The organism is Pseudomonas flexibilis, assembly GCF_000806415.1.
Classification (GTDB): Bacteria; Pseudomonadota; Gammaproteobacteria; order Pseudomonadales; family Pseudomonadaceae; genus Serpens; species Serpens flexibilis.
Genome location: NZ_JTAK01000001.1, coordinates 1 through 110347 on the forward strand (window position 1 = coordinate 1; position 110347 = coordinate 110347).

Below are 110347 nucleotides of genomic sequence, written 5' to 3' on the forward strand. Positions count from 1 at the left end.
CAACCGCGGGTTGGGGTTTTGTCTTTTCCACGGCCTGGTTGCGAAGTTGGTGTGTGGAAAAGGGTAACGCTCGTGGGGGGCTTCGGCCTGGAGGGGAGTTTTCGGCACGACTATGGGTTGGCTGCGTCAGCGGCGCGAATCCCTATAGTGGAGCATTCGGAAGCCTCTACTTTTCAAGGAAGACCCGAATGCATACCCCTCGAGCCGGGCGTTTGCTAAGCCTTGTCTGTGGTGCACTGGTCGCCGGAACCAGCGCAGCAGCACTGAAACCTCTGAACGATGCCGAGCTGTCTGCTGTTTCCGGTCAGGCTCTGATCAGTCTGGATGCCCTGACCTATGCTGGCTACCAGTACACCCGCATCAACTTCGGAGCGGAGATTGACGTCCTCCTCAACATGGATGAGCTGCGCCTGGGTGACTTCGACCGCTCTGGCATCCCGGGGCTGGCGTCGAACCAGTCCGCTGACATTCTGATCAACAACTTCGCTCTCGGGCGGGTTCGTAACAACGATTCTTCTGCGGCTGCCATCGAGCCGTTCAAGATCCAGGATCCCTATCTGGAATTCGCCTTCAAGGTTAACGACCAGGGGATTCGAGAGGTCGCTGGTGTGCGCTTGGGTTTCGGTCGTTCCATGGGTCATCTCTCCGGGGACATCCTGTCGCTGACCGGCAAGATGCAGGGCAAGATCTATGGTCCAGCCTCCCTTGGCAAGGATTTCTACATGGAGCAGAACGGGATCAGCAATCTCGGCTGCCTGGTGGATATCAACTGCATCGCGCTTTCGCTGGCAGGTGACACGGAGGTCTACACGACCGTGGAGCTTCTGCAGCAGGGCACCGGCTATACCACGCTCGACGGGGTGCCTATCAACCGCGCCACACACATTGGCGTGCCTGCGGGTAGCTCGTTGCAGACCGATGAGACCGGCCTGATTGCGGCGTTGATCCCCACGCTGACCAAAGCGAGCAATTGTGAGGCCCTCGGGTTGATCACCTGTTTCCCGCTCACAAACTACAAGTCCATTTTTGTCGGTGACCCCACCAAGACGAACATTGCCCAAGGCGGCGCCGAGGGGATTTTCTTCTCGATCCAGAACCAGAACGTGCCCTGGCAGGATCTGGCCAATGCCGGCAAATTCGTGGATACCCAACGAGGCGCCTTTGCCAATTTCGCGAAGACAGGCAGCGGCGCAGATACCATTTACCCGTTCATGCTTAATCTCTTCGACGCCTTGCGGGGCACAGCCCGTGAACCAACTTGCATGGGTGCGCAGGCGGCGGGGTGCTGATCATGAATCGTTGGGCTCGGGATGGTGCCTTGCTGCTGCTCCTGGCCAGTACCCACGCAGGTGCAATGCAACCGCTGGACGATCGAGAACTGGATTCGGTCAGTGGTTCCGGGATCGGCTTCTTTCTCGATAGCTTCCTATACGACAAGGGGGAGGCGACGGCGCGGATCGAGGGCTTCAAGGATTCCAATGGCAATCCCGTGGTTATCCATCTGGAGGACTCCTATATAAAAGGGCAGGGCAGCCAACGGGGTTCCCTGGACACCCTGGCGGCCATCGGCAGCCCGCTGCATCCCTTCCGGTTAGGGATCGTGGAGGCTGCGCAGGTACCCTCCTTGCCCGTTGGTGTTGAGGCGCTGCAACTGAAGACGCCTACCTGGACGGACCCCCTCAACAACACTCATCAGTACGGCCTGTGGTCTTATTACCAGGGGTGCCTGTTTGGCGAGGCGGGTTGCAACAATCCCGATCTGGCCGTGACCAACCTGAATGCCGACATGGCCGCCCTGACGGCTCGGCAGTCATCCCTGCTTCAGCGCTATGCGGGGGTGGGCTTCCTGACCCTGCAGCAGGAAATCAATGCCGACATGGTGCTCGTCCAGACCCGGCAGCAGACCGTGGATACGATCAACGACCAGTACAACACCGCCCGTAGCACGATGACGAACCTGCACGGGGCGGCCCGGGATACCGGTATCTATCCCAAGCCCGCGCTGGGTGAGAAATACTGGTGCGGGAACGCTTGTATCCCCTCCGATGTAAGGGCTTACAACGCATCGGTCGATACGTTCATGGGCAAGAGTGACGAACTCATGGCTGCTTACCTCGCACTGAGCGAGGCCTGGCAGAAAGAACGCTATGGCCTGACGTTGACTGAGCGGGCACAGGACTACAACGAGTTCAGCAGCCTCTGCGGAACACCGAGCGCTGAACAGCCCACCTGTAGTGCAGGCCGCATCACCAAGCTGGAAGGGGACAGGGCGTCCCTGCTGCTGGTCGCTTCCTCACTGAAGGACGGCAAGACACGGGTTCCGGGCCTGGATATCGGCTTTGGCTCGGTGTTCAGTCTGCCCTCTACCGCCTGGAGCGGCAGTTCCAGCGGCGCGACCCAGGGTGCTACGACCACGCGGAGCGACTTCTTCTCCCTGAACATCGAGGGTTTCACCCTGCATGGCTCGTATCTGAACATATGGGGAAATGCGGATGGACTGGTGGGTGAGATCAGCATGCAGCTGTACGCCGACAAGCTGATCGCCGGTGCCTGCCGCGATTGCAGCGATGCCAATCGTCTGGTCGCCAAGAACCTCTATCTCGACCTCAACCTTGGCCATGGGCGCCTGCAGCCCCTTAACTTCAGTGTGCTGGGTGATGGCGAACTGCGTTTCCGCCTGCCGGGGGTGACATGGGCCAACCACCAGCAGTTCTATGCTCAGGTGCCGAAGAGCAACATCAGCATCGGCAACCTTTCGTTGAGTAACGTCAACCTGGGTTCCCAGGCCATTCGCGGCTTGCGCATCGACTACCTGGACATGCGAACGGTCAATCTGCCGCGCTGAGGAGGAAACATGCTTCGTTCTTTCGCCTGTCTGCTGAGTATTCTTTCCCCCTTGGCGCTGGCCGATCTGCAGCCTCTGGAAGAGGCGGAGATGGCAGCGGTCAATGGCCAGGACGGCATCAGTATCAGTGCGTCCATCCGCTTCAACCCGAACCCGCAACTGACGCGCTGTCCCGGCGGCTGCGGGGCGCGTGTCGCGATCCGACCAGGTCAAAGTGCCGGGGTTATCGCCATCGACAACATCAAGGGCACCTTCAGTTTCGATGGCGTCACCCTGGATGTCGTGACCATTGATAGCGGCTTCAATGGCGAGGGGGCCCTGTTCAATCAGGACGCACTCAAGCTGGGGTTACGCGAGAGTCATTTCAGTGATGTCCAGTTCACCCTCTCCGGTGCCAACCAGGTCAGCGTCAGCCAGCCGGAACTGCAGCAGACCGATCTACTGACCTTCCACACCGACGGACAGGTGCAACTGCGCGGCGACCTTTACATCTTCCCCTCGAACTGAAGGCGTTGACGGCCCGACTCGGGAACTGGTGCTTTCCCCTCGACAGGTTTCCGGCCACAATTCGCCGCATGTGGCGTGCGGGACTACCGGCGCCGGGTCGAGACTTGGGTTCCGAGGGTGCCGATATGAGCAGCAGCGAGCGCGTCATCATTTTCGATACCACTCTGCGCGATGGTGAGCAGAGCCCCGGTGCTTCCATGACCGGTGAGGAAAAGCTGCGAATCGCCAAGGCGTTGGAGCGCCTGAAGGTCGACGTCATCGAAGCCGGCTTTGCCATCGCCAGCCCCGGCGACTTTGCGGCGGTGAAGGCCATCGCCGATACCATCAAGGACAGCACTGTCTGCAGCCTGGCCCGGGCCCTGGACGCCGATATCGAGCGCGCTGCCGAGGCACTGGCCGGCGCCAATTCGGCACGCATCCACACCTTCATCGCCACCAGCCCCATCCATATGCAGCACAAGTTGCGTATGGCGCCCGATCAGGTGGTGGAGCAGGCCGTACGTGCGGTCCGCAAGGCGCGTAACCTGTGCGCCGACGTCGAATTCTCCTGCGAGGACGCCGGCCGCTCCGAGCTCGACTTCCTGTGCCGGATCATCGAGGCGGCCATTGATGCCGGCGCCCGCACCATCAACATTCCCGATACCGTGGGCTATGCCATTCCGCACCAGTACGGCGAGCTGATCGCTCAGTTGCTGGCGCGCATCCCCAATGCCGACAAGGCGATCTTCTCCGTGCATTGCCACAACGACCTGGGCCTGGCGGTGGCCAACTCGCTGGCCGCGGTAGCCGCCGGCGCACGCCAGGTGGAATGCACCATCAACGGCCTCGGGGAGCGGGCCGGCAACGCCGCGCTGGAAGAAGTGGTGATGGCCCTGCGCACCCGCCAGGATCTGTTCGGGCTGAGCACGCGCATCGAGACCGAGCACATCCTGGCCGCGTCCCGACTGGTTTCCGGCATCACCGGATTCCCCGTCCAGCCGAACAAGGCCATCGTCGGCGCCAACGCCTTCGCCCATGAGTCAGGCATTCACCAGGACGGCGTGCTCAAGCACCGCGAGACCTACGAGATCATGTCCGCCGAGTCGGTGGGCTGGAACACCAATCGCATGGTACTGGGCAAGCATTCCGGACGCGCCGCCTTCCGTTCGCGCCTTGAGGCGCTGGGCATCGGTTTCGCCAGCGATACGGAGCTCAACGCCGCCTTCGCGCGCTTCAAGGAACTGGCCGACCGCAAGCACGAGATCTTCGACGAAGACTTGCAGGCGCTGGTAACCGACACGCTGGCGGCGGAGATGCCCGAGCCGTTCAAGCTGAGCGACCTGGCGGTGACCAGCCGGATGGGCGAGGTGCCGGTGGCGCGCCTGGTTCTCAACCTGAATGGCGTGGAACGGGAAGCCCAGGCCCAGGGTTCCGGTCCGGTGGACGCCACCTTCAAGGCCATCGAAAGTCTGGTGCACTCCCAGGCGACCTTGCAGCTGTATTCGGTCAATGCCATCACCCAGGGCACCGACTCCCAGGGCGAGGTCACGGTGCGCCTGGAAAAGGATGGCCGCATCGTCAACGGCAACGGCGCCGATACGGATATCATCGTCGCCTCCGCCAAGGCCTACCTGAACGCGCTGAACCTGATGCAGGCCGGCGCGCGCAAGGCCCATCCGCAGGTATCCGGGATTTGATCGACGAAGCGCGCCGCCGCGCCTATTTGCGCGCCATGCAGATTGACAGCTGGGCCGCCTGCCGCACCCTGCCGTTTGCTGCGCCGTCCAACGCCGAGCTGTGGCTGCCGTTGCCTGTCGCGGTGCCGGAGCGTTTGCCGACTGCAGTGCAGGAAACCGCTGTGTCAGCGCCGGCTGCAACGATGCCCCGGGCCGAGTTGCCGCGGCCGCAGCTGCGCCCGCAGGTCCGCCCGGCCAGTGCCGTGGTGGACGAACCAGCGCCCGCGCCGAAGCCGGTGACCCGCAGCAGCGAACTGCCGCGCTTCAGCCAGCAACTGCTGCGTGCCGGACAATGCCTGCTGCTGGTGGAACTGCCCACCGGCGAGACGTTTCAGGGGCGCGATCCCGCCTATCTGCTGCTGCGCGATCTGCTACGCGCCGCCGGCCTGCCGGACAGCCCGCAACTGGTGGGTGAGCCGGTGCGCTGGCCGCTCCTGCAGGCCGGCAGCCTGGACCAGGGGCCGGAAATGGCCCGCGAGTTCGTGCAGAGTTTCGTTGCCGCGCGTCTGGAGGAACAGGCGCCGTGCGCCTGCCTCTGGCTGATCGGCGCCTCGGCGCTGCGCTTCGCTGGCGATCTGGAGCCCGGCGCGGTCCTGCGCGAGCTGCACCACGAAACGCTGGGGCCTGCCTGGACGCTGCCGGGTCTCGATCAACTGCTGGAACAACCTGCACTCAAAGCCGAGCTCTGGCGCTCGATGCGCCGGGTGATGCGCCGCTGGCAATCCCACTGAAGTAATCCCGACCCGCCATGACCGACAACCTGCATTTCCGCCCCATGACCGAAGCGGACCTCGACGCCGTGCTTGAGATCGAACGCTCGGCTTTCAGCCATCCCTGGTCGCCGGGCATCTTCCGCGACGCCTTGAAGTCGTATGAATGCTGGGTGATGCTCGAGGCCGGCCGCCAGGTTGGCCACGGCGTCATCGACCTGATCCTCGACGAGGCCCACCTGCTGAACATCACCGTCGCCCCGGATTGCCAGGGCCGGGGGCTCGGGCTGGCCCTGCTGAATCATCTGATGACCCGCTCGCGGGAGCGCGGCGGCCAGGAGTGTTTCCTCGAAGTGCGCGCCTCCAACCACAGCGCCTATCGACTTTATGAGCGCTACGGCTTCAACGAGATCGGCCGGCGTCGCAACTATTATCCGGCCGCCGGCGGCGGTTCCGAGGATGCGCTGGTCATGGCCTGCACGCTGCTCGACTAGCGCTCGTCCTCTTCGTCTTCCTCCTCGTCCGGCCGGCCATCCAGCGGCATGACCCGCGCCATCTCGGCCTCGTCCAGCCCGCCGCCCTCGCCGATCTCACTCTCGTCGACGATGCTCAGGTCCTGGTCGGCAGGCAGGCCCTGGCCGCGCTCGCGGGGCGAGCGCGCGCCACTCTCGTCGAACAGGGTTTCCGGGCTGAGGTCATCCTGGGTGATGCCGTCCTCATGCACGTCCGGCCCCAGGGATTCTCCGCCGGTCATGCCGGCCTCGCGCTCGCGTTCCGGGGTCAACTGGTCCAGAACCTCACGGGGGGCGGGCTCGCCGAAGCGCCCGCTCGGCCCCGGGTCGTCGAAATCCAGCTGCTCGATCGAGCCCATGCGATCTTCCATCGTGTCGATTTCGGAGGGTCCGCTGGGCGGATGCTTCTTGTCGTTCATGGCCAGGACTCCACGGCTGCTCGTGCAGTGGACCGGGCAAAGATGGGATGATTCCGCCGCGCCGGCCGTCGGCGGCGCCCACAGGAGTGAACATGCGCATCATCGGTAGTCTGCTGGCACTGGCCTGCCTCATGGCCAGCCTGGCAAGCGGAGCGGCGGAACGCCGCTTCGTGGTCCTGCACACCAACGACTGGCAGTCGCGGCTGCTGGGCTATGGCCCCAACAGCGAGTACAGCCCGAATTCCCTGAACGACGACCTGACCGTCGGCGGCGTCGCGCGTCTGGCCACGTTGCTACACGAGCGCCGCGCAGCGCTCGGCGAGGTGCCGCTGCTGACCCTGGATGCCGGCGATTTCAGCATGGGCACGCTGTTTCACACGGTGGCCCGCGAGGAGGGCGGCGAACTGCGCCTGCTCGGCGCGTTGGGCTACGACGCCACCACGCTGGGCAACCACGAGTTCGATTTCCGCCCCGCCGGCCTGGCGCAGATGATCGCGGCCGCCGAGCGGGCCGGCGACGCACCGAATGTGCCGATCCTGGCCAGCAATATCCGTTTCTCTGCCCGGAGCGCCGACGACGATGCCCTGGAAGCGCTGCAGCGCGCCGGTCGTATCCAGCCGTACCGGATCGTGGAGAAGGGCGGCCTGCGTTTCGGCCTGTTCGGCCTGATGGGCCGCGATGCGGTGGAGGTCAGCCCGCTGATGGCGCCAGTGACCTTCGCCGACCCGCTGGCCACCGCCCGCGACATGGTGCGCCTGCTGCGTGAACAGGAGCGGGTCGACGTGGTCATCCTGCTCTCGCACATGGGCGTCAGCGCGCAGCCAGACGGCAGCTGGCGCGGCGAAGACGTCGAACTGGTCGAGCAGGTGCCGGGCATCGACCTGGTAATCGGTGCACACTCCCACAGCCTGTTGCGAGAGCCGCTGCGGGTCAACGACACCACCCTCGTGCAGGTCGGCTCGGAGATCCAGTACCTGGGCGAGCTGCACATGACGCTGGATGCGCAGGGGCGCGCCCGAGTCGCGGAGTATCGCCTACACGCCATCGACGACCGCACTCCCGGCGATCCCGCCATCAGCCAGCGGGTCGCCGCGCTGCAGCAGGCGGTCAGCGAGCGGGTGCTGGCCGCCCATGGCTACGCCTTCGATCAGCCGCTGGCGCGGGTCGAGCGCACCCTGACGCGCGCCTACGACGACCCGGTGCTGGGCAATCTGGTTACCGATGCCCTGCGCCGCGGGGCCGGCAGCGATATCGCCTTCACCGGTAACGGCACCCTGCGCGACGAGCTTTACCGCGGCCGCGAGGGCGTGCAGAGCGTGGCGGACCTGTTCCGCGTCGCGCCGCTGGGCATCGGCGAGTTCGACGACCAGCCCGGCTATCCGCTGATGCGCGTGTACTTCACCCCCCGCGAGATCCGCCAGATCCTCGAAGTGCTGCTGCTCGCCTACCAGATGCGTGACAGCGACAGCTACTACCCGCGCGTCTCCGGCGTGAAGTTCACCTACAACCCCTGGCGCATGCCGTTCGACCGCGTCAGCCGCATCTGGCTGGGTGATGCCGAGCGCGGCTATCGCGAGCTGGACCCGGACGCCCCCGGTCTGATCAGCCTGGGCGCCACCACCTACGTGGGCAGCTTCACCTGGCTGATTCCCGAGCTGACCTACGGCCTGTTCGAGGTGGTGCCCAAGGACGCCGAGGGTCGCCCGCTGGCGCAGATTCGCGACGCCGTGCTGGATCGCGACCCCGACACGCCGGGCATCCAGGAATACAAAGAATGGCAGGCCTTCCTCGACCATGTGGCGGCGCTGCCAGCGCGGGACGCCCGGGGGCTGGCGCTGCTCACCGATCAGGGCGCCGCTGCCGAGCAGCGCATGCTGCGGGTGGCCAGCCTGGCGCCGAGCGAGCTGTTCCGCCACGCCGGCGGGCTGCAATGGACGGCCACGCTGCTGTGCGCGTTGTTGCTGTGGCTGGCCGGCTGGCTGACCTGGCGCCTGTGGCGCCGGGTCAGGGCAGGATGACGAGACGGTCCGACAGCTGATTGTGCGGGTGGCTGGCCGGCAGCCGCTCGCGCAGCACCGCGCCACAGCCTTCGATGCAATCGAGGAAACCCTGCAGCACCTGACCCTGGCGCACCTGTGCGGTGAAGCGGTCCACCTGGGCCTGCCAGGTGGCATCCTCGATCCGGCTGGCAATGCCCCGGTCGACGAGGATCTCCACGTAGTGCTCGGCCTCGCTGACGAAGATCAGCATGCCGACGTCGCCGTGGGTGTGATGCAGCTTCTGTTCGAGGAACTGCCTGCGGGCCAGATTGGCGGCGCGCCAGTGGCGTACCGCGCGGGGCGTCAGGCGCACCCGCAGCGCGGGCAGGCGAAACAGCAGGGCCAGAGCCAGAAAACCCAGCCATTGCACCAGCAACAGTTGCCGGGCGTTCCACCATTCACCGAACAGGTTGAGCAGCCCAGGCAGCAGCAGGACAAGCAGACCGGCCCAGAGCAGGGCGATGTAGCGGTAGTCGTCGGCCTGCGCGGCCAGCACCGTGACCAGCTCAGCGTCGGTGTCGCGCTCCACCCGGGCGATGGCCTCGGCCACCCGCTGTTGTTCCTGTTCGTTGAGCAGGCTCATCTCGTCTCCCGTCTACCAGCCACCCGAGGCGCCGCCGCCCCCGAAACCACCCCCGCCACCGCCGAATCCGCCACCCCCGAATCCGCCACCCCCGCCCCGGCCCATTAGCGCGCCCAATGCGGCAGCGGCCATGACCGAGCGCGCCTGCCGGCCGCGGCCGCCACGGCCACCGCCGATGCCGATCACCGCCAGCATCACCAGGAACACAATCAGCAGCACCAGCAGCGGTGGCTGCTCCTGGGCGGGCTGGCCCAGCGCCGGTAGATAGCCCTCCATCGGCTCGCCACCGACCACCTGGATCATCCCTTCCACCCCGGCACGAATCCCGCCGGCGAAATCGCCCTGGCGAAACGCCGGGGCGATCAGGTTGTGGATGATCAGCGCACTCTGCGCATCGGTCAGGCGATCCTCCAGTCCATAGCCGACCTCGATGCGGATGCGGCGTTCGGCCTGGGCCACGATCAGCAGCGCGCCGTTGTCGCGACCCTTCTGGCCGATGCCCCATTCACGCCCCAGCGCGAGCCCGGTTTCCTCGATGCTGCGTCCGGCCAGGTCGGGCAACGTGACCACCACCAGCTGGTCGCCGGTGGCCTGCTCGTGGCCGGCCAGCAGACGGTTCAGCTCGGCCTCCTGGGCGGCGTCGAGCAGTTCGGCGCGGTCGACCACCCGGCCGGTGAGCGCGGGCACCGGCGGCTGGGCGAATGCCAGCACGGCCCAGAAAACCAGGCACAGACCGGACAGCGCGCGGAGCATCAGAAGCGCACGGCCGGCACCTGCTCGGCGTCCGGTGCGGTGGCCTCGAAGGTCTCGCGCAGCGGCATGTCGCTGTACAGCAACGTGTGCCAGATGCGCCCCGGGAAGGTGCGGATCTCGGTGTTGTAGCGCTGCACGGCGGCGATAAAGTCGCGGCGCGCCACCGCGATGCGGTTTTCGGTGCCTTCCAGCTGTGACTGCAGGGCCAGGAAGTTCTGGTTGGACTTGAGGTCCGGATAGCGCTCTACCACCACCATCAGGCGGCTCAGGGCGCCGCTGAGCTGCTGCTGGGCCTGATCGAACTGGCGCAGCTGCTCGGGGTTGTCCAGCGTGGAGGCATCCACCTGGATGGAGGTGGCCCGGGCGCGGGCCTCGATGACCGCCGTCAGGGTGTCCTGCTCCTGGCGGGCGAAACCCTTCACGGTCTCCACCAGGTTGGGAATCAGGTCGGCGCGCCGCTGGTACTGGTTCTCCACCTGCGCCCAGGCGGATTTCACCTGCTCGTCATAGCTGGGAATGTTGTTGATGCCGCAGCCGCTCAAAAGCAGTGCGACCAGGAGCAGTGGAAGGTGGCGCAGCATCGCGGCGATCTCCGTCGGCAGGGCATGAAAATGAGCGTAGCCGCATTGAGCCCTTACGCCGCCTGCGCGCGCCTCCTATAATCCGCGCCGCCCGACCCTTTTCCGCTATTGAACCGGAGAATCCCATGCTCAACCGTCCCCTGACGCTGGTCGCCAGTGTCGTCCTGTCCCTGTCCGCCGCATTCGCCAACGCCGCCGAGGTGCTGCGCGTATCCGCCATCCCCGACGAAGCGCCTACCGAACTGCTGCGCAAGTTCAAGCCGCTGGGGGCCTACCTGGAGCAACAACTGGGCATGCCGGTGAAGTTCGTGCCGGTCTCGGATTACGCCGCCGTGGTGGAATCCATGGCCAGCGACCGCATCGACCTGGCCTGGCTGGGCGGTTTCACCTTCGTGCAGTTGCACCTGAAGGATGCCGAGGCTCGCCCGCTGGTGCAGCGCGAGCAGGACCGGGTGTTCACCAGCAAGTTCGTCACCGCCGATCCCAAGGTGCAATCGCTGGCCGACCTCAAGGGCAAGACCTTCGCCTTCGGCTCGATTTCCTCCACCTCCGGCAGCCTGATGCCGCGCTACTTCATGCTGCAGGACGGCGTGGTGCCGGAAGAGCATTTCAGCCGCGTGGCCTATTCCGGCGCCCATGACGCCACCGCCGCCTGGGTGCAGGCCGGTCGTGCCGACGCCGGGGTGCTGAATGCCTCGGTGTGGGACAAGCTGGTGGCCAGCGGCAAGGTGGATACCGGCAAGGTGCGCGTGTTCGCCACCACGCCCACCTACTACGACTACAACTGGACGGTGCGCGGCGGCCTGGATGCCGAGCTGGCGCAGCGCATTCAGGCGGCCTTCCTGGCCCTCGATCCGGCCAATCCGGAGCACAAGGCGATTCTCGACCTGCAGGCTGCCAGCCGCTTCGTCGAAACCCAGCCGGAAAACTACCAGAGCATCGAGCAGGCGGCCCGTTCGGCAGGGCTGCTGAAGGAGTGAGCGTTCGACTGGCCGGCGTGGGCTTTGTCCACGCCAACGGGGTGCAGACCCTTTCCGACATCGAGCTGAGCGTGGCGCCCGGCGAACGAGTGGCGGTGATCGGGCCTTCCGGGGCCGGCAAGACCACGCTGCTCAATCTGCTGGCCACCCGCTTGCGCCCCAGCCATGGCCGCCTGGAGCTGCTCGGCGAGCAGCCCTGGGCGCTGTCGTCCCGTGCCCGCCAGCGACTGCGCGCGCGCATTGGCCTGGTGCACCAGGCGCCGCCGTTGCCGCCGCGCCAGCGCGTGGTCACGGCGGTGGGCGCCGGGCGCATCGGGCGTTGGTCGACGCTGCGTGCGCTGGCGAACTTGGTCCATCCCCTTGACCGCGGCGGGGTACGCGATGCGCTGGCGCGTCTGGATCTCGCCGACAAGCTGTTTGCGCGCTGCGATCAGCTGTCGGGCGGGCAGCTGCAGCGGGTCGGCATCGCTCGCGTGCTTTATCAGTCCCCGGAGCTGATGCTGGCCGACGAGCCGGTGTCGGCCATGGATCCGATCCTTGCTGGCCATACCCTGGCGCTGCTCAATCGCGAGGCGGCACAGCGCGGCATCAGCCTGCTGGCCAGTGTGCACGCCGTGGAGCTGGCCCTCGAACACTTCCCGCGCATCGTCGGCGTGCGTGACGGACGCATTGTCTTCGACCGTCCCGCCGCCGAGGTGACGGCCGCCGAGCTGCAGGCCCTGTACGCCAACGCGCAACTGCAGCAGGCGCCCGAGTCTCACGCGCCGCTGCAACCGATCATTCCGCGCTGCTGATGAATAGCCTTCCCGGAGACCCGGCGGCCCTGCCGCGGCTGCTGTTGACCCTGCTGGCGCTGGCGCTGCTGTGGCCCGGCCTGTCGCTCAGCGAGCTGGACCTGACGGCGCTGTTCCGCGCTGACAACGCCACTGTGATGGGCGGCTTCCTGGCTGGCTTCTGGCCGCCGGCCCACGATGCGTCCTTCCTGCAGCTGCTCTGGCAGGCCACCCTGGAAACCCTGGCCATCGCCACGGCAGGCATGTGTCTGGCATTGCTGATCGCCATGCCCTGCGCGCTGCTGGCCACTCGGGCGCTGTCGCTGTCGGCGTTGCCGCGCGGCGGGCGTCCGGCCGGGTGGGCCGTCGCGTTGCGCTGGCCGGTGCGCGGCCTGCTGATCGTGCTGCGCAGCGTGCCGGAGATCGTCTGGGCCCTGCTGTTCGTGCGCGCCGTCGGCCTCGGCCCGACCGCCGGGGTGCTGGCCATCGCCATTACCTACAGCGGCATGCTCGGCAAGGTCTACGCGGAAATCTTCGAGTCGGTGGACCCGCGTCCTACCCGGGCCCTGTTCGGCGCGGGCAGCGGACGGCTGGCGGCCTTCGCCTACGGCATATTGCCGAATGCCGCCTCGGAAATGCTCTCCTACACCGTGTACCGCTGGGAGTGCGCCGTTCGCGCCTCGGTGGTGATGGGCTTCGTCGGCGCGGGCGGGCTGGGCCAGCAGATGGACCTGTCGCTGCGCATGTTCGCCGGCGGCGAAGTGGCCAGCATGCTGCTCACCTTCCTGCTGCTGGTGCTGCTGGCCGACCGGCTCAGTCGGCTGCTGCGGGAGCGCTACACATGACACGCCTGATCAACGGCCTGCTGCTGGCTGCCTTGCTGATTGCGGCGCTCTGGTCCTTCCAGTTCCTTGATCTGGACGTCGCCAACCTGGTCAGCGCCGACGGGCTGAGTCAGATGGGCGACTACGCCAGCGGTTTCCTGTCGCCGGATTTCTCCGCGCCACACCTGAACGCCATCGGTCGCGGCGCGCTGGAAACCCTGGCCATGTCGGCGCTGGGCACCCTGCTGGCCGCGCTGCTCGGTCTGGCGCTGGCGCTGCCGGCTTCCGGCCGCTATGGCGTCCTGGCGCTGCAGGCGTCGCGTTTGCTGCTCAACGCCGTGCGGGCCATTCCGGAACTGGTGTGGGCGGCGCTGATGGTGCTGGCCGCCGGACTCGGACCGAATGCCGGCACGCTGGCGCTGGCGCTGCACACCGCCGGGGTGCTGGGTCGACTGTTTGCCGAGGCGCTGGAGAACACGCCGGCCGAGCCGGCCGACGCGGTGCGTCTGGCCGGAGGAGGGCGGGTCGCTGCGTTCTGCTACGGCACGCTGCCGGGTGTCTGGCCGCAGCTGGTGGCCTACACGCTGTATCGCTGGGAAAACAATATCCGCATGGCCAGCGTGCTCGGCTTCGTCGGCGCTGGCGGGCTGGGGCAGATGCTCTACATCAGTCTGAGCCTGTTCCAGGAAGCCCAGGCCGCCACGGTGATCCTCGCCATGTTGCTGCTGGTGCTGGGTGTCGACGCGCTGAGCGGTTGGGTGCGCCAGCGCTGGGTGACTCAATAAGCGCGAGCGGACTTGCGCCTGTGGGAGCGGACTTGTCCGCGAGCTTTTCCTTGGCTGATACCAGAAGCTCGCGAATGAATTCGCTCCCACAGTGCACCACGCGCCGCTCACACCGTCGGCGGCTTGTCCTGCGCCACATGCTCCAGATCCACCGGCTCGCCGGGCTGCAGAGCCAGGCGTTCGCGAATGTCCTCGAACATCCGGTCGTACTCCGCATGATTCGGCAGGATAGGACTGTGCTCCGCCACCGGCAGGCCGTGACGTTCGGCGATACGGGCCACCTGGCTGGCGAAGTTCGGCGCGGTGTCGCGGTGCAGGCTCAGCTCCTCGGCGAAAGGCTTGCCGTCCAGCTCGCCGGAAATGCGCAGGTGGAGCATCGGTCCTTCCCGGGCGTCGTGCCGCACCTCGTAGTGGAGGTCGAGATGCCAGGCGGGGGAGTCGCCCGGCAGGCTGGCGCGGTGCAGATGGCCGGGTTCGAACATGGGCGCCTCGGAAGCAGGGGAAGGGTTTCCTCAGCCTAGGCGCCATTCGTTTTTTGTAGGAGCGGCTTTAGCCGCGAAGGCTGCGGGGTACGCAAGGGCGTCGCGGCTGAAGCCGCTCCTACAGTTCCTGCGGATGCTGAAGCACCGTCTTAGTGCATCGCGGCGCTGCCGGCGCGCTCCTGCACCAGCACCCAGGGTGCCACTACCACCGCCCAGAGATACGGATCGCGGCGCTGCCAGTCTTCGGCGTGCTCGGCGCTGATGCGTTCCAGCTGGCCCGAGGTCAGCCACGTGGCGACTTTCGACTGGTCATCCCCGGCCACGGCTTCGGCTACGGCCACCAGATCCAGGCTGGCATCGACCCATAACAGGCTGCCGTTGGCGAAGAACGGCTGCAGTTCCTCCCAGCGGATCGTGGCGGTTTCGCCCAGCAGCTTGGCATAAAGAGTGCTTTGGGTTTGCGAGGACATGGCATTCACCGGATTGAGCGGGCGGCAATGATACCCGCACCGCTGTCGGTGGAAAAACCATGGGGTACGTCGCTCGGGCACGGAGGCTTTGTTTCAATTCGAGACCAGGCGCTCCGACCGGGGCCATGGCGGCTTCCCAAGGCGGGAAATGGCGCTCTACACTCATCGGGCACTGCCTGTGGTTTCAGTCATCCCGGACGACAACAATCAGAAGAGTGGACACTATGACCAAGTCGACACAGCACCTGCGCAAGCTCATTACCGCAATGGCCCTGGCCGGCTGCGCCAGTCAGGCCCTGGCCGCCGACAACATCAGGATCGCGCTGGCCGGACCGGTGACGGGTGCCGTCGCGCAGTACGGCGAAATGCAGTTCGTTGGCGCGCGCATGGCCATCGAGCAGATCAACAAGGCCGGTGGCGTCAACGGCGCCCAGCTCGAAGGCGTGGTCTACGATGACGCCTGCGATCCCAAGCAGGCCGTGGCCGTGGCCAACAAGATCGTCAACGACGGCATCTCCTTCGTGGTCGGCCACCTGTGTTCCAGTTCCACCCAGCCCGCCTCGGATATTTACGAGGACGAGGGCATCCTCATGATCACCCCCGCCTCCACCAGCCCGGACGTCACCGCGCGCGGCTACCAGCTGATCTTCCGCACCATCGGCCTGGACAACCTGCAGGGTCCGACCGCCGGCAACTTCATCGCCGACAAGGTGAAGCCCAAGGCCGTGGCCGTGGTGCACGACAAGCAGCAATACGGCGAAGGCATCGCCACCGCCGTGCGTGACACCCTGAAGGACAAGGGCATCAATGTGGTGGCCTTCGAAGGCATCAACGCCGGCGACAAGGACTTCTCCGCGCTGATCGCCAAGCTCAAGCGCGCCAATGTCGACTTCGTCTACTACGGCGGCTACCACCCGGAACTCGGCCTGCTGCTGCGCCAGAGCAAGGAACGCGGCCTGGCCGCCCGCTTCATGGGCCCCGAAGGCGTCGGCAACAAGGAAATCTCCGCCATCGCCGGCCCGGCCTCCGAAGGTCTGCTGGTGACCCTGCCGCGCTCCTTCGACCAGGACCCGAAGAACAAGGCGCTGGTCGAGGCCTTCAAGGCGAAGAAGGAAGACCCCAGCGGTCCGTTCGTGTTCCCCGCCTATGCCGCTGTGCAGGTGATCGCCCAGGGCATCGAGAAGGCCGGCAGCACCGACACCGAGAAGGTGGCCGCCGCCCTGCGCGCCAACACCTTCGACACGCCCACCGGCACCCTGGCCTTCGACGAGAAGGGCGACCTGAAGGATTTCAGCTTCGTCGTCTACGAATGGCACCAGGACGGCACCAAGAGCGAAGCCACCAAGTAAGTCCGTCATGACCGGGAGCCCACCGCCTGCGCGGCGGGCTCCTTTCGCATGTGCCTTACGGACCCGTCGGCCGCCTTGTGGCGGCCGGACGGCACGAGGTAATCCGCAATGCCCGAGCTCTATCACTACCTTCAGCAACTGGTGAACGGCCTGACCATCGGCAGCACCTACGCGCTGATCGCCATCGGCTACACGATGGTGTACGGCATCATCGGCATGATCAACTTCGCCCACGGCGAGGTGTACATGATCGGCTCGTACATCGCCTTCATCGCCATTACCCTGCTGGCCATGGCCGGCGTCGACAGCCTGCTGCCGATCATGTTCGTCGCCTTCGCGGCCAGCATGATCGTCACCAGCGCCTACGGCTACAGCATCGAACGGGTCGCCTACCGGCCGCTGCGCGGCGGCAACCGGCTGATCCCGCTGATCTCCGCGATCGGCATGTCGATCTTCCTGCAGAACATGGTGATGCTGTCCCAGGACTCCAAGGACAAGGCCATCCCCAGCCTGCTGCCCGGCAACTTCGTGCTGGGGGAAAGCGCCATGAGCGGGGTGACCATTTCCTACATGCAGGTGCTGATCTTCGTGGTCACCTTCCTGGCCATGCTGGGCCTGAGCCTGTTCATCTCCCGCTCGCGCCTGGGACGTGCCTGCCGCGCCTGCGCCGAAGACCTGAAGATGGCCAACCTGCTGGGCATCAACACTAACCAGATCATCGCGCTGACCTTCGTCATCGGCGCTGCACTGGCCGCCGTGGCCGGCGTGCTGCTCGGCATGCAGTACGGGGTGATCAATCCGCACCTGGGCTTCCTGGCCGGCATCAAGGCGTTCACCGCCGCGGTGCTTGGCGGTATCGGCAGCATTCCCGGCGCGGTGCTTGGCGGCCTGCTGCTCGGCGTGGCCGAGGCGTTCGGCGCCGACCTGTTCGGTGACCAGTACAAGGACGTGGTGGCCTTCAGCCTGCTGGTGCTGGTGCTGCTGTTCCGTCCCACCGGGATCCTCGGCCGTCCGGAGGTGGAAAAGGTATGAGCCGCAACCTCAAGACCGCGCTGTTCAGCACCCTGCTGCTGTTGCTGATCTCCTACCCGATCCTCGGCCTGAAACTGAGCGTGATCGGCATCGGCCTGCAGGTGGAAGGCGCCGATGCGCGCACCCTGTGGACCATCGGCCTGGCCGCCGTGGCGATGTTCACCTGGCAGCTGCTGCGTGACCGTCTGCCGGGCGCGGGTCGCCTGGCGGCCATGACGCCGTCGGTGCCGGGCCAGGTGAAGAACTGGCTGACCCTGCCGTCCACCCAGCGCTGGATCATTCTCGCCCTGGTGATGCTGGCGCTGGTCTGGCCGTTCTTCGGTTCGCGGGCGGCGGTGGACATCGCCACGCTGATCCTCATCTACGTGATGCTCGGCATCGGCCTGAACATCGTGGTCGGCCTGGCCGGCCTGCTCGACCTCGGCTACGTCGGTTTCTACGCCGTGGGCGCCTACACCTATGCCTTGCTTGCCGAGTACGCCGGCTTCGGCTTCTGGCTGGCGCTGCCCATCGCCGGCCTGATGGCCGCCACCTTCGGCTGCCTGCTGGGTTTCCCGGTGCTGCGCCTGCGCGGCGACTACCTGGCCATCGTCACCCTGGGTTTCGGCGAGATCATCCGCATCCTGCTGCGCAACCTCACCGATATCACTGGCGGGCCGAACGGCATCAGCCAGATCCCCAAGCCGACGCTGTTCGGGTTGAGTTTCGACCGGCGCGCGCCAGAGGGACTGGAAACGTTCCACGGCTTCTTCGGCATTCCCTACGACTCCACCTACAAGGTGATCTTCCTCTACCTGATCGCCCTGCTGCTGGTGCTGCTGGCGCTGTTCGTCATCAACCGGCTGATGCGCATGCCCATCGGCCGTGCCTGGGAAGCGCTGCGCGAGGATGAGATCGCCTGCCGCTCGCTGGGCCTGAACCCGACCATCGTCAAACTCTCGGCCTTCACCCTGGGCGCCACCTTCGCCGGCTTCGCCGGCAGCTTCTTCGCCGCGCGCCAGGGGCTGGTGACGCCGGAATCCTTCACCTTCATCGAGTCGGCGATGATCCTTGCTATCGTGGTGCTCGGCGGCATGGGTTCGCAGCTGGGCATCATCCTCGCCGCGGTGGTCATGGTGCTGCTGCAGGAAATGCGCGAGTTCAACGAGTACCGCATGCTGATCTTCGGCCTGACCATGATCGTCATGATGATCTGGCGTCCGCAGGGCCTGTTGCCCATGCAGCGCCCGCACCTGGAGTTGAAGTCATGAGCCGCCCGCTGCTGGAAGTCCGGGGCCTGTGCATGCGCTTCGGGGGCCTGTTGGCCGTTAATGGCGTGAACCTCAGCGTGCGGGAAGGGCAGATCGTGTCGATGATCGGCCCCAACGGCGCCGGCAAGACCACCGTGTTCAACTGCCTGAACGGCTTCTACCGCCCCACCTCGGGGGAGATCCTCCTCGATGGCGAGCCGATCCAGGGCCTGCCGGGGCATCGCATCGCCTGCAAGGGCGTGGTGCGCACCTTCCAGAACGTGCGCCTGTTCAAGGAGATGACCGCGGTGGAGAACCTGCTGGTCGCCCAGCACCAGCACATCAACACCAACTTCTTCGCCGGCCTGTTCAAGACCCCCGGTTACCGACAGAGCGAGCGAGCGGCCATGGGCCGCGCCGCCGAGTGGCTGGAGCGCATGAGCCTCACCGAGGTGGCCAACCGCCCGGCGGGCACGCTGGCCTATGGGCAGCAGCGCCGCCTGGAAATCGCACGCTGCATGATGACCCGGCCGCGCCTGCTGATGCTCGACGAGCCGGCCGCCGGCCTAAACCCCCGCGAGACCGAGGACCTCAAGACGCTGATCGGCCAGTTGCGCGACGAGCACGGGGTGACCGTGCTGCTGATCGAGCACGACATGAAGCTGGTGATGAGCATTTCCGAACGCATCCTGGTGATCAACCAGGGCGCCCCGCTGGCCGAGGGCACGCCGGCGGAGATTCGCGCCAATCCGGATGTGATCAAGGCCTACCTGGGGGAAACCTGATGCTGCAGTTCGACAACGTTTCCACCTTCTACGGCAAGATCCAGGCCCTGCACGGTGTCAGCCTGAGCGTCGAGCGCGGCGAGATTGTCACCCTGATCGGCGCCAACGGCGCCGGCAAGTCGACCCTGCTGATGACCCTGTGCGGCTCGCCGCGCGCCGCCAGCGGCAGCATCCGCTACGAGGGCGAGGAGCTGGTCGGCCTGGACACCTGCGACATCATGCGCAAGAGCATTGCCGTGGTGCCCGAGGGCCGGCGCATCTTCGCCCGCCTGACGGTGGAGGAGAACCTGGCCATGGGCGCCTTCTTCACCCGCAAGGACCAGTACCAGCAGGAACTGGAGCGGGTGCTGGCGCTGTTCCCGCGCCTCAGGGAGCGCTTCGTCCAGCGCGGCGGCACCATGTCCGGCGGCGAGCAGCAGATGCTGGCTATTGCGCGCGCGCTGATGAGCCGGCCGAAGCTGCTGTTGCTCGACGAGCCCTCGCTTGGCCTGGCACCGATCGTCATCCAGCAGATCTTCGAGATCATCGAGCAACTGCGCCGTGACGGGGTGACCGTCTTCCTGGTCGAGCAGAACGCCAACCAGGCGCTCAAGCTGGCCGACCGCGGCTACGTGCTGGAAAACGGCCGGATCGTCATGCAGGGCAGTGGCGACGAGCTGCTGCGCGATCCGCGCGTGCGCGAGGCCTACCTGGGCGGCTGAGCGGTGGCCTGCTGCGGCCGGTAGCCCAGGCGCACGCCGCCCCAGTGGCGGCCAAGCACGTGGACCGGGACCGACAGGTCGTGCATCAGCTCGCCGGTGTCGCGGCTGTACGTCTGCAGCAGCAGGTTGCGCTCATGGCTGCCGCAGCGGAGGCCGGTGCGGTCGTTGAAGATGCGCTTGCTGCGGCTGCGCAGCTGGTCCACCTCGGGATCGCCGGTCGGCGGCTGGTTGAAGGCCTGGTTGTGGGTGGGCACATAGCCGTCCGGCGTGGTGGCGATGGCGTACACCAGCGCCGGGTCGCGGGCCAGCAGCGGCTCCTGGATGGCCGGCAGCACTTGGTCGGCATAGCGATCGAAACGGGTGTGATAGCGGACTGGGTCGGTGCCGGCTACGGCCTGGTAGTCACGGTCGAACAGGTCATCCATGCTGAGTCGCCCGCTGGCCAGATCCGCCTCGAAACGCGCCGCCAGTGCGGCGGCGCCCTCGCGGGCCAGGTCGTAGAAACGCTGGTGATAGGCATCCAGCTGCACGTTGGCCAGCTGCTCGCTGACCGTTTCAGCCTGCGTTACCAGTTGCCCGGCGGCCTGTTCCAGCTGCCGCGTCTGGCCTTCGCTGTCCAGCACATCGGTGCGCAGTCGGTCGAGCGCGGTGAACTGAGCGGTCAGGCGTTGCTGGCTGTCCTCGGTGCCGGCGGCGATCTGGCTGACCTGGCTGGCCACATCGCCGGCCAGCTCGGCAATGTTGCCCAACTGGCGGCCGGTGACTTCGATCAGCGCGCCGGTCTCGTCCAGCTCGCCGGCCTGGCGCTGGATGTGGGTGACCACCGCTTCGCTCTGCTGGTGGATCTCGGCGATGCGCGCGCGAACCTCCTCGGTGGCCCTGGCGGTGTGCGAGGCCAGGTTGCGCACCTCGTCGGCCACCACCGCGAAGCCGCGCCCGGCGTCACCGGCCCGCGCCGCCTCGATGGCCGCGTTGAGGGCCAGCAGATTGGTCTGGCTGGCGATGGTCTCGATCACGTCGGCGATGCGGCGGATCTCCTCGGAACGGGTCGCCAGCTCGCCCACCAGTCCACGGCTGGCCTGGCTTTGCGCGCTCAGCCGGCGCATGCGGGCGATGGTCTGCTCCAGCTCCGCCTGTCCACTGACACTGCCCTGGCGCATCGCCTCGGCGGCATCCAGCGCTCGCTGCGCCTGTGCGGCGCTCTGCTGCCCGGTGCTGACCATGGCCTCGGCGCCCAGGGCGATCTCGCCCAGCGCGTCGCGCTGCGAATGCAGGCGCTGGGCCAGTTGCTCCACATTGAAGGCCACCTGGGCGGCGGCCAGGGCGTTCTGGGTGGTATGCCGGGAGAGTTCCTGGCTGAGGTTGCGGAACGCCTGGGCTTCCTGCTGGGTGCTGGCCGGCGCGTCCGCGCGCAAGCGGCGCAGCCTGAGCCAGGGCCACAAGCCGAGTAATAGCAGTGCCGCCAGGTCGAGCCCGGCGGGCAGCGCAAGCCCGCGCAGAATCAGCCAGGCGCCGAGCAGGGTAGCGCCATGCAGCAGAAAGAGCGGGGCGAGCGGGCGAAGGGTGGGGCGCATGGCGGCTCATTCTTGTTATCCGGGCCCCCCGTTAAACCACGAAGCGGGCGGATTCCACCATGCGCCAATGGTCGTGACCGGTCGGTCGCGGCTTTTACAGCCGGTGGCTGATACCCAGGCTGAGTGCCTCGACTTCGGGAAGCATCAGGAACTCGGCATTCAGCGTCAGCTCCCGGGTGGGGTGGTACTGCGCGCCGATGCCCAGCGCGATGCCGGATTCGGTGCCGCTGGCATTGCCCCACCAGCCATCCACCGAATAGGCCACGCGGGCCAGGCCGGCGACGCCGTACACCGCCAGGTTGCTATCGACCGGCAGGATGCCCTTGGCCAGCAGGGCAAAGTAGTTGTCGATTTCCAGGTTGTCATCCTCGCCCAACCCCAGGCCCAGGCGGGCTTCGGCAGCCAGGTTCGGGTGCAGGACCGCGCCGGCGTGGGCGCCGAGGCCCAGCACGGTCGGGTCGTCGAACAGCGATCCGTTGACGCCGACATACAGGTTGTCCCGGGCGGAGGCGAGCATGTCATCTATCGGGGCGGCCTGGGCGAGGGTGCTCAGGCCGAAAACCAGGGCGGCCAGCGTGCATTGCAGTTTCATATCTTTCCTTGCGGAGTGGGATGCGGGGGAGGGCTGCGGGCAGCCTGCGCTGATGCAGGCCAGGCATGGCCCGGCGCCACATCAGGCTGGGCCGGAATCTTATGGACAACCCCCGCGGAGTCAATGCCATCGTCAGCGACCTGGGTCGAGCAGAACGGATAATGGGATACCCTTGGCGCAATCCCTTCACTGGAGTCCGGAATGTCTGCCCTGCCTTCCCTCGCCTTCGCCGGCATTGGCCTGATGGGCCTGCCGATGTGCCGCCGCCTGCTGGCGGCCGGTTTTCCGCTCACGGTCTGGAACCGTTCCGCCGACAAATGCACACCGCTGGTGGCCAACGGTGCGCGCATCGCAGCCCATCCCGCCGATCTGTGCGAGGCGGACATTGTCATGCTCTGCCTGGCGGACACTGCCGCCGTGCGCGACGTGGTGTTCGGCGCCGGTGGCATCGTCGAGCGTGCGCGGCCCGGCCAGTTGCTGGTGGATTTCTCCAGCGCGGAACCGGCTGCCACCCGCGAGATGGCCGCTGAACTGGAGGCGCGCACCGGCATGCGCTGGGTGGATGCGCCGGTTTCCGGCGGCACGCCGGGCGCGGCGGCCGGCACCCTGGCGATCATGGCCGGCGGTCAGGAGGCCGATATCGAGCGCGTTCGCCCGGTGCTGGCGCATCTGGGCCAGCGGCTGACGCGCATGGGCGAGGTCGGCGCCGGGCAGGTGACCAAGGTGTGCAACCAGATGATCGTCGCCTGCAATGCGCTGGTGATCGCCGAAGTGGTTGCGCTGGCGGAAAAGGCCGGGGTGGATGCCGCGCTGATCGCACCGGCGCTGGCCGGCGGCTTTGCCGATTCCAAACCGCTGCAGATTCTTGCCCCGCAGATGGCCGAAAGCTGTTTCGAGCCAATCAAGTGGCACGTGCGCACGCTGCTCAAGGACCTGGACACCGCTGTGCGCCTGTCCCGCGAGCAGGGCAGCGCCACGCCGATGAGCGGCCTGGCCGCCCAGCTGATGCGCCTCCATGCCGGCCAGGGCCACGCGGAGCACGACCCGGCCACGCTGGTGCTGCAATACCGGGAGGCCCGGCCGTGAGAATCGCCGCCAATCTGTCGCTGCTGTTCACCGAGCGCCCGCTGATCGAGCGGCCGCGCGCCGCCTGCGCCGCGGGTTTCGAGGGCGTGGAGATCCAGTTTCCCTACGAGCTGCCAGCCGTGCGCCTGAAGGAGGAGCTGGAGCGCCTGGCGCTGCCGCTGGTGCTGATCAACCTGCCGGCCGGCGACCTGATGCAGGGCGGCGACGGGCTGGCCTGCGTGCCGGCGCGCCAGGCCGACTTCGACCGGGCGCTGCAGGAGGCGCTGAGTTATGCGGCCATGACCCGCCCACAGGCGGTCAATGTGCTGGCCGGGCGCCTGCCGGCCGGCGTCGCCCGCGAAGACGCCCTGGCCACCCTGGCCGCCAACCTGCGCACCACCGCCGACGCGTTCCAGCTGCTGGGCATCCGGGTGTACTGCGAAGCCATCAACCCGCTGGACATGCCGGGCTTTCTGGTCAATACCCCCGAGGATCTGCTCGGCCTGCTGGACGCCGTGGCGCACCCCAATCTGTTCGCCCAGCTCGACCTCTACCACATGGCCCGCCAGGGTCTGGACCTGCCGACGGCCATCCGGGCGCTGGCCGGGCGCATCGGTCATGTGCAGTTCGCCGACTGTCCGGGGCGCGGCGCGCCGGGCAGCGGGGCGCTGGATTTTCCCGCCGCGCTGCACGCCCTGCGCGAGGCGGGTTATGACGACTGGCTGGCCGCCGAGTACCGTCCGGACGCGGCGGGCACCGAAGCCGGGCTGGGGTGGCTTTCCCGCTGGCGGCCCTGACCGCCTGCCCGAACACAAAAGCGCGCGGACACGTCCGCTCCCACGAAAAGCACCGCCGCAGGGCGGTCAGTGCTTTTCCAGCCGCCGTGCCCACCACTTCGGCGGCCAGGCACGACGTTGTCCGCCCTACGACCGGCATTTGTGCGCCTTCGCTTCTACAGTCAACGGTCGAAGCCTCTGCCGGAGCCCGCCGACCATGCCGCCCACCGCCGTCCAAGCCCCCAACGCCTGGCGTGTGCTGTTCCTGCTGTTCCTCGCCAACCTGTTCAACTTCTTCGATCGCACGATCCCGGCCATCGTCACCGAGCCGGTGCGCCGCGAGTGGAACCTCAGCGACCTGCAGATCGGCCTCTTCGGTACTGCCTTCACGCTGATCTATGCACTGGCCGGCATTCCCCTTGGACGGCTCGCTGATTCCGCCTCGCGGGCACGCATCATGGGCTGGGGACTGACCCTGTGGAGCGGCCTGACCGCCCTCAATGGCCTGGCCTGGAATTTCTGGAGCTTCCTGTTGATGCGCATGGGCGTGGGCATCGGCGAGGCCAGCTACGCGCCGGCGGCCAACTCGCTGATCGGCGACCTGTTTCCCGCCGATCGCCGGGCACGGGCCATGGGCCTGTTCATGCTCGGTCTGCCGCTGGGGCTGACCCTGGCGTTCTTCACCGTCGGCGCCATGGTGGAGGCCTTCGGCAGTTGGCGGGCGCCGTTCTTCCTGGCCGCCGTGCCGGGCCTGCTGCTGGCGTTGTTCATCTTCTTCATCCGCGAACCGGCGCGTGGCGCGGCGGAGGGGCGGGTGATGGCGGCGCAGCCGGTGGACCGGCCGCTGCGCCGATTGCTGGCCATTCCCACCTTCGGCTGGCTGGTCCTGGCCGGGTTGGCATTCAACTTCGCGGTGTATGCCTGCAACCTGTTCATGGTGCCGCTGCTGATGCGCTATTTCGCCCTGACGCTGAACCAGGCGGCGCTGTCCACCGGGCTGATCGTCGGGGTATCCGGCCTGATCGGCCTCACCGCCGGCGGCTGGCTGGCCGACCGCACCCACCAGCAATGGCCGCGCGGCCGGCTGCTGTTCGGCGCGCTGAGTCTGTTGCTGGCCACGTTGTTCACCGGCGTGCCGCTGCTGGCCGGGCGCATCGAGGCGGCCTGGTTCGTCGGGCTGTTCAGCATCGGCTGGCTGTGTTCCTACTGTTTTTACACCACGGCCTATCCGGCGATTCAGGATGTGGTGGAGCCACGGCTGCGCGCCACCGCCATGGCCCTGTTCTTCGCTGGGCTGTATCTGCTCGGCGGTGGCCTGGGACCGGTGGTGGTGGGTCTGCTGTCGGATCACTTCGCCGAAACGGCCCGGCTGGCGGCAGGCGCCGCCGACCTGCAGGAGGCATTCAAGGCCGCCGGATTGCACGACGCGCTGTATGTGATCCCGGTGGCGCTGCTGCTCACTACCGGCTTCCTGTTCCAGGCGTCGCGCTGCTTCGTGGCGGACGCGCGGCGCATGCAGGAGGGGCTGGGTGACGGGGCAGTTGGCGAAGCAGGGCTGGTCGGCCAGTCGTAGGGCGAGTAACGCCGCCGTGTCTGTGCCGGGCCCCGACGGCGGCCGGAAAAAGTGCCGACCGCCCTTGTATCTCGACTACCGACCTTTTTGAGGCGATAGTCCCCGACCCGCCGGCACAGCGGGGGACGGTAGCGCCCTACAGCAGCTCCACCGCCACCGCCGTCGCCTCACCACCACCGATGCACAGCGACGCCACGCCGCGTTTGCCGCCGGTCTGGCGCAGCGCGTTGATCAGGGTGACGATGATCCGCGAGCCGGTGGAGCCCACCGGGTGACCCTGGGCGCAGGCGCCGCCATAGATGTTCACCTTGGCGTGGTCCAGACCATGCTCGCGCATGGCCAGCATGGTGACCATGGCGAACGCCTCGTTGATCTCGAACAGGTCAACATCCTCTGCGCTCCAGCCGGTCTTGCGGAACAGGCTGGACAGCGCGCCGACCGGCGCCAGGGTGAACTCGCTGGGGTCCTGGCTCTGCGTGGCGTGGCCGACGATCTTCGCCAGCGGCTTGAGCCCGCGCTTGGCAGCCTCCTCGGCGGTCATCAGCACCAGCGCGCTGGCGCCGTCGGAGATCGAGCTGGCGTTGGCGGCGGTGATGGTGCCGTCCTTGCGAAACGCCGGCTTGAGACCCGGAATCTTCTCCGGGTTGGCGGTCAGCGGCTGCTCGTCGTTCTTGACCTGCACCTCGCCCTTGCGGGTGGTGACGGTGACCGGAATGATCTCGGCGTCCAGCGCGCCGCTCTGGATGGCGGCCTGGGCGCGGCGGAGGGATTCGATGGCGTAGGCGTCCATCTCCTCGCGGGTGATGCCGTGGCGATCGGCGGTTTCCTGGGCGAAGGAGCCCATCAGCCGCCCGGTGCGCGCATCCTCCAGGCCGTCGAGGAACATGTGGTCCTTGAGTTCCGCGTGGCCCATGCGCAGGCCGCTGCGCGCCTTTTCCAGGATATAGGGGGCGTTGGACATGCTTTCCATGCCGCCGGCCACCATCACCTGGTTGGTGCCGGCCTTGAGCAGGTCATGGGCCAGCATGACCGCCTTCATGCCCGAGCCGCACAGCTTGTTGATGGTGGTGCAGCCGGTGGCGGCGGGCAGGCCGGCATTCAGTGCGGCCTGGCGTGCCGGACCCTGCTTGAGGCCGGCGGGGAGCACGCAGCCCATGATCACTTCCTGCACATCCTCGGGTTGCACGCCGGCGCGGCTCACGGCCTCGCGGATGGCCACGGCGCCCAGGTCTACGGCGCTCAGCGCCGCCAGGCTACCCTGGAAGCCGCCCATGGGGGTGCGCACACCACTGACGATGACGATCTCGGACATCGAAAACACCTCTAGCAGTCTGGGTCCGGGCAGGCGTTTCCTGCGGTAACCGCAGCGCCTGGCCGGACGGGCTCTCTTGAAATATCGGAACCAGCCGATGCGCCGGATTCTACCGTGTGACCAGAATCGCCATAAGGGTCACGGCAAAAATCATTCTTTGGGCTGATGAGGGTTTCTCTCGGGCCTCCTAGAGTTTCCCCACCCAACAAAAACAACAACCGAAGGTGACCTTTCATGCAGACCCGCATCATCCCGCCCGCCGACAATGCTCACCCTTGCCCGTTGCTGATCAAGCGCCTGCTGCTCTCCGGCAGCCGCTACGAACGTACCCGCGAAATCGTCTACCGGGATCAGGTGCGCTACAGCTATGCCACCTTCAACGAGCGCGTCGCCCGCCTGGCCAACGTGCTGACAACGGCGGGCGTGCGCCCCGGCGATACCGTGGCGGTCATGGACTGGGACAGCCACCGCTACCTGGAGTGCATGTTCGCCGTGCCGATGATCGGCGCAGTGCTGCATACCATCAACGTTCGCCTTTCCCCCGAACAGATCCTCTACACCATGAACCACGCCGAGGACCGGCTGGTACTGGTGAATGCCGAGTTCCTGCCGCTCTACCAGGCCATTGCGCCGCACCTGACCACGGTCGAGAAGACCCTGCTGCTCAGCGATCATCCGGAGGCTTCGGCCGAGTTGCCAGGGCTTGTGGGGGAATACGAAAGCCTGATGGCAGAGGCCGGTACGCGGTACGACTTCCCCGACTTCGACGAGAACTCGGTGGCCACCACCTTCTACACCACCGGCACCACTGGCAATCCCAAGGGGGTGTACTTCACCCACCGTCAACTGGTGCTGCACACCCTGGCCATGGCTTCCACCCTCGGTTCGATGGACAGCGTGCGGCTGATGGGCAGCGACGATGTATACATGCCGATCACGCCGATGTTCCACGTGCATGCCTGGGGCGTGCCGTACGTGGCCACCATGCTGGGCGTCAAGCAGGTCTACCCGGGCCGTTACGACCCGGAATTCCTGGTCGAGCTGTGGAGGCGTGAGAAGGTCAGCTTCTCCCACTGCGTGCCGACCATCCTGCAGATGCTGCTCGGTGCCAAGGCCGCCCAGGGAGTGGATTTCGGCGGCTGGAAGCTGATCATCGGCGGCAGTGCGCTCAATCGCGGACTCTATGACGCCGCCAAGGCCTGCGGCATCCAGCTCACCGCTGCCTACGGCATGTCGGAAACCTGTCCGCTGATCAGTGGCGCCTACCTGAACGAGGAGCTGCGCGCCGGCAGCGAGGACGAGCGCAGCCGCTACCGCATCAAGGCCGGCGTGCCGGTGCCGCTGGTGGAGGCGGCGATCATGAACGAGGACGGCACCTTCGCCCCGGCGGATGGCGAGACCCAGGGCGAGCTGGTGCTGCGCGCCCCTTGGCTGACCCAGGGCTATTTCCGCGAGCCGGAGAAGAGCGAGGCGCTGTGGGCCGGCGGCTGGATGCACACCGGTGATGTCGCCACGCTGGACGACATGGGCTTCATCGACATCCGCGATCGCCTCAAGGACGTGATCAAGACGGGCGGCGAATGGATCTCCTCGCTGGACCTGGAAGATCTGATCAGTCGCCACCCGGCGGTGCGCGAGGTGGCGGTGGTGGGTGTCCCCGATCCGCAGTGGGGAGAGCGCCCCTTTGCGTTGCTGGTGCTGCGTCCCGACGCCGCTCTGGATGCGCGTGCGCTGAAGGATCACCTCAAGCCTTTCGTGGAACAGGGGCACATCAACAAATGGGCGATTCCCAGTCAGATCGCCACTGTTACCGAAATTCCCAAGACCAGTGTGGGGAAGCTGGACAAGAAGCGCATCCGCCAGGATGTCGCCACCTGGCAGGCGGCCGGGAGCACATTTCTGTCCACGCTGTAGGGGCCGGCTGGCGAGGGTGATGAGCGTGACCGATCAGTCAAGCAAGCGTTGGCTTGGTTATTGCTCCGGGGGAAGCGGCGAAAGGTTTTGCTGTACGTCGCAAACTGGCGAGCCAGACGCCTTCGAGGAGCGCAAATCACTCTTTCGGGGGATCAGGCCGGCCGCGTGGCTGGTTATAGTCGCCCGCAGGCATAACAACAAAAATGGAGTAGCGTCGATGACAACAACCAAACCGTTCTGGCGTCGGGCCCGACTGCCGCTGGCGATCAGCCTGGCTTCGACCCTGTCGGCACCGGCATTCGCTCTGAACTTCAATATCGGCGAGATCGAAGCGCAGTTCGACTCTTCCCTCTCGGTGGGTGCCAGCTGGGCTACCTCCAAGCCGAACCAGGACCTGATCGGCGCCAACAACGGTGGCCGCGGTCTGTCGCAGACTTCCGATGATTCACACCTGAACTTCAAACGTGGGGAGACGTTCTCGAAGATCTTCAAGGGTGTGCATGACCTGGAACTGCGCTACGGCGACATGGGTGCCTTCCTGCGCGGCAAATACTGGTACGACTTCGAACTCAAGGACGAAGACCGCCCCTTCAAGGAAATCTCCGACAAGGGTCGCGAGCGCCTGGCGCAATCCTCTGGCGCCGAGCTGCTGGATGCCTTCGTCTATTACAACTACGCCATCGCCGACCTGCCGGGCAGCGTGCGCCTTGGCAAGCAGGTGGTGAGCTGGGGTGAGAGCACCTTCATCCAGGGTGGCATCAACTCCATCAACCCGGCCGACGTCTCCGCCCTGCGCCGTCCCGGCGCCGAGCTGAAGGAAGCCTTCATCCCGGTCAACATGTTCTATGTCGGCCAGAGCCTGACCGACAACCTGTCCGTCGAGGCGTTCTATCAGATCGAGTGGGACCCGACCGTGGTGGAGAACTGCGGCACCTTCTTCTCGCAGCCGGATGTGGTGGCGCCGGGGTGTGATGAGAACCTGCGCGTGCTGAGCCCTGCACTGGGTGCTCTTGCACCGTATGCGGCGGCCCAGGGCTTTGGCTACGAGGTAGACTCCGAGGGCGTCAAGGTTGCCCGTGGGGCAGATCGCAACGCCAAAGATGGTGGTCAGTGGGGCATCGCCTTCCGCTACATGTTCGAGCCGCTGGACACCGAGTTTGGCGCCTACTTCATGAACTACCACAGCCGTCTGCCGATCTTCAGCGGACAGGCTGGTCCGGCGCAGGCTTATGCAGCTGCAGCCGCAGCGGGCCAATCGGCAGTTGCCGGGTTGATCGGCCCGGCAGTAACGCAGCTGGTGCAGGCTCAGTGCGCGGCTCTGGCCGGTGCCTGTGCGGATCCGGCTGTACTGGCGAGCGTTCAGCAGCAGGTCACCGCTGGGGTACTGGCCAGCCCGCAAGGTCAGGCAGCCCAGCTTGCAGGCACGGGCGTCGCCTCTGCCACCGCGGCAGGCGCTGGCAACTACTTCATCGAGTATCCCGAAGACATCCGCCTCTATGGCCTGAGCTTCTCCACCACGCTGCCCACCGGCACCGCGTGGCAGGGTGAAATCAGCTACCGACCGGATGCGCCGGTTCAGTTGAACACCACCGACGTCTTGTACAGCGCCCTGACCCCGCTGGACCCGACTGTATCGATTCTGACCGCCACGCCCGGCTCCACGCGCCATGGCTATGAGCTCAAGGAAATCACCCAGGTGCAGACCACCTTCACCCACTTCTTCGATCAGGTCATGGGCGCCTCGCGCGTGACGGTGGTGGGCGAGGTCGGCTGGACTCACGTCGGGGGCCTGGAAGATACCAGCGTGAAGCGTTACGGCCGTGACCCGATCTTCGGGCCGGGACCGCTGCCCAATGGGCGTTGCGAGTCGCTGAATGCCAGCACGCTGGCCAACACCGCCGACAAGCGCAACCTGAGTCGCTACTGCGAGGACGACGGTTTCACCACCGCCAACTCGTGGGGCTACCGCCTGCGCGCTGTGTGGGACTACCCGAACGCCTTCCTGGGTGTGAACCTGCAGCCGAACCTGGCCTGGTCGCATGACGTCGAGGGTTACTCCCCCGGTCCAGGCGGCAACTTCGAGGAAGACCGCAAGGCCATCAGCGTGGGTCTGAACGCCGACTACCAGAACACCTACACCATGAACCTGTCGTACACCGACTTCTTCGACGGCAAGTACTCGACCCAGGACGACCGCGACTTCGTGGCCCTGAGCTTCGGCGTGAACTTCTAACGGGCCTGTATTGAAGGAAATGCACCTATGAAAACAAAAAACCTGATGCAGACCGGCGTACTGGCGATCTCCCTCCTGGCAGGCAGCGTGATGGCTGCCGTCCCGGAGTCCGAGGCTGCCAAGCTGGGCACCACCCTGACCCCGCTGGGCGCTGAGAAGGCCGGCAACGCCGCCGGCACCATTCCGGCCTGGACCGGTGGCCTGCCGAAGAATGCCGGTACCGTCGACAGCCGTGGCTTCCTGTCCGATCCGTTCGCTGCCGAACGTCCGCTGTTCACCATCACCGCCAAGAATGTCGAGCAGTACAAGGACAAGCTGACCCCTGGCCAGCTGGCGATGTTCAAGCGCTACCCGGATACCTTCCGGATGCCGGTGTTCACCACCCACCGCACCGCCACCGTGCCGGAGAGCGTGATTCAGGCCACCCGCCAGAATGCCACGCGCACCAAGCTGCTGGCCGGCGGCAACGGCCTGGAGGACTTCCGCGTCGCCAACGCCTTCCCGATTCCGAAGAACGGACTGGAGGTGATCTGGAACCACATCACCCGCTACCGCGGTGGCAGCGTGCGCCGCATGGTGACTCAGGCGACTCCGCAGGTGAACGGCTCCTACAACCTCGTGTACTTCAATGAGGAATTCGCCTTCCGCGAAGCCCTGAAGGACTACGATCCCAGCAAGCCGAGCAACGTGCTGTTCTACTTCAAGCAGCGCGTGACCGCCCCGGCGCGTCTGGCGGGTAACGTACTGCTGGTGCACGAGACCCTTGACCAGGTGAAGGAACCGCGTCTGGCCTGGCTGTACAACGCTGGTCAGCGCCGCGTGCGTCGTGCCCCGCAGGTGTCCTATGACGGTCCGGGTACCGCTGCCGACGGCATGCGCACCTCCGACCAGCTGGACATGTACAACGGTGCCCCGGATCGCTACGACTGGAAACTGGTCGGCAAGAAGGAGCTGTACATCCCGTACAACAGCTACCGCCTGGACTCCCCGAACCTCAAGTACTCGGACATCCTCAAGGCCGGTCATATCAACCAGGATCTGACCCGCTACGAGCTGCACCGCGTCTGGCACGTGGAAGCCACCCTCAAGTCCGGCGAGCGCCACATCTATGCCAAGCGTGACTTCTATATCGACGAGGACACCTGGCAGGCCGCAATCATCGATCAGTACGATGGCCGCGGTAACCTGTGGCGTGTCTCCGAAGCCCATGCCCAGTACTACTACGACAACCAGGTACCGTGGTACACCCTGGAAACCAGCTACGACCTGCAATCCGGTCGTTACCTGGCCCTGGGCATGAAGAACGAGGAAAAGCGCGCCTACGAGTTCGGCTTCACCGCCACCGAAAGCGAGTTCACCCCGGCAGCCCTGCGCCAGTCCGGCGTGCGTTAACGCAACACCTTCCGGCGCAAGGCCGGAACACAAAGCCCACGCCTTCGCGCGTGGGCTTTTTCATTATGGCCAGGCACTGACGAGCCCTCAGTGTGTGGGGGCGAATTCATCAAGCTTCTGAGATGCTGCACAAGAGCTCGCGAGCGATGCGGTGCGTAGACCTGCGGGAGCGAATTCATTCGCGAGCTTCTGGGGAGTCACACAGGGCCCGCAGACGAGTGTCCGCCCCATCAGCAGCGTCGGCTCGCCAGCACTTCCCTCCGCACTCCCGCCCGCGTAGGGTTGTCCCATGACCGATACCATCGACCGCCTCGCCGACCTCCCGGCCAGCGACTGGGACGCCCTGTTGCCTGCCGGACAGCTTTTCCTGCGTCATGCATTCCTGAGCAGTCTGGAAGACAGCGGCGCGGTCGGCCCTGGCACGGGGTGGCTACCTGCTCATCGGATGATGCGCGATGCGCAAGGCCGCCTGACTGCCGCTGCCCCGGCCTACCGCAAGCTGCACTCCTACGGCGAATACGTGTTCGACTGGGGCTGGGCGGATGCCTGCCGGCGCGCCGGCATCGCCTACTACCCCAAGCGATTGAGTGGCGTGCCATTCACCCCGGTGCCTGGCGCACGCCTGCTGGGCGCCCCGGCAGCGCTGGCGCGGTTGCTGGAGGCCGGCGAGGCGCAATTGGCCGAGCAGGGGGAATCCGGCTGGCATATCAATTTCACCCAGCCGGCGGATGACGCCCTGTTGCGTGGGCGCAGCGGCTGGCTGGAGCGCCTGGGCTGTCAGTTCCACTGGTTCAACCGGGGCTATCGGGACTTTCAGGATTTCCTCGACACCCTGAGTTCCCGCAAGCGCAAGCAGCTGCGCAAGGAGCGCGACCAGGTGGCGGGCCAGGGCATCGAGTTCGAATGGCGCGACAGCAGCCAGATGCGCGAGGTGGACTGGGACTTCGTCCATGCCTGCTACGCCCGCACCTATCAGGTACGCGGCCAGGACCCCTACCTGCCGCGTGGCTTCTTCAGCCTGTTGGCCGAACGCATGCCAGCGGCACTGCGCGTGGTGCTGGCGCGGCAGCGCGGGCGGCCGGTGGCCATGGCCTTCTCGCTGCAGGGCGATGACTGTCTATTTGGCCGCTACTGGGGTTGCCTGGCGGAGTTTGACCGGCTGCATTTCGAGACCTGCCTGTATCAGGGCATCGACTGGAGCATCGAACAGCGGCTGGCGCGTTTCGAGGCCGGTGCCCAGGGCGAGCACAAGTTGCTGCGCGGCTTCGAACCGGTGCTGACGCGCTCCTGGCATTACCTGCTGCATCCCGGCTTGCGGGCCGCGGTGGTGGGGTTTCTCGCAGAGGAGCGGGTGGCAGTGAGCGCCTACCTGCAAGAGGCGCGCGGTCACCTGCCATACCGGAAGGTGTAGGGTGGTCAAGGCAATGCCTTGGCAACCGATAGCGAGGGAGCGGCGGCCGGAACAGCGCCGCCCGCCCTACGAACTGTAGCCGCGACGCTCCGGTCGCGGCTAACACTCCCCTTGCCTCAGGCGAGGATCATTCCATCCGCTTGGCCGAAATGATTTCCACCGCCTCGCGCGGCACGTTCTGGTGCATGCCGCGGTTGCCGGTCGGCACCTGGGCGATCTGGTCGACCACGCCCATGCCGCGCACCACCTTGCCGAACACCGCATAGCCGAAGTCGCGCGGGCCGTGGTTGAGGAATTCGTTGTCGCTGTGGTTGATGAAGAACTGGCTGGTGGCCGAGTCGCGCACCTGGGTGCGGGCCATGGCCAGGGTGCCGCGATCGTTGCGCAGGCCGTTGTCCGCCTCGTTGCGGATCGGCGCATGGGTCGGCTTCTGGCGCATCTGCGCATCGAAACCGCCGCCCTGGATCATGAAGCCCGGAATCACCCGGTGGAACACGGTGCCGTCGTAGAAGCCGCTATCCACGTACTCGAGGAAGTTCTTGACGCTGATCGGCGCCTTTTCCTCGTTCAGCTCGATCTCGATCTCGCCCAGGCTGGTGGCCAGCAGCACGCGGGGATTGTCGGCGGCCAGCAAGTGAGAGGTGAACAGCAGGGCGCAGGTGCCCAGGGTCAGTTTCTTCAGCATGAGTGCGTCCTTGAGGGGTTTGAATGGGGGCAGCATAGAGGCTGCCGGGAATTCTGCGAAGGGGTCAGGGCCTCTCGCCGGGGCAGACTTCGTCAGGGTCGGCGTCCGCGAAGGTCATGATGGACTCCACCAGAATCTGGGTTGCCGGGCCCAGCGGCTTGTCCTTGTTGGCGTACAGGCGAAAGCGCGGCCGGTGGATGCCACCCTGGGGCAGGGGCAGCTCCTTGAGCCGACCCTCGTGGAGTTCGCGGGCGATCACCGGGCGCGGCAGCCAGGCGAAGCCCAGGCCGCGTCGCACGAACAGCGCGGCAGTGGCCATGCTGCTGACTGTCCAGCGCTGCTCGGCGCCGAGCCAGCCGACATCCATGGGTTGGGCCCGGCCAGAGTCGCGGATGACGATCTGCAACTGGTTCTCCAGGTCCTGCGAGGTCAGCTCGCGGCGCAGCTGGTGCAGCGGATGGTTCGGGTGCGCCACCGCGACGAACTCCACGGTGCCCAGCTCGGTGCCCAGGTAGCCGGGAATCTCCAGACTGGAAATGGCCAGGTCGGCGGTGCCTTCGCGCAGCACATCCACCACCCCGGACAGCACTTCCTCGCGCAGCCGCACCCGGCAGCCACGGCTCTTGGGCATGAAATCGGTCAAGGCCCGGGCGATGCGTCCGCTGGGGAAGGCGGCGTCGATCACCAGGCGTACCTCGGCCTCCCAGCCCAGCTCCAACTGATGGGCCAGGTCCTCGATCTGGCTGGCCTGCTTGAGCAGGTGGCGGGAGCGACGCAGCAGCACGGCGCCAGCCTCGGTGAGCACGGCCTTGCGGCCTTCGATGCGCAACAGCGGTACACCCAGCTGTTCCTGCATGCGGGCCACGGTATAGCTGACTGAGGACTGCGAGCGGTGCAGGGCTTCGGCGGCCTGGGCAAAGCCGCCGTGATCGACGACGGCCTGCAGGGTTCGCCACTGATCCAGGGTGACACGGGGCGCTTTCATGGAGGCGGCCTCGGTGAAAATGGGGTGCGCTCGAGCCTAGTGAGAGGCTGTGAACTAATCAACTGGTTCGATTGAAATCAGCAGAATTATGCGCTTTTTGATCGAAATGACTCTGGGTAAAGTGTGCGCCATTCCTCGAACACCCTCTGGAGTCAAAGATGTCCCGCGTACTCGTGATTGAAAGCAGTGCCCGTCAGGAAGGTTCGGTTTCCCGCCAGCTGACCCAGGCCTTCGTCGCCCAGTGGAAGCAGGCCAACCCGGCCGACAGCATCCAGGTTCGCGACCTGGCCAAGCAGCCACTGCCGCACCTGGACATGGATCTGCTTGGCGGCTGGATGAAGCCCGCCGACCAGCAGAACGCCGCCGAGCAGGCCGCCGCGCAGCGCTCCGACGCGCTGGTCGCCGAGCTGAAGGCCGCCGACGTGCTGGTACTGGCCGCGCCCATGTACAACTTTGCCATCCCCAGCACCCTCAAGGCCTGGCTGGACCATGTGCTGCGCGCTGGCGTGACCTTCCAGTACACCGCCAATGGTCCGCAGGGCCTGCTGACTGGCAAGCGCGCCTACGTGCTGACCGCCCGCGGCGGCATCTACACCGGCAGCCCGCTGGATCACCAGGAACCCTACCTGCGCCAGGCGCTGGGCTTCATCGGCATCACCGATGTCGAGTTCATCCACGCCGAAGGCCTGAACATGGGCGGCGACACCGCTGCCAAGGGCCTGGAAAGCGCACAGGCGAAGCTGGCCGCCATCGCCTGATCGGCCGGTGGTTGCAGCGGGTCTGTGCCGCCATAGGGTGGAAAACTCGCGTAGCGATTTTCCACCGAACGTACAGCCCGCATCCGATGCAATGGTGGACAAGAAAGCGTTGTCCACCCTACGGTTTGCCGGAAACAAAAAACCGCCCGAGAGGGCGGTTTTTTGTTTCCGGCAACATCAGAGGTCGTAGTCGTAATCGGTCAGACGCTTCTGCAGGCGGCGCTCTTCGAGCAGGTTGTCGATGATGCGGCGCTTGGTCAGGTTGGTCTTGGCGACTTCGACCTGCTCAACGGCTTCTTCGTTGCTCTCAACAACGAAGTCATCATCCAGTTCGAGTTCGGCTTTTTCGGTCATGAGTCACTCCAGGCGGGGTGCGATGGCGCACCTTATAGCGACTCCGATCCGGCGGGTAAAAAAGATTTTTTCAATGAAAACAGCGGGTCAAGTCTATAAGACTCAATCGTCAGAGGTCTTCAGCTTGTATTCGCACAGATCCTCGATGCGGCAGCTGCCACAGCGCGGCTTGCGCGCCTGGCACACGTAGCGTCCGTGCAGGATCAGCCAATGGTGGGCATCGAGCAGATACTGCTTTGGCACCACCTTGAGCAGCTTCTTCTCCACCTCCAGCACGTTCTTCCCCGGCGCGATGCCGGTGCGGTTGCTGACCCGGAAGATATGCGTGTCCACCGCCATGGTGTGCTGACGGAAGGCGGTGTTGAGCACCACGTTGGCGGTCTTGCGGCCCACGCCCGGCAGGGCTTCCAGGTCCTCACGGTTGTCGGGCACCTGGCTGCCATGCTTCTCGATCAGGATGCGGCAGGTTTCCAAGACGTTCTTCGCCTTGGTCGGGTACAGGCCGATGGTCCGGATGTACTCGCACAGCCCTTCGTAGCCAAGCGCGTAGAGGGCTTCCGGTGTGTTGGCCACCGGGAACAGCTTGGCGGTGGCCTTGTTCACCCCCACGTCGGTGGCCTGCGCGGAGAGGATCACCGCGATCAGCAACTCGAACGGCGAGCTGTAGGCCAGCTCGGTGGTGGGGTGAGGGTTGTCCTCGTGGAAGCGACGGAAGATTTCCAGGCGTTTGGCGGCGTTCATGGTTCTCAGCGCAAAGGGGGTAAGGCGCGCTGTGGGAGCGGACTTGTCCGCGAGCTTTTATGCAGGGGCTGGCAAAACGCTCGCGAATGAATTCGCTCCCACAGGCTCCGCGAGTTACTCGATTACCCCGGTTACCCGCACGCGGCGGCTGGGGGCGGGCGCGGCGACCGGCTCGCGGGCCTTGGCGCGTTCAGCCAGCTGCTCGTCGATGCGGTTCTTCAGGGCGATCAGCAGGCCTAGCACAATGAACGCGCCTGGCGGCAGGATGGCCAGCAGGAAGCCCTGGTAATCCTCCATCAGGGTGATCTGCCAGTTGGCTGCCAGCGGGCCGAACAGCAGCTGCATGTTGGCGAACACCGCGCCGGTGCCAAACAGTTCGCGCACCAGGCCGATGGCCAGCAGCACCAGGGCGAAGCCGACACCCATCACCAGGCCGTCGTAGGCCGCGCGGGCAACGTTGTTCTTGGCAGCGAACGCCTCGGCGCGGCCGAGGATCACGCAGTTGGTGGTGATCAGCGGAATGAAGATGCCGAGGATCTGGTACAGCTCGTAGGTGAAGGCCTGCATCAGCAGCTCGATGCAGGTGGTCAGCGCGGCGATGATCATCACGAAGGCCGGCAGGCGCACGGCGGGGGTCACCGCACCGCGGATCAGCGACACGGCGGCGTTGGAACAGGTCAGTACCAGTACGGTGGCCAGCCCCAGGCCCAGGGCGTTGACCGCCGAGTTACTGGTGCCCAGCAACGGGCACAGGCCCAGCAACTGCACCAGCCCGGGGTTGTTCTTCCACAGGCCATTGACGGTGATGTCGCGGTAGCGGGTGCTCATCGGGCGGTCTCCTGCGCGAAGAGTTCATCGCGGTGGGCATCGAAGTATTGCAGGGCCTGATGCACGGCCTTCACCACCGCACGCGGGGTGATGGTGGCGCCGGCGAACTGGTCGAACTGGCCGCCGTCCTTCTTCACCGCCCAGCCGCTTTCGCCGGGCTGCTGCAGGGACTTGCCGTCGAAGCCGAGAATCCAGCGGCTCTTGGCCAGCTCGATCTTGTCGCCCAGGCCGGGGGTCTCGCGGTGGCCAATGACCCGCACGCCACTCAGGCGCCCATCGGAGTGCACGCCGATCAGCAGCTGGATGGCTCCGCTGTAGCCGTCCGGCGCGGTGGCCTGCAGGATCACCGCCGCAGGCTGGCCCTCCCGGGTGGCGATCCAGGCCGTCACCGGGCGCGGTCCGAGGAGGGCGTGGCGCAGCTCGCGCTGGCTGTCGAGCAGGTCGTTGTCGTAGCTGCCGGCCGGCAGGATCTGCGCCAGCGCGTCGATCCGCGCCTGGCGCTCGGCCTGGGCGATACGCTCGGCGGTGCTCTGCTGGGTGAAGGCCACCAGGCCCACGGTGACGATGGCGAACAGGCCGAGGACCAGGCTGTTCCTGAGCATCGAGCGACGGATTTCCAGAGTGCTCATCGGTTCATTCGCCCAGCTTGAGGCCGCGCTCGGCCTTGGCATGGCCATAGGTGCGCGGACGGGTGTAGTAGTCGATGGTCGGTGCGGCCAGGTTCATCAGCAGCACGGCGAAGGCTACGCCGTCCGGGTAGCCGCCCCACGCGCGGATCACGTAGACCAGGATGCCCACGCCGATGCCGAACAGCAGGCGGCCACGGGTACTGGTGGCGCCGGACACCGGGTCGGTGACGATGAAGAAGGCACCGAGCATGGTGGCGCCGGAGAGCAGGTGGAACAGCGGCGAGCCGTGGCTGTCCGAGCCCGAGCCGTTCCAGAACAGCAGGCTCATCAGCAGCAGGGCGCCGAGCATGCCCACCGGCGCGTGCCAGCCGATGACCCGCCGGCCGAGCAGGAACAGCCCGCCGGCGAGGAACGCCAGGTTGACCACTTCCGAGCCGATGCCGCCGTAATGGCCGAAGGCCGGCTGCTTCCACAGCTCGTCGATGGTCAGGCTCTTGTTGGTCTTCAGCACATCCAGGGCGGTGGCCTGGCTCCAGCCGTCCACCAGCGGCGCCAGGCCGAAGATGTGCTGGAAGCCGTCGAGCAGGCCCACGGCGTGAGGAATCGGCCAGCTGGTCATCTGCACCGGGAAGGACACCAGCACCACCACGTAGCCGACCATCGCCGGATTGAACGGATTCTGGCCGAGGCCACCGTACAGCTGCTTGCCGAAGGCGATGGCGCTGAGCACGGCGATCAGGGTCAGCCACCAGGGCGAATAGGGCGGCAGCGCCAGGGCCAGCAGCACGGCGGTGACCAGGGCGCTGCCGTCGCGCAGGAAGAACTGCACCGGGCGCTGGCGCAGCTTGAGCAGCAGCGCTTCGATGCCCAGTGCCAGGGCGCTGGCCCACAGCAGGTTGATCAGCGTGCCGGCGCCGTACAGCCAGGTCAGCACGACAAAGCCGGGCAGGGTGGCGGCCAGCACCGTCAGCATGACGCGCTGGGTGCGGTTGGCCCCGATGGCATGGGGCGAGGTGATGCGGGGCAGGGCCATGTGGGCTCCGAATCCTGTACGTCTTGCCGCCGTCGGCGTGACGGCAGCCTGTGCTTCAACTTCCAGCGGTTGGCGCTGTCCTGGCCGCCGGGGAGGCCTAACGGCCTCCTTTCGGTGGACAGGAAAAGCGCTGTCCACCCTACGTCAACCGTTCCGTCGCTCGTAGGATGGAAAACTCGCGCAGCGATTTTCCACCGAAAGCGGCCGGTTCACTCTGCCGTGTTCGCCGCCAGCTTGCGTTCGGCCTCGGCGAGCTTGGCGCGCGCGGCGTCCAGTGCGGCCGGTTCCGGGTTTTCCGTGCGTTCCAGCTTGCGCAGCTCGGCGCGGGCGAAGGCCAGTTCGGTCTTCAGCTGCCGGGTGGCGTCGTCGACCGGGCGCTTTTCCACCCGTACCAGATCCGGCGCCGGCTTGGCCGTGCTGTCCTCGGCCGCGTGCAGCGCCTGTTCGGCATTGGCCAGTGCCTTGCGCAGGCGGGTCAGCTCGGCCTCGTCGGCGCCGGCCTTCTCGGCCTTCTTCAGTTCGGCGCGGGCCATGGCCAGCTCGATCTTGGCCTTCTTCAGCGCCTCATCGACCGGCTTGGCGGCTGGCACCGGCGCCGGCGCGGCAGCTTCGGCGCTGGCCAAGGCCTGGTCGGCCTCTTCCAGTTGCTGGCGCAGGCGGGCCAGTTCGGCCTGCTGATCGTCGTCCGGAGCTTCCAGTTTTTCCAGCTTGCGGATCTGCGCGCGCAGCATGGCGGCCTCGATCTTGGACTTCTTCAGGGCTTCGTCACCGGCCGGCTTGGCGGCCGGCGCGGGTGCGGCGGCTTCGGCGGCGGCCAGCAGCTTGTCGGCTTCCTCCAATTGCTGGCGCAGATGTGCCAATTCGGCCTGCTGATCGTCGTCCGGGGCTTCCAGCTTCTCCAGCTTGCGGATCTGCGCGCGCAACATGGCGGCTTCGATCTTGGCCTTCTTCAGCGCCTCGTCGCTGGCCGGATTGGCTGCGGCGGGCGCTGGCGTGGCTGGCTGGGCGGCGACCAGCGCCTGCTGGGCCTGTTCGGCGGCGGCGCGCAGGGTTTCCACCTGCTGGCGCAGCTCCTCGGTGTCGTGCTGGGCCAGCTGCTTCTCGGCCTTCTTCAGGGCCACCTGGGCCATGCTGGCCTCGATCTTCAGGCGCTTGAGGGTTTCGCCGGCTTCCACCGCCTGGGGCGTGGCCTCGACGGCGGGCGCAGCCTCCTTGGCGGCCTTGGCCAGCGCGGCCTTCTCGGCCCGCGCCTTGCGTTCGGCTTCCTTCTGTTCCTCGGCGCGGCGCAGGCGTTCCTGGCGCTGTTCGAAGCGCTGGCGCGAGTGCTCGGCCTTCTGCTGCTTCTGTTCCAGCTCGCGGATCTCGCCCTTGGCGGCGCGGAAGTACTGCACCAGCGGAATGTTGGACGGGCAGACGTAGGCGCAGGCGCCGCACTCGATGCAGTCGAACAGGTGCTGGGCGCGCAGCTGCTCGTGGTCCTGGCCGAGGGCGAAGAAATGCAGCTGCTGCGGCAGCAGGCTGGCCGGGCAGGCCTCGGCGCACTCGCCGCAGCGAATGCACGGCAGTGCCGGCGGGGGCGGCGGCAACTCCTTTGCGGTGGCGGCCAGCAGGCAGTTGGTGGTCTTGATCAGCGGAACGTCCAGCGACGGCAGGCTGAAACCCATCATCGGCCCGCCCATGATCAGGCGATCCAGGCTGTTCGACTGGAGGCCGGCAAAGGCCAGCAGTTCGTTCACCGGCGTGCCGATCAGCGCCTCGACGTTCATCGGCCGCGCCAGCGCCTCGCCGGTCAGCGTGGTGATGCGCGAGATCAGCGGCCTGCCGAGCACCACGGCGTCATGGATGGCCACGCAGGTGCCGACGTTCTGGCAGAGCATGCCGATGTCGGCCGGCAGCCCGCCGCTGGGCACTTCGCGGCCGGTGAGAATCTGGATCAGCTGCTTCTCGCCACCGGAGGGGTACTTGGTGGGGAACACCTTGAGCACATAGGGGCGCTCGCCGAGCGCCGCGCGCACGGCGGCGATGGCCTCGGGCTTGTTGTCCTCGATGCCGATCAGCACGCTTTCCGGCTGGATCAGGTGCGCGAGGATGTCGATGCCGCCGACCAGCTTGGCGGCCTTCTCGCGCATCAGCACATCGTCGGCGGTGATGTAGGGTTCGCACTCGGTGCCATTGATGATCAGCGTGCTGACCTTGTCCAGCGGCCGCGCGGCCAGCTTGGCGGCGGTGGGGAAGCCGGCGCCGCCCAGGCCGTTGATGCCGGCCTCGCGGATCAGCGCCAGCAGATCGGCGGGCGCCAGGCTGCGGAAATCGGCGACCGGCTGCAGCTCGCACCATTCATCCTGGCCGTCGCTGTCGATGACGATGGCCGGTGCGGCCATGCCGGAGACATGCGGATAGGGCTGCGGACCGATGAAGCTGACCATGCCGGAGGTCGGCGCATGCAGCGGCACGCTGACCGTGCCCTGGGCCTCGGCGATCTTCTGGCCCTTGCGCACGCGCTCGCCGACGGCCACGCAGGGTTCGGCCGGCGCGCCGAGATGCTGGCTCAGCGGCAGGATCAGCCGGGCCGGCAGCGGCGCGGTCTGGATCGGCGCGCGGTTGGACAGCTCCTTGCGCTCCGGCGGATGAATGCCGCCGGGGATGTCCCAAACAGTCGTGTGCATCGCGGTCATGCGGCCTGCTCCCGGTCGGTGGCGATCAGCTGGCCCGGCGCCAGCGGCAGCGTCCAGCTCCAGCTCTGCAGGCTCTTGCCCACTTCAAGCATGTCGATGCAATCCACCGGGCAGGGCTCCACACACAGGTCGCAGCCGGTGCATTCGCTGGCGATCACCGTGTGCATCTGCCGCGCGGCGCCGACGATGGCGTCCACCGGGCAGGCCTGGATGCACTTGGTGCAGCCGATGCATTCGGCCTCGCGAATGAAGGCGACCATCTGCGGTTTCTCGCCCCCCTCGGCGTCCAGCGGCTCGGGTTCCATGTCCAGCAGGTCGGCCAAGGCCTGGATGGTGGCTTCGCCACCGGGCGGGCACTTGTTGATCTTGTCGCCGTTGGCGATGGCCTCGGCGTAGGGTTTGCAGCCCGGATAGCCGCACTGGCCGCACTGGGTCTGCGGCAGCAGGGCGTTGATCTGTTCGGCGATGGGGTCGCCCTCGACCTTGAAGCGAATCGCCGCGTAGCCCAGCAGGGCTCCGCAGGCCAGGCAGAGGATCAGCAGCGCGACGACGGCAATCAGCACCAGACTCATAGCTTGATCAACCCGGCAAAGCCCATGAACGCCAGCGACATCAGGCCGGCGGTGATCATGCCGATGGCCGGGCCCTGGAAGGCCTTGGGCACATCGGCAATGGCGATGCGCTCACGCATGGCGGCGAACAGCACCAGCACCAGCGAGAAGCCCAGGCCGGCGGCGAAGCCGTTCAGCGTGGCGGTAATGAAGGTGAACTCGCTGCGGTTGGCGTTGAGCAGCGCCACGCCGAGCACGATGCAGTTGGTGGTGATCAGCGGCAGGAAGATGCCCAGCACGCGATAGAGCAGCGGACTGGTCTTGTTCACCACCATCTCGGTGAACTGCACCACCACGGCGATCACCAGGATAAAGCTGATGGTGCGCAGGAATTCCAGGCCCAGCGGTTCGAGCAGGTATTCCTGCACGAGATAGGCGCACATGGCGGTCAGGGTCAGCACGAAGGTGGTGGCCAGCGACAGGCCGATGGCCGTTTCCACCTTCTTGGAGACGCCCATGAACGGGCACAGGCCGAGGAACTGCACCAGGACGAAATTGTTGACCAGGATGGCGCTAACCATGATCAGGGCGAGTTCGGTCATTGCAGGGGCATCGCTCTGGGTGGGCCGTTGAAGAGGGCCGGTATTATCCGGGAGGGGGGCAGGGCATACAAGGCGCGACAGGCAGCCGCAGGCTGACGGGCATCAATGGGCGGCCAGGCCGCCCGGCCAGTACGGCTGTCCACTGGCGCGCAGCGCATGGGCCGGGGTGGTGCGCGCGGCACGCTGGCGCCAAAGGGGTTCCAGCTGGCCGGCCGCCGCCTCGAGTCCGGCCTGTTGCAGCGCGGCCTCACTGGCGCGCAGCACGCGCTGTGCGCCATGGGCGATCTGCGCCTCGTCGAAGGCGTCCAGGGCAGCCAGGCGGTAGAGGTCCACATCGGGCTCCTCGCTGCGCCCCGGCAGGCTGTCGTCCAGGCACAGGCCGGTCAGCAGCTGGCACAGGGCGGCTAGCAGCGCCACGCCGGGTGCGGCGTCGAAGGCCTTGAACTCGATGCGCCCGACTTCACCGGGGCGCGCCGGACGCATCAGTGGCGAGGCCTGTAGCGCCGCGTGGTTATCCGCCTCGACATACACCCGCACCGCCGGTCTGCAGCCGCAGCGCATCCAGGTGCGCCGCGACCAGCCGGTCCAAGGCTGGCCGGCGTACCAGGGCGAATCGAAGCTGAACGGCACGATGAACGGCGCGTAGAAGTTCAGCTTGCGCGCGGCGTCCAGGTCGCGTCGCCAGTCCCGCTCGGCGAAGGACAGGTTGAGGTCCGGGCCGAAGGTCAGGGTGGCGATGTCGTTGCCGGCGAAGTCCCGATCGGCCGCCCGCGTGCGCTGTTCGTAGGTGTTCAGCGGTGGGTCGAAGACGTAGCGTTCGTGCAGCGGGTTGAGTGCCGCGATGCCCAGTGCCAGGTGATGGGTGGCCAGGGTGGCGGCCAGTTGCCGTTCGATCTCCAGCAGCAGGTCCAGCGCCTCGGCGACGCTGTCGCGCGGCGGCGTGCGAATCTCCACGCCCTTGACCGCCAGGCCGGCGAAGCGACCGTCCGGGTGGGCACGCTCGTCGCCTTCCAGGTACCAGTAGCCGCTGCGAATACCCTGGTCTCCGGTGGCCAGGGTGGGATCGTCGAGCCCTGGCTTGGCGGCCAGCATCCGGCTGAGGGCGGGGAAGTCCAGGTTGGTGAAATCGCGGATGCGTCCGGCGTGTGGGCCCGAGGCATCGATCAGCAGGTATTCGAATTCGATGCCGTAGCGCATCGCGGAGCCTGAACGAACCATGATGTTGCGTCCTGCCGCCAGTGTCCTGACCAGTGTAGGCCGGCGGCTGGATGAATCCTTTGCATGCAAATTAGTCGCTGACTTAAAGAAAGCTCGCTAACAATCATTAGACTTTGGTCGTAGAATACGCCGCGTCAGAACACCACACCCCCGAGGCTCTTTGCTCTTTATGAACACCCAGGAACTGCAACGCCTGCTCGATGATTTGGATGCCACCCACACCGCCAGCGACAGCCTGAGCCGTCTGGTCGTCAGCCGTCTGGCCAAGCAGGGCGTCCCCTACAAAGCGATGCTGGGCAAGCTGGAGGTGGGTGGTCGCGTGGTGTCGCCGCATTTCTGGGTGGAGAGCAATGGCTGCGTGATCGACTACCGCGGCGGCAAGGACAAGCGCGGCGTATTCGCCAAGACCGAAGCGCCGGCCTACCAGGGCACCGAGATTGTCCTCGACCCGCTGCCCGATTACATGTTCGAGCAGATGGCCCGCTGACGGCGACCAGGCTGAGAAATAAAAAAACGGAACCCGAGGGTTCCGTTTTTTTATTGTGGTTCGGTGCCGCGCCGATCGTAGGGTGGAAAACTCGCGCAGCGATTTTCCACCACAGCCACGCCTGCGTATGCCCGGTAGACAAGGCTTCGCCGTTGTCTACCCTACGGCACCAACCCCGCCTTACTTCACCCGCTGGCCCGGCTTGGCGCCGGCGTCGGGGCTGAGCAGGAAGATTTCGCTGCCGCCGGGGCCGGCGGCCAGCACCATGCCTTCGGAGACGCCGAACTTCATCTTGCGCGGCGCCAGGTTGGCCACGTACAGGGTCAGGCGGCCTTCCAGCTGGCTCGGATCCGGGTAGGCGCTCTTGATGCCGGAGAACACGTTGCGCTTGGCGTCGCCGATGTCCAGGGTCAGGCGCAGCAGCTTGTCGGCGCCTTCCACGAACTCGCACTTCTCGATCAGCGCGATGCGTAGGTCGACGGCCGCGAAGGCGTCGAAGTTGATCTCGGCGGCCAGCGGGTCCTTTTCCAGCTCGCCATTGCCGGCCGGCGCGTTCGTGGCCGCCAGGTCTTCCTTGGAGGCTTCGATCATGGCCTCGACCTTGGCCGGTTCGATACGGGTCATCAGCGGAGTGAAGGCATTCAGCTGATGGTTGGCGAGCGGCTGCGCCAGGTCGACCCAGGTCAGCGGCGGCACATTGAGGAACTGCTCGGCGTCGGCGGCCAGCTTCGGCAGGACCGGCTTGAGCAGGATGACCAGCTGGCGGAACAGTTCGACGCCCAGGGCGCAGATTTCCTGCACTTCCTGCTGCTTGCCTTCCTGCTTGTTCAGCGCCCACGGCGCCTTCTCGGCGATCCAGGCGTTGGCCAGATCCGCCAGGTGCATGATTTCGCGCATGGCGCGGGCGAAGTCACGCTTCTCATAGGCCTCGGCGATGCTCGGCAGCGCGTCGCGGAAGCTGGCGCGCAGCTCGGGCTCGATGTCGGTGGCCACCAGCACGCCGGCGTTGCCCTTGTGGATGAAGCCGGCGCAGCGGCTGGCGATGTTGACCACCTTGCCGACCAGGTCGGAGTTGACCTTCTGCACGAAGTCCTCAAGGTTCAGGTCCAGGTCGTCCACGCCGCGGCCCAGCTTGGAAGCGTAGTAGTAGCGCAGGTATTCCGGGTTCAGGTGATCCAGGTAGGTGCGCGCCTTGACGAAGGTGCCACGCGACTTGGACATCTTCTGGCCGTTGACGGTCAGGTAGCCGTGCACGTTCAGCGCGGTCGGCTTGCGGTAACCGGCGCCTTCCAGCATCGCCGGCCAGAACAGCGCGTGGAAGTTGATGATGTCCTTGCCGATGAAGTGGTAGACCTCGGCGCTGGAGTCCGGCTTCCAGTACTCGTCGAAGTCCAGCTCCGGGCGGCGGGCACAGAGGTTCTTGAAGCTGGCCATGTAGCCGACTGGCGCATCCAGCCAGACATAGAAGTACTTGCCCGGCTCGTCCGGGATCTCGAAGCCGAAGTAGGGCGCGTCGCGGGAAATGTCCCATTCCTGCAGGCCGCCATCCAGCCATTCGGCGATCTTGTTGGCCACGGAGTCCTGCAACGCGCCGCTGCGGGTCCACTCCTTGAGCATCGCCTCGAAGTCCGGGAGCTTGAAGAAGAAGTGCTTGGACTCCTTGAGCACCGGCGTGGCGCCGGAAATGGCCGAGCGCGGATTCTTCAGCTCGGTCGGCTCGTAGGTGGCGCCGCACTTCTCGCAGTTGTCGCCGTACTGGTCCTCGGCCGCGCATTTGGGGCAGGTGCCCTTGATGAAGCGGTCGGCCAGGAACATGCCTTTCTCGGGATCGAAGTACTGGGTCACCGAGCGGGTGGCGATGTGGCCCTTGTCGCGCAGCGCCAGGTAGATGGCGCTGGACAGCTCGCGGTTCTCTTCGCTGTGCGTGGAATGGAAATTGTCGAAGTTCACGCCGAAGTCAGCGAAGTCGGCCATGTGTTCGGCCTGCACGTTGGCGATCAACTGTTCGGGGGTGATGCCTTCCTTTTCGGCGCGCAGCATGATGGCCGAGCCGTGGGCATCGTCGGCGCACACATAGGTGCAGGTGTTGCCGCGCAGCTTCTGGAAGCGCACCCACATGTCGGTCTGGATGTATTCCAGCATGTGGCCGAGGTGGATCGAGCCGTTGGCGTAGGGCAGGGCGCTGGTGACGAGAATCTTGCGGGCTTCGGACATGGCGGTTGGGCTGCACGCTGATGGAACAAGCCGGCAACTATAAGGGAAGGGGCGCGCCGGAAGCCACCAGCCGCAGGGGGGAAAACGCGCGCAGCGATTTTCCACGCGGCATACCCGCGCATACCCGGTAGACAGCTGCGCCGTTGTCTACCTTACGGCCTGCTCCAGCCTGAGGCGTGTCGCTGCTGCTATCATGCCCGCCTGTCCCGCCGGTCCGAATCTGGAGCCCCCATGTCCATTACCCGCGAAGCCGTCGAAGCCGCGCTGCGTCAATACACCGAGCCGCACCTCAACCAGGACCCGGTCAGCGCCGGCTGCGTCAAGCAGATCGACATCCAGGGCGAGCGCGTCGCCGTGCGCCTGGAGCTCGGCTATGCCGCCGGCCTGTTCAAGAGCGGTCTGGCCCAGCTGCTGCAGATGGCGCTGGAGAACCTCGACGGCATCAGCCAGGCCAGTGTGCAGGTGGACTGCGTGATCACCGCGCACAAGGCACAGGATTCGGTGCCGGCATTGAGCAACGTGAAGAACATCATCGCCGTGGCCTCCGGCAAGGGCGGCGTCGGCAAGTCGACCACCGCCGCCAACCTGGCGCTGGCCCTGGCCCGCGAGGGCGCCCGGGTCGGCATGCTGGACGCGGACATCTACGGCCCCAGCCAGGGCATCATGTTCGGCATTCCCGAGGGCACCCGGCCGAAAGTGCGCGACGAGAAGTTCTTCGTGCCCATCGAGGCCCATGGCGTTCAGGTGATGTCCATGGCCTTCCTCACTGACGACAAGACGCCGGTGGTCTGGCGCGGGCCGATGGTCTCCGGTGCGCTGCTGCAACTGATCACCCAGACCGCCTGGGACAACCTCGATTACCTGGTGGTCGACATGCCGCCGGGCACCGGCGACATCCAGCTGACTCTGGCGCAGAAGGTGCCCGTGGCCGGCGCGGTGATCGTCACCACCCCCCAGGACCTGGCCCTGCTGGATGCCAAAAAGGGCGTGGAGATGTTCCGCAAGGTGAACATTCCGGTGCTGGGCGTGGTGGAGAACATGGCCATCCATATCTGCTCCAACTGCGGCCATGCCGAGCACCTGTTCGGCGAAGGCGGCGGCGAAAAGCTGGCGGCGCAGTACAACGTCGACCTGCTGGCCTCAATGCCGCTGTCCATGGCCATCCGCAGCCAGGCTGACGCCGGTCGGCCGACGGTGATCGCCGATCCGGAAAGCCAGATCGCCATGCTCTACCAGCAGGTGGCGCGCACGGTGGGCGCGCGCATCGCCCAGGGCAGCCAGATCGTCGCGCAGTCGATGCCGAAGATCGAAATCAGCGACGATTGAGGATATTGGCTGGCACCCGGTGCCTGTCCGGGTGCTCAGCCGAAGAACTTGCCGAGCATGCGCGAGGCGAAGCCGCGGTCGAGGTTCTTCTTGACCAGGGCGACGTAGTGCTTGTCTTCGTGCTTGATGTGGTTGATCAGCCACAGGCCCACGTCGGTGCGCATGTCGCGCGCCACCTTGAGCGGGTCGATGCCGTTGGTCACCTTGTCCAGGTATTCGTTGGCGCGCTGGCGGAATGCGTCGTGTACCTGGCGATGGGCTTCGAACATCGGATAGCCGGCCTGCTCCATCAGTGACTCCTCGAACACCAGGTGCGAAAGCACATAGTCGATCAGGCCGCGGCAGAGAATCTCCACCTGGCTGCCATCGCCACTTTCGATGCAGTTCTGAATCTCCTCGAAATACTCGAACAGCCGCTTGTGCTGTTCATCAATCAGGTCGATCCCTGTTTCGAATTCGGCCGACCACTCGATCTTGAGCGCCATCGTTCATTCCCTTCCGCTGCTGGATATCCCGGTTCGTTCGGTTTAAAGGCACCGTGCCAGCATGCGAGGCTATGCAAGAGCGGGGCTGGGAATGTTGATCTGGATCAGTGGACGAATGGGGGAAAATGGGCTTCACCCGGCGCCTCGGCTTGGAAGGAGCGACATTGGCCCGGTAAGATGCGCGCCATTCCAGTTGAACCCATTCAGGACACCGCGATGAGCATCAAATCGGACAAGTGGATCCGCCGCATGGCCCAGGAGCACGGCATGATCGAGCCCTTCGTCGAACGCCAGGTGCGCACCGAGGGCAGCGAGCGGCTGATCTCCTACGGTGTCTCCAGCTATGGCTACGACGTGCGCTGCGCCGACGAATTCAAGGTGTTCACCAACATCCACTCGGCCACCGTGGACCCGAAGAACTTCGACGAAAAGAGCTTCGTGGACGTGAAGGGCCCGGTGTGCATCATTCCGCCGAACTCCTTCGCCCTGGCGCGCACCGTCGAGTACTTCCGTATTCCGCGCGACGTGCTGACCATCTGCCTGGGCAAGAGCACCTACGCGCGCTGCGGCATCATCGTCAACGTCACCCCGCTGGAACCGGAATGGGAAGGCCACGTGACCCTGGAATTCTCCAACACCACCACCCTGCCGGCGAAGATCTATGCCAACGAGGGTGTGGCGCAGATGCTGTTCCTGCAGTCCGACGAGCCCTGCGAAGTCTCCTACCGCGATCGCGGCGGCAAATACCAGGGCCAGACCGGCGTCACCCTGCCCAGGGCCTGATCGGGTAGTTCCTGGCCGCCGGGGCGGGACCGCCCCACGGGCCGTAACCCGGGCGTAGGATGGTCAAGGCATCGCCTTGGCCACCGAGTGGGACCCTGCGGCGGCCGGAACAGCGCCGACCGCCTACGCGGCCGGTGTGCCCCGGTCATCCAGCCAGCGCAGCGCCTTCTCGCGGGCTTGCGCCAGGTTGCGCACGAACGCCAGCTCGCCCTCGCGACGGTGGATGCCGGCGCGGCGCAATTTCAGACGCACCCGGGGCGTGGTGCCTACCAGTACCAGGCCGATGCCGTGGCGCTGGTAGTGATCCAGGATGCTTTCCACTGCCGCCAGGGCGGTCATGTCCAGCAGCGGCACGGCGCTCATCTCGACGATCACCACCTTCATCTCGCGATCGAAGCGGCGCAGGGCGTCCAGCGCCTTCTCCGCCGCGCCGAAGAACAGCGGGCCGCGAATGGCATAGGCGGCCACGCCCTCGGGCAAATCATGCAGCGCCTCGTGGTAGCCGGGCGGCAGGCTGGCGGTGTCGGTGACATCGCTCATGCGCTTGATGAACAGGCCGGCGGCCAGCAGCAGGCCGACGCCGACCGCCAGCACCATGTCGAACAGCACGGTGAGCACCAGGCAGACCAGCAGCACCAGCACATCGGTGCGCGGCGCGATCTTCACGGTGTGCACCACATGGTGGGCTTCGCTCATGTTCCAGGCGACCATCAGCAGCAGGGCCGCCAGGGCCGACATTGGCAGGTAGCTGAACAGCGGCGACAGCAGCAGCACGGCCAGCAGCACCACCCCGGCATGCACGATGGCTGCCACCGGCGAAAAGGCGCCCGCCTTCACGTTGGTGGCGGTACGGGCCAGCGCCGCCGTGGCGGTGATGCCGCCGAACAGCGGCGCCACCAGGTTGCCAATGCCCTGGCCGAGCAGTTCGGCGTTGGGATCGTGCTTGGTGCCGGCCATGCCGTCGGCCACCACCGCGCACAGCAGCGACTCGATGGCGCCCAGCATGGCGATGGCAAAGGCCGGCGCCATCAACTGGCGGATCAGCTCGAAGGACAGCACCAGTGGCTGGCCGTCCGGGCCGGGCAGATCCCACGGCCAGGCGAAACTGGGCAGGAACGGCGGGATCCCGGGATGCTCGACGCCGTCCAGCGTGTAGCTGAAGCGCTCGCCCAGGGTGGCCAGCGGCAGGCCGACCGATTCCAGCAGCAGGCCGAGCAGGGTGCCGACCAGCAGGGCGACCAGGTGTCCCGGGATCTTCGGCACGAAGCGCGGCCAGACGATCAGCACGCCCAGGCAGACCATGCCAACCAGCGCATCGCCGAACTGCAGGGTGGGCAGCGCCTCGCCCAGGCTCATCAGCTGCGCCACATAGTGGGCGGGTTCGCCCTGCGGCTGCAGGCCGAGGAAGTCCTTGATCTGCAGGGTAGCGATGACAATGCCGATGCCGGCGGTGAAGCCCAGGGTCACCGGATAGGGCACGAAGCTGATCAGCTTGCCAGCGCGCAGCAGGCCCAGGGCGATCAGGATCAGCCCGGCCAGCAGGGTGCAGAGCAGCAGGCCGCCGATGCCGTATTGCTGGGTGATGGGCAGCAGGATGACCACGAAGGCGGCGGTGGGGCCGGAAATGTTGAAGCGCGAGCCGCCAAGCAGGGCAATCAGCGGAGCGGCGACCAGCACGGTGTACAGGCCATGCTGTGGCGGCACGCCAACGGCGATGGCCAGCGCCATGGCCAGGGGGATGGCGATGATGCCGACCGTCAGGCCGGCGGCGAGGTCCCCCTGCAGGGAAGAACGGGAATAGCCGGCGCGCAGCGTCTGGCGCCAGGCCGCGAACAGCGGTAGTTGCAAGGACATGATGGCTCCCGGAGGGCAATGCCGGGCCAGTATACGCCTGCTCTCCGTAAGGAAATGCGCAGCGATTGGTTGCGTTGAGCGCCGCCGGGGCGGGGGAGTACACTGCGGGCCCTTTGACATGAGCGAGGCGAGCGATGCGCAAGGACAAGAAGCAGGTGATCGGCGAGGAAATCGGCGACGAAGCCATCAAGGCCTACCTGGCCATGGAGCCGGCCGACGACACCCCGCCGGCACTGCACAAGCTGGTCAAGGCCTATCGCGGCCTGCGCATCGGCGACTTCGAGCGCTTCCTGGTGTTCTTCCGCGAGGCCGGCTACGACCTGGCGGCCGCCGACGCCTTCATCACCATGATCGAGGACCAGCGCCAGGCTGAGCCCTATATCGAGGCGATCCGCGCAGCGCGCGGCTGAAAGTAGGGCGGTCGGCGCCGTTCTGGCCGCCGCTTCGGCGTTGCGAGGCGGTGGACAAGGCAAACGTTGTCCACCCTGCGCGGCTTGCCAGTTCCACGTCGTGGATGCTTACTGCTTGCGCGCCAGCGGCAGTTGCTCGAACGCCACGCCGGCCAGGCCGGTCTTCACCAGCGCACGGATGTTGCCGTGGTCACTTCCCTCGGGCGTGGCCAGCACGCTGCGGTAGTGCTCGCCGAAGGCCCGCAGGGCCTCCTCGTCCGTCAGGCCTTCCAGCAGGGCCATGCCCAGCACCTTGCACGAGCCTTCGTTCTGGCCGGCGGCGTTCTGCTGGTCGCCGTTGCGAAAGGCGCTTGGCGTGTAGTCGTACCGGGCGCCGATGAACGCCAGGGTGTCGGCGAACAGGTGCTGTTCGCTGCGCAGGGCGGTGCGAAAGTCGTTCAGGTTCATTCGGGCTTGTTCTTCTCGAAACTGGCCAGTTGCTCGGCGCTGGCTTCGCGCTGGTAACGGGACTTCCACTCGGCATACGGCATGCCGTACACCGCCTCGCGCGCGGCCTCCAGCTCCAGTTCCACGCCGCGCTCGTCGGCGGCGGCCTTGTACCACTTGGCCAGGCAGTTGCGGCAGAAACCGGCCAGGTTCATCAGGTCGATGTTCTGCACATCGGTGCGTTCCTGGAAATGCTGCACCAGGCGGCGGAAGGCCGCGGCTTCCAGTTCCAGGCGTTGTTGTTCGTTCATAGGGGGACTCCAGGCTATTCGCGGTGACCGGCGAGGGTGATGGAGACGGATTCGGCGAAGCGCAGCGCGTGGGGCTTGTCTACCTCGACTTCCGCGTAGCGCACCTCGGAGTGGGCCATCACCAGGTCCAGTACTTCCTGGGTCAGGCGTTCCAGCAGGGCGAAGCGGTTGCCCTCCACGTGGGCGATGATCGCCTTGGTGATGGTGCGGTAGTTCAGCGCCCGCTCGATGGCGTTTTCCGCCACCGCCTGGTGCGCCGCATAGAGGATGGTCAGGTTGATCAGCACGTCCTGCTTGTTGAGGACTTCCTCTTCCTTGATGCCGATGTAGGTCCGCAGGCGCAGGTCCTTGACCCGAATGCGCGCCATTCCCGGTTCCAGTCGCATGGCCGTTGCTCTCCGATTCTGGGGGGCGGCGAGTATCGCACGACTGGGGCTACTTGAGATGCCGACCGCCATTCACCGTGAGCGTGGTGCCGGTCAGGTAAGGGGTATCCAGCAGGTAGCGCAGGCTCTGATAGATCACCTCCGGCCCCGGCGCGAATCCCAGCGGCGACTTGGCCAGTGCGCGGCGGCGGTAATCCTCGTCGTCACCCTCGTTGAACATCAGCAGCGCTGGGGCAATGCCGTTGACCTTGATGTTCGGCGCCAGGCGTGCGGCGAACGACAGGGTCAGGCTGTCCAGGCCGGCCTTGCTGGCGCAGTAGGCGGTGTGCTTGGCGCTGCCCTTGCGCACCACGTCGTCGCCGATGTGCACGATGTCTGCCGGCGCGCTGTCCAGCAGCAGGTCGGCGCAGTGCAGATTGATCAGGTAGGGCGCCAGCATGTGCACGTTGACCATGCGCCGGAACGCCTCGGCCTCCTGGCCGGGCTCTTCGGCCAGCCATTCGGAGGCGTTGTGCACGATGGCGCGCAGCCGGCCGGTGTGCTGGCGCAGGCGGGCGATGAAATCGAGGATGCCGGCCTCGTCGGCAAAGTCCGCGCGCAGCAGCTCGGCGCCGCGCTGGCGCAGTTGCTCCAGGCCCGGGCGCTCGCTGCGGTAGCTGACGATCACCGGCTGGCCGTCGTCGAGCAGGCGCAGCGCGCAGTGCAGGCCGACGCGCTGGCTGGCGCCGGTGATCAGGATGGGGGCCGGGGAGTGGGGCATGGGCACGCTCGGGCGGTGACGGCTGGAGGCGCCAACCTATAGCAGCCGTCCGCCGCCGGCAATCAGTGGCGGGCCAGCAAGGCGCGCAGGCGGGCGCTGGTCCGGGTCGGCCGCTGCAGCCAGGGCGCCAGCAGGCGCGTCACCTGCGGAATCACCAGGTAGGTCATCAGTGGCGTCAGGGCCAGCGTGGTGACCAGCACCCGGGCCGGCATCGGCCAGTCGGCCAGGTAGCCGCCGAACAACAGGTTGAACAGCAGCGACACCGGAAAGAACGCCAGCCAGATCACCAGGCTCTGTTTCCAGCGCGGCGGGCGGGTGGCCTCGTTGAACCAGCCGTCCAGGCCCAGGGCGCGGTGCTCGTGGGGACGGTCGAACAGGCCCTGGCCGCGCTGCAACCAGGCCTGGCGCGAGGCCGAGTGCTCCCAGGCGGCCAGGCTGTCCGGGTCGCTGAAGCGAAAGATCATCTGGAATTCGTTGTCGCCGGGCGGCGGGGCGAGCATCCCGGAACCGAGGTAGCCGGGGAAATCGGCGGCCAGGCGTTCGCCTTCATGCATCCATTCGATGAATGCGGTGTAGTGGGCAGGCTCGACGCGGCGAGCAACCAACAGGGTCATGGGCGGGGTAGGCATCCTGCGACTCCTTGCGGTGACCGCCCGGGTAGGGCGGATACGGTTACGCGCCCCAGGGGTGGCGGGGCGCGCTCGGAGCGCAATCATGCAAGCTGCAAGCCGAAATGCAAGTGGTCTTGTGACGGACGTGCGGGTGTGCGCGCCGAACCGGGCATTTCACGAATGAATTCGCTCCCACGGGTTGGCGTGAGGATGCTGGTCGGTGGCGAAGAGGATTGGTTGTCGGTGCGAGCGGCACCGGCATGGAGCAATGGATCAGTGGGCCTGTGCCTCGTGGTGCAGCGTGACCAGCAGATCCTGCAGGCGCGCCAGGCCGTTACGCTGCAGCGGGGTGATGCGATACGCCGCCAGCCCTTCCTCCAGCACGCGCACCTGCTTGCCGCGCAGCGACAGGGTGGATTTGTCCGGCAGTACCATCCACAGGGTGAAGTTGTTCGGCAGCGAGGCGCCGGCCACCAGTGCACCGTTGAGCGAGAGCTGGCGCACCGACAGGCCGGTGGCCGCGCCAGCGCGGTCCAGCAGCGCCAACGGCGTGGCCAGGGTGGCGCGCCACGGACGTTCGACCAGGCCCTTCTCGAAGATCTGCGGCGTTTCCAGCTGCAACTGCAGGGTTTGCACCTCGTCACGATTCAGACGCAGCGGGAAGCTCAGGCGCTGACCGTTGACCTGGGCCTCGACGGTCAGGTGCGCGTCATCACCCAGGCTGGCCAGCAGGGCATGGATGGCGGGGCTGCTGTCGAGCACCAAGCGACTGGTGTCGTGCGTGACGGAAGGCGTGGGCTCATCCAGCAACTGCTGGAGGAAGGCCAGTTCGTCACGGGTGAGCAGCGGCTCGTTGCGCATGGGGAAATCTCGAAGCGAAGCGGTAACCGATTGTAAGACTCGGCTATTCGACGTTTGTTGCAAGCGGTCCCGTTTCTTCCGATAAGCGGTTCCCATAAATGCAACTCCCGGCTGGATATCGGTTTTGCGGCATAATGCCGCGATTCTTGAGCGGTCACGTGGGAGTTTTTCATGAAAATCGCGATTCTGAGCGGCAGCGTGTACGGCACGGCCGAGGAAGTGGCCCGCCACGCCGAGCAGCAGTTGCAGCAGGCCGGCTTCGAAACCCGCTATCAACCGCGGGGCGAATTGGCCGAACTGATCGCCTGGGCGCCCGAGGCGCTGCTGGTGGTCACCTCGACTACCGGCATGGGCGACCTGCCGGACAGCCTGCAGAAGATCCACGCCGCCCTGCGCGATCAGCCGCCGGCCTGGTACGGCTTGCCCGGTGCGGTGATCGGCCTGGGCGATTCCAGCTACGGCGACACTTTCTGCGGCGGCGGCGAGCAGATCCGCGAGCTGTATGCCGAGCTGGGCATCCGCGAAGTGCTGCCGATGCTGCGCCTGGACTCCAGCGAGACGGTCACCCCGGAGCTGGATGCCGAACCCTGGCTGGCCGAGCTGGCCGTCGCCCTGCGCGGTTGAACCGTTGAACAAGCCGGGGGAGACCCGGCGGTAGATGCCTTGTCGAGGAAATTCATGAGTCAGGTGCTGGATGAACTGGTGGCTCTGCTGAGCCTGGAAACCATTGAGGAAAATCTGTTTCGTGGCGCCAGCCAGGACCTGGGGTTTCCCCAGCTGTTCGGCGGCCAGGTGCTTGGCCAGGCGCTGTCCGCCGCCTGCCAGACGGTGATGGCCGATCGGCATGTGCACTCGCTGCACGGTTACTTCCTGCGCGCGGGCGATGCCCTGCTGCCGGTGGTCTACCAGGTGGAGCGGGTGCGTGACGGCGGCAGCTTCAGCACCCGGCGGGTCACCGCGATCCAGAAGGGTCAGCCGATCTTCTTCTGCAGTGCCTCCTTCCAGGCCGACGAGCCGGGCTTCGAGCACCAGCCGAGCATGCCGGAGGGCATCGAGGCGCCGGAAAACCTGCCCAGCGAAATGGACCTGTTCAGCCCGCATGCCGAGCGCATCCCGCAGCCGATGCGCGACAAGATCTTCTGTGCCAAACCGATCCAGATTCGTCCGGTGAACCCCGGCGATCCCTTCCGGCCGAAACCCAGCGAGCCGCTGAACATGTACTGGTTCAAGGCCGACGGCAGCCTGTCGGCCAACCCGGCGCTGCACAAGTACCTGCTGGCCTACGCCTCGGACTTCGGTCTGTTGACCGCGTCGCTGCGTCCGCACGGCGCCTCGTTCTGGCAGCCGGACATGCAGGTGGCCAGCCTCGACCACGCCTTGTGGTTCCACCGCGACCTGAAGATGGACGACTGGCACCTGTACGTTCAGGAAAGCCCGTGGAGCGGCGGCGCGCGGGGTTTCAGCCGCGGCAGCATCTTCAACCGCGCCGGCGAACTGGTGGCCTCGGTGGCCCAGGAAGGACTGATCCGTCGTCGGGAGAGCCGTGCATGAACTTGCGCGATGTCCGGCACTGGGTGTTCGACATGGACGGCACACTGACTGTCGCCGTGCATGATTTCGCGGCGATTCGCCGGGCGCTGGACATTCCCGCCGAGGACGACATCCTCGTCCACCTGGCCGAGCTGCCGGCCGAGCAGGCGCGGGCCAAGCGGGCCTGGCTGCTGGAGCTCGAGCGTGAACTGGCACTGGCCGCGCAGCCGGCGCCCGGCGCGGTGGCACTGGTGCGGCACCTGTGCGAACGCGGCGTGCGCCTGGGCGTGCTGACGCGCAATGCTCACGAGCTGGCTCAGCTCACCCTCGACGGCATCGGCCTGGGCGACTGCTTCGAGCGCGATGACGTTCTCGGCCGTGACGAGGCGCCGCCCAAGCCGCATCCCGGCGGCCTGCTGAAGCTGGCGGCGCGTTGGGAAATACCCACGCAGAGCCTGGTGATGGTCGGCGACTACCGCTTCGACCTGGAATGCGCCCGCGCCGCCGGCGCGCGCAGTGTGCTGGTCAACCTGCCGGACAACCCCTGGCCGGAGCTGGCCGACTGGCACGCCCGCGATTGCGCAGAGCTGCACGGCTGGCTGCGGTAGGACGGTTGCACGCGCCCGTCGCGGGGTCGTGGGGGCGGCGTTAGCCGCGATGTTCTGGTCGAAGCGTTGGTGCAGGCCATAGCCACACGCTCGCTGAAGTCGTTCCCACAGGTCCGGGCGGTCGGTTCTTTCCGGACGGTGTGCCCGAACGCGCCACCTACAACCGCGCCGCCTCGAAGGTATCGCAGCGCCCGGCCTCGCCGCTGTCGAAGCCGATGCGGAACCAGCGCACCCGTTGTGCGGATGAGCCATGGGTAAAGGAATCCGGCACCACCTGCCCCTGGGTGCGCTTCTGCAGGCGGTCATCGCCGATCGCGCTGGCGGCGTTCAGCGCTTCCTCCAGATCGCCTTCCTCCATCCAGTCCAGGCGCCGCTGCGCATGGTGCGCCCAGACGCCGGCCAGGCAGTCGGCCTGCAGTTCCTGACGCACCAACAATCCGCCTGCTCCCTCCATCGGTTCGCCACGCTGACGGGCGGCCTCGACCTGACGGGAGATACCCAGCAGGGTCTGCACATGGTGGCCCACCTCGTGGGCGATCACGTAGGCCTGGGCGAAATCACCGGCGGCGCCGAAGCGCTGCTCCAGTTCCGCGAAGAATTGCAGGTCCAGGTACACCGCCCGGTCGGCCGGGCAGTAGAACGGGCCGACCGCCGAGGACGCGAAACCGCAGGCCGAATTGACTCCGCCGCTGAACAGCACCAGGCGCGGATGTTCATACTGGCCGCCCGCCTGTGCGAACAGCGCGTCCCAGGTGTCCTCGGTGTCACCCAGCACGGCGCGCACGAACTGGCTGTGCGGATCGTCGGCCGACGGGGGAGCGGCCTGCTGTCCGACCCCCGGTGTACCGCCCGGACCGGCCAGCTGGCCGAGGATCTGCAGCGGGTCCTGGCCCATCATCAGGCTCAGGACCACAACGATGGCGATGCCGCCCAGGCCCAGCCCGCCACCGACGCGCAGACCGCGTCCACCGCTGCGGGCATCCACCACGTTGTCGCTTCGACGGGCACGTTTCCAGCGCATGGCAGCTCTCCGCAAATCGACGTGGCGTTGAGTATGGTCGATGGGCCGTCCGGCTGGCGGCTTGTCGCGTTCCGATGCGGCGACCTAGGATTACCCTGTCATTGAGGCAGGTATGACAGATGAAGCGTCCCTCGTTACCCACCACCGTGCTGGCCTGCGCCCTGGCTGCCGGTTGCCAGGCGGTGAACACCACCAGCGGCGGCGCCGTGGGCGTCGATCGCAAGCAGTACATGTTCAGCATGCTGTCGACCGAGCAGGTCAACCAGATGTACGCGCAGTCGTACCACGAGGCCATCAGCCAGGCGGCCAGCGCGGGCGTGCTGGTCAAGGGGACTGCCGATGCCCGGCGGGTACAGACGATTTCCCAGCGCCTGATCGCCCAGGCCCCGGTGTTCCGGCCGGATGCCGCCCAGTGGCCCTGGGAAGTCAGCCTGATCGACAGCCAGGAGATGAACGCCAACTGCGGGCCGGGCGGCAAGATCATGGTCTACACCGGGCTGATCGAGCAGCTGAAGCTGACCGACGACGAACTGGCCGCGGTGATCGGCCATGAGATTGCCCATGCCCTGCGCGAGCACAGCCGCGAAGCCCTGTCCAAGGCCTATGGCGTGGAGTTGGCCACCCAGCTCGGCGCTGCGCTGGGCGTGGGGCAGGGCGGCTTGCAGATGGCCAACCTGGGTGTCGAGTACCTGATGACCCTGCCCAACAGTCGCGGCAACGAGAACGAGGCGGACCTGATCGGCCTGGAGCTTTCGGCGCGTGCCGGCTACGACCCGAACGCCGCCCTCACGCTGTGGGAAAAGATGGCCCGCGCCGCCAACGGCGCGCCGCCGGAATTCATGAGCACCCACCCGTCTTCCAGCACGCGCATGAGCAACCTGCGCGAGACCATTCCCAAGGTGATGCCGCTCTACCGGCAGGCGACGTCGCGGTAGGACAGGCAACGCTTTATTGTCCGCCGTCACGCCGGAACGGGCGCCCCTGGCGGTCAGATAGAGCGCTGACCGCCCTACGCCAATACCCGCTTCATAGGGCGGACAACGTCTTTCTTGGCCGCCGTCGCGCGGTTTCGCTCAATGAGCGCCCAAGCAAGGGGCTGCTCCGCTGCTACCCCAGCAGCCCTGCCAGGTGCAGGGCCTGATAGGCGGCATACAGTCCCAGCAGCAGGAAGGCCAGCGCCGCCAGGCGATGGATCAGCTTCAGCGGCAGGCGCTCGGCGGCGAAGTTGCCGGCCAGCACCACCGGCACGTTGGCCAGCAGCATGCCCAGCGTGGTGCCCAGCACGACCATGACGAAGTCCGGGTACTGCGCGGCGAGCATCACCGTGGCGATCTGCGTCTTGTCGCCCATTTCGGCGAGGAAGAAGGCGATCAGCGTGGTGATGAAGGCGCCATGACGCTTGAAGCGGCTGCCTTCGTTCTCGTCCAGGGTGTCGGGAATCAGCGCCCAGGCCGCCACTGCCAGGAAGGCCACGGCCAGCAGGCTGTGCAGCAGCACCGGCGTCAGCCAGTCGGCGATCCAGTTGCCCACCGCGCCGGCGGCGAAATGGTTGGCCAGGGTGGCAACGACGATCCCGGCGATGATCGGCCAGGGCTTGCGGAAACGGGCAGCGAGCACCAGGGCGAGCAACTGTGTCTTGTCGCCGATTTCGGCCAGGGTGACGATTCCGGTGGGGACCAGCAGGGATTCCAGCATCAGGCTTCCTAAAGGGGTGGGTCGACAAGAGAACGCAATGACACGCACGCCCACCCACCCCGGGTCGGGTCGTTCGTGTCACAGGTCTTGTCAAACCCCAGGCTTCAAGCCTGTCGGGTCGCCGGCGCCATGGTCTGTGGACCAAGCATGTTGACGCGGGCCGCGCGAGCAGGGCGCTCGCAGGAGACTACTCCCCCAGGACGGCGGGCATTCTGCCCAACGAGGCGGGTGGGTGCAAGCCTGACGTCCTGCCGCTTAACCGCTCCTCGTGCGACCGGCGGTACCGGTGCGATGGTCGACAAGGAAAACGTTGTCCACCCTACGTAGGGTGGATCGCGCTTCATCGATCCACCAACGCACCGCAAGGTGCGGCCGGCGAGGTGCGGCCGGCAAGGTGCGCCGTGCAGTCACCCAAAAGCATCGCGGCTAAAGCCCCTCCCACCAGTCCCGGTCAGGAGCTGCGTCGCGCCCGGTAGATGCGGAACCCCTGCCTCTCGGCCAGTGTGGCGCACGGACCCAGGTGCTGCTCGATCAGCGGCGGGTACTTGAGGAAGCTGTTGGCCACCAGCCGCAGCTCGCCGCCGGGACGCAGGAAACGGGCGGCGTCGCGCAGCAGGGTCTCGCTGGCCTGGTAGTCGGTGTGCACGCCCTGGTGGAACGGCGGGTTGCTGACGATGGCCGCCAGGCCCGTGGGCGCGGCGTGGATGCCATCGCCGGCGATCAGCTCGGCGTCCAGGCCGTTGGCGGCCAGGGTCAGGCGACTGCTGGCCAGGGCGAAGGCGTCCACATCCAGCATCAGCAGCGGACTGGCCGGGTAGCGGCGCTTGAGCACCGCGCCGAGCACGCCGGCGCCGCAGCCGAAATCCAGCAGCGGCCCGGCCGGCAGGTCGTCCAGATGCTCCAGCAGCAGGGCGCTGCCGGCGTCGAGACGTCCATGGCTGAACACGCCGGGCAGGGTGACCACCTGCAGCGGGCCGTCGGCCAGCGGCAGCTCGTAGCGTTGCGCCAGGTCTTCCAGCACCGGGACCGCGGGTGCCTGTTCGACCTGCACCTGCCACAGCTGGCAATGCCGGGCGCTGTCCAGCTTGCGCGGCGTGCCATAGGTGGCCAGCTGCTTGGCGGCGCGTTCCACGCCGGCACGCTTCTCGCCGACCAGGTACAGCGATTTGCCGGCCAGCCGGGCAGCCAGCGCCTGCAGCAGGTAGTCGGTCAGCTCGCGGGACTTGGGCAGGAACAGCACGGCGGTCTCGAACGGCGTCTCGGGCGGCGTGGTGCCGAACCGGCTGCGCTCGGGGAAGCGTGCCTGCAGTGTGGCCTGCTCGCCGGCGTGCCAGCTCCAGCCAATGGCGTCGGGCAGGGCGGCGAGCAGGTCGTCGGCCGGCAGACCGGCCAGCAGCACCTGGCCGGTGAACAGCTCGGCCTGGCGCAGCAGCACTTCGCTTCGTGGGTCCATGAAATCTCTCCTGTCAGCCGACCACGCGCAGCGCTGCGCCGGCGCGGAAGGCGCGGGCGTTTTCGGCCAGTTGTTCGAGGATGCGCTGGCGCGCCTCGCGGCTGCCCCAGGCGCAGTGCGGGGTGAGGATCAGGCGCGGGATATCCGGCGCCAGCAGCGGATTGCCATTGCGCGGCGGCTCTTCGCTGAGCACGTCGCTGGCCGCGCCGCCCAGGTGGCCGCTGCGCAGGGCGTCGGCCAGGGCCTGCTCGTCGACCAGTCCGCCGCGCGCGGTATTGATCAGCAGCGCGCCGCGCTTGAGCAGCGCCAGCTCGCGGGCGCCGATCAGGTTGCGGGTCTGTTCGGTGAGCGGGCAATGCAGACTGAGGGCGTCCACCTGCGGCAGCAGCTGGTCCAGCGGTAGATAGCCGGGGCGCGCCGGCCGCCCCGGCAACTGGCCGAGCAGCACGCGCAGGCCGAAGGCCTCGGCCAGCCGTGCCACGGCGCCGCCCAGCTCGCCATGGCCGAGGATGCCCAGGGTCTTGCCGGCCAGTTCGACGATCGGGAAATCCAGCAGGCAGAACTGCGGCGCCTGCTGCCAGCGGCCGGCACGCACGGCGGACTGATAGTCGCTGAGATTGCCAGCCAGGGCGAGCAGCAGCATCAGGCAGTGCTGGGCCACCGAGGCGGTGCCGTAGCCCTGGCAGTTGCACACGGTGATGCCGCGCGCCCGGGCGGCGGCCAGGTCGACGTTGTTGGTGCCAGTGGCGGAGATCAGCACCAGCTTCAGCTCCGGGCAGGCGGCCAGCACCTGCTCGGTCAGCGGAACCTTGTTGCTGATCGCCACCTGGGCGCCGCGCAGGCGTTCGATGACTTGCTCCGGCGTGCTGGCGCTGTGCAGCGTCAGGCGGTCGAAGCAGGCATGCAGGCTGCTGAAATCAAGGTCGTCGAGGGTGGCGGAGTCGAGGAAAACGGCGTTGAAGGACATGGCGGCGGGGCTGCAGGTATAGAAAGCGAGAGGTTAACAGAGGCTGACAGGACCGTGGTTTGGGTAGGGCGGTCGGCGCCGTTCCGGCCGCCGGTGCGGCCCGACCAAGGCTTCGGTAGGGGGGAAGGTGGCCAACGCGTTGCGTTGGCCACCCTGCCGAAACTCCTGCCAGCGCTCGCGGACAGGTCCGCCCCCACAGGAGCAATAGCATGTGCCCTGTGGGAGCGAATTCATTCGCGAGCTATTCGGCGGTCAGCCCGCCACCAGCACCCGAATGGCTTCCAGGCGCAGCGAGGCCTTGTCCAGGTAGCTCAGGCCGTCCTCGCGCTGGCGGCGCAGCGCCTCGATTTCGCTGTCGCGCACGCTCGGGTTGACCGCCTGAAGGGCGGTGAGGCGCGCCAGTTCCTCGTCCAGCTCGGCAGCGAAGCGCTGCTTGGCCTCGGCAACGCGCTCGGCGTGGCGCGGCGCCATCTTGTCCTCGGCCAGCTTGAACTGCTGGCTCAGCACATCGCGCTGGGCCTGCACGAACTTGTTGGCGCTGGCGCGCGGCACGCTTTCCAGCTGGTCGTTGAGGGTGTCGAAGCTCACCTTGCTGGCCAGGTCGTTGCCCTTGGCATCCAGCAGGCAGCGCAGCGCCTGGGGCGGCAGCACACGGCCGAGCTGCAGGGCGCGCGGCGCCACCACGTCGCTGACGAACAGCAGCTCGAGCAGCACGGTGCCGGGCTTGAGCGCCTTGTTCTTGATCAGCGCCACCGAGGTGTTGCCCATCGAGCCGGACAGCACCAGGTCCATGCCGCCTTGCACCATCGGGTGTTCCCAGGTAAGGAACTGCATGTCCTCGCGGGCCAGCGCCTGGCTGCGGTCGTAGGTGATGGTCACGCCCTCGTCGTCGCCGAGCGGGAAGCTGGCGTCCAGCATCTTCTCGCTCGGGCGCAGGATCAGCGCGTTCTCCGAATGATCTTCGCTGTGGATGCCGAAGGCGTTGAACAGCTCTTCCATATAGATGGGCAGGGCGAATTCGTCGTCCTGCTCGAGGATCGCCTCGACCAGCCGCTCGCCTTCGCCGGCGCCGCCGGAGTTGAGTTCCAGCAGGCGGTCCCGGCCGCTGTGCATCTCGGCTTCCAGGCGCTCGCGCTCGGCGCGGGCCTCATCGAGCAGCGCTTGCCAGGGCTTGTCGTCGCCGCCGTTGAGCTGTTCCAGCAGGCGGGGGCCGAACTGCTGCTGCAGGGCGTTGCCGGTCGGGCAGGTGGCCAGGAAGGCATTCAGCGCCTGGTGGTACCACTGGAACAGACGCTGCTGGGCACTGCCTTCCAGGTAGGGCACGTGCAGCTGGATGCGGTGCTTCTGGCCAATGCGGTCCAGACGTCCGATGCGCTGTTCGAGGAGGTCCGGGTGGGCCGGCAGGTCGAACAGCACCAGGTGATGGGCGAACTGGAAGTTGCGGCCCTCGGAACCGATTTCCGAACAGATCAGCACCTGGGCGCCGAACTCTTCGTCCGCGAAATAGGCGGCGGCACGGTCGCGCTCGAGGATGCTCATGCCCTCGTGGAACACCGTGGCCGGGATGCCGGAACGCAGGCGCAGCGCTTCTTCCAGGTCCAGCGCGGTCTCGGCGTGGGCGCAGATGACCAGCACCTTGTGCTGCTTGAGCAGCTTGAGGGTGTCGATCAGCCATTCCACGCGCGGGTCGAAGCGCCACCAGCGCGCTTCCTCCGCGTCGCCGGCATAGCCAAGCTCCGGATACAGCTCGGCCTGCTCGCCGGGCAGGTCCTGGTACTGCTCGGGTTGCGGCAGCGGGTAGGGATGCAGCTCGCGTTCCGGGAAGCCACGCACGGCGGCGCGGGTGTTGCGGAACAGCACGCGGCCGGTGCCGTGGCGGTCGATCAGCTCGCGGATCAGGCGCTGGCTGGCCTGGATGTCGCCATCGGTGACGGCGGCCAGCAGGGCTTCGCCTTCCTCACCGAGAAACTCATGGATGGTGCGGTGCGCCTGTTCCGAGAGGCGCCCGTTGTCGAGCAGCTCCTGCACGGCCTCGGCCACCGGACGGTAATGCGCGCTCTCGGCGCGGAACGCCTGCAGGTCGTGGAAGCGGCTCGGGTCGAGCAGGCGCAGGCGGGCGAAGTGGCTGTCCTGACCGAGCTGCTCCGGGGTGGCGGTGAGCAGCAGCACGCCGGGAATGGCGCCGGCCAAGCGCTCGACCAGCTGGTATTCCGGGCTGGCGTTCTCCGGGTGCCAGACCAGGTGGTGAGCCTCGTCCACCACCAGCAGGTCCCAGCCGGCGGCCAGCAGGGCATCGGCGGCCTTGGCGTCGTCCTTCAGCCATTCCAGGGCGACCAGCGCCAGTTGGGTGTCCTCGAAGGGGTTGTCGGCATCGCTCTCGGCGAAGCGCTCGGCATCGAACAGCGCCACCGGCAGGTTGAAGCGCCGGCGCATTTCCACCAGCCACTGGTGCTGCAGGTTCTCCGGCACCAGGATCAGCACGCGGCTGGCGCGCCCGGAAAGCAGCTGGCGGTGGATGACCAGGCCGGCCTCGATGGTCTTGCCCAGGCCCACTTCGTCGGCCAGCAGCACACGTGGGGCGATGCGGTCGGCCACCTCGCGGGCGATGTGCAACTGATGCGGGATCGGCTGCGCGCGGGCGCCGCCCAGGCCCCACAGCGGCGACTGCAGGATGCGGCCGCGGTGGGCCAGGCTGTGGTAGCGCAGGGCAAACCAGGCGAAGGGGTCGATCTGCCCGGCGAACAGGCGGTCGCTGGCCAGGCGGAACTGGATGAAGTTCGACAGCTGGGTTTCCGGCAGCGAGCAGGTCTCGTTCTGCTCGTTCAGTCCGTGGTATACCAGCAGCCCATCGACGTCCTCGACTTCGCGCACGGTCAGCTTCCAGCCTTCGAAATGGCTGATCTCGTCGCCGGGCGCGAAACGCACGCGGGTCAGCGGAGCATTGCGCAGCGCATACTGACGGGTATCGCCGGTGGCTGGGTAGAGTACGGTCAACAGACGGCCATCCTGAGCCAGAATGGTGCCGAGACCCAGCTCGGCCTCGCTGTCGCTGATCCAGCGTTGCCCCGGTTGATACTGCTGCTGCGCCATTCGCGTCTCCGTTGGTGAAAAAGCCGGGTATGGTACCGGAAGCGCAGAGGGATTCCACAGTTGGCGTGCGTAGCTGCTAAAGGGGCACCGCCGGCTGCCGACAGCTTGGACAACAAGGAGAACAATCATGTTGCCGCCGATCCTGCCCAACCAGATCCCCGTGACCAGCCAGCAGGACCCGCCCAAGCCCAAGCCGGACATTCCGCCCGTGGTGCCCACCCAGCAAGCCGGTAAGGAAGGCGCGGTCAGCCTGGACAAGCGCAATCCGGAGGAAACCGCCCTGCGGCTGCGCGAGGAACAGGAGCGCCGGCAGCGCCAGCAGCGCGAGCGTGACCGCATCAAGAAAGCCCTCGACGAAGGCGAGGAAGACCTGGAAGCCCTGGAGGCCAGCCTGGACCCGAGCGTGCCGCGCAAGGGCCTGTGGGTGGATATCAAGGCCTGAACGAGCCGAACCCGCATGACCGAAAAGCCCATCGATTTCGCCGCCGAGCGCGAAAAGCGCATCCACGACCTCAAGGAAAAGCGCCTGAACGAAGTCCGCGAGGCCTTCGAGCGGGCGTTGCCGCTGCCCAAGGGCAAGAAGCCACGCGGCGGCAAGAAGAAGCGCTGAGCGCCCCGCCGGCGTGTTCGGGCCGGTCTCCCTCTGTTTCCATTTGTTTCGGCGACGTTCCCCGCAGGTCGGGCGAACCTGCGTCGCAGCGCGCCTCACTCTTGATCTGGATCAGGTGCAGCATCCTGCCGCATGGGCGGGGCGTCGCAAACTTGACTTGGGTCAATGGGCGCCGACGGTCCTCTGGCAATCTGCGATCAACCAGCACGTGGTGAGGAGCCCGGACATGTTTATCGATGAAGTGGTATTGGCAGGCGTACTTATCGTCGGACTCTGCGTCGTCTTCTGCGCCGGGTTCGCCTATTTCATCTGGAAGGACTCGAAGAAAACCAAGAGCAACTGATCCTTCCTGATCAAAGAGCACGCAAGGCATTTTGGGCGACTTCGGTCGCCCATTTTTTTGCCTGGAAAAAGTCTACTTATACAAAATGTGAAAAAGTTCCCCTGACTTCAAACTTTCATAATCCGGAAATGGCTCTGTCACATCCGGTTCGGATACTCCGCTTCGGTCGAAACAGCGAAACGTTCAAATCGCTCGGACGTTATACAAACCCGATGGAGCTTTCCGATGAAAAAGAAGTTGATCGCGATGGTTGTCAGTGCCGCAGCTGTTATTCCCGCCGCGGCCATGGCGGATGTTGATGTTTATGGACGTGTCCATGTTTCCACCGATTTCCTGGATGATGGCGCCGATTATTCCGAAGTCAACATTTCCAGCAACTCCTCGCGTCTGGGTTTCAAGGGTAATCATCAGATCAATCCCGATCTGAAGGCGTTCTTCCAGATCGAGCAGGAAATCAATTTCACCAACAGCAATGGCGATAATTTCAGCACCCGCGACACCTTTGTCGGACTGAGCGGCAACTTCGGCGCCGTCCAGCTGGGTCGTTTCGACAGCCCGTTCAAGGTGGCCCGCGGTCCGGCCAACCTGTTCGGCGACCAAGTGGGTGATATGCGCAACCTGACGCGTGCCGGTCAGGCCCGCTTCGATGAGCGCTATGACAACACCTTCCAGTACACCACTCCGAACTTCAGCGGCTTCAATGCCAAGCTGGCGTACTCCGTGCACGAGGACAGCGTTGCCGCTTCGGATCACAAGACCGACAGTGTCAGCCTGTCGCTGAACTACGCCGGCGGCCCGTTCGAAGCCTCTCTGGCCTATGAGCAGGTTTCGGAAGAGGCCACCCGCGGCGAGCGGGACGGTATTCGTCTGGCTGCCGCCTACAAGCTGACCAGCGCTGCCAAGCTGGTCGGCTTCTACCAGACCCTGGACTACACCGGCCTGGCGGGTACCAGCGATGCGGTTCAGGAGCAGAACACTTCCGATGTCTACGGCCTGGGTGCCGAACTCAAGGTTGCCGCCAACACCGCCATCAAGGCCATGTGGATGGCCCGCGCCGTCGATGCTGACGACCGCGACAGCGACATGCTGGCCGTGGGTGTCGAGCACAAGCTGGACAAGGCGGTGCGCGTCTACGCCAACTACGCGCTGGTCAACAACGACGACAACATCGCGCTGACGCCCTGGGGGCAGGCCCGTACCGCCACCCCGCCCGGCACCAACGGCGAAACGGCCTCCGCGCTGTCCGTGGGCCTGCGCTACGACTTCTGATCTCATCCGAGAGCGGAAATCTCCAGCCGGGCTGCTCCTTGCGAGCAGCCCGGTTTTTTGTCATCGAAACGTAATCGTCCGTTCTTAATCTTCTGGCTCTGACCGATCGGGCAGCGTCATGCGGCCCATCCCCAACGCCAAGGAGTCTTCATGCGTCGTCTATTCTGGCTGGCCCTGATCGGGCTGCTGTCGGGCTGTGCCCAGCAGTCCCCCGTCAAGCTGTACGCGGGGCCCGAGTTGTCGCAGGCGCAGGTGCTCGTGGTTGATGTGCCTGATGCGCTGGAAGTGATGGCTATCAACGGCCAGCCCGCACCTGCCGCCAATGGGTTGCTCGGCACCGGAAGTCGGGTGTTGCACCTGCGCCCCGGCGATTACCGGATCGATGCCTTCTACGAGAACGTCTTCGACATCGGCGGCGGCCTCAGTCACGAAGTGGTGCGCACGCGCAGCGCGACCTATCGTCTCACCGGTCGCGCCGGCGAGCGCTGGAAGCTTGATTACCGGGAGCCGGCCGGCCTGCAGGACGCGCGGGCCATGCAGGATTCCTTCGCCGGCTGGTCGGTGAACGTGCCCACCGGCGAGCGCATCGCCACGTCCCAGGGACCGAGGCCGGTGTCCACGGTCAGCCAGCTGCTTGGCCGTGACTCCAGCCCTGCTGCGCCCGCTTCGATCGAACCACTGGCGGCCGCCCCCGCACAGACTTTGCCGCACAACGACGCCACTCTGCACACCCTGCAGCAGTTGTGGCGGTTGCTCGATCCGCAAAGCCGACAGGCATTCCTGGATTGGGCGGGGCAGTAGCGGCTCCCTGTCGGGTTACACGCTTGCTCCCTTGCCCCGCCCGCTGGCGGGGCTTTTTTTGCTGATCGGCGCCCCGCCAGCGAGCCGATTTTCAAATCGCGACGGAAGACGCTAGGCTTCCCGGGTCGTTTGCAGAGGCCCGCACCGCCCCATGACTGCGTTTACCTCGCCTGGTGGCACGCCTTCCGGCCGGGATATTCCGGAGCGGCACTTCTTCCGACCGCCGCTGCCGGCCGGTCACGCACCTCGTCCGCACCTGTGCGAGCGCCTGGAACAGGGGCTCGAGGGTCGCCTGCTGCTGATCTGCGCGCCGGCGGGCTTCGGCAAGAGCTCCCTGGCCAGCGAATTCTGCGAGCGCCTGCCGTCCGGCTGGCGCACGCTCTGGCTTGGCCTGGGGCCTCGGGACGGCGACCCGGGGCGCTTCTTCGAGCGTTTTCTGGAAGGTCTGCGCAGGCATTATCCCGGCCTGTACGAGGAGGGCCTCGCCCTGCTGCGCATGCGCCAGCCACACCAGCCGTTCGCCTTCGAGGCCTGGCTGAGCGATCTGCTGGACGAACTGCAGGTACGCCTCGACGGTGAGGATCTGCTGCTGGTGCTGGACGATTACCACCTGGTGCAGGGGGCGGTGCTGGACAGCAGCCTGCAGTTCGTCCTGAACCACCTGCCGGCCGGCGTGCGCCTGCTGGTCACCAGTCGCCAGCGGCCCGCCTGGCACCTGGCGCGCCTGCGCCTGCACCGCCAGTTGCTGGAGCTGCAGGTCCAGGACCTGCGCCTGAGCGCCGAAGAGGCCGGTGCGCTGGTGGCCGGGCAGGGCACCCAGTTGAGCGATGAAGAGCGCGACCTGCTGCTGCAGCGCTGCGAGGGCTGGGTGGCCGGCCTGCGGCTGTGGTTGCTGGCGCGTCAGGATGCGCCGCAAACGGAGGCCGCTCCGCTGTCCCCGGCGATCGCCGACGGGCTGATCCACGATTACCTGCTTGAAGAAGTGATCGACCGCCAGCCTGCGGCCGTGCAGGCCTTCCTCTACCAGACCGCTTGCCTCGATCGCTTCTGCGCCGAGCTGTGCGACGCGTTGCGTGAAGAGCATGACAGCGCCGAGATTCTCGATCACCTCAAGGCCCATCAGGTCTTTCTGGTCCCCCTGGACGAGCAGGGCCGCTGGTTCCGCTATCACCACCTGTTCAGCGACCTGCTGCGCCGCCATCCGCCTGCCGCGGGCGAGGTGTCGCGTGCCAGCCTGCACCTGCGCGCCTGTCGCTGGTACAGCCGGCAGAACGATCCGGTCGAGGCGGTCGAGCAGGCGTTGCGCGCCGGACGCAGCGATGTGGCCGCCGAGCTGGTGCAGAACCTGTCCGAAGAACAACTGCTCGGCGAGCAGAACGTGGCCATGCTGTTGCGCTGGAAGCTGGAGCTGCCCGACAGCCTGCTCGGGCTTTCGCCACGGCTGATCCTGCTCTACGGCTGGGCCCTGGCCCTGGCCTGCCAACTGGACGCCGCCGAGGCACTGGCCGAACGGCTCGGACACTTCCTGCCGGCCGCCAGCGCGACTGAGCAGCGCTTGCTGCTGGCCCAATGGCAGGCCCTTAGCGGCATGATCGCCCGCGGGCGCGGCGAGATCGCGCTGGCCGAGCGGCATTGCCGCGAAGCCCTGGTCGATCTGCCGGCCGAGCGCTTCGGACAGCGCTTCATGTGTATTTCCACCCTGGCCAACCTGGCGGTGACGCGGGGTGTGCTGTGGCGCGCCCGTGAATTCAACCGCCAGGCGCTGGAGCTGGCCCAGCGCTACGGCAATCCGCTGTTCGAGGCGCTGGCCCATCACGATCGCGCGCGGGTGTTGCAGGCGCGTGGGGAAGTCCTGCGCGCGCTGGACGAGGTGCGCCTGGGCCTGGCGCGCCTGGGCGGTCTGGGCGCGCACAAGCCCTACGCGGTTCGCGCCCGGCTGACCCTGTACGAAGGCTACCTGCTGGCGCTGCGCCTGCAGCCGGAGCAGGCCCGCGAGCGGTTGCAGGCCGGTATCCGTGAAGCGCGGGCCTGCCGCGACGTGACCCTGGTGATCGGCTACAGCGTGCTGGCCACCCTGGCCGAGCAGGAGGGTGACATCGCCGAGGCTTTCCGCCTGCTCGCAGAAGCCGAGCGCACCCTGCACGCCTGGGATGTGCCGCCCATCTACTACCTGGCCCTGGTCACCCTGGTGAAATGCGAACTCTGGGCCGGCCAGGGGCAACTGCCCCTGGCCGAGCTGTGGCTGGCCCGGCTGAGTGACACCTACACCGGGGAGCAGCCGGCTGCGGCCCCGGAGCTGCTGCCCCAGTTGCCGCTGCACCTGGGGTTGCGCCGCGCCATCGTGGCCCGCCGGCGCTTCCAGACCGAGGACGCCGAGCGGCAGCTGCGCGATCTGCAGCGCCAGGCGCGCCGGCGCGGTGCCCTGATGTTCGCCTGCTTTGCGGATATCCACCTGTGCCTGTTGCTGCTGGATCGGGGGCGCCTGGAAGAGGCGGGCGCCGTGCTGGTCAGCGGGCTGGAGTCCGGCCGGGGCGGCTGTCTGCTGGCATTCCTGCACCTGCTGCGTCGCCATCCACACTGGCTGCGCGCGCAGCTTGCCGAGCAGCCGGACGGTCCGCTGGCGAGCGATCTGCTGGCCCTGCTGCCGGCGTCGGCCAGCTCGGCCGACGCCGGCGGGGAGGCGGTGCCGCTGAGCGGTCGCGAGCTGGGCGTGCTGCGCCTGATCGCCCAGGGGTGTTCGAACCAGGAAATCAGCGAGCGGCTGTTCATCTCGCTGCACACGGTGAAGACCCATGCGCGGCATATCAACGGCAAGCTGGGGGTGGAGCGGCGCACCCAGGCGGTGGCGCGGGCCAAGGCGCTGGGACTGCTGGACTGAGTGAGAGCCCTGCGCTCCGGCCGGTAAAGCGCCGACCGTCCTACGTCATGGCAGTGCTCCGGTCAGGATGGGTTCGGCGCCGGTCGATTTGGCGCGCATGTCGTCCTCGATGGCCAGCAGGGTCGGTTGCAGCGCATTGAGGCGGTCGCGCACCGCGGCCAGCGGATGTTCCCTCGCCAGGCTGTCCAAGCGCGCCAGGACCTCGGCGCGCGCCGGGGCCGGCAGGTGCACGAACAGCTCCGGCAACTGGCCGCTCAGCTCGCTGGCGTACTGCTCAAGCTCGGCGGCACCGAACTGCCGGGTCATGTCCAGGAAATCCAGGGCGCTGCGGGTCAGCTGGGCGGCGGCTTCCTTGGTGTCGCGCAGGCCCTGCAGGCGCACCGGGCTTCGTCGCTCCTCCTCCGACAGCGTCATCCAGAACTCCACCGTCAGGGTGAACAGCACCGCCTGCTGGCGCAGCGAATGGCTCATCAGCCCCAGCGCCTCGCTGGCGTAGGGCTGCTGCGCGGCCTTGAAATCCAGGTACAGGCGCAGCAGTTCGCGCAGGTGTAGCAGGATGTCCCGCGCCTGCTCCTGACGCTGCTCCAGGGCCACGTAGATGTTCAGTTGCGGGCGGAAGTTCTCGGGATTGACCATGCGCTGGTAGAGCGGCCCGGTGAATTCGCCGCCGCGCCGGGGCAGGGCGTCGGCCTGGCTGCCCTGCACCTTGCGCAGGGTGTCCAGCAACTGGCGGTAGTCCTCGCTGCTCCAGGGGCGCTGGATGTCGGGGATCGGCTCGCCGAGAAAGTACAACTCCGTAGCGGCCAGCGGTCTCAGCACAAGCAGCAGCACCAGGGCGAGCAGGGCGTTATGGGGGCGCGGCATTGGGCAATCCGTGGCTCGTTTCCGACCGGGGCAGCTTATCCAGCCTGGCGCGCAGCGTCATCCCGTCCTTCGGTTGGGCTCATGGGTGTTTTTTTCCGTGCTGTGATGCCGATGGCACGGGTACACCGTGCCTTCCGTTCGCTGCCGGCTCACAAGGAGAATGCCATGCCCGCTTCCAGTTCCACCCTGACGCCGCCCCTGGCCAGCGGCGTCGCCCGCCTGGGCTTCGGCGAGCTGCCCCTGCCCGCGCTCAAGGCCCGCTACGGCCACCCGGCCAGCGGTTCGCGTTATGTGGAGCTGGACGGCTTTGCGGTGCACTACCGCGATGAAGGCCACCCCGACCAGCCGGTAGTGGTGATGATGCACGGGGTGGTGGCTTCGCTGCATACCTGGGACGGCTGGGTGAAGGCCTTTTCGCGCCATTACCGGGTGATTCGCTTCGACTTGCCCTGTTTCGGTCTCACCGGTCCGGCGCCCGGCGGGTACTCCGAGGAGCGCATGCGCAAGGTGCTGGGGCTGTTGCTCGATCATCTGCGGGTCGAGCGGGCGACCCTGGTCGGCAACTCGCTGCGCGGCTACCTTGCCTGGAGCTACGCCCTGGAACAGCCCGAACGGGTGGAGCGGCTGGTGCTGCTCGATCCGGTCGGCTACCCGATGCGCAAGATTCCCTGGATGATCGCCGCCGCCAGCCTGCCGGGCGCCACCTGGGCCATGCCGCTGTGGATGCCGCGCGCCTTGATCGCCCAGGGCGTGAAGGAAGTCTACGGGGATCGCAGCCGTATCCAGCCGGGCGTGCCCGATCGCTATTACGAGCTGACTCGCCGGCCCGGCAATCGCCGCGCCATGATGGAGATCTTCCGCCTGCTGGTGCGCCTGAACCGCAGCCGCAAGGACACCGCCGAGCGGGTGGCGCGCATCGGTGTGCCGACCCTGCTCATGTGGGGCGACCGGGACCGCTGGATCGCGCCGGAGCAGGTGGCCCTGTGGAAGCGCGACCTGCCGGGTGTGCAGGTGAAGGTGTATGCCGGCGTGGGGCATGTGCCGATGGAGGAAATCCCCGAACGCAGCGCCCTGGATGCGCTGAATTTCCTCGGCGCGAAGCGCTAGGGCGCTGGCCGCTGTGGGGCCGGGGACCTCGGCATCTGCCGAAACTCCGTCTGCCGGCGTAAAGCCGGTGGCCTCGACCAGCCCTGCTGCGGTCACGACTGGCGAAACCGCACCAGCCGGCGCAGCAGCGGTCGGCCGGCCAGGTGCAGGAACAGCGGGGCGCCGGCGATCAGGTAGAAGTAATAGGTGACGCCCCGCCAGATGATGATTGCCGCCGCCGCGCTGGACTTGCCCACCAGCGGGGCGAGCAGCGCCACCGAGGCCAGTTCGGCGCTGCCGGCGCCGCCAGGTAGCAGGCTCAGCTGGCCGGCGCCCAGCGCCAGCACCTGGACTAGCACCGTCCAGGCCCAGGGCAGCGTGCTGCCCAGGCCCTGCAGGGTCAGGTAGAGCACGCTGTAGCGCAGCAGCCAGTGCAACGCGGTGAGCACGAATACCCCCAGCAGCACCCGGCGTGGCAGTCGCAGGCTGTCCTGCAGCGCATTGCGAAAGCCCAGCACCTTGCGCCCCCAGTGCACGCGCCGCCGCCAGGGCACGCCCAGTCGCGCCAGCAGATGGCCACAGATGCGCAAGAGGCGGCGGTGGTTCCAGGCCAGCAGGAAGGCCAGTGTCAGCCCGCTGATCAGCAGGAGCAGGCTGGCACCGAGCATCCAGCCCAGGCGCGAGCTCAGCGCGTTGAACAGCGCATAGCAGAAGATGCCCAGCAGCGCGCAGGCGAACACCAGCAGATCGCCCAGTTGTTCGACGGTGAAGATCGCCGTGCCCTGGGCCGGCCGCAGGCCGTGGCGCATCAGCAGCGCCATCAGGGTCAACGGGCCGCCGGCGCCGGCCGGCGTGGCGCAGATGGCGAACTCCGTGGCCATCACCACGCCCAGCGCACGGCCCTGGCCCATCGGCCGACCGACCAGCAGCAGGCGCAGGCGCAGCGCGTTGAGATTCCAGCCCACGAGGATCATGCCCAGCATCGCCAGCAACAGTCCCGGGGGAAAGGTGCGCAGGCGCTCCCACAGCCCGCTGCCGCCCAGCAGCAGAGGCACCAGCGCGGCGGCCAGCAGTGCACAGGCCAGCAGCCAGAGTCCGCGCTTCATGCGGCCGCTCGCTGCGTCCTGCAATGCTCCAGCCAGGCCGCCTTGGTCAGGGGGATGCGGCCGCTGTCGAGCAAACGGCGCACGGTGGCCAGCCAGAAGGCCCGCCCGCTGGGGTGGCGCAGATCCTCCGGATGCAGCGCCAGACGCAACACCGGCGCCTGCTGGTAGCGCCGCAACTGGGCTGCGCACCAGGCCTGGGACAGGCCGCGCCGCCAGGCACTGCGACTGGTCCACACCAGCGTCGGCGCAGGCAGCGCGGTGAAGTTGGGCAGCAGCAGCAGGCTGCGTGGATCGCTGGTATAGCGCAGCCCGCTGCGGGCCAGGGCGCGCCGCGTGCCGGCGCTCATCAGCCAGGCCGGGGCGACGAACCCCTGCAGCGGCCAGCCGAGGCGCTTAAACAGCTCGACGCCTCGGGCCAGGCGCTCGCCGGCGCGCTGTTCATCGAGACGGAAGAACTCGCCCTCGCGGGTGTAGACGCGGCGCATGAACCAGTCGCGCGGATCGCGCGGCGGCGGTTCGTCGTCGCAGTGATGGAAGCCATGCAGGATCAGCTCGTCGCCCCGCGCCAGGCGCTGTTCGAGGATGTCACGCAGCGGACTCGCCTGCAGGGGGTGGCGATGGTGGAAGTTGGGCACCACCAGCCAGCTCAGGGGCAGCGGACCGAGCTGGTCGAGCGCCTCCACGAACGGCCGGTACTGCGGCCAGCCGGGTGGCGCCACGTCATGCAGGACGATCAGCAGGTGCCGCTCAGCCATGCACCACCGCCGGCAGTTCTGTAACGCCCAGCACGGCGCGGTAATGGCCCAGCAGGCCGGCGACCACCGTGTCCCAGGAATAGTGACGCTCCACATGCCGGCGGGCCTGGCTGCCCAGTTGCCGGGGATCGCCTTCGAACAGCATCCGCACGGCCTGGGCCATGGAGGCGCCGTCGTTGGGCCGGCACAGCTGCCCGCAGTGCGGGGGGACGATCTCGGCCAGCGCCCCGGCGCGCACCGCTACCACCGGGATGCCGCTGGCCATGGCCTCCAGCACCACCAGGCCGAAGGTTTCCTGGTTGCCGGCGTGCAGCAGCGCGTCGCTGCTGGCCATCAGCCGCGCCACCTCGGTGGCGGGGCAGAAGTGGTTGATCACCGTGACATTGGCCGGCACCCGGGTGGGCATGCCGGAGCCGACCAGCAGCAGGTGGAAGGGATGCCCCAGGCGTTGTGCGCAGTCCAGCAGCACCGGCAGGCGTTTTTCCCGCGAGCCGCGCCCGGCGAAGATCAGCAGCCGGGTCGCGTCGTCCAGGCCCAGCTGGCGTCGCAGGCCCTCGTCACGGTGGCGCGGGTGGAAGGTGTCCAGGTCGACGCCCAGCGGCTGCACGTGAACCTGCGTCACGCCCAGCCGCCGCAGTTTGTCGGCCATCACCTGGCTGGGCGCCAGCACGCGTTCGAAATTGCCATACAGGCGGGCGATATAGGCGTCCAGGTTGGTGTCCAGCCAGGGGCCGATGCGGTTGCGCACCAGACGCGGCAGGTCCGAGTGATAGAAGCCGATCACCGGCACGTCCAGGCGCCGACCGGCGTCCAGCGCCGCCCAGGCGGTCAGGTAGGGGTCGCCGACCTCGATCAGGTCCGGCTGCAGCGCGCGCAGCAGGTTACGCCACGGCGTGCGGCGTATGGGAAAGCGGTAGCCCCGGGCGAAGGGCAGCGGCGGGGTTGGGATGCGGTAGATGCCGTCGTGCTGGCTGTAGCTGTCGCCCGGAATCAGCAGGCTGTGCTGCACGCCGGGGTAGGCGCACAGGCGGCGGTGCTTGGCGTCCAGATAGGTGCGTACTCCGCCGCTGGCCGGCGCGTAGAACATCGTCATGTCAGCGATATGCACAGCATTCCTCCGTTGCGATCCGCTTCGATTGACCGTGCCGGACAGCGGGTGTTCGAAGGCTCTCTTCCTTCAAGACCGAAGCTTAGACGCGAACCTCGCACCCTTCGGGCTTTGTCACGCCGCCGTCATGCCGCTGTCACCGCCCCGACACCGGCCCTCCCTAGCATCGCCCTTGCCCACACTGCCCGACCGGCGGAGAAGCCGGCCAAGGAGACAAGCATGTTGCGTTCCCCCAGCCGCCTGCAGGCCGTGCGCCTGAGCGGTGACGATCAGCTGCGCGAAGCCCAGGCCCTGCGTTATCGCGTGTTCAGCCAGGCCTTCGAGGCCCACCTGCCGGGTGCCGACGAGGGGCTGGATCGCGACGATTACGATCCCCACTGCCTGCACATTGGGGTGCGCGACCTGGACAGCGGTGCGCTGGTGGCCACCACCCGCCTGCTCGACCACCAGGCGGCGCGCGGCCTGGGGCGCTTCTACAGCGAAGGGGAATTCCGCCTGCGCGGTCCGGCGCTGAGCCAGGGGCCGCTGCTGGAGATCGGCCGCACCTGCGTGGATGCCGCCTATCGCAACGGCGCGACCATCGGCGTGCTGTGGAGCGAACTGGCGGAAATCCTCAACGAGGGCGGCTACCGCTACCTGATGGGCTGCGCCAGCATCCCGATGCGCGACGGTGGCATCCAGGCGCGCGCGGTGATGCAGCGCCTGCGCGACAGCTACCTGTGCCACGAGCACCTGCGCGCCGAACCGCTCAATCCGCTGCCGGCGCTGGACATGGCGCTGCCCGACAACCTGGTGGCCGAGTTGCCGCCGCTGCTCAAGGCCTACCTGCGCCTGGGCGCGAAGATCTGTGGCGAGCCCTGCTGGGACCCGGACTTCCAGGTCGCCGACCTGTTCATCCTGCTGCGCCGCGAAGACCTCTGCCCGCGCTACGCCCGGCACTTCAAGGCCGCGGTATGAGGTGGCTGCGGCTGGCCTGGCGCCTGCCGCGCCTGGTGGCGGTGCTGCTGCTGGGCGTGCTGTTCTCGCTGCTGCTGGCACTGGTCGAGCCGCTGTGGCGCGGCGATCGCCTGGCCCTGCGTCTGCGCCTGACCCGGCGCTTCCACGCCGCGCTGGCGGCGGCCCTGCCGTTTCGCGTCACGCTGATCGGCGAGGTGCCGCAGGAGCCACGGTTGTGGGTCGGCAACCATGTGTCCTGGACCGATATCCCGCTGCTCGGCCAGCTGCTGCCACTGGCCTTCCTGGCCAAGGCGGACGTGCGCGGCTGGCCGCTGCTCGGCTGGCTGGCCGAGCAGGGCGGTACGCTGTTCATTCGTCGGGGCAACGGCGACGGCGCGAAAGTAGCCGAGCAACTCGCCGAGCGCCTGGGCCGACCCGGCGCGCTGGCGCTGTTCCCGGAAGGCACCAGCACGGACGGCACGCAGGTGCGCACCTTTCACGGTCGCCTGCTGGGCAGTGCCACGCAGGCCGGTGTGCCGCTGCAGCCGGTGGCCATTCGTTATCTGCGTGGCGGGCGCATCGACCCGCTGGCGCCGTTCATCGGCGACGATGAGCTGCCCGGCCACCTGCTGCGCCTGCTGGGCGCCGAGGTGGCGGAGGTGCAGATCCACCTGCTGCCGCCCATCGACAGTCGCGGCAGGAGCCGGGACGATCTGGCCCGGCTGAGCCAGCAGGCAGTGGCCGAAGCGTTGGGGCTGAGGGTGCCACCCTCTCCCCCGGCCCCTCTCCCGTCGAGGGAAAGGGGAGACGGTGCATGCAGGCCGGCGTAGGGTGGGCAACGTTGTTCTTGCCCACCATGGTGGTGGCCGCGGGTTCTGTCTGGCGGCCAGGAAAGCGCTGACTGCCCTACGCCGACCGCTGCTCTTCGGCGAAACGCATCAATTGCGGATAGAACGCGCGGAAGTCCTCCCACAGCGGGTCGTAAAGGCGTGCCAGCTCATCTTCCGCAGCGTCCAGCAGCTGCGGGCGCGACAGGCGGCGGCGCATGGCATCGACCACCCGAGGCAACGTGTCGAAATGGCGGTAGCTGCCCAGCCAGTCCTGGGCGGCCATGCGCGGGGCGATCAGCGCCAGGTGGCCGGGCAGCTCCGGGGTCACCGCCAGCACCCGGTACACGCGCCCGGTGAACTGCGGCAGGGATTCGCCGGCGTAGTCATCCCAGGCCCGCGCCAAGCAGTGGTCGAAGAACAGGTCGAGCAAGATGCCCGAGGTGCGCCGCCGATCGGCGGGGAAGCGCGCACGGGCGGCCAGCACCGCCGGATGGCTGTCGGTGAAGGCATCGATGCGCCGGTGCAGACGGATCGCCGCCTCGATGTCGGCGGCAAAGCGCCCGGCCAGCGGACCCTTGACGAAATCGCCGTAAAGGCTGCCGAGCAACTGGGCCGGCGCGGGGCCGCCGAGGTGCAGATGGGCGAGGTAGTTCATGGGGTGGAAGCTTACCGCGAGGGCGTGGGCCGCGCATGCCGGTGGTCAGGCGGCCGGCAGGCCACGGGGTCGTAGGGTAGACAACGGCGCAGCCTTGTCTACCGGGCTTTGCGCACGGTCGGTCGGTGGAAAATCGCTGCGCGAGTTTTCCACCCTACGGGGCGGGACGCGGCGGAGACCGACGCTCCGCGGCAATCCATGCGAAAGACCGGCTCCGCGCCGGGTCCAATTGGCGTTGACTACTCTCGACCGTCTTGCGTGAGCGTCCGCCATGTCCCAACCGACCGATCTGCACATCCGCCCCCGTCGTCTGGCGTCCGGCCTGCCGGATCCGCTGCCGCGCCACTGGCACGGTGGCAATGCCTTCAAGAGTCATCTGTTCAACGCCATGTCGGTGCTGTTCCCCGATGGCGAGCGCTTCTTCATCGATTCGGTACGGCTGTTCCGTGAGCAAGTCACCGATGACGAACTGAAGGAACAGATTCGCGGCTTCATCGGCCAGGAAGGCCACCATAGCCGCGAACACCTGGAGTACAGCCAGCGCCTGCGCGAGCTGGGCTATGACATCGACGCCATCGAGCGCCGGCTGCCGGATCGCCTGCAACTCGCCGCCACCTGCGCGGTTGAACACCTGACCGCCATCATGGCCAACGCCCTGCTGTCCAACCCGGACTGGATGGAAGGCGCCGACCCGTGCTTGGCGCGCCTGTGGCGCTGGCACGCGCTGGAGGAAACCGAGCACAAGGCGGTGGCGTTCGATCTCTACCTGCAGGTCTGCGGCAGTCCCTGGCTGCGCCGCCGGGCGATGCTGCAGAGCACGATCTTCTTTACCTGGGACACCACGCGCGGGCTGATCCATTTCCTGCGCCGCGACGGCCTGCTCTGGAACTGGGGTGTCTGGCGCGATGGCCTGGGCTGGCTGTGGGGACGGCGCGGCATCTTCCGGCCGCTGGTGCGCGATTACCTGGACTTCTACCGGCGCGATTTCCATCCCTGGCAGCACGACAACCGGGCCTTGATGGTCCGCTATCAGGAAGAATTTGCCGGCGAGGTGCTCGGGCGGGGCTAGTTGAACCCGTGGGGCGGTCAAACACCCGCCCCACGGTGTGCCAGCCGGCTCTGCTGGCCTGACCATGTCCCGTCTGTCACAAAGAATTCACCCGACATAGGTGGTTCTACTCACGCGCCCGAAATGTGCGTGATGTCACAATGCCAGTTGATTGTGTGATCTGCGATGCAGGAATCGACTGCGCATGCCTCCCCGGAATTCTTCTGTTGTTGCTCTCGCGGCCCTGGCCGTTCTCAACCTGTTGATCTGCACCTGGCTGGCGTCGGTCTGGTGGCAGGGCCTGTTGTGGGCGGCCGCCCTGGCGGGGCTGCTGCTCTGGGTCGGCCGTTCCCCGGCAGGCGTGCGGGAGGAGTCGCAACCCGCAGCTGATCTCCCGGACCCGGAGCAGACCGAGCGCCTGCAGCGCTTGCAGGCGCTGACCGGCAGCGTGGTGCCGATGTGGAACCGCCACCTGGGCCTGGCCCGCCAGCAGATGGGCGATGCCATCGGCAACCTGGGCAGCGGCTTCAGCGGTCTCAACCAACGCCTGCTGGCCGGCGACCAGATGGCCGGTGGCGAGCTGGGCAATCGCGCCATTGCCGCCATCGACCAGGCCGAGCAGGGTCTGCAGAGCCTGGTCGAGGCCCTGCGCCAGACCCAGCAGTACCGCGCCAGCCTGGTCAGCGAAATCCTCGGCATCGCCGGCCACACCAACCAATTGCGGCGCATGGCCGAACAGGTCGGCGAGATCGCCGACCAGACCAACCTGCTGGCCCTGAACGCCGCCATCGAAGCGGCCCGCGCCGGCGATGCCGGGCGCGGTTTCTCGGTGGTCGCCGACGAGGTGCGCAAGCTCTCCAACCAGTCCGGCGAGGCCGGCAAGCAGATTCGCGAGACGGTGAAGACCGTGACCGACGCCATCCACAAGGCCGAGACCCTGTCGCAATCCTTCGCCGAGCGCGAGCAGGCGCTGGTCAGCGACTCCAGCCAACTGGCCGAGCAGATCGTCGCCCAGTTCGCCGACACCAGCCGCGCGTTGCAGGACTCGCTGCAGCAACTGCGCGACGAGCGCGGGCAGATCGAGCACGACCTGGCCCAGCTGATCGTCAACCTGCAGTTCCAGGACCGCGTCGACCAGATCATCAGCCACGTCACCGCCGACATGGAGCGCCTGCAGGCCTGCGCCCGCGACCTGGCCGAGTGCGATCTGGCCGGGCTCGGCGTCGAGCAGTGGCTCAAGCGCCTGGCCGGCACCTACACCACGCTGGAGCAGCAGGCGCTGCACGACGGCCGGCGCAACAGTGCGGCCGCCGCTTCCTCCTCCGTCACCTTCTTCTGATTCAAGGAGCATTCGATGAGCAAGACAATCCTGGTCGTGGACGACTCCGCCAGCATGCGCCAGATGATCGGCCTGACCCTCAAGGGCGCCGGTTACAGCGTCATCGAGGCCACCGATGGCAAGGACGCGCTGGGCAAGCTGGACGGCCGCAAGATCAACCTGATCGTCTCCGACGTGAACATGCCCAACATGGACGGCATCGCCTTCGTGCAGGCCGCCAAGCAAGTGGCCGGCTACCGCTTCACCCCGGTGATCATGCTCACCACCGAAGGCAGCGAAGACAAGAAGCAGCAGGGCAAGGCCGCCGGCGTGCGCGCCTGGATGGTCAAGCCGTTCCAGCCGGCGATGCTGCTGGACGCCGTTTCCAAGCTGGTGATCTGAACCCATGACGCCCAGCGATCCCAACGCCGTGCTGCAACTGGGTGGCGCCTTCACCATCGAACGCGCCGCCGAGCTCAAGGGCCTGCTGCTGCAGCAGATCATGGCGGAACGCCCCGAGTGCCTGGGCCTGCGCGGCATCACCGAGCTGGACACCGCTGGCCTGCAGCTGCTGCTGGCCATCAAGCGCTGCTGGCCGCGCCTGCGCCTGGTCGAGCCGAGCCCGGCGGTGTGCCAGGTGGTGGATCTGCTGCGACTCGAAGATTTCATCGAGTAGTCGGAGGACGAGATGGATATGCAAGCGGTGCGCAGCGTACTGCTCGAGGAAGCCCGCGAGCTGCTGGCCACCTATGAACACACCCTGCTCGAAGTCGAGGCCCATGGTCTGGACGGCGAGCGGATCAATGCGATCTTCCGTGCCGCCCACACCCTCAAGGGGTCGTCGGGCATGTTCAACCTGCAGCTGGTGGTGAGTTTCACCCACCTGCTGGAGAACCTGCTGGTGCGCGTGCGCAGCGGCGAGCAGCCGATGGACGGCGCGCTGATCAGCCTGCTGCTGCGCTGCGGCGACTACCTGAGCCGGTTGTTCGACAAGGTGGCGCTCGGCCTGGATGACGAAGATCCCGACCCGGCGCTGCGTGCCGAGTTGAGCGCAGCGCTGGCCGACTACCTGGGCGAGGTGCAGGTGCTCAAGCCGCTGGCCGGCGTGCCGGTGCGCGGCAACGCGCAGGACTGGCTGATCGGCATTCACTGCCACCCCGAGCTGTTCCACCATGGCCTCGATCCGCTGCCGTTCATCCAGTACCTGATCGGCATGGGCGAGCTGCTGGAGCTGGCCCTGGACCGCGAGCTGATTCCCAGCCTCGAGGACATCGACCCGGAGACCTGTTACTTCAAGGTCGACCTGCTGCTGCGCACCGACGCCAGCCGCGAGGCGCTGCTGCAGGCGCTGGAGTTCATCCAGGACGACTGCGACATCAGTCTGGAGCCTCTGGAGGCAGTGGCCGCCGAAGCACCCACTGAGCCCGTTGCAGTCGAACCGGCGCCGCTGGCGGCCGCGCTGGACAGTGGCGAGCCGAGCGAGCGCGCCCCGGCCCGGCGCGACGAGCAGATGATGATCAAGGTCGACGCCCGCAAGCTCGACCAACTGATCGACGCGGTCGGCGAGCTGGTGACCCGTTCGGCGCGCTGCCGCACCCTCAGCCAGAGCTCGGCCCGCGAGGCGGTGGAAACCTTCGTCGAGGAAGTCGACGACTTCATCGAGCAGTTGCGCGACCGCGCCCTGGAACTGCGCATGGCGCCGATCAACGAAGTGTTCCAGCGCTTCCCGCGCGTGGTGCGCGACGTGGCGCGCGACCTCGGCAAGGAGGTCGAACTGCAGATCCGTGGCGCCGAGACCGAGCTGGACAAGACCATGCTCGACAAGCTCGCCGACCCGCTGCTGCACATCGTGCGCAATGCCCTGGACCACGGCATCGAGCCGGTCGAGGCGCGCCGCGCCGCCGGCAAGCCGGCCCGTGGTCGCCTGCTGCTCAACGCCTACCACGAGTCCGGCTCGGTGGTGCTCGAGATCAGCGATGACGGCCGTGGCCTGAACGCCGCGAAGATCCGCGCGCGGGCCATCGAGCGCGGCCTGATCGGCGCCGAGACGCTGCTCGACGAACAGGGCATCTTCGCGCTGATCTTCGAAGCCGGCTTCTCCACCGCCGAACAGGTCACCGACCTGTCCGGGCGCGGCGTGGGCATGGACGTGGTGCGCCGCAGCATCGAGGCGCTGCGCGGCTCCATCGAGATCCAGTCGACGATGGGGCAGGGCACCTGCTTCCGCATCCGCCTGCCGCTGACCCTGTCGATCATCGACGGTTTCCAGGTGGTCGTCGGCGAAGCCCGCTTCGTCATTCCCCTGGAGCAGGTGGTCGAGTGCCTGGAGCTGCCGAAGAACGCCAGCGCCAACCAGGTGATGAGCCTGCGCGGCACGCCGCTCAGCTACCTGCGCCTGGCCGAACTGTTCGAGCTGCCCCGCGACCCCGCGGCCCGCGAGTGCCTGGTGGTGGTCCAGCACGGCCAGCAACGCACCGGCATCGTCGTCGACCGCTTCGCCGGCGAATTGCAGGCGGTGATCAAGCCGCTCAACCCCATGCTGCGCAACGTGCCGGGCCTGGGTGGCTCGACCATCCTGGGCGACGGCCGCGTGGCGCTGATTCTCGACATCAATTCCTTGCTGGCCACGCCGCGTCGCGTGGAGCACGCCTAATTCTGGTTAGCCTTACCTGGAGCACACCTCATGCAGTGGTATCTCAACCTCAAACTCATGCAGAAGCTACTTATCGCTTTTAGCATCGGCGCGCTGCTGACCCTCGTTGTGGGCGTTTTGGCTGTTATGCGTTTGCAGCAAATGGCCCATCTTACTGAGGACCTTTATAAGAACCGTCTGCTGTCCATTGACTACTTGGCCAAGGCTTCCTCCTACATGCTCACCCACGCCCGGGGCGTCGTGTCGCTGCCATCCTTGCTGGATGACGAGGAGCGACGCGCGGTACTGAACCGCAACGTGGTCCGTGAGGAAAGAATCACTGAACTGGTGACTGCCTACGCCGCGACTGAGGCTACAGCGGAAGAGCAAGCGCAGTTCGAACGCACCCAGGCGCTGTACGCTCGTTACCTGGAGATGACTCGCTCAATCGCACGCGTCTCGAATGCCGGCAACCTGGAGCAACTGCGCGTGCTGACTACCGGAGAGTTCCGCACGGTGGTCCAGTCGCTGAGTGATGAAATTATCAAACTGATCGAATTCAGCTCCAAGGCCGCTGAGGGGTCGATGCAGGAGGCTGCTGAAGTGGCGGACATGACCTTCAGGATCATGATTGCCGTCATCATCATGGCCGTGCTGCTGGCCATCGTCATGGGCCTGCTGCTGTCCCGCCATGTCACCCGTCAGCTGGGCGGCGAACCGGACTACGCCACCGCGATCGCCCAGAAGGTCGCCGCCGGCGACCTGACCGTCGAGGTCCAGGTCAGCAACGACAACAGCCTGCTGGCCTCCATGAAGTCCATGGTCGAACGCCTGACCCAGGTGATCGGCGAGGTGCGTTCCTCGGCCGATGCGCTGGCCTCCGCCTCCGAACAGGTGTCCGCCGCTTCCACCACCCTGAGCCAGAACTCCACCGAGCAGGCCGCCAGCGTCGAGGAGACCAGCGCCGCCATCGAGCAGATTGCCGCCACCGTGGCGCAGAACGCCGAGAACGCCCAGGTCACCGACAACATGGCCACCAAGTCGGCCAATGAGGCCCGCGAAGGCGGTCGCACCGTGAAGGAAACCGTCAACGCGATGAAGGACATCGCCGAGAAGGTGAAGATCATCGACGCCATCGCCTACCAGACCAACCTGCTGGCGCTCAACGCTGCCATCGAGGCTGCCCGCGCCGGTGACCACGGCAAGGGCTTCGCGGTGGTCGCCGCCGAAGTGCGCAAGCTGGCCGAGCGCAGCCAGGTGGCCGCCCAGGAAATCGGCGAGCTGGCCTCTTCCAGCGTGCAGCTGGCCGCCAACGCCGGCCAGGTGCTCGACCAGATGGTGCCGGCCATCGGCCAGACCGCCGACCTGGTCAAGGAAATCACCGCCGCCTCCCACGAGCAGAGCACCGGCCTGGAGCAGATCACCGCGGCCATCGGCCAGCTGTCGCAAACCACCCAGACCAACGCCGCCGCGTCCGAAGAGTTGTCCGCCACCTCCGAAGAGATGAGCGCCCAGGCCACCCAGCTGCAGCAGATGATGACTTTCTTCCGCTTGCAGGCTGGCGAAACCGGCATGGCCAGGGAGCACGCCGCCGCGCGCCGCCAGGGCTTCAAGCGCAGTGGCGCGCCCGTCGACGAATCGGCCTTCACTGCGTTTTAAGGAGTGCCCATGAGCAGCGAGCGCAACGCCGGCACGGCCCTGCAGGCCGGGCAGTACCTGATGTTTACCCTGGGCGAGGAAACCTTCGGCTGCCGCATCGCCTGCATTCGCGAAATCATCGAATGCCCGCCGATGACCGCCATTCCGCTGACCCCTGCGTTCCTGCGCGGGGTGATCAACCTGCGTGGCGCGGTGGTGCCGGTGATCGACCTGTCGGTGCGTTTCGAGCGCGGTCGCACCGCGCTCGCCGAGCGCACCTGCATCGTCATCGTCGAGGTGGCCGGCGCCGAGGGTCCGCAATTGCTCGGTGTGATCGTCGACGGGGTGACCGAGGTGCTGGAAGTGGACACCGCCGACCTGGAGATGCGCCCCAGCCTGGGCGGTGGCATTCGCGCCGATTTCGTCGCCGGCATGATCCGCCAGGGTGATCAGTTCGTTCTCGCCCTGGATATGGACAAGGTCCTGTCCGGTGACGAGCTGGCGCGCCTGGTGGATATCCAGCAGCAGGCGCGCGGCGAGCAGGCGCGCGAAGGCGCGCTGAACTGACGGGGGGCGGCATGTCGGGTGTCTACGGACTCAGCACGAGCGCTTTCCGACACATTCGCGAGGCGTTCCACCGTGGCAGCGGTATCGACCTGCCGGAGAGCAAGCGCCAACTGGTGGCCGGCCGCTTGTACTGCCGCCTCAAGGCACTCGGCCTGCCGGACTTCGACGCCTACGTCGCGCTGCTCCAGCAGCCGGAGCAGGCGCTCGAGCGGCAGTGCATGGTCGACCTGCTGACCACCAACGAGACCTACTTCTTCCGCGAGCCGGAGCATTTCCGCTACCTGGCCGCGCAGATCCTGCCGACCCTGCGCCAGCGCCCGGTGCGGGTCTGGTGCGCGGCGGCATCCACCGGCGAGGAACCCTACAGTCTGGCCATGCTGCTGCAGGACAAGCTGGGCGACGGTGGCTGGTCGCTGCTGGCCAGCGACCTGTCGACCCGGGTGCTGGGGCGTGCGAGTCAGGGCCTGTACCCGCTGCAGCGCCTGGAGCTGCTGCCGCAGGAATACCTCAAGCGGTTCTGCCTGCGCGGCACCGGTGACTATGAAGGCCAGTTGCTTATTCGCCGCGAGTTGCGCGAGAAGGTGCGCTTCTGCCAGCACAATCTGTTAGATTCCGCCGCCGATTTAGGGCAATTTGACATCATCTTCTTGCGCAACGTACTGATCTATTTCAACGGCGCCACTCGCCATCAGGTGATCCAGCAGGTGCTACGTCAGTTGCGCCCCGGCGGCTGGCTGATCATCGGCCATTCCGAATCGCTGCAGGGCGTGCAGAGCCCCGTGCAACTGGTGCGTCCGTCCGTCTACCGGCTGCCGGCCTCGCTGGCCGCGGTGCGTGCCGACCTGCGCGGAGTCGCCTGATGATCAAGGTGATGATCGTCGATGATTCGGCGGTGGTGCGCTCGCTGCTCAAGGAAATGCTCTCCGGGCAGCCGGACATCCAGGTGATCGCCACGGCGCCCGATCCGCTGTTCGCGCAGCAGAAGATGCGCAGCGAGCGGCCGCACGTGCTGATCCTCGACATCGAGATGCCGCGCATGGATGGGCTGACCTTCCTGCGCCAGCTGATGGGCGAGGCGCCGATCGCCACCATCGTGTTCTCCTCGCTGGCCGAGCAGGGTTCGAGCACGGCCCTGGATGCCCTGGATGCCGGGGCGGTGGGCATCATGACCAAGCCGACCGGTGGCATGAGCGAGTTCATCGCCGCCCACCAGCGGGACTTCCTGCAGATGATCCGCGACGCCGCCCAGGTGCGCCTGGCGCCGCGCCGGCCGGTTTCCGGTCGCCCACAGGCGGTGGTCGCGCCAGCGCGACCGCTGCAGCGCACCACCGACAGCGTGGTGGCGATCGGCACCTCGACCGGCGGCACCCAGGCGCTGGAACGGGTGCTCACCCGCCTGCCGGTCACCTGCCCGGGGCTGGTGATCGTCCAGCACATGCCGGCCAACTTCACCCGGCTGTTCGCCCAGCGCCTCAATGCCCTGTGCGAGATCGAGGTGCGCGAAGCGCGCAACAACGACCGGGTGCTCAGCGGGCAAGCGCTGATCGCCCCGGGTGGCCTGCACCTGCAGCTCAAGCGCAACGGCGCGCAATACGCGGTGGAGGTGCTGGACGGCCCCCAGGTGTCGCGCCACAAGCCCTCGGTGGACGTGCTGTTCCGCTCGGTGGCCCGCACGGCCGGACGCAACGCGCTGGGCGTGATCATGACTGGCATGGGCGACGACGGCGCCCGCGGTCTCAAGGAAATGCACGAGGCCGGGGCCACGACCCTGGCCCAGGACGAACAGAGCTGCGTGGTCTTCGGCATGCCCAAGGAGGCCATTCGTCACGGCGGGGTCAGCCGCGTCTGCGCCCTCGATGACATCCCCGAACTGATTGCCCGCTTTGGGCGTTGAATCTGCCTGGATACACCCTGATGCAGCTTGCCGAACTTCCCCTGTCCGTGCGCCAGACCCGGGTCCTGCTGGTGGACGACAGCGCCCTGCAACGCGAATGCGCCGCCGAGCTGCTCGAGACCCTCGGCCTGTCGCTGATTGCCCAGGCCGCCAGCGGCCGGGAGGCGCTGACGCTGCTGCGCCGTCTGGCCGAACAGCAACTGCCGCTGCCGCTGCTGATCCTCGACCTGGAAATGCCGGAAATGGACGGCATCGAGCTGCTGCTGCAACTGCATGAGGAGGACCTGTGTCCGCCGGTCGTGCTCTCCAGCGGCTGCGAGGAGGCCTTGGTGGCCACCGTGCTCGATATGATCCGTACCCTGCGCCTGCCCCTGCTGGGCAATCTGCCCAAACCGCTGTCCGGCAAGGACCTGCACGGGCTGCTGCAGCACCTGCCGAACCTGGCGAGCCCGCCGGTCGAGGAGGCCGTCAGGCCGACCGTCAGCGTCACCGTTCCGAGCCTGCGCGAGGCCTTGCGCCAGGGCCATATGCGGCCCTACTACCAGCCGAAGATCGACCTCAAGAGTGGCCAGCTGCTGGGTTACGAGGTGCTGGCCCGCTGGCAGGATCCACGCCAGGGCATGCTCTACCCGGGTGATTTCATCGCTCTGGCCACGGAAAGCGGCCTGTTGCCGGAGCTGACGTTCCAACTCGTCGAACAGGTGTTGGCCGACGCGGCGCGCCTGCAGCAGCAGGGCTGGACGCCGAGCATGGCGGTGAACATCGATATCAGCATGCTGGCCAACCGCAACTTCGCCAATGAACTGATCGCCCGCGTTCAGGCCAGCGGCGCGCGCGCCGAGCAATTGATTCTGGAAGTCACCGAAAGCGCGCTGATGCACGACACCGCCGCCACCCTGGCTTCGGTAGGCCGCCTGCGTCTGGCCGGCTTCGGGCTGTCCATCGATGACTACGGCACCGGCTTCTCGACCCTGCAACAGCTGACCCGGTTACCGTTCACCGAACTGAAGATCGACCGAGCCTTCGTCACCAGCGCGCACCGTAACCGGCGCAGCCTGGCCATCCTGCAATCGGCCATCGACATGAGTGTGCGCCTGCGATTGCCGAGCATCGCCGAGGGCGTGGAGACCATCGACGAGGTGCGGCTGCTCTGCGGCCTGGGCTGCAGCGCCGCGCAGGGCTACCTGTTCGCCCGCCCGATGCCCGGCGAGGCGCTGCTGGACTGGCATGCCGCGCATGCCGGCAAGGCGTCGCTGGAAGACTGGTTCCGGAGCTGAGCAGCTGGAACAGACTTTGCTGCATGGGCACCATTTCCAGTCTCGTCAAAAAGCCATCACCGGGTGGGGTGGCTGACGACGCGGCGTCGCTGAAGGACTTCCATCGTGCAGAACCCTCGGCTTGCCCTGGCGCTTTTCATCGTCCTGGTCCTGGCGGTTGTCGTCATTTTCTGGTGTCTGCTACGCCCGGAGACCCACCCGCTGCTGGCGAGCCTGCCGTTGGTGGTGCTGACCTTCCTGTTCACCCACCTTTGGCACCGGCGCCGGCGCCAGGCGCGCGAGACCCTTTACCAGCAGCTGCTGCGCCAGCTGCCGATTCGTCTGCGCATCCGCGACCGTCGTGGCCGGCTGTTGCTGGACAATCGCCCACACGAACAGGGTGGGCTGGTGTTGCAGGCGCATCTACCGCTGGAGCGCGCGGAACCCCCGGCCACGCTGTCGCCGATCAGTCGGCGCGCCTGGCAGGGATTGCGCGAGGTGCTGGCCAGCGGCGAGCGCCAGGAGATGGGCATCGAACTACCGGCCAGCGCCGAGCATGGCCCCCAGGCGTACCGACAGATTTTCTTCCCGGTTTTCGATGGCAGTCAGCGCATCACCGCGCTGGGCAGCCTGCTGATTGATGAAAGCGATCTGCGTAACACCGCCAACGCGCTGCGCGCGCTGACCGCGGACTTGGAGCACCAGGTGGACGCGCGCACCCGCGAGCTGCTCGAAGCCAAGGAGAACGCCGAGCGCCAGGCCGAACTGCAGGCCGAGTTCATGGCCCATCTCAGTCACGAGATTCGCTCGCCGCTCAGCGCGCTGATCGGTCTCTCCCATCTGGCCCGGCGCAGTTCCCGCGACGCCCGGCTGGACAGCTACCTGGATAAGCTGCGCAAGGCCGCCGAACACCTGCTGGAGATCGTCAACGACGTGCTCGACTTCAGCCGGCTGGATGCCGGCCGGCTGCCGATTGCCCAGGTGCCTTTCAGCCCGACCGAGCTGGTGTGGAACGTGGTGGACATGGTCAGCGAAGGCGCCCGCGAGAAGGGCCTGACGGTCGGCGTGGAGCTGGATGCACAGGTCCCGTCCAGCCTGCACGGTGACCCGCTGCGCGTCTCGCAGATCCTCATCAATCTGGCCAGTAATGCCGTCAAGTTCACCAGCCACGGGCGCATCGACTTCCGCATGCGACTGCTGGAAGGGGGGGCGGAGCGCGTGCGGCTGCGCTTCGAGGTCGAGGACAGCGGCGTGGGAATCGCCAACGAGCACCTGGGGCTGCTGTTCAAGCCGTTCAGCCAGCTGCCGGGCCATGCCGAACGCTCGTCGGGCACTGGGCTGGGTTTGGCGATCTCCGCCCGGCTGGCCAGCCTGATGGGCGGCACGCTGGGCGTCCATAGCGCGCCGGGGGAAGGCAGCCTGTTCTTTCTCGAGCTGGAGCTGAGCCGGATGTCCACCGCACCTGCCGAAGAAACTGCCGCGGCCGCCGGAGATACGGCACAGCGGCGCTTTGCCGGTCACACGGTGCTGCTGGTCGATGACGATCCGCTGATGCGCGAGGTGTCCGCCGAGCTGTTGCAGCTGCTCGGCCTGCAAGTCCGCATGGCTGCCGATGGCCAGCAGGCGCTGGACTGCCTGCGGGCCGAGGCGGACATCGCCCTGGTCTGCATGGATCTGCAGATGCCGGTGCTGGACGGCCTGGAAGCGACCCGCCGCCTGCGCCAGAGCTGGCCTGAGCTGCCGGTGATCGCCATGACCGGCAGCACCCGGGACAGCGACCGGCAGGCCTGCCGCGCGGTGGGCATGAACGATTTCCTGGCCAAGCCGGTGGCTTTGGATCAGCTGGCGAGGGTGCTGGAGCGCTGGCTGCCGGCCGCACCCGCCCCGGTGCCGGAGGCAATGCGGAGCTTGCCGCTCCCGGACATCCACGGACTCGACCAGGCTGCGGCCCTGGAGCGCATGCTCGACAATCAGCCCCTGTACCTGCGCCTGCTGCGGCGCTTCCTGGACGAGAACGCGCGGTTCCCCGAGCAGTTGGTCGAGCGGCTGGCCGCAGGGCAGAGGGCGGAAGCCGCCGATTTGATGCACCGCTTCAAATCCCTGGCGGCCACCCTGGGCGCCGTGGAATTGCAGGCGCAAAGCGGCCGGCTGGAAACGGTGCTGCAGGCGGGGGAGGATTCTGCCGAGGCGCTGGCTGCGTTCGAGGCGGAGTTCCGGCGTCTCTACCCGGCGCTGCGCCAGGCCCTGGAGCACGTGTAGCGGACGGAGCCGGGCGCCGCATCATACATGTGGAGGCAGATGCTTTGGCCACCCAGCGCCGCGCCAACAGCTCGCGAATCAATTCGCTCCCACGGGGGTAGCGCGTCGCTTTCCTCGGAGCGGATTCGTCCGTGAGCCTGCTTAGCCCCGGCCGCCTTCGCGCACCCAGAACACCGTGGCGCCGGCCACGGCGGCGGGCATCATCAGGATGTTCAGGCCGGGCACCAGCAGCGCCGCGTAGGTGATACCGCCAAAGCCGAGGCTCTGCCAGCGGCGGGCGCGCAGCCAGTCGAGCATCTCGTTCCACCCCAGCTTGTTGTTATCGGCCGGGTAGTCGATGTACTGCACCGCCATCATCCAGATGCCGAACAGCAGCCACAGCGGCGCAGCCAGCACGTTGAGGCCGGGGATCAGCGAGAGGATCAGCAGCGCCAGGACGCGTGGCAGGAAGTAGGCCAGCTTGCGCAGCTCGCGGCCCAGGGTGCGCGGCACCATGGCCGCCAGCTCGCCCCAGCTGAAGGTCGGGAAGGAGTCCTGGCCGCGCACCACCACTTCGACCTTCTCGGCGAGGAAGCCATTGAAGGGTGCGGCGATCAGGTTGGCCAGCAGGGTAAAGGTGAAGAATACGATCAGCAGCACCAGCGCCACGAACAGCGGCCAGAGCAGGTATTCGAGAAAGGCCAGCCAGTCGGGCAGGCTGGGCATGAAATAGTCGACCCACTGGCCGAACTGCTGCACGGCCAGGCCGATCAGCACGGCGAACAGAACCAGGTTGATCAGCAGGGGCAACAGGACGAACAGACGCAATCCCGGGCTGAGCACCAGGCTCAATCCTTGGCGCAGATACTGTGGGCCGCTCAGGACGGGTGGCATGGGAATCTCCTGCAAGGGGTGGCGCGCGACTTTACCAGAAGGTGTGCCAGGCATTGCAGCGCGCACTTTTGTAGGAGCGGCTTTAGCCGCGTTGCTTTGTGCGGTTCCCCCCAGAAGCTCGCGACTGAAGTCGCTCCTACAGTTCGTGCAGTGCGGCCTGTTCAGTGGGAGTGGCCTGGCTGACGCAGTGGCCCAGGCCGTCCAGCTTGGCCTGGTACATGGCCTCGTCGGCGGCATTGATCAGTGCGTCCGGGCTGCTGGCGTGCCGGGGATAGAGGGCGATGCCGATGCTGGGCAGCACGAAGTCGATACGCTGGCCGGACAGGCTGTAGGGCTGGGCCAGCGCAGCATGCAGGCGTTGGGCAATGAGCACGGCCTTGTCCGCATCGGCGTCCGGCACGAGCAGGGTGAATTCGTCGCCGCCCAATCGGTAGAGCAGATCGGGCTGGCGCACGGCGGTGCGCATGCGCTCGGCGATGGCGACCAGCAGGGCGTCGCCAGTGGCATGGCCGTAGCGGTCGTTGACTTCCTTGAAGCGGTCCAGGTCCAGATACAGCAGGGCCAGCGAGCGTCCCGTTCCGTGTGCCTCGTCGCAGCAATAGTGGAGCTGCTCGGTGAAGGCCATGCGGTTGCCCAGGCCGGTCAGCGGGTCGCGATGGGCCAGGTCATAGAGCTGCTCCTGGAAGGCGACCTGGTCGCCGATGTCATGCAGGATGCCGCGCAGGCCGCAGTAGCGGCCGCTGGCGTCGCGGATCAGCGAGATGCGGGTCTCGAAATAGCCGATAGCACCGTTACGGCGGCGGATCGGCACGACGAAGCGTGGCGCGACCCTGCCGCCGATGGTCTGTCGGAACTGCTGGCGTAGCCGCTGCAGTTCATCGACGCCGATGATTTCCGCCAGGTGGCGGCCTAGCAGCTCCTCGGCGGTGCAGCCCAGCTGCCGTTCCAGGCCGCGGCTGACCGTGAGGACGCGGCTTCCGGCGTCGATCTCGAAGTAGCCGTCGTCGATGGAATCGAGAATCGCCTGGTCGCGGGACTCGCTGCTGTCCAGGCGGTCGAGCATGCGGTTCAGGGCATGCCCCAGTTGGCCCAGCTCGTCCTGCCCGAGGCGCGTCAGGCGCGACGCATGGGCGTTCAGGCCGATGCTGGCGATCTCCCGGTGCATGAAGCGGATGCGGCGCAGCAGGCAGAACTCCACGCACAGCCCGGCCAGCAGCAGGGCGCCCGCACAGAGGAGCAGTATCCAGTCGATGAAGCAAGCCAGTTCCTGCATGCCTTGCAGGTAGGCCTGGCGAGGCAGGCTCAGCCGCAGGCGCAGGCCGTCCTGCGCTTGCGGGGTATGCAGGTGCAGCTCGGTGTGCAGCTGTGCCGCGGTGCTTTCCACGCCGGTGCCTCGCGCCAGAATCGCCGGGACCGGCGAAGACGCCGGCGATGTTCCGCTGGCCAGGGTTTCGTTGTCCGGCGGCAGCAGTTGCAACTCGGCCCCGGGCGCGATGTGCAGTTCGTCGAGCAGTCGCACCGGGTCGAGCCGCTGGCCGGCGAGCAGCCGGCCCTGTCCGTTCGGCAGCGGGAGGCCGAGCAGGATCAGCGGCTGTTCCTGCCACCAGGCCAGGCTGATGGTCGGCGGCTCGGCTGCGGCCAGGGGCGCATCGAGGGCAAGCTGCGCGAGATCCATCTCCAGTCGGGAAAACAGGCTGAGCGCGGGCTCGCCGTCATCAAGACGCAGGATGAAGTCCAGCTCGGCCGGCGCGGCGGGTACGTCCTCAGTCGCAGAGGCAAGCCGCAAGGCGTAGCCGTCCAGGCGGCTGAGCAGATAGCGCCCCTGTTGTTCCAGCGCGTGCTGGACCTGCCCGGAGGCCTGGTGCAGGCGTAGCTGATCCTGTTGATCAAGGTAGGGCAGCAGCAGGCGCTCGCCGAGCACATTGACCGCCAGCAGCACCAGAAGCAACAAGAGAAGGAACAGCCAGGACAGGCGCTTGCGCAGGGTCATTGGTGGATGCGGACAGGGAGGGTAAAAAGTGGCGCGGATTATGCCTGTTTTGTGATGCGCTTCAAAAATAGGGGTTGACTATGGAAGGCATTGAAACGGGCGATTTTTCCGATCAAGGGCGGTTCCGTACTCTTGCCGCCACGCCAGACAGGCACCTTTTCCCGGAGCCATCCCGTGTTTCGCTTCCCCCGTGTGGGGTGGTTCCGTTTTTATCCAACTCGTTCGCGATGCCAAACGTTCGCGAATGAATTCGCTACCGCAGGTGGGTCAGGCCGGGGTCAGGCACTCCGGGCCATCCAGGTTCGGGTCGTTGACCAGCCCCGCCAGTGCCCGCTCGCGCAGAGGCGGTACGGGCGCCTGCAGCAGCGCCGTCAGCCGGGCTGCCGGAGTCTCGGCCGCCAGCCAGTCGCGCTGGCCCTCGGCATCCAGCAGCAGTGGCCGACGCAGATCGGCCGCCGGGCGAGTCACCAGCGCCAGACTCAGGTACTCGCGATCCCCGGCCGGATAGACCTCCCACAGCGCCGCGCAATACAGCAGGCCGCCCTCGGCCCCGACCCAGTAGGGCCGTTTGCGCACGCCTCGCCACTCGTAGAAGCCGTTCACCGGCACCAGGCCACGCCGCAGGCGAAACGCCTCGCGGAACATCGGCTGTTCGGCCAGGGTCTCGGCGCGGGCATGGGCGGGTGTACGGGACAGATCGGTCAGCCAGGCCGGGGTCAGTCCCCAGCGCGCCAGGTCGGCGCGCTGGGTCTCGCCATCTGCGCGCAACAGCAACAGCGACGCGCCAGGGGAAAGATTCCAGTGGGGTTGCAGCGCGGGGAAGCCGGGCAGCGCGGCGAGCGCGGCGGGCCAGCGGAACAGGGCAAGACGGCCACTCATGGATCAATCAGCCTTACATCAGCAGAGCAGTTCGCCGGGACCGCCAAGAGGCTCCTCGGCGGGCAGCGGTTCGGCAGCCGTGTAGGCAGCGATCAGCTCCCGGGCGCGTTCGGTGTGTTCATCCTCGACCAGCAGCGCGAGCAGCCCGCCGGCGGGCAGTTCGCCGACGGCGCCCATCAGGTGCTCACCTTGCAGGTAGGCGGCGATGCCCTCGCTGGCCAGCATGTCGCGCAGCAGGTTCGCTTCCAGCAGATCCCAGGGGCGGTGAATGCACTGCATGGGGAGGTATCCTCGCGACAAAACGCCTGACAGCGGGTTGGATGTGACTTGCGAGTATACTTGGCGATCTATTTTCCGCGCCCCTTTGGGTGCTGCATGTTTTTCTCCTCCCGAACGAGACCATGATGGGCACCTTCGACGCCATCCGCCCTTACGCCGACAGCGAGGTTTCCGCTGTGCTGGCGCGCCTGTGCAACGACACCGAATTCCTCGATACCCTGACCCGCTTCCGCCTGCCGAAACTGGCCGGGCTGTTTGGCTGGGCGCTGCGCCCGCTGGTGGCGCGCCGCCTGCGCCGCGAAGTGCAGGGCATCGACAGCGTGGCCAAGCTGCAGGCCCGCATCGAGCCCTATGTGGATCGCACCATCGAGCGGGCCACCGATGGCATCAGCTATTCCGGCCTGGAGCATCTGCACAAGGGTCGCCGCCACCTGTACCTGGCCAACCACCGTGACATCGTCATGGACCCGGCCTTCGTCAACTACGCGCTGTACCACGCCGGCCACCGCACACCGCGCATCGCGATCGGCGACAACCTGCTGCAGCGGCCCTTCGTCAGCGACCTGATGCGCCTGAACAAGAGCTTCATCGTGCACCGCTCGCTGACCGGGCGGCGCGAGAAGCTGGCGGCCTTCCAGTTGCTGTCGGCCTACATCAACCAGTCGATCCTCCAGGATGACGAATCGATCTGGATCGCCCAGGCCGAGGGGCGGGCCAAGGACGGTGACGATCGCACCGACTCGGCGATCCTCAAGATGTTCCACATGAGCCGCAAGGACGAAGCATTCGGCCAGGTGATCGACGAGCTGTCGCTGGTGCCGGTGTCGATCAGCTACGAATACGACCCCTGCGACCTGGACAAGGCGCGCGAGCTGTATACCCGCGCCACCACCGGCAGCTACACCAAGGCGCCGGGCGAGGACGACCGCAGCATCGCCAAGGGCATCACCGGCTACAAGGGGCGCGTGCACATTGCCTTCGCCGCTCCGGTGCGCGGCGCCAGTGACGACGCCAAGCAGCTGGCGCAGGAAATCGACAAGTGCATCCTCGGCAACTACCGGCTGTTCCCGGTGCACTACCTGGCCTACGCCATGTGGGAAGGGCGCGAGCCCGAGCTGGCGGTGCCGGCCGCCAACGAACTGTTCGGCGCCGAGGAGCTGGCCAGGGCACAGGCGGAATGGGACCGCCGCCTGACCGCCTGCCCGGCCGAACACCGGCCCTGGTTGGTGGTGCAGTACGCCACTCCGGTGCGTAACCAGTACCGCATCCGGAACGCCCGACCCTTGTAGGGGTAGGGCTGAGTGGGAAGATCGAAATCTTCCCACTCAGACTGATCAGAAACGGTACGAGGCGCTGAGAAGGCTGGAAGTAACGGAAGAGGTATCCGGTACCCAGAAATCGTCATAGTCGCTGGAGTCGCGGAAATTCAGCGATAAATCGACCGACACTTTTTCCCAGTTGTAACCGACACCGAGACCGAACTGCGGGCCGCTGAAGGTTTCCTTGAATCCGTACTCTTCCCATTCTTCGCGGAAGAAGCCGGCACTTACATAGGCTTTAAAGCCATTTTCGATCAGGTTGATTCCGCCGAGAACCAGCAAGTCGTAGCCGCTAGCTTCCCAAGTGCTGTATTTGTCATGTTCAGCCGAGTAGAAGTTAACTTGCGCGCCAACATGGTTGTTGATGGCTGCTGTGGCTGTCAGGGCCAGACCGCTGAATTCGTCATCGGCATAGCGATCAAATTCCTGGGTGCTGTTGTAGATCCCTCCGCCGAGGGAAAACTTGATGTCCTGAGCTGCAGCAGGCAGGGAAGCTAATGCTAGAAGTGAAGCAGCAATCGCGATGTGCATTTTTTTCATTTTTTAAAGCTCCTTTTTTAATAAGTTACAGCCGGGAGCTTGTCGGCCTATTCTGCATTTTCTTTAGGGAGGTGACGGATAACGTTTGCAGGTCACAGCGCACCATGCTACCCCGCCCTAGGGCGGGGTAGCATTCTTCATAGCTCGTTCAGCGCCTCCAGCTTCACCGCCTCGGCGTAGGCCAGCTTGTCGGCCTGTTCAGCGTCGCCTTCCACCGAGACCATGAAGCGGTTGTTGATGATCAGCATGATCTTGCCGTTCTCGTCCTGGATGCCGCGCTGCTTGCCGATCTTCACCGACTTGCCCATGCTGCCGGCCAGCGCGGGGTTGGTCATGACCACCATCATCTGCGAGAGCATCGGCGAGTCGCCGACGATCTCCACTTCGATGTATTGGTCGTCCTTGTTGTAGGTGCGCGAAGCCTGCAGGCCGCCGCCGAACAGTGCCGCACCGGCGGAGGAGCTTTGTGCCTCGTCGGCTTCCCAGCCCGGCAGCGGGGCCGGCAAGGCCTTGGTCAGCGCATCGGCACTTTTCTCGTTGAGCAGTTGGGTGGCGTAGCCGAGATTTTCCTTGGTACCGCTCATGTCGCCCTGGTTATAGGCCTTGAGGGCTTCCTCGAGCGCTTCCTTGATGTCATCGGCCTGGGCCGTGCCGGCGCAGGCCAGCAGGGCGGCGAGTCCGAGGGAGGCGAGGGTGCGGGGTGTCCTTTGCATGGTGATCGTCCTTGTTGTCGGTGGATAGCAGGCAGCATATGACCTGTTCGGCCAACTGCAAGGCGCGGTTCGCCATCCTGGTGTTCGTCCGCTTCCAGCGTTGCGCCGGCCGCCTCGGTCACGCCCCGGCTGCCGTGATGTATGGCTCTCGATACAGCTGGCCGCGCGGCAGGCCGGCCAGGTAGAGGGCCCGGGCCAGCGCGTCCACCCGGGCCGGCGCGCCGCACAGCAGCGCCAGGGTGTCGCGGGACGGACGCTGGGCCTGCAGCCAGGCGCCGGTCTCCGAGTGTTCCAGCAACGTCACCTGCAGGTTCGTGTGCCGTTGCGCCAGCCCATCCAGGGCATCGGCGAGGTAATGCTCCGTCGACGAGCGTGCCAGGTGCAACAGATGGATCGGGCCGGCGTGTCCCTGGCGCAGGGCTTCGCGCAGGATCGCCCACAGCGGCGCCAGGCCGGTGCCGGTGGCCAGCAGCCACAGCGGACGCTCCTGCCATTCCGGTTCATAGCGCAGCGCGCCGCCCTGCAGGCCGCTCAGGCGCAGGGGATCGCCCGGACGCAGCCGGCGCGCGTGGTCACAGAAGCCGCCCCTGCCCGCGCAGTCGATATGAAACTCCAGGAACGCATCCTCCCCCGGCAGGCTCGCCAGCGAGTAGGGACGGGCAAGGCTGTGGTCACGCCACAGCAGCAGGTGTTGGCCGGCCTGGTAGCGCAGCGGGACCTCGGCTGCGAGACGCAGGCGCAGCACCTCGGGGGCCAGCCAGTCGTGGCCGACCACCTCGGCCGCCAGCGTCTGCTGGGCCGGATCGAACAGCTCGACGCCCAGGTCCTCGCTCACCCGGCACTGGCAGGCCAGTCGCCAGCCGGCGGCGCGCTCGCTGGCCGGCAGGGCGTCGGGCCGGGCGTCCAGCGGTTCGCCGTGCAGACAGCGCACCCGGCAGGCGCCGCAACTGCCGGCGCGGCAGCTGTGCGCCACGGATTGGCCGGCCTCGAGCAGGGCATCGAGCAGGTTGCAACCGGGCTCTACCGACCAGTGCCGGTCGCCAACAGAGAGTTCGGGCATGACGTGGAAAGAGAGCTGAAGGAGCCGCGACTGTATGACGGTACGGTCCGTCGGCCAATCGATTCTGACTATCGGACCGAGCGACCAAGGTCGAGGCCGCGCGGCTGTCCGCACTTTCGCCGGCCGCGCTATACTGCCGCGCCTTTTTTGCTGGTGCGCCGGTCCTGGTCCGGCGCTTCCTTCGATGTTCCCGTCTTTAAAGAGGAGCGCACCCATGACCGTGATCAAACAGGATGACGTGATCCAGAGCGTCGCCGACGCCCTGCAGTACATCTCCTACTACCACCCCACCGACTTCATCCAGGCCATGCACGAGGCCTACCTGCGCGAAGCGTCGCCGGCCGCCCGTGACTCCATCGCCCAGATCCTGATCAACTCGCGCATGTGCGCCACCGGTCATCGTCCGATCTGCCAGGACACCGGCATCGTCACCGTGATTGCCAAGGTCGGCATGGACGTGCGCTGGGACGGCGCCACCATGAGCCTGGACGACATGATCAACGAGGGCGTGCGTCGCGCCTACACCCACCCGGACAACGTGCTGCGCGCCTCGGTGCTGGCCGACCCGGCCGGTGCCCGCAAGAACACCAAGGACAACACCCCGGCGGTGATCCACTACCAGGTGGTGCCGGGCAACACCGTGGAAATCCACGTGGCCGCCAAGGGCGGTGGCTCCGAGAACAAGTCCAAGATGGCCATGCTCAACCCGTCCGACTCGATCGTCGACTGGGTGCTGAAGACCGTGCCGGAAATGGGCGCCGGCTGGTGCCCGCCGGGCATGCTGGGCATCGGTATCGGCGGTACCGCCGAGAAGGCTGCGCTGATGGCCAAGGAAGTCCTGATGGACCCGATCGACATCCACGAACTGCAGGCCCGCGGCCCGCAGAACCGTATCGAGGAGCTGCGCCTGGAGCTGTTCGAGAAGGTCAACAAGCTGGGCATCGGCGCCCAGGGCCTGGGCGGTCTGACCACCGTGCTCGACGTGAAGATCATGGACTACCCGACCCATGCCGCCTCGCTGCCGGTGTGCATCATCCCCAACTGCGCCGCCACCCGTCACGCCCATTTCGTGCTGGACGGCTCCGGCCCGGCCAAGCTGGAAGCCCCGGACCTGGACGCCTACCCGGAAATCGTCTGGGAAGCCGGCCCGAGCGCCCGTCGCGTCAACCTGGACACCATCACCCCGGAAGAAGTGCAGAGCTGGAAGCCGGGCGAAACCCTGCTGCTCAACGGCAAGATGCTCACCGGCCGCGACGCCGCCCACAAGCGCATGGTCGACATGCTGAACAAGGGCGAACAACTGCCGGTGGACCTCAAGGGTCGCTTCATCTACTACGTCGGCCCGGTCGATCCGGTGCGTGACGAGGTGGTTGGCCCGGCCGGCCCGACCACCGCGACCCGCATGGACAAGTTCACCCGCCAGATCCTCGAGGCCACCGGCCTGCTGGGCATGATCGGCAAGTCCGAGCGCGGCCCGATCGCCATCGACGCCATCAAGGACCACAAGGCCGTGTACCTGATGGCCGTGGGCGGTGCCGCCTACCTGGTGGCCCAGGCCATCAAGGGCGCCAAGACCATCGCCTTCCCGGAACTGGGGATGGAAGCCATCTACGAGTTCGACGTGAAGGACATGCCGGTCACCGTGGCGGTCGACACCCAGGGCGAGTCCGTGCACATCACCGGCCCGGCGATCTGGCAGAAGAAGATCGCCGAAGCCCAGGTGGTGGAAGTGAAGTAAGCAGTCGTCTGCTGTTGCGAAGAAGCCCGGCCCTGTGCCGGGCTTTTTCGTTGGGGTGATCACAGCTCGATGCGCGTCCCCAGCACCTCGAGAAAACGCGCCAGCCAGGCGGGATGGGCCGGCCAGGCCGGCGCGGTGACCAGGTTGCCATCCACATGCACCGCGTCCACCGGCAGTTCGACATACTCGCCGCCGGCCAGACGGACCTCCGGGGCGCAGGCGGGATAGGCGCTGCAGGTCCGGCCCTTGAGCACGCCGGCGGCAGCCAGCACCTGGGCGCCATGGCAAACCGCGGCGATGGGCTTGTCGGCGTCGGCGAAGGCTTTCACCAGACGCAGCACTTCAGGGTTCAGGCGCAGGTACTCCGGCGCACGGCCGCCGGGGATCAGCAACGCGTCGTAGGCCGCCGCCTCGACTTCGGCGAAATCGGCGTTGAGGGTGAAGTTGTGCCCGGGCTTCTCGCTGTAGGTCTGGTCGCCCTCGAAATCATGGATCGCGGTACGCACGGTCTCGCCGGCGACCTTGTCCGGGCATACGGCATGCACGATGTGTCCGACCATGCACAGCGCCTGGAAGGGCACCATGGTTTCGTAGTCTTCGGCGTAGTCGCCGACCAGCATGAGAATCTTCTTGGCGGCCATGAACGGTCCTCCTGACGGAAAATGGCTGGCGATCAGTCGCCGGCAGCTACAGCCTAGTGGCCGTTGTCAGGTTCCGCTGCGCGTGGAGGCGCGGGTCAGATGCCGATCTTGTCCAGCGCCTCGCCGACTCTCTGCCAGAAGCTGCGTTGCGGGCGTTCGTGCTCGGCGGTCAGCTGGATGTCCCGGTCGGGCTGGATGCGGTTGGTGAAGACGATTTCCTGGCGCGCCAGGCTTTCGCCCACCAGGCGCAGCGGGCCGTCGCCCTGCTCGGTCTGGTCCACGTGGTGGGCCGGCAGGTTGAGCTCGTCGTAGCGCAGGAAGTACTGCTTGCCGGGTTCCACCTCCAGGGTAAAGCTGGCGATGCGGTTGAAATCGAAGGGACCGTCGGCGAGCAGGGTCCAGTGCAGGCCGAACAGCGGGCGGCGCATTTCGATCTTGTAGCTGCCGGGCTGGGCCAGCAGGCTCATGTAGCTGTCGCTCGGCAGCCGGCCGATCCGCCGGTTGTCCAGAAACACGCCCGGCGCTTCCAGTTCCTGGCGGGCCCAGTCGCTGGCCGGGCGATAGACATGGATGAGGGCGAGGGTAGGGTCGCTGTCCCGCGACAGGTAGATGGGCCCGTTGGTGGGGCCGAAGAAGGCGCCCGGGGTCGAGCAGCCGGCCAGCAGCAGAAGCAGGGCAAGGGACAGGAAACGGCGCATGACGAGCCTCGTCGGAAAAGTCGCAGCGAGCATAGACGCCTGCCGGTGCGCTCCATCCCTGCCGAAAGGTGGGCCTCAGTCCCGGCGCTGGTCGAGCAGGTTGATGACGATGCGGTCCAGCCAGCCCCACAAGCGCTGGTAGAGGCGCAGGGGCAGCGGACGGTTCTGGAAATCGACGAGGGTGATCTCCTTGCTCTGTGCAAAGTCCTGCTCGAAGCACTGTGCCACCGCCTGGCACAGCGACGGATCGAACGCCTCCAGGTTGGCCTCCAGGTTCCAGCGCAGGTTCCAGTGGTCGAAATTGCACGAGCCGATGCTCACCCAGTCGTCCACCAGCACCATCTTGGCGTGCAAAAAGCGCGGCTCGTACTCGAAGATGCGTACTCCCGCGCGCAGCAGGCGCGGGTAGTAGCGGTGTCCGGCGTAGCGCACCGCCGGATGATCGGTACGCTGGCCGGTGAGCAGCAGGCGCACCTCGATGCCGCGCCGCGCGGCGCGCATCAGCGCCCGGCGCACCTTGCGGGTCGGCAGGAAGTAGGGCGTGGCGAACAGCACCTGGCGGCGCGACTGCCCCAGGCTGCGCAGCAGCGCACGCAGGATGTCGCGGTGCTGGCGGGCGGCGGCATAGGCCAGTCGGCCCAACCCTCGGCGCTTGGCTGGCGGCGGCGGCAGGCGCGCCGGTTGCAGCGGTTCGACGGGGCGCCAGAAACGGCGCTCACCGCAGCAGCGCCACTGGTACTCGAACAGGCTGCGCCAGTCACCCAGCAGCGGCCCGTGCATTTCCACCATTACCTCGTGCCAGCTGTCCTGCGGCTGATCGGGGTTCCAGAACTCGTCGGTGGCGCCGGTGCCGCCTACATACCCCACCACGTCGTCCACCAGCAGGATCTTGCGGTGATCGCGGAACAGGTTGCGCAGGCCGCGCCGCCAGCGCACCGGGTTGTACAGGCGCAGCTGCACGCCGGCGTCCACCAGCGCCTGGCGGTTGGCGGGGCTGAGCTTCAGACAGCCGAATGAATCGAACAGGCAGCGCACCTGTACCCCGCGGTGCGCCGCGTCGACCAGCGCGGTGCGCAGTTGGTCGAAGCACTTGCCGTCCTCGACCAGGTACAGCTCCAGCTCCACCTGCCGCTGTGCGGCAGCGATCGCGTCCAGCATGCGCGGGAAGAAGCGGGCGCCGTCCACCAGCAATTCGAAGCGGTTGTCGCCGCGCCAGGGGAAGACCGCGCCGCTACGCATCGCCACCGCTCCGCCAGGCGCCGGGCGCGGGGTGCGCGGCCGGGTCTCGGAAAAGGGCAAGGCGGGACGATGGGTACATGAAGAACTCTCAAGGCCAACGGTGGCGCAACGATAGCCGGGAGCTCTGCGCCGCTCAACCGGGGAAATCCCTTGAAACGGCTTGGCGGCTGGCCCTGCATCGCCCGTTTCATCCAGACTTGCCCGGCATGGATTCCCCGGGCCGGCCAAGTGGTCGCGGCCCCGCGCGCGAGGACGACGATGAGCGAGATGCCCCCCGCCTGGCATGCCCAGGATAGCGAGACCTGCTTCGCCCGCCTGCGGGCCGAGCGCTCAGGCCTGAGCAGCGCCGAAGCCGAAGCACGGTTGCGCCAGTATGGCCCCAACCGCCTGCCGGAGGGTCGCCGCCTCGGCCCGCTGATGCGCTTCCTGCGCCAGTTTCACAACCTGCTGCTCTACCTGATGCTGGGCGCGGCGGCGATCACCGCGTTGCTCGGCCATTGGGTCGATACCTGGGTGATCGTGGCGGCGGTGCTGATCAACGCGGTGATCGGCTTTATCCAGGAGGGCCGCGCCGAGAGCGCCCTGGCCAGCATCCGTCAGCTGCTCACCGCCCACGCCACGGTCCTGCGCGATGGGCACGCCCGGGAAATCAGTGCCGAAGGGCTGGTGCCGGGGGATGTGGTGCTGCTCAATGCCGGCGACAAGGTGCCTGCCGACCTGCGCCTCGTGGAGGTGCGCAACCTGCGCATCGAGGAAGCGGCACTCACCGGCGAGTCCCTGCCGGTGGACAAGGATCCCGAGCCGGTGGCCGACCAGGCGCCGCTTGGCGACCGTTTCAGCATGGCCTGGTCGGGCACCCTGGTGGTCAACGGCCAGGGGCGCGGGCTGGTGGTGGCCACCGGCGCGCACACCCAGTTGGGCCACATCAACAGCCTGCTGGCGCGGGTGCAGCAGCTGTCCACGCCGCTGCTGCGGCAGATCGACCGCTTCGGGCGCTGGCTGGCGGTGGTCATCCTCGGCCTGGTGGCCGCCACCTTCGTGCTCGGCGTGCTGTGGCGCGGTCACCCGCCGGGCGACATGTTCATCATGGCGGTGGCGCTGACCGCCTCGGCGATTCCCGAGGGGTTGCCGGCGATCATGACGGTGATGCTGGCGCTCGGCGTGCAGCGCATGGCCCGGCGCAACGCCATTATCCGGCGCCTGCCGGCTGTCGAGGCGCTGGGTTCGGTGACGGTGATCTGCTCCGACAAGACTGGCACCCTGACCCGTAACGAGATGACCGTGCAGCGGGTGGTCAGCGCCGAGGCCGTGTATAGCGTCGAAGGTGTCGGCTATGCGCCGCTGGGTAGCTTCAGCCGTGACGGGGTTGCGCTGGAACCGCGCGCCGAGCCGGTGCTGCAGGCGGCGATTCGCTCCGGCCTGCTATGCAACCACGCCCGCTTGCTGGAGGTCGACGGCGACTGGCGCATCGAAGGCGATCCCACCGAGGGCGCGCTGCTGGTGCTGGCCGGCAAGGCCGGCCTGGACTTGGCCGAGGAGGCCGCCGCCACGCCGCGCAGTGACGCCATCCCGTTCGCCTCCGAGCACCGCTTCACCGCCAGCCTGCACCACGGCGCCGACGGCGCCAGCATCCACGTGGTGGGCGCGCCGGAGCGCATCCTGGAAATGTGCGACCGCCAGCGCGTGCGGGACGGCGAGCAGCCGCTCGACCCCGACTACTGGCGACGCATGTTCACCGACACCGCCGCCCACGGCCTGCGCATGCTGGTGATCGCCGAGAAGGCGGTGGACCCGACGCAACGCCAGCTCGGCTTCGAGGACATGGAGCGCGGCTTCACCCTGCTCGCGCTGGTTGGCATCATCGACCCGCCGCGCAGCGAGGCCATCGAGGCGGTCGCCGAATGCCAGCGCGCCGGCATCCGCGTCAAGATGATCACCGGCGACCATGCCGACACCGCTCGGACCATCGGCGCGCAGCTGGGCATCGGCGTCGGCCGGCCGGCGATGACCGGCGCCGAGCTGGAGATGCTCGACGACCAGGCGCTGCGCAAGATCGTGGGTGAGATCGACGTCTTCGCGCGCACCAGCCCGGCCCACAAGCTGCGCCTGGTGCAGGCCCTGCAGGCCAGCGGCGAGGTGGTGGCGATGACCGGCGACGGCGTCAATGACGCACCGGCGCTCAAGCGCGCCGACGTCGGCGTGGCCATGGGCCACAAGGGCACCGAGGCGGCCAAGGAAGCCGGTGATGTGGTGCTCGCCGACGACAACTTCGCCACCATCGTCAACGCCGTGCGCGAGGGGCGCGCCATCTACGAGAACCTGAAGAAGTTCATCCTCTTCATGCTGCCCACCAATGGCGGCGAAGCGCTGGTGGTGGTCGCCGCCATCCTCTTTCAGCTGGCGCTGCCGCTGACCGCGGCCCAGGTGCTGTGGATCAACATGGTCACCTCCTGCGCCCTGAGCCTGGCGCTGGCCGCCGAGCCGGCCGAACCCGGGCTGATGCGCCGCCCGCCACGCAGCCCGAGCGAGGCGCTGCTTTCCGGCCTGTTCGTCTGGCGGGTGATCATGGTCTCGGTGCTGATGATGATCGGCGCGCTGGGGCTGTTCCTCTGGGAACTGCAGCGCGGCAGCGAGCTGGAAGTGGCCCGCACCATGGCGGTCAACGTGGTAGTGGCCAGCGAAATGTTCTACCTGCTGTGCAGCCGCTCGCTGTTCGCCTCGGTACTCAACCGCCAGGGGCTGCTGGGCAACCCCTGGGTGCTGGTCAGCATCGCCGCCTGCGTGCCGTTGCAACTGCTGTACACCTACGCGCCGCCCCTGCAGAAGGTATTCGGCTCGGCCGCGCTGGATGCCGGCGAATGGGCACGGGTGATCGCCGCCGGCTCGCTGGTCCTGATCGGCTCCGAGCTGGAGAAATGGATACGCCGCCGGATCGACAATCGCCGCGAACGGCCGCATCCACAGACGGTGCACGGATGACCGCGCGCAGAGCCTCTGCGCTGGTTGCTTCGTCGCGACCGGAGTGCTAGCTTACGCGCCGCCGCCGGAATAGCTCAGTAGGTAGAGCAGCGCACTCGTAACGCGAAGGTCGCAGGTTCGATTCCTGTTTCCGGCACCAGAACCCTTCTCCCGCTTACCCCTGAGTAACCCCGGATAAGCGCGGAACCCCAGAGAAACCGGCCCTCGAGCCGGTTTTTTTGTGCGCGGACGTTTCTGCCGGCTCCACAGTTGCCCGTTGTTTCAGGTAGGCGTTTGGGTATATCCCGGTTCGATTCCGGGCGTGCCCATGGCCGCTGTCGGAAAAGCGCACCCTCACAAACCTCTACAACGCCCACCCGGCCTGGCTCGACAACGCCCACAAGGCTCTCGACCAGACTGTGGCGTACGGCTGGGCGGACTCCACGCTGGCGATGGGTGACGAGTAGAACTCGCCGCCCGCTGGGCTCAGAGTCAATAGTTGTACAAAAATATCAGTCTGTATAGGATTCGCCCGGAGAGCACTCAGTACCTGCCGAGGCTCCCGGCGAACGCAGCCCCGATGGGCAAGAGAGTCGATTCATGTCGCAACTGAGCATCGCTCAACGCCTGAGCCTTGGATTCGGGCTGGTTCTGTCGCTAATGGTCCTGATCACTTTTATCGGTGTGCAGCGCGTCGGCTTCATCGACGAGACCCTGACCTCGGTCAGCGAAGGGGCCACGCTCAAACAGCGCTATGCCATCAACTTCCGCGGCAGTGTGCATGACCGCGCCATCGCCATTCGCGATGCGGTTCTGGTGGATAGCGACGCGGCGCTGAACCGCCAGTTGGCGGAGATCCAGCGACTCAAGGACTTCTATCAGGATTCCGCCCAGGCCATGGACCGCCTGCTGCGTGCGCAAGCGCCAACCGCCACTGAACAGCGCCTGTTGAACGCCATCCAGGAGATCGAGCGCGGCACCCTGGCCTTGACCGAGCAGGTGATCAGCCTGCGCCGCCAGGGCGATGCCGACTCGGCCAAGCGCCTGCTGATGGCACAGGCCTCGCCGGCCTACAGCGAATGGCTCAAGCGCATCAATGCCTTCATCGATCATCAGGAACAGGACATCGGCAAGAACATTGACGCCGTGCGCAACGCCGCTGGTGGCTTTGGCATGCTGATCCTGCTGGTCACCGCGGCGGCGGTGCTGCTGAGCGTTGGCGTCTCGCTGCTGATCATCAACCGGCTGAAATCTACCCTGGGCGCCGAACCGCATCAGGTGGCCGAGGTCATTCGCCGCCTGGCCGATGGCGAGCTGGGCCAGCGCATCCAGACGCGCTACCCGCACAGCGTCATGGGGGCCCTACAGGACATGGTCAAGCGCCTGATCGATACCATCACCCAGGTACGCGGTGCCGCCGGTGAGCTGACCTCGGCCTCGGACCAGTTGCTGACCACCTCCGACCGCAACAACCAGCAGATCCGCCTGCAGTCCAGCGAGGCCGAGCAGATCGCCACCGCCATCAATCAGATGGCCGCCACCGTCAATGAAGTGGCCAGTTATGCCACCCGTGCGGCGTCCGCCACGCGCAACGCCGATCACGAAGTGGCCACCGTCAACCAGGTCGTCAGCGAGACGGCAAGTGCGATCCAGAACCTGGCGCGTACGCTGGAACGCTCCGCCGAGAGTGTGCAGCAGGTGTCCAGCGACAGCGTGGGCATCGAGAAAATCATCGAGGTGATTACCGCCATCGCCGAGCAGACCAACCTGCTCGCACTCAACGCCGCCATCGAGGCCGCCAGGGCCGGTGAACATGGCCGTGGCTTTGCCGTGGTGGCCGACGAGGTTCGTTCGTTGGCCAACCGCACCCAGGATTCCACCCGTGAAATTCGCGGCATGATCGGCACGCTGCAGGAGAATGCCGGCAAAGCCGCCGAGGTGATGCACCATAGCCGTCAACTGGCGCAGCAGACCGTCGAACAGACCAATCAGGCTGAACAGGCGCTGAACAAGATCCGGAGCGAGGTGACCGCCATCAACGATATGAACGCCCATATCGCCAGTGCCGCAGAAGAACAGAGCGCGGTCGCCGAAGAGGTCAATCGGCATATAACGCATATACACAGCGCAACCCTGGAAACGTCGGCCGGCTCCGAACAGATGGCGGTCTCCAGCCATGAATTGGCGACCCTGGCCAATCGTCTGACCGACAAGGTGAGCTTCTTCAAGCTCTGACCGGGAGCAGCCGGTCAATGCATCGAGCCAGCAACGGATTTTCGCTTACGTCCCTGACGCATTGTCAGGGAACGGGCGGTCAAAAAACGGGGACAGATTTATTTTCCTCCCGCCCTACAGATTACGGTGGTTAAACGATACTGGCCGTCAGCTAGTGGTCGATCCCGTATCCTTTGGGATACGGAGGGCGGCCCAAGGCGCAATTTCCCTGCAAGTGGCAAAGGGGACTACCCAGCTGACAGCTGCCACCCCGTTCTTCCCGGCCCTCCAACATCACAGTCCTGTAGACCCTGGTTCCTGATTGGCAACCCAGCAGGTCGCGAGTCTTGATCATGTCCAGAAGGCCGGAGTCGTTTCCGTTCCATGCAGCGTGTTTATCAGCGCCATTAAGCGCTGCTCCAATCGTCCTCCCGCACCGAGTGCTAGGTTTTTCCTACGCGCTACATCACCAATGCGCTTTGCATCCCGAGCGGAGGATGAATCCATGAACGTAGAAACCGGAGGAAATGCCGCGGGAAGCGGTTGCCCGTTTGGCCAGGAAAAGCCGCACAAGGGGCACCGCGGCAATCGCGACTGGTGGCCGGAAAACCTGAGCCTGACCCCGCTGAACCAACACTCGCCGCGCTCCAATCCCTACGGCGGGGACTTCGACTACGCGGCGGCTTTCAACTCCCTCGACCTGAACGCGGTTATCGCTGACCTGCACGCGCTGATGACCGATTCCCAAGACTGGTGGCCGGCGGATTTCGGTCACTACGGCGGCCTGTTCATCCGCATGGCCTGGCACAGCGCCGGCACCTACCGGATCACCGATGGGCGCGGCGGCGCCGGTGGCGGGCAGCAGCGCTTCGCGCCGCTCAACAGCTGGCCGGACAACGCCTCGCTGGACAAGGCGCGCCGCCTGCTCTGGCCGATCAAGCAGAAGTACGGCAGAAACATTTCCTGGGCCGACCTGTTCGTGCTGACCGGCAACGTCGCGCTGGAGTCGATGGGCTTCAAGACCTTCGGCTTCGCCGGTGGCCGCGCCGACACCTGGGAACCGGAAGAACTGTTCTGGGGGCCGGAGGGCACCTGGCTGG

105 protein-coding genes, 1 tRNA gene, 2 pseudogenes and 1 riboswitch (1 of these 109 cut by a window edge) are annotated in these 110347 nt (G+C 66.8%); of the genes and pseudogenes, 59 read left to right on the top strand and 49 right to left on the bottom strand.

Going from position 1 to position 110347, the window contains the following annotated elements; genetic code table 11:
• Positions 1 to 188: 188 nt before the first annotated feature.
• From PT85_RS00005 to rimI, 6 genes are all read left to right on the top strand, one after another.
• Complete coding sequence (locus PT85_RS00005) at positions 189 to 1289, top strand: hypothetical protein (protein ID WP_039605606.1); 1101 nt, start codon at positions 189 to 191, stop codon at positions 1287 to 1289.
• A gap of 29 nt (positions 1290 to 1318) precedes the next feature.
• Positions 1319 to 2845, top strand: coding sequence for a hypothetical protein (locus tag PT85_RS00010; protein WP_139182067.1), 1527 nt, complete (start codon positions 1319 to 1321; stop codon positions 2843 to 2845).
• A 9-nt stretch (positions 2846 to 2854) separates the two neighbouring features.
• Positions 2855 to 3352 carry a DUF6160 family protein gene (locus tag PT85_RS00015; RefSeq protein WP_039559832.1) on the top strand — a complete coding sequence of 166 codons (498 nt, stop codon included), beginning with the start codon at positions 2855 to 2857 and terminating at the stop codon, positions 3350 to 3352.
• Between the two features lie 125 nt (positions 3353 to 3477).
• Positions 3478 to 5028 carry a 2-isopropylmalate synthase gene (locus PT85_RS00020; RefSeq protein ID WP_039559833.1) on the top strand — a complete coding sequence of 517 codons (1551 nt, stop codon included), beginning with the start codon at positions 3478 to 3480 and terminating at the stop codon, positions 5026 to 5028.
• Positions 5025 to 5798 (top strand): hypothetical protein, encoded by a 774-nt coding sequence (locus tag PT85_RS00025; protein WP_039605607.1) that lies wholly within the window; start codon positions 5025 to 5027, stop codon positions 5796 to 5798. Before PT85_RS00020 ends, PT85_RS00025 begins: the two co-directional genes overlap by 4 nt.
• 17 nt (positions 5799 to 5815) lie before the next feature.
• Entirely contained in the window at positions 5816 to 6271 is a 456-nt protein-coding gene (gene rimI, locus PT85_RS00030) for a ribosomal protein S18-alanine N-acetyltransferase (protein WP_039559837.1), read from the top strand.
• Here the strand turns inward: rimI and PT85_RS00035 are convergent.
• Positions 6268 to 6708, bottom strand: a complete 441-nt coding sequence (locus PT85_RS00035) for a hypothetical protein (RefSeq protein WP_039605608.1) — start codon at positions 6706 to 6708, stop codon at positions 6268 to 6270. The two genes, rimI and PT85_RS00035, sit on opposite strands and share 4 nt — an antisense overlap.
• 92 nt (positions 6709 to 6800) lie before the next feature.
• Here PT85_RS00035 and PT85_RS00040 point away from each other — a divergent pair, with 92 nt between their 5' ends.
• Positions 6801 to 8726 (top strand): bifunctional metallophosphatase/5'-nucleotidase, encoded by a 1926-nt coding sequence (locus PT85_RS00040; protein WP_039605609.1) that lies wholly within the window; start codon positions 6801 to 6803, stop codon positions 8724 to 8726.
• Here the strand turns inward: PT85_RS00040 and PT85_RS00045 are convergent.
• Genes PT85_RS00045 through PT85_RS00055 form a run of 3 tightly spaced genes read right to left on the bottom strand, consistent with a single transcriptional unit; the run spans position 8713 to position 10664 of the window.
• Positions 8713 to 9330, bottom strand: coding sequence for a TPM domain-containing protein (locus PT85_RS00045; protein ID WP_027591842.1), 618 nt, complete (start codon positions 9328 to 9330; stop codon positions 8713 to 8715). The two genes, PT85_RS00040 and PT85_RS00045, sit on opposite strands and share 14 nt — an antisense overlap.
• Before the next feature lie 12 nt (positions 9331 to 9342).
• Positions 9343 to 10083 (bottom strand): TPM domain-containing protein, encoded by a 741-nt coding sequence (locus PT85_RS00050; protein ID WP_039605610.1) that lies wholly within the window; start codon positions 10081 to 10083, stop codon positions 9343 to 9345.
• On the bottom strand, positions 10083 to 10664 hold the full coding sequence (locus PT85_RS00055) for a LemA family protein (protein ID WP_039559845.1): 582 nt from the start codon (positions 10662 to 10664) through the stop codon (positions 10083 to 10085). The genes PT85_RS00050 and PT85_RS00055 overlap by 1 nt, the downstream gene beginning before the upstream one ends.
• Positions 10665 to 10789: 125 nt before the next feature.
• Between PT85_RS00055 and PT85_RS00060 the strand changes: the two genes are divergently transcribed.
• From PT85_RS00060 to phnE, 4 genes are read left to right on the top strand one after another with little or no spacing between them, the layout of a single operon-like run.
• Positions 10790 to 11644 carry a putative selenate ABC transporter substrate-binding protein gene (locus PT85_RS00060; protein WP_039605611.1) on the top strand — a complete coding sequence of 285 codons (855 nt, stop codon included), beginning with the start codon at positions 10790 to 10792 and terminating at the stop codon, positions 11642 to 11644.
• Positions 11641 to 12438 carry a phosphonate ABC transporter ATP-binding protein gene (locus tag PT85_RS00065; RefSeq protein ID WP_027590845.1) on the top strand — a complete coding sequence of 266 codons (798 nt, stop codon included), beginning with the start codon at positions 11641 to 11643 and terminating at the stop codon, positions 12436 to 12438. The genes PT85_RS00060 and PT85_RS00065 overlap by 4 nt, the downstream gene beginning before the upstream one ends.
• On the top strand, positions 12438 to 13262 hold the full coding sequence (locus tag PT85_RS00070; RefSeq protein WP_039605612.1) for a PhnE/PtxC family ABC transporter permease: 825 nt from the start codon (positions 12438 to 12440) through the stop codon (positions 13260 to 13262). Before PT85_RS00065 ends, PT85_RS00070 begins: the two co-directional genes overlap by 1 nt.
• Complete coding sequence (gene phnE / locus PT85_RS00075) at positions 13259 to 14026, top strand: phosphonate ABC transporter, permease protein PhnE (RefSeq protein ID WP_039605613.1); 768 nt, start codon at positions 13259 to 13261, stop codon at positions 14024 to 14026. Before PT85_RS00070 ends, phnE begins: the two co-directional genes overlap by 4 nt.
• A gap of 107 nt (positions 14027 to 14133) precedes the next feature.
• On the opposite strand, the gene PT85_RS00080 is transcribed toward phnE, so the two are convergent.
• Both PT85_RS00080 and PT85_RS00085 read right to left on the bottom strand, forming a co-directional pair.
• Complete coding sequence (locus tag PT85_RS00080; protein WP_027590842.1) at positions 14134 to 14508, bottom strand: DUF5064 family protein; 375 nt, start codon at positions 14506 to 14508, stop codon at positions 14134 to 14136.
• Between the two features lie 149 nt (positions 14509 to 14657).
• Positions 14658 to 14978 (bottom strand): DUF2288 domain-containing protein, encoded by a 321-nt coding sequence (locus PT85_RS00085; protein ID WP_039605614.1) that lies wholly within the window; start codon positions 14976 to 14978, stop codon positions 14658 to 14660.
• A 224-nt stretch (positions 14979 to 15202) separates the two neighbouring features.
• Here PT85_RS00085 and PT85_RS00090 point away from each other — a divergent pair, with 224 nt between their 5' ends.
• From PT85_RS00090 to PT85_RS00110, 5 genes are all read left to right on the top strand, one after another.
• A complete protein-coding gene (locus tag PT85_RS00090; RefSeq protein WP_039605615.1) occupies positions 15203 to 16327 on the top strand; it encodes a branched-chain amino acid ABC transporter substrate-binding protein in 1125 nt (374 codons plus the stop codon).
• 108 nt (positions 16328 to 16435) lie between these two features.
• Positions 16436 to 17359, top strand: a complete 924-nt coding sequence (livH, locus tag PT85_RS00095; protein WP_027590839.1) for a high-affinity branched-chain amino acid ABC transporter permease LivH — start codon at positions 16436 to 16438, stop codon at positions 17357 to 17359.
• Positions 17356 to 18609: a high-affinity branched-chain amino acid ABC transporter permease LivM gene (locus tag PT85_RS00100; protein WP_039605616.1), complete on the top strand. Its 1254-nt coding sequence runs from the start codon at positions 17356 to 17358 to the stop codon at positions 18607 to 18609. Before livH ends, PT85_RS00100 begins: the two co-directional genes overlap by 4 nt.
• A complete protein-coding gene (gene livG, locus PT85_RS00105) occupies positions 18606 to 19373 on the top strand; it encodes a high-affinity branched-chain amino acid ABC transporter ATP-binding protein LivG (protein ID WP_027590837.1) in 768 nt (255 codons plus the stop codon). The genes PT85_RS00100 and livG overlap by 4 nt, the downstream gene beginning before the upstream one ends.
• Positions 19373 to 20074 (top strand): ABC transporter ATP-binding protein, encoded by a 702-nt coding sequence (locus tag PT85_RS00110; RefSeq protein ID WP_039559862.1) that lies wholly within the window; start codon positions 19373 to 19375, stop codon positions 20072 to 20074. The genes livG and PT85_RS00110 overlap by 1 nt, the downstream gene beginning before the upstream one ends.
• Here the strand turns inward: PT85_RS00110 and PT85_RS00115 are convergent.
• On the bottom strand, positions 20059 to 21648 hold the full coding sequence (locus PT85_RS00115) for a methyl-accepting chemotaxis protein (RefSeq protein WP_039559863.1): 1590 nt from the start codon (positions 21646 to 21648) through the stop codon (positions 20059 to 20061). The two genes, PT85_RS00110 and PT85_RS00115, sit on opposite strands and share 16 nt — an antisense overlap.
• Before the next feature lie 94 nt (positions 21649 to 21742).
• Complete coding sequence (locus PT85_RS00120; protein ID WP_027590834.1) at positions 21743 to 22240, bottom strand: outer membrane beta-barrel protein; 498 nt, start codon at positions 22238 to 22240, stop codon at positions 21743 to 21745.
• Positions 22241 to 22441: 201 nt separating this feature from the next.
• Here PT85_RS00120 and PT85_RS00125 point away from each other — a divergent pair, with 201 nt between their 5' ends.
• The 3 genes from PT85_RS00125 to PT85_RS00135 all read left to right on the top strand — a co-directional run bounded on the left by PT85_RS00125 (position 22442) and on the right by PT85_RS00135 (position 25654).
• Positions 22442 to 23326, top strand: coding sequence for an NAD(P)-dependent oxidoreductase (locus PT85_RS00125; protein ID WP_039605617.1), 885 nt, complete (start codon positions 22442 to 22444; stop codon positions 23324 to 23326).
• Entirely contained in the window at positions 23323 to 24102 is a 780-nt protein-coding gene (locus tag PT85_RS00130) for a hydroxypyruvate isomerase family protein (RefSeq protein WP_039605618.1), read from the top strand. Before PT85_RS00125 ends, PT85_RS00130 begins: the two co-directional genes overlap by 4 nt.
• Positions 24103 to 24298: 196 nt before the next feature.
• Entirely contained in the window at positions 24299 to 25654 is a 1356-nt protein-coding gene (locus tag PT85_RS00135) for a spinster family MFS transporter (protein ID WP_039605619.1), read from the top strand.
• A gap of 136 nt (positions 25655 to 25790) precedes the next feature.
• Here PT85_RS00135 and PT85_RS00140 read toward each other — a convergent pair whose 3' ends face one another.
• The gene (locus PT85_RS00140) at positions 25791 to 26966 is read right to left on the bottom strand and encodes a thiolase family protein (protein WP_039605620.1); all 1176 of its coding nucleotides are present in this window, start codon (positions 26964 to 26966) and stop codon (positions 25791 to 25793) included.
• Positions 26967 to 27200: 234 nt separating this feature from the next.
• Between PT85_RS00140 and PT85_RS00145 the strand changes: the two genes are divergently transcribed.
• From PT85_RS00145 to PT85_RS00160, 4 genes are all read left to right on the top strand, one after another.
• Complete coding sequence (locus PT85_RS00145) at positions 27201 to 28880, top strand: fatty acid--CoA ligase (protein ID WP_039559868.1); 1680 nt, start codon at positions 27201 to 27203, stop codon at positions 28878 to 28880.
• Positions 28881 to 29097: 217 nt separating this feature from the next.
• Positions 29098 to 31113, top strand: coding sequence for a DUF1302 domain-containing protein (locus tag PT85_RS00150; RefSeq protein ID WP_039605621.1), 2016 nt, complete (start codon positions 29098 to 29100; stop codon positions 31111 to 31113).
• Positions 31114 to 31140: 27 nt separating this feature from the next.
• A complete protein-coding gene (locus PT85_RS00155; RefSeq protein WP_027590827.1) occupies positions 31141 to 32505 on the top strand; it encodes a DUF1329 domain-containing protein in 1365 nt (454 codons plus the stop codon).
• Between the two features lie 289 nt (positions 32506 to 32794).
• Positions 32795 to 33916 (top strand): GNAT family N-acetyltransferase, encoded by a 1122-nt coding sequence (locus tag PT85_RS00160; protein ID WP_039605622.1) that lies wholly within the window; start codon positions 32795 to 32797, stop codon positions 33914 to 33916.
• A 127-nt stretch (positions 33917 to 34043) separates the two neighbouring features.
• On the opposite strand, the gene PT85_RS00165 is transcribed toward PT85_RS00160, so the two are convergent.
• A complete protein-coding gene (locus PT85_RS00165) occupies positions 34044 to 34601 on the bottom strand; it encodes a peptidylprolyl isomerase (protein ID WP_039605623.1) in 558 nt (185 codons plus the stop codon).
• 64 nt (positions 34602 to 34665) lie between these two features.
• A complete protein-coding gene (locus PT85_RS00170; RefSeq protein WP_052237564.1) occupies positions 34666 to 35586 on the bottom strand; it encodes a LysR family transcriptional regulator in 921 nt (306 codons plus the stop codon).
• Positions 35587 to 35744: 158 nt separating this feature from the next.
• On the opposite strand from PT85_RS00170, the gene PT85_RS00175 reads away from it, so the two are divergent.
• On the top strand, positions 35745 to 36344 hold the full coding sequence (locus tag PT85_RS00175) for an FMN-dependent NADH-azoreductase (RefSeq protein WP_039605624.1): 600 nt from the start codon (positions 35745 to 35747) through the stop codon (positions 36342 to 36344).
• A gap of 177 nt (positions 36345 to 36521) precedes the next feature.
• Here the strand turns inward: PT85_RS00175 and PT85_RS18125 are convergent, their stop codons facing one another.
• The 9 genes from PT85_RS18125 to PT85_RS00220 all read right to left on the bottom strand — a co-directional run bounded on the left by PT85_RS18125 (position 36522) and on the right by PT85_RS00220 (position 44975).
• Positions 36522 to 36698, bottom strand: a complete 177-nt coding sequence (locus PT85_RS18125) for a PA3496 family putative envelope integrity protein (protein WP_027590823.1) — start codon at positions 36696 to 36698, stop codon at positions 36522 to 36524.
• Between the two features lie 102 nt (positions 36699 to 36800).
• Positions 36801 to 37439: an endonuclease III gene (nth, locus tag PT85_RS00185; RefSeq protein WP_039559872.1), complete on the bottom strand. Its 639-nt coding sequence runs from the start codon at positions 37437 to 37439 to the stop codon at positions 36801 to 36803.
• Positions 37440 to 37553: 114 nt separating this feature from the next.
• Positions 37554 to 38267, bottom strand: a complete 714-nt coding sequence (locus PT85_RS00190) for an electron transport complex subunit E (RefSeq protein WP_039605625.1) — start codon at positions 38265 to 38267, stop codon at positions 37554 to 37556.
• Entirely contained in the window at positions 38264 to 38896 is a 633-nt protein-coding gene (gene rsxG / locus PT85_RS00195) for an electron transport complex subunit RsxG (RefSeq protein WP_027590820.1), read from the bottom strand. Before rsxG ends, PT85_RS00190 begins: the two co-directional genes overlap by 4 nt.
• 4 nt (positions 38897 to 38900) lie before the next feature.
• Complete coding sequence (gene rsxD / locus PT85_RS00200) at positions 38901 to 39929, bottom strand: electron transport complex subunit RsxD (protein ID WP_039605626.1); 1029 nt, start codon at positions 39927 to 39929, stop codon at positions 38901 to 38903.
• Between the two features lie 209 nt (positions 39930 to 40138).
• A complete protein-coding gene (rsxC, locus tag PT85_RS00205) occupies positions 40139 to 42604 on the bottom strand; it encodes an electron transport complex subunit RsxC (RefSeq protein ID WP_039605627.1) in 2466 nt (821 codons plus the stop codon).
• Positions 42601 to 43176, bottom strand: coding sequence for an electron transport complex subunit RsxB (gene rsxB / locus PT85_RS00210; RefSeq protein ID WP_027590817.1), 576 nt, complete (start codon positions 43174 to 43176; stop codon positions 42601 to 42603). The genes rsxC and rsxB overlap by 4 nt, the downstream gene beginning before the upstream one ends.
• On the bottom strand, positions 43173 to 43757 hold the full coding sequence (gene rsxA / locus PT85_RS00215; protein WP_027590816.1) for an electron transport complex subunit RsxA: 585 nt from the start codon (positions 43755 to 43757) through the stop codon (positions 43173 to 43175). Before rsxA ends, rsxB begins: the two co-directional genes overlap by 4 nt.
• Positions 43758 to 43859: 102 nt before the next feature.
• Positions 43860 to 44975 (bottom strand): glutamate-cysteine ligase family protein, encoded by a 1116-nt coding sequence (locus tag PT85_RS00220; RefSeq protein ID WP_052237565.1) that lies wholly within the window; start codon positions 44973 to 44975, stop codon positions 43860 to 43862.
• A gap of 169 nt (positions 44976 to 45144) precedes the next feature.
• Between PT85_RS00220 and PT85_RS00225 the strand changes: the two genes are divergently transcribed.
• Positions 45145 to 45462 carry a hypothetical protein gene (locus tag PT85_RS00225; RefSeq protein ID WP_027590814.1) on the top strand — a complete coding sequence of 106 codons (318 nt, stop codon included), beginning with the start codon at positions 45145 to 45147 and terminating at the stop codon, positions 45460 to 45462.
• A 180-nt stretch (positions 45463 to 45642) separates the two neighbouring features.
• Here the strand turns inward: PT85_RS00225 and metG are convergent, their stop codons facing one another.
• A complete protein-coding gene (metG, locus tag PT85_RS00230; RefSeq protein ID WP_039605628.1) occupies positions 45643 to 47676 on the bottom strand; it encodes a methionine--tRNA ligase in 2034 nt (677 codons plus the stop codon).
• 231 nt (positions 47677 to 47907) lie between these two features.
• Between metG and apbC the strand changes: the two genes are divergently transcribed.
• Positions 47908 to 49002, top strand: coding sequence for an iron-sulfur cluster carrier protein ApbC (gene apbC / locus PT85_RS00235; protein ID WP_039605629.1), 1095 nt, complete (start codon positions 47908 to 47910; stop codon positions 49000 to 49002).
• Positions 49003 to 49037: 35 nt separating this feature from the next.
• Here apbC and PT85_RS00240 read toward each other — a convergent pair whose 3' ends face one another.
• Positions 49038 to 49487 (bottom strand): bacteriohemerythrin, encoded by a 450-nt coding sequence (locus PT85_RS00240; protein WP_027590811.1) that lies wholly within the window; start codon positions 49485 to 49487, stop codon positions 49038 to 49040.
• Between the two features lie 216 nt (positions 49488 to 49703).
• On the opposite strand from PT85_RS00240, the gene dcd reads away from it, so the two are divergent.
• Positions 49704 to 50270 (top strand): dCTP deaminase, encoded by a 567-nt coding sequence (gene dcd, locus PT85_RS00245; RefSeq protein ID WP_027590810.1) that lies wholly within the window; start codon positions 49704 to 49706, stop codon positions 50268 to 50270.
• Between the two features lie 123 nt (positions 50271 to 50393).
• On the opposite strand, the gene dauA is transcribed toward dcd, so the two are convergent.
• Entirely contained in the window at positions 50394 to 52124 is a 1731-nt protein-coding gene (gene dauA / locus PT85_RS00250) for a C4-dicarboxylic acid transporter DauA (RefSeq protein WP_039605630.1), read from the bottom strand.
• Between the two features lie 134 nt (positions 52125 to 52258).
• Here dauA and PT85_RS00255 point away from each other — a divergent pair, with 134 nt between their 5' ends.
• Entirely contained in the window at positions 52259 to 52534 is a 276-nt protein-coding gene (locus PT85_RS00255; RefSeq protein WP_039605631.1) for a PA4642 family protein, read from the top strand.
• Positions 52535 to 52642: 108 nt separating this feature from the next.
• Here the strand turns inward: PT85_RS00255 and PT85_RS00260 are convergent, their stop codons facing one another.
• The 6 genes from PT85_RS00260 to PT85_RS18130 form a co-directional block, all read right to left on the bottom strand.
• Positions 52643 to 52981, bottom strand: a complete 339-nt coding sequence (locus PT85_RS00260; RefSeq protein ID WP_039605632.1) for a HopJ type III effector protein — start codon at positions 52979 to 52981, stop codon at positions 52643 to 52645.
• The gene (locus PT85_RS00265; protein ID WP_027590806.1) at positions 52978 to 53271 is read right to left on the bottom strand and encodes a DUF1244 domain-containing protein; all 294 of its coding nucleotides are present in this window, start codon (positions 53269 to 53271) and stop codon (positions 52978 to 52980) included. Before PT85_RS00265 ends, PT85_RS00260 begins: the two co-directional genes overlap by 4 nt.
• A gap of 14 nt (positions 53272 to 53285) precedes the next feature.
• Positions 53286 to 53657 carry a dihydroneopterin triphosphate 2'-epimerase gene (gene folX, locus PT85_RS00270; protein ID WP_037009107.1) on the bottom strand — a complete coding sequence of 124 codons (372 nt, stop codon included), beginning with the start codon at positions 53655 to 53657 and terminating at the stop codon, positions 53286 to 53288.
• Between the two features lie 49 nt (positions 53658 to 53706).
• Positions 53707 to 54417: a dihydromonapterin reductase gene (gene folM, locus PT85_RS00275; protein ID WP_039605633.1), complete on the bottom strand. Its 711-nt coding sequence runs from the start codon at positions 54415 to 54417 to the stop codon at positions 53707 to 53709.
• Positions 54418 to 54479: 62 nt separating this feature from the next.
• Positions 54480 to 55046, bottom strand: coding sequence for an antibiotic biosynthesis monooxygenase (locus PT85_RS00280; protein ID WP_039605634.1), 567 nt, complete (start codon positions 55044 to 55046; stop codon positions 54480 to 54482).
• A 255-nt stretch (positions 55047 to 55301) separates the two neighbouring features.
• Positions 55302 to 55889 carry a hypothetical protein gene (locus PT85_RS18130; protein WP_051587460.1) on the bottom strand — a complete coding sequence of 196 codons (588 nt, stop codon included), beginning with the start codon at positions 55887 to 55889 and terminating at the stop codon, positions 55302 to 55304.
• A gap of 171 nt (positions 55890 to 56060) precedes the next feature.
• On the opposite strand from PT85_RS18130, the gene PT85_RS00290 reads away from it, so the two are divergent.
• From PT85_RS00290 to PT85_RS00300, 3 genes are read left to right on the top strand one after another with little or no spacing between them, the layout of a single operon-like run.
• Positions 56061 to 56513 (top strand): flavodoxin, encoded by a 453-nt coding sequence (locus tag PT85_RS00290; RefSeq protein ID WP_027590802.1) that lies wholly within the window; start codon positions 56061 to 56063, stop codon positions 56511 to 56513.
• Between the two features lie 54 nt (positions 56514 to 56567).
• On the top strand, positions 56568 to 57440 hold the full coding sequence (locus tag PT85_RS00295; RefSeq protein ID WP_027590801.1) for an acyl-CoA thioesterase: 873 nt from the start codon (positions 56568 to 56570) through the stop codon (positions 57438 to 57440).
• Complete coding sequence (locus PT85_RS00300) at positions 57437 to 58027, top strand: HAD family hydrolase (RefSeq protein WP_039605635.1); 591 nt, start codon at positions 57437 to 57439, stop codon at positions 58025 to 58027. The genes PT85_RS00295 and PT85_RS00300 overlap by 4 nt, the downstream gene beginning before the upstream one ends.
• Positions 58028 to 58184: 157 nt before the next feature.
• Here the strand turns inward: PT85_RS00300 and ypfJ are convergent, their stop codons facing one another.
• Positions 58185 to 59048, bottom strand: coding sequence for a KPN_02809 family neutral zinc metallopeptidase (ypfJ, locus tag PT85_RS00305; protein WP_039605636.1), 864 nt, complete (start codon positions 59046 to 59048; stop codon positions 58185 to 58187).
• Positions 59049 to 59167: 119 nt separating this feature from the next.
• On the opposite strand from ypfJ, the gene PT85_RS00310 reads away from it, so the two are divergent.
• Entirely contained in the window at positions 59168 to 59983 is an 816-nt protein-coding gene (locus PT85_RS00310) for a M48 family metallopeptidase (protein ID WP_027590798.1), read from the top strand.
• Between the two features lie 172 nt (positions 59984 to 60155).
• On the opposite strand, the gene PT85_RS00315 is transcribed toward PT85_RS00310, so the two are convergent.
• The 4 genes from PT85_RS00315 to rapA form a co-directional block, all read right to left on the bottom strand.
• Positions 60156 to 60743 carry a TMEM165/GDT1 family protein gene (locus tag PT85_RS00315; protein ID WP_027590797.1) on the bottom strand — a complete coding sequence of 196 codons (588 nt, stop codon included), beginning with the start codon at positions 60741 to 60743 and terminating at the stop codon, positions 60156 to 60158.
• A gap of 20 nt (positions 60744 to 60763) precedes the next feature.
• A riboswitch (yybP-ykoY riboswitch) is annotated at positions 60764 to 60951 on the bottom strand.
• A 243-nt stretch (positions 60952 to 61194) separates the two neighbouring features.
• Positions 61195 to 62196, bottom strand: coding sequence for a class I SAM-dependent methyltransferase (locus tag PT85_RS00320; RefSeq protein ID WP_039605637.1), 1002 nt, complete (start codon positions 62194 to 62196; stop codon positions 61195 to 61197).
• A gap of 13 nt (positions 62197 to 62209) precedes the next feature.
• Positions 62210 to 63163 (bottom strand): 2-hydroxyacid dehydrogenase, encoded by a 954-nt coding sequence (locus tag PT85_RS00325; RefSeq protein WP_039605638.1) that lies wholly within the window; start codon positions 63161 to 63163, stop codon positions 62210 to 62212.
• A 252-nt stretch (positions 63164 to 63415) separates the two neighbouring features.
• A complete protein-coding gene (gene rapA / locus PT85_RS00330; protein ID WP_039605639.1) occupies positions 63416 to 66253 on the bottom strand; it encodes an RNA polymerase-associated protein RapA in 2838 nt (945 codons plus the stop codon).
• Between the two features lie 127 nt (positions 66254 to 66380).
• On the opposite strand from rapA, the gene PT85_RS00335 reads away from it, so the two are divergent.
• From PT85_RS00335 to PT85_RS00355, 6 genes are all read left to right on the top strand, one after another.
• Complete coding sequence (locus PT85_RS00335) at positions 66381 to 66695, top strand: hypothetical protein (protein WP_039559902.1); 315 nt, start codon at positions 66381 to 66383, stop codon at positions 66693 to 66695.
• A 15-nt stretch (positions 66696 to 66710) separates the two neighbouring features.
• Positions 66711 to 66863, top strand: coding sequence for a hypothetical protein (locus PT85_RS18135; RefSeq protein WP_169745294.1), 153 nt, complete (start codon positions 66711 to 66713; stop codon positions 66861 to 66863).
• A 226-nt stretch (positions 66864 to 67089) separates the two neighbouring features.
• On the top strand, positions 67090 to 67206 hold the full coding sequence (gene ccoM / locus PT85_RS18385) for a cytochrome c oxidase subunit CcoM (RefSeq protein ID WP_039559904.1): 117 nt from the start codon (positions 67090 to 67092) through the stop codon (positions 67204 to 67206).
• Between the two features lie 225 nt (positions 67207 to 67431).
• Positions 67432 to 68475 (top strand): porin, encoded by a 1044-nt coding sequence (locus PT85_RS00345; protein ID WP_039559905.1) that lies wholly within the window; start codon positions 67432 to 67434, stop codon positions 68473 to 68475.
• 150 nt (positions 68476 to 68625) lie between these two features.
• Positions 68626 to 69276: a DUF2057 family protein gene (locus tag PT85_RS00350; protein ID WP_039605640.1), complete on the top strand. Its 651-nt coding sequence runs from the start codon at positions 68626 to 68628 to the stop codon at positions 69274 to 69276.
• Positions 69277 to 69427: 151 nt separating this feature from the next.
• Positions 69428 to 72154 carry a LuxR C-terminal-related transcriptional regulator gene (locus PT85_RS00355; RefSeq protein WP_039605641.1) on the top strand — a complete coding sequence of 909 codons (2727 nt, stop codon included), beginning with the start codon at positions 69428 to 69430 and terminating at the stop codon, positions 72152 to 72154.
• A gap of 45 nt (positions 72155 to 72199) precedes the next feature.
• Here PT85_RS00355 and PT85_RS00360 read toward each other — a convergent pair whose 3' ends face one another.
• A complete protein-coding gene (locus tag PT85_RS00360; RefSeq protein WP_039559911.1) occupies positions 72200 to 73018 on the bottom strand; it encodes a hypothetical protein in 819 nt (272 codons plus the stop codon).
• 165 nt (positions 73019 to 73183) lie between these two features.
• On the opposite strand from PT85_RS00360, the gene PT85_RS00365 reads away from it, so the two are divergent.
• Positions 73184 to 74125, top strand: a complete 942-nt coding sequence (locus PT85_RS00365; RefSeq protein ID WP_039605642.1) for an alpha/beta fold hydrolase — start codon at positions 73184 to 73186, stop codon at positions 74123 to 74125.
• Between the two features lie 92 nt (positions 74126 to 74217).
• Here PT85_RS00365 and PT85_RS00370 read toward each other — a convergent pair whose 3' ends face one another.
• Genes PT85_RS00370 through PT85_RS00380 form a run of 3 tightly spaced genes read right to left on the bottom strand, consistent with a single transcriptional unit; the run spans position 74218 to position 77073 of the window.
• A complete protein-coding gene (locus PT85_RS00370) occupies positions 74218 to 75210 on the bottom strand; it encodes a lysylphosphatidylglycerol synthase transmembrane domain-containing protein (protein ID WP_039605643.1) in 993 nt (330 codons plus the stop codon).
• Positions 75207 to 75965, bottom strand: coding sequence for a DUF2334 domain-containing protein (locus PT85_RS00375; RefSeq protein ID WP_039605644.1), 759 nt, complete (start codon positions 75963 to 75965; stop codon positions 75207 to 75209). The genes PT85_RS00370 and PT85_RS00375 overlap by 4 nt, the downstream gene beginning before the upstream one ends.
• On the bottom strand, positions 75958 to 77073 hold the full coding sequence (locus PT85_RS00380; RefSeq protein WP_027591793.1) for a glycosyltransferase family 4 protein: 1116 nt from the start codon (positions 77071 to 77073) through the stop codon (positions 75958 to 75960). The genes PT85_RS00375 and PT85_RS00380 overlap by 8 nt, the downstream gene beginning before the upstream one ends.
• 219 nt (positions 77074 to 77292) lie before the next feature.
• Between PT85_RS00380 and olsB the strand changes: the two genes are divergently transcribed.
• Together olsB and PT85_RS00390 are read left to right on the top strand one after the other, a co-directional pair.
• The gene (gene olsB / locus PT85_RS00385) at positions 77293 to 78030 is read left to right on the top strand and encodes an L-ornithine N(alpha)-acyltransferase (RefSeq protein WP_039559916.1); all 738 of its coding nucleotides are present in this window, start codon (positions 77293 to 77295) and stop codon (positions 78028 to 78030) included.
• The gene (locus PT85_RS00390) at positions 78027 to 78839 is read left to right on the top strand and encodes a lysophospholipid acyltransferase family protein (RefSeq protein WP_052237566.1); all 813 of its coding nucleotides are present in this window, start codon (positions 78027 to 78029) and stop codon (positions 78837 to 78839) included. The genes olsB and PT85_RS00390 overlap by 4 nt, the downstream gene beginning before the upstream one ends.
• A 76-nt stretch (positions 78840 to 78915) precedes the next feature.
• Here the strand turns inward: PT85_RS00390 and PT85_RS00395 are convergent, their stop codons facing one another.
• A complete protein-coding gene (locus tag PT85_RS00395; protein ID WP_039605645.1) occupies positions 78916 to 79494 on the bottom strand; it encodes an acyl carrier protein phosphodiesterase in 579 nt (192 codons plus the stop codon).
• 271 nt (positions 79495 to 79765) lie between these two features.
• On the opposite strand from PT85_RS00395, the gene PT85_RS00400 reads away from it, so the two are divergent.
• From PT85_RS00400 to PT85_RS00450, 11 genes are all read left to right on the top strand, one after another.
• A complete protein-coding gene (locus tag PT85_RS00400) occupies positions 79766 to 80563 on the top strand; it encodes a metal-dependent hydrolase (RefSeq protein WP_039605646.1) in 798 nt (265 codons plus the stop codon).
• Positions 80564 to 81107: 544 nt separating this feature from the next.
• A complete protein-coding gene (locus PT85_RS18335) occupies positions 81108 to 81881 on the top strand; it encodes a methyl-accepting chemotaxis protein (protein WP_267882102.1) in 774 nt (257 codons plus the stop codon).
• A 15-nt stretch (positions 81882 to 81896) separates the two neighbouring features.
• Complete coding sequence (locus tag PT85_RS00410) at positions 81897 to 82262, top strand: response regulator (RefSeq protein WP_027591788.1); 366 nt, start codon at positions 81897 to 81899, stop codon at positions 82260 to 82262.
• Between the two features lie 4 nt (positions 82263 to 82266).
• Complete coding sequence (locus PT85_RS00415) at positions 82267 to 82536, top strand: STAS domain-containing protein (protein ID WP_027591787.1); 270 nt, start codon at positions 82267 to 82269, stop codon at positions 82534 to 82536.
• 12 nt (positions 82537 to 82548) lie between these two features.
• The gene (locus PT85_RS00420) at positions 82549 to 84513 is read left to right on the top strand and encodes a chemotaxis protein CheA (protein WP_039605647.1); all 1965 of its coding nucleotides are present in this window, start codon (positions 82549 to 82551) and stop codon (positions 84511 to 84513) included.
• A 57-nt stretch (positions 84514 to 84570) separates the two neighbouring features.
• The gene (locus PT85_RS00425; protein ID WP_234702658.1) at positions 84571 to 86151 is read left to right on the top strand and encodes a methyl-accepting chemotaxis protein; all 1581 of its coding nucleotides are present in this window, start codon (positions 84571 to 84573) and stop codon (positions 86149 to 86151) included.
• 9 nt (positions 86152 to 86160) lie between these two features.
• Positions 86161 to 86697: a chemotaxis protein CheW gene (locus tag PT85_RS00430; protein WP_039605649.1), complete on the top strand. Its 537-nt coding sequence runs from the start codon at positions 86161 to 86163 to the stop codon at positions 86695 to 86697.
• An 11-nt stretch (positions 86698 to 86708) separates the two neighbouring features.
• A complete protein-coding gene (locus tag PT85_RS00435; protein WP_052237567.1) occupies positions 86709 to 87557 on the top strand; it encodes a CheR family methyltransferase in 849 nt (282 codons plus the stop codon).
• Entirely contained in the window at positions 87557 to 88591 is a 1035-nt protein-coding gene (locus PT85_RS00440) for a protein-glutamate methylesterase/protein-glutamine glutaminase (protein WP_039605650.1), read from the top strand. Before PT85_RS00435 ends, PT85_RS00440 begins: the two co-directional genes overlap by 1 nt.
• A gap of 20 nt (positions 88592 to 88611) precedes the next feature.
• Complete coding sequence (locus tag PT85_RS00445; protein WP_051587383.1) at positions 88612 to 89868, top strand: EAL domain-containing response regulator; 1257 nt, start codon at positions 88612 to 88614, stop codon at positions 89866 to 89868.
• A 105-nt stretch (positions 89869 to 89973) separates the two neighbouring features.
• Positions 89974 to 92106 carry a response regulator gene (locus PT85_RS00450; RefSeq protein WP_052237568.1) on the top strand — a complete coding sequence of 711 codons (2133 nt, stop codon included), beginning with the start codon at positions 89974 to 89976 and terminating at the stop codon, positions 92104 to 92106.
• 141 nt (positions 92107 to 92247) lie between these two features.
• Here the strand turns inward: PT85_RS00450 and cysZ are convergent, their stop codons facing one another.
• The 4 genes from cysZ to PT85_RS00470 form a co-directional block, all read right to left on the bottom strand.
• Positions 92248 to 92979: a sulfate transporter CysZ gene (gene cysZ, locus PT85_RS00455; protein WP_175444380.1), complete on the bottom strand. Its 732-nt coding sequence runs from the start codon at positions 92977 to 92979 to the stop codon at positions 92248 to 92250.
• Between the two features lie 136 nt (positions 92980 to 93115).
• Positions 93116 to 94969, bottom strand: coding sequence for a sensor domain-containing diguanylate cyclase (locus PT85_RS00460; RefSeq protein ID WP_052237569.1), 1854 nt, complete (start codon positions 94967 to 94969; stop codon positions 93116 to 93118).
• A 267-nt stretch (positions 94970 to 95236) separates the two neighbouring features.
• Positions 95237 to 95848, bottom strand: coding sequence for an SOS response-associated peptidase (locus PT85_RS00465; RefSeq protein WP_039605651.1), 612 nt, complete (start codon positions 95846 to 95848; stop codon positions 95237 to 95239).
• An 18-nt stretch (positions 95849 to 95866) separates the two neighbouring features.
• Positions 95867 to 96127 (bottom strand): putative signal transducing protein, encoded by a 261-nt coding sequence (locus PT85_RS00470; protein ID WP_027590062.1) that lies wholly within the window; start codon positions 96125 to 96127, stop codon positions 95867 to 95869.
• Between the two features lie 125 nt (positions 96128 to 96252).
• Here PT85_RS00470 and PT85_RS00475 point away from each other — a divergent pair, with 125 nt between their 5' ends.
• A complete protein-coding gene (locus PT85_RS00475) occupies positions 96253 to 97416 on the top strand; it encodes a 1-acyl-sn-glycerol-3-phosphate acyltransferase (protein ID WP_039605652.1) in 1164 nt (387 codons plus the stop codon).
• A 45-nt stretch (positions 97417 to 97461) separates the two neighbouring features.
• Here PT85_RS00475 and PT85_RS00480 read toward each other — a convergent pair whose 3' ends face one another.
• The 3 genes from PT85_RS00480 to PT85_RS00490 form a co-directional block, all read right to left on the bottom strand.
• Complete coding sequence (locus PT85_RS00480) at positions 97462 to 97986, bottom strand: outer membrane beta-barrel protein (RefSeq protein ID WP_052199688.1); 525 nt, start codon at positions 97984 to 97986, stop codon at positions 97462 to 97464.
• Between the two features lie 137 nt (positions 97987 to 98123).
• On the bottom strand, positions 98124 to 98699 hold the full coding sequence (locus PT85_RS00485; RefSeq protein WP_039605653.1) for a hypothetical protein: 576 nt from the start codon (positions 98697 to 98699) through the stop codon (positions 98124 to 98126).
• 118 nt (positions 98700 to 98817) lie between these two features.
• On the bottom strand, positions 98818 to 99759 hold the full coding sequence (locus PT85_RS00490; RefSeq protein ID WP_039605654.1) for an iron-sulfur-binding ferredoxin reductase: 942 nt from the start codon (positions 99757 to 99759) through the stop codon (positions 98818 to 98820).
• A 214-nt stretch (positions 99760 to 99973) separates the two neighbouring features.
• Between PT85_RS00490 and PT85_RS00495 the strand changes: the two genes are divergently transcribed.
• Positions 99974 to 101497: a fumarate hydratase gene (locus tag PT85_RS00495; protein ID WP_027590058.1), complete on the top strand. Its 1524-nt coding sequence runs from the start codon at positions 99974 to 99976 to the stop codon at positions 101495 to 101497.
• 59 nt (positions 101498 to 101556) lie between these two features.
• On the opposite strand, the gene PT85_RS00500 is transcribed toward PT85_RS00495, so the two are convergent.
• The 3 genes from PT85_RS00500 to PT85_RS00510 all read right to left on the bottom strand — a co-directional run bounded on the left by PT85_RS00500 (position 101557) and on the right by PT85_RS00510 (position 104075).
• The gene (locus PT85_RS00500) at positions 101557 to 102138 is read right to left on the bottom strand and encodes a DJ-1/PfpI family protein (protein WP_027590057.1); all 582 of its coding nucleotides are present in this window, start codon (positions 102136 to 102138) and stop codon (positions 101557 to 101559) included.
• 95 nt (positions 102139 to 102233) lie between these two features.
• Positions 102234 to 102836 (bottom strand): DUF2846 domain-containing protein, encoded by a 603-nt coding sequence (locus PT85_RS00505; RefSeq protein ID WP_027590056.1) that lies wholly within the window; start codon positions 102834 to 102836, stop codon positions 102234 to 102236.
• Between the two features lie 75 nt (positions 102837 to 102911).
• Positions 102912 to 104075 (bottom strand): phospholipase D-like domain-containing protein, encoded by a 1164-nt coding sequence (locus tag PT85_RS00510; protein ID WP_039605655.1) that lies wholly within the window; start codon positions 104073 to 104075, stop codon positions 102912 to 102914.
• 258 nt (positions 104076 to 104333) lie between these two features.
• Here PT85_RS00510 and PT85_RS00515 point away from each other — a divergent pair, with 258 nt between their 5' ends.
• The 5 genes and pseudogenes from PT85_RS00515 to katG form a co-directional block, all read left to right on the top strand.
• Complete coding sequence (locus tag PT85_RS00515; protein WP_039605656.1) at positions 104334 to 107054, top strand: cation-transporting P-type ATPase; 2721 nt, start codon at positions 104334 to 104336, stop codon at positions 107052 to 107054.
• A gap of 63 nt (positions 107055 to 107117) precedes the next feature.
• Positions 107118 to 107193, top strand: a tRNA-Thr gene (locus PT85_RS00520).
• A 440-nt stretch (positions 107194 to 107633) separates the two neighbouring features.
• Positions 107634 to 108143: pseudogene (locus PT85_RS18415) on the top strand (MCP four helix bundle domain-containing protein); the annotation flags it as partial.
• Between the two features lie 609 nt (positions 108144 to 108752).
• Positions 108753 to 109268 (top strand): annotated as a pseudogene (locus PT85_RS18420) (methyl-accepting chemotaxis protein); the annotation flags it as partial.
• Between the two features lie 484 nt (positions 109269 to 109752).
• Positions 109753 to 110347 carry the 5' portion of a catalase/peroxidase HPI gene (katG, locus tag PT85_RS00530; protein WP_039605658.1) on the top strand. The gene runs 1637 nt beyond the window's last position, so only the first 595 of its 2232 coding nucleotides appear in the window; the start codon lies at positions 109753 to 109755; the stop codon falls past the right edge of the window.

What these genes read in the sequence shown, in the direction of transcription:
- PT85_RS00005 (WP_039605606.1), top strand. Translation starts at nt 189, where the DNA reads ATGCATACCCCTCGAGCCGGGCGTTTGCTAAGCCTTGTCTGTGGTGCA.
- PT85_RS00015 (WP_039559832.1), top strand. Translation starts at nt 2,855, where the DNA reads ATGCTTCGTTCTTTCGCCTGTCTGCTGAGTATTCTTTCCCCCTTGGCG.
- PT85_RS00020 (WP_039559833.1), top strand. Translation starts at nt 3,478, where the DNA reads ATGAGCAGCAGCGAGCGCGTCATCATTTTCGATACCACTCTGCGCGAT.
- rimI (WP_039559837.1), top strand. Translation starts at nt 5,816, where the DNA reads ATGACCGACAACCTGCATTTCCGCCCCATGACCGAAGCGGACCTCGAC.
- PT85_RS00035 (WP_039605608.1), bottom strand. Translation starts at nt 6,708, where the DNA reads ATGAACGACAAGAAGCATCCGCCCAGCGGACCCTCCGAAATCGACACG.
- PT85_RS00040 (WP_039605609.1), top strand. Translation starts at nt 6,801, where the DNA reads ATGCGCATCATCGGTAGTCTGCTGGCACTGGCCTGCCTCATGGCCAGC.
- PT85_RS00045 (WP_027591842.1), bottom strand. Translation starts at nt 9,330, where the DNA reads ATGAGCCTGCTCAACGAACAGGAACAACAGCGGGTGGCCGAGGCCATC.
- PT85_RS00050 (WP_039605610.1), bottom strand. Translation starts at nt 10,083, where the DNA reads ATGCTCCGCGCGCTGTCCGGTCTGTGCCTGGTTTTCTGGGCCGTGCTG.
- PT85_RS00055 (WP_039559845.1), bottom strand. Translation starts at nt 10,664, where the DNA reads ATGCTGCGCCACCTTCCACTGCTCCTGGTCGCACTGCTTTTGAGCGGC.
- PT85_RS00060 (WP_039605611.1), top strand. Translation starts at nt 10,790, where the DNA reads ATGCTCAACCGTCCCCTGACGCTGGTCGCCAGTGTCGTCCTGTCCCTG.
- PT85_RS00070 (WP_039605612.1), top strand. Translation starts at nt 12,438, where the DNA reads ATGAATAGCCTTCCCGGAGACCCGGCGGCCCTGCCGCGGCTGCTGTTG.
- phnE (WP_039605613.1), top strand. Translation starts at nt 13,259, where the DNA reads ATGACACGCCTGATCAACGGCCTGCTGCTGGCTGCCTTGCTGATTGCG.
- PT85_RS00080 (WP_027590842.1), bottom strand. Translation starts at nt 14,508, where the DNA reads ATGTTCGAACCCGGCCATCTGCACCGCGCCAGCCTGCCGGGCGACTCC.
- PT85_RS00085 (WP_039605614.1), bottom strand. Translation starts at nt 14,978, where the DNA reads ATGTCCTCGCAAACCCAAAGCACTCTTTATGCCAAGCTGCTGGGCGAA.
- PT85_RS00090 (WP_039605615.1), top strand. Translation starts at nt 15,203, where the DNA reads ATGACCAAGTCGACACAGCACCTGCGCAAGCTCATTACCGCAATGGCC.
- livH (WP_027590839.1), top strand. Translation starts at nt 16,436, where the DNA reads ATGCCCGAGCTCTATCACTACCTTCAGCAACTGGTGAACGGCCTGACC.
- PT85_RS00100 (WP_039605616.1), top strand. Translation starts at nt 17,356, where the DNA reads ATGAGCCGCAACCTCAAGACCGCGCTGTTCAGCACCCTGCTGCTGTTG.
- livG (WP_027590837.1), top strand. Translation starts at nt 18,606, where the DNA reads ATGAGCCGCCCGCTGCTGGAAGTCCGGGGCCTGTGCATGCGCTTCGGG.
- PT85_RS00110 (WP_039559862.1), top strand. Translation starts at nt 19,373, where the DNA reads ATGCTGCAGTTCGACAACGTTTCCACCTTCTACGGCAAGATCCAGGCC.
- PT85_RS00115 (WP_039559863.1), bottom strand. Translation starts at nt 21,648, where the DNA reads ATGCGCCCCACCCTTCGCCCGCTCGCCCCGCTCTTTCTGCTGCATGGC.
- PT85_RS00120 (WP_027590834.1), bottom strand. Translation starts at nt 22,240, where the DNA reads ATGAAACTGCAATGCACGCTGGCCGCCCTGGTTTTCGGCCTGAGCACC.
- PT85_RS00125 (WP_039605617.1), top strand. Translation starts at nt 22,442, where the DNA reads ATGTCTGCCCTGCCTTCCCTCGCCTTCGCCGGCATTGGCCTGATGGGC.
- PT85_RS00135 (WP_039605619.1), top strand. Translation starts at nt 24,299, where the DNA reads ATGCCGCCCACCGCCGTCCAAGCCCCCAACGCCTGGCGTGTGCTGTTC.
- PT85_RS00140 (WP_039605620.1), bottom strand. Translation starts at nt 26,966, where the DNA reads ATGTCCGAGATCGTCATCGTCAGTGGTGTGCGCACCCCCATGGGCGGC.
- PT85_RS00145 (WP_039559868.1), top strand. Translation starts at nt 27,201, where the DNA reads ATGCAGACCCGCATCATCCCGCCCGCCGACAATGCTCACCCTTGCCCG.
- PT85_RS00150 (WP_039605621.1), top strand. Translation starts at nt 29,098, where the DNA reads ATGACAACAACCAAACCGTTCTGGCGTCGGGCCCGACTGCCGCTGGCG.
- PT85_RS00155 (WP_027590827.1), top strand. Translation starts at nt 31,141, where the DNA reads ATGAAAACAAAAAACCTGATGCAGACCGGCGTACTGGCGATCTCCCTC.
- PT85_RS00160 (WP_039605622.1), top strand. Translation starts at nt 32,795, where the DNA reads ATGACCGATACCATCGACCGCCTCGCCGACCTCCCGGCCAGCGACTGG.
- PT85_RS00165 (WP_039605623.1), bottom strand. Translation starts at nt 34,601, where the DNA reads ATGCTGAAGAAACTGACCCTGGGCACCTGCGCCCTGCTGTTCACCTCT.
- PT85_RS00170 (WP_052237564.1), bottom strand. Translation starts at nt 35,586, where the DNA reads ATGAAAGCGCCCCGTGTCACCCTGGATCAGTGGCGAACCCTGCAGGCC.
- PT85_RS00175 (WP_039605624.1), top strand. Translation starts at nt 35,745, where the DNA reads ATGTCCCGCGTACTCGTGATTGAAAGCAGTGCCCGTCAGGAAGGTTCG.
- PT85_RS18125 (WP_027590823.1), bottom strand. Translation starts at nt 36,698, where the DNA reads ATGACCGAAAAAGCCGAACTCGAACTGGATGATGACTTCGTTGTTGAG.
- nth (WP_039559872.1), bottom strand. Translation starts at nt 37,439, where the DNA reads ATGAACGCCGCCAAACGCCTGGAAATCTTCCGTCGCTTCCACGAGGAC.
- PT85_RS00190 (WP_039605625.1), bottom strand. Translation starts at nt 38,267, where the DNA reads ATGAGCACCCGCTACCGCGACATCACCGTCAATGGCCTGTGGAAGAAC.
- rsxG (WP_027590820.1), bottom strand. Translation starts at nt 38,896, where the DNA reads ATGAGCACTCTGGAAATCCGTCGCTCGATGCTCAGGAACAGCCTGGTC.
- rsxD (WP_039605626.1), bottom strand. Translation starts at nt 39,929, where the DNA reads ATGGCCCTGCCCCGCATCACCTCGCCCCATGCCATCGGGGCCAACCGC.
- rsxC (WP_039605627.1), bottom strand. Translation starts at nt 42,604, where the DNA reads ATGACCGCGATGCACACGACTGTTTGGGACATCCCCGGCGGCATTCAT.
- rsxB (WP_027590817.1), bottom strand. Translation starts at nt 43,176, where the DNA reads ATGAGTCTGGTGCTGATTGCCGTCGTCGCGCTGCTGATCCTCTGCCTG.
- rsxA (WP_027590816.1), bottom strand. Translation starts at nt 43,757, where the DNA reads ATGACCGAACTCGCCCTGATCATGGTTAGCGCCATCCTGGTCAACAAT.
- PT85_RS00220 (WP_052237565.1), bottom strand. Translation starts at nt 44,975, where the DNA reads ATGGTTCGTTCAGGCTCCGCGATGCGCTACGGCATCGAATTCGAATAC.
- PT85_RS00225 (WP_027590814.1), top strand. Translation starts at nt 45,145, where the DNA reads ATGAACACCCAGGAACTGCAACGCCTGCTCGATGATTTGGATGCCACC.
- metG (WP_039605628.1), bottom strand. Translation starts at nt 47,676, where the DNA reads ATGTCCGAAGCCCGCAAGATTCTCGTCACCAGCGCCCTGCCCTACGCC.
- apbC (WP_039605629.1), top strand. Translation starts at nt 47,908, where the DNA reads ATGTCCATTACCCGCGAAGCCGTCGAAGCCGCGCTGCGTCAATACACC.
- PT85_RS00240 (WP_027590811.1), bottom strand. Translation starts at nt 49,487, where the DNA reads ATGGCGCTCAAGATCGAGTGGTCGGCCGAATTCGAAACAGGGATCGAC.
- dcd (WP_027590810.1), top strand. Translation starts at nt 49,704, where the DNA reads ATGAGCATCAAATCGGACAAGTGGATCCGCCGCATGGCCCAGGAGCAC.
- dauA (WP_039605630.1), bottom strand. Translation starts at nt 52,124, where the DNA reads ATGTCCTTGCAACTACCGCTGTTCGCGGCCTGGCGCCAGACGCTGCGC.
- PT85_RS00255 (WP_039605631.1), top strand. Translation starts at nt 52,259, where the DNA reads ATGCGCAAGGACAAGAAGCAGGTGATCGGCGAGGAAATCGGCGACGAA.
- PT85_RS00260 (WP_039605632.1), bottom strand. Translation starts at nt 52,981, where the DNA reads ATGAACCTGAACGACTTTCGCACCGCCCTGCGCAGCGAACAGCACCTG.
- PT85_RS00265 (WP_027590806.1), bottom strand. Translation starts at nt 53,271, where the DNA reads ATGAACGAACAACAACGCCTGGAACTGGAAGCCGCGGCCTTCCGCCGC.
- folX (WP_037009107.1), bottom strand. Translation starts at nt 53,657, where the DNA reads ATGCGACTGGAACCGGGAATGGCGCGCATTCGGGTCAAGGACCTGCGC.
- folM (WP_039605633.1), bottom strand. Translation starts at nt 54,417, where the DNA reads ATGCCCCACTCCCCGGCCCCCATCCTGATCACCGGCGCCAGCCAGCGC.
- PT85_RS00280 (WP_039605634.1), bottom strand. Translation starts at nt 55,046, where the DNA reads ATGCCTACCCCGCCCATGACCCTGTTGGTTGCTCGCCGCGTCGAGCCT.
- PT85_RS18130 (WP_051587460.1), bottom strand. Translation starts at nt 55,889, where the DNA reads ATGCGCAACGAGCCGCTGCTCACCCGTGACGAACTGGCCTTCCTCCAG.
- PT85_RS00290 (WP_027590802.1), top strand. Translation starts at nt 56,061, where the DNA reads ATGAAAATCGCGATTCTGAGCGGCAGCGTGTACGGCACGGCCGAGGAA.
- PT85_RS00295 (WP_027590801.1), top strand. Translation starts at nt 56,568, where the DNA reads ATGAGTCAGGTGCTGGATGAACTGGTGGCTCTGCTGAGCCTGGAAACC.
- PT85_RS00300 (WP_039605635.1), top strand. Translation starts at nt 57,437, where the DNA reads ATGAACTTGCGCGATGTCCGGCACTGGGTGTTCGACATGGACGGCACA.
- ypfJ (WP_039605636.1), bottom strand. Translation starts at nt 59,048, where the DNA reads ATGCGCTGGAAACGTGCCCGTCGAAGCGACAACGTGGTGGATGCCCGC.
- PT85_RS00310 (WP_027590798.1), top strand. Translation starts at nt 59,168, where the DNA reads ATGAAGCGTCCCTCGTTACCCACCACCGTGCTGGCCTGCGCCCTGGCT.
- PT85_RS00315 (WP_027590797.1), bottom strand. Translation starts at nt 60,743, where the DNA reads ATGCTGGAATCCCTGCTGGTCCCCACCGGAATCGTCACCCTGGCCGAA.
- PT85_RS00320 (WP_039605637.1), bottom strand. Translation starts at nt 62,196, where the DNA reads ATGGACCCACGAAGCGAAGTGCTGCTGCGCCAGGCCGAGCTGTTCACC.
- PT85_RS00325 (WP_039605638.1), bottom strand. Translation starts at nt 63,163, where the DNA reads ATGTCCTTCAACGCCGTTTTCCTCGACTCCGCCACCCTCGACGACCTT.
- rapA (WP_039605639.1), bottom strand. Translation starts at nt 66,253, where the DNA reads ATGGCGCAGCAGCAGTATCAACCGGGGCAACGCTGGATCAGCGACAGC.
- PT85_RS00335 (WP_039559902.1), top strand. Translation starts at nt 66,381, where the DNA reads ATGTTGCCGCCGATCCTGCCCAACCAGATCCCCGTGACCAGCCAGCAG.
- PT85_RS18135 (WP_169745294.1), top strand. Translation starts at nt 66,711, where the DNA reads ATGACCGAAAAGCCCATCGATTTCGCCGCCGAGCGCGAAAAGCGCATC.
- ccoM (WP_039559904.1), top strand. Translation starts at nt 67,090, where the DNA reads ATGTTTATCGATGAAGTGGTATTGGCAGGCGTACTTATCGTCGGACTC.
- PT85_RS00345 (WP_039559905.1), top strand. Translation starts at nt 67,432, where the DNA reads ATGAAAAAGAAGTTGATCGCGATGGTTGTCAGTGCCGCAGCTGTTATT.
- PT85_RS00350 (WP_039605640.1), top strand. Translation starts at nt 68,626, where the DNA reads ATGCGTCGTCTATTCTGGCTGGCCCTGATCGGGCTGCTGTCGGGCTGT.
- PT85_RS00355 (WP_039605641.1), top strand. Translation starts at nt 69,428, where the DNA reads ATGACTGCGTTTACCTCGCCTGGTGGCACGCCTTCCGGCCGGGATATT.
- PT85_RS00360 (WP_039559911.1), bottom strand. Translation starts at nt 73,018, where the DNA reads ATGCCGCGCCCCCATAACGCCCTGCTCGCCCTGGTGCTGCTGCTTGTG.
- PT85_RS00365 (WP_039605642.1), top strand. Translation starts at nt 73,184, where the DNA reads ATGCCCGCTTCCAGTTCCACCCTGACGCCGCCCCTGGCCAGCGGCGTC.
- PT85_RS00370 (WP_039605643.1), bottom strand. Translation starts at nt 75,210, where the DNA reads ATGAAGCGCGGACTCTGGCTGCTGGCCTGTGCACTGCTGGCCGCCGCG.
- PT85_RS00375 (WP_039605644.1), bottom strand. Translation starts at nt 75,965, where the DNA reads ATGGCTGAGCGGCACCTGCTGATCGTCCTGCATGACGTGGCGCCACCC.
- olsB (WP_039559916.1), top strand. Translation starts at nt 77,293, where the DNA reads ATGTTGCGTTCCCCCAGCCGCCTGCAGGCCGTGCGCCTGAGCGGTGAC.
- PT85_RS00390 (WP_052237566.1), top strand. Translation starts at nt 78,027, where the DNA reads ATGAGGTGGCTGCGGCTGGCCTGGCGCCTGCCGCGCCTGGTGGCGGTG.
- PT85_RS00395 (WP_039605645.1), bottom strand. Translation starts at nt 79,494, where the DNA reads ATGAACTACCTCGCCCATCTGCACCTCGGCGGCCCCGCGCCGGCCCAG.
- PT85_RS00400 (WP_039605646.1), top strand. Translation starts at nt 79,766, where the DNA reads ATGTCCCAACCGACCGATCTGCACATCCGCCCCCGTCGTCTGGCGTCC.
- PT85_RS18335 (WP_267882102.1), top strand. Translation starts at nt 81,108, where the DNA reads ATGGCCGGTGGCGAGCTGGGCAATCGCGCCATTGCCGCCATCGACCAG.
- PT85_RS00410 (WP_027591788.1), top strand. Translation starts at nt 81,897, where the DNA reads ATGAGCAAGACAATCCTGGTCGTGGACGACTCCGCCAGCATGCGCCAG.
- PT85_RS00415 (WP_027591787.1), top strand. Translation starts at nt 82,267, where the DNA reads ATGACGCCCAGCGATCCCAACGCCGTGCTGCAACTGGGTGGCGCCTTC.
- PT85_RS00420 (WP_039605647.1), top strand. Translation starts at nt 82,549, where the DNA reads ATGGATATGCAAGCGGTGCGCAGCGTACTGCTCGAGGAAGCCCGCGAG.
- PT85_RS00425 (WP_234702658.1), top strand. Translation starts at nt 84,571, where the DNA reads ATGCAGAAGCTACTTATCGCTTTTAGCATCGGCGCGCTGCTGACCCTC.
- PT85_RS00430 (WP_039605649.1), top strand. Translation starts at nt 86,161, where the DNA reads ATGAGCAGCGAGCGCAACGCCGGCACGGCCCTGCAGGCCGGGCAGTAC.
- PT85_RS00435 (WP_052237567.1), top strand. Translation starts at nt 86,709, where the DNA reads ATGTCGGGTGTCTACGGACTCAGCACGAGCGCTTTCCGACACATTCGC.
- PT85_RS00440 (WP_039605650.1), top strand. Translation starts at nt 87,557, where the DNA reads ATGATCAAGGTGATGATCGTCGATGATTCGGCGGTGGTGCGCTCGCTG.
- PT85_RS00445 (WP_051587383.1), top strand. Translation starts at nt 88,612, where the DNA reads ATGCAGCTTGCCGAACTTCCCCTGTCCGTGCGCCAGACCCGGGTCCTG.
- cysZ (WP_175444380.1), bottom strand. Translation starts at nt 92,979, where the DNA reads ATGCCACCCGTCCTGAGCGGCCCACAGTATCTGCGCCAAGGATTGAGC.
- PT85_RS00460 (WP_052237569.1), bottom strand. Translation starts at nt 94,969, where the DNA reads ATGACCCTGCGCAAGCGCCTGTCCTGGCTGTTCCTTCTCTTGTTGCTT.
- PT85_RS00465 (WP_039605651.1), bottom strand. Translation starts at nt 95,848, where the DNA reads ATGAGTGGCCGTCTTGCCCTGTTCCGCTGGCCCGCCGCGCTCGCCGCG.
- PT85_RS00470 (WP_027590062.1), bottom strand. Translation starts at nt 96,127, where the DNA reads ATGCAGTGCATTCACCGCCCCTGGGATCTGCTGGAAGCGAACCTGCTG.
- PT85_RS00475 (WP_039605652.1), top strand. Translation starts at nt 96,253, where the DNA reads ATGGGCACCTTCGACGCCATCCGCCCTTACGCCGACAGCGAGGTTTCC.
- PT85_RS00480 (WP_052199688.1), bottom strand. Translation starts at nt 97,986, where the DNA reads ATGAAAAAAATGCACATCGCGATTGCTGCTTCACTTCTAGCATTAGCT.
- PT85_RS00485 (WP_039605653.1), bottom strand. Translation starts at nt 98,699, where the DNA reads ATGCAAAGGACACCCCGCACCCTCGCCTCCCTCGGACTCGCCGCCCTG.
- PT85_RS00490 (WP_039605654.1), bottom strand. Translation starts at nt 99,759, where the DNA reads ATGCCCGAACTCTCTGTTGGCGACCGGCACTGGTCGGTAGAGCCCGGT.
- PT85_RS00495 (WP_027590058.1), top strand. Translation starts at nt 99,974, where the DNA reads ATGACCGTGATCAAACAGGATGACGTGATCCAGAGCGTCGCCGACGCC.
- PT85_RS00500 (WP_027590057.1), bottom strand. Translation starts at nt 102,138, where the DNA reads ATGGCCGCCAAGAAGATTCTCATGCTGGTCGGCGACTACGCCGAAGAC.
- PT85_RS00505 (WP_027590056.1), bottom strand. Translation starts at nt 102,836, where the DNA reads ATGCGCCGTTTCCTGTCCCTTGCCCTGCTTCTGCTGCTGGCCGGCTGC.
- PT85_RS00510 (WP_039605655.1), bottom strand. Translation starts at nt 104,075, where the DNA reads ATGCGTAGCGGCGCGGTCTTCCCCTGGCGCGGCGACAACCGCTTCGAA.
- PT85_RS00515 (WP_039605656.1), top strand. Translation starts at nt 104,334, where the DNA reads ATGAGCGAGATGCCCCCCGCCTGGCATGCCCAGGATAGCGAGACCTGC.